This window comes from Bartonella sp. AA81SXKL, assembly GCF_042196945.1.
In the GTDB taxonomy this organism is placed as follows: domain Bacteria; phylum Pseudomonadota; class Alphaproteobacteria; order Rhizobiales; family Rhizobiaceae; genus Bartonella.
This window is the reverse complement of the sequence record NZ_JBHIRH010000001.1, coordinates 1-115343: the sequence shown is the minus strand read 5'-3', so window position 1 is coordinate 115343 and position 115343 is coordinate 1. Positions and strand designations below refer to the sequence as shown.

116 protein-coding genes, 2 tRNA genes and 6 pseudogenes are annotated in these 115343 nt (G+C 39.6%); 65 read left to right on the top strand and 59 right to left on the bottom strand.

Features of this window, described 5'->3' with window-relative positions; translation table 11 throughout:
• Positions 1-751: 751 nt before the first annotated feature.
• The 9 genes and pseudogenes from ACFINZ_RS00620 to ACFINZ_RS00580 form a co-directional block, all read right to left on the bottom strand.
• Positions 752-1543 carry an inositol monophosphatase family protein gene (locus ACFINZ_RS00620; protein WP_375636486.1) on the bottom strand — a complete coding sequence of 264 codons (792 nt, stop codon included), beginning with the start codon at positions 1541-1543 and terminating at the stop codon, positions 752-754.
• An 11-nt stretch (positions 1544-1554) separates the two neighbouring features.
• Positions 1555-2130, bottom strand: coding sequence for an elongation factor P (efp, locus tag ACFINZ_RS00615; protein WP_015856958.1), 576 nt, complete (start codon positions 2128-2130; stop codon positions 1555-1557).
• Positions 2131-2571: 441 nt separating this feature from the next.
• Positions 2572-2990, bottom strand: a pseudogene (locus ACFINZ_RS00610) (helix-turn-helix domain-containing protein).
• 315 nt (positions 2991-3305) lie between these two features.
• The gene (locus ACFINZ_RS00605; RefSeq protein ID WP_375634416.1) at positions 3306-3704 is read right to left on the bottom strand and encodes a hypothetical protein; all 399 of its coding nucleotides are present in this window, start codon (positions 3702-3704) and stop codon (positions 3306-3308) included.
• A gap of 630 nt (positions 3705-4334) precedes the next feature.
• Entirely contained in the window at positions 4335-4703 is a 369-nt protein-coding gene (locus tag ACFINZ_RS00600) for a helix-turn-helix domain-containing protein (RefSeq protein ID WP_375632054.1), read from the bottom strand.
• A gap of 374 nt (positions 4704-5077) precedes the next feature.
• Positions 5078-5443: a helix-turn-helix domain-containing protein gene (locus ACFINZ_RS00595; RefSeq protein WP_375701114.1), complete on the bottom strand. Its 366-nt coding sequence runs from the start codon at positions 5441-5443 to the stop codon at positions 5078-5080.
• Between the two features lie 603 nt (positions 5444-6046).
• Complete coding sequence (locus ACFINZ_RS00590; RefSeq protein ID WP_375633431.1) at positions 6047-7090, bottom strand: tetratricopeptide repeat protein; 1044 nt, start codon at positions 7088-7090, stop codon at positions 6047-6049.
• 342 nt (positions 7091-7432) lie between these two features.
• The gene (locus ACFINZ_RS00585) at positions 7433-7798 is read right to left on the bottom strand and encodes a helix-turn-helix domain-containing protein (protein WP_375634418.1); all 366 of its coding nucleotides are present in this window, start codon (positions 7796-7798) and stop codon (positions 7433-7435) included.
• 368 nt (positions 7799-8166) lie between these two features.
• A complete protein-coding gene (locus ACFINZ_RS00580; RefSeq protein ID WP_375634419.1) occupies positions 8167-8568 on the bottom strand; it encodes a helix-turn-helix domain-containing protein in 402 nt (133 codons plus the stop codon).
• A gap of 406 nt (positions 8569-8974) precedes the next feature.
• Here ACFINZ_RS00580 and ACFINZ_RS00575 point away from each other — a divergent pair, with 406 nt between their 5' ends.
• Entirely contained in the window at positions 8975-9223 is a 249-nt protein-coding gene (locus ACFINZ_RS00575) for an antitoxin (protein WP_375636567.1), read from the top strand.
• On the top strand, positions 9223-9510 hold the full coding sequence (locus ACFINZ_RS00570) for a type II toxin-antitoxin system RelE/ParE family toxin (RefSeq protein ID WP_375634420.1): 288 nt from the start codon (positions 9223-9225) through the stop codon (positions 9508-9510). Before ACFINZ_RS00575 ends, ACFINZ_RS00570 begins: the two co-directional genes overlap by 1 nt.
• A 269-nt stretch (positions 9511-9779) precedes the next feature.
• Here the strand turns inward: ACFINZ_RS00570 and ACFINZ_RS00565 are convergent, their stop codons facing one another.
• A complete protein-coding gene (locus tag ACFINZ_RS00565; protein WP_375636475.1) occupies positions 9780-10520 on the bottom strand; it encodes a TIR domain-containing protein in 741 nt (246 codons plus the stop codon).
• Between the two features lie 310 nt (positions 10521-10830).
• Positions 10831-11493 carry a thiamine phosphate synthase gene (locus tag ACFINZ_RS00560; protein WP_375701113.1) on the bottom strand — a complete coding sequence of 221 codons (663 nt, stop codon included), beginning with the start codon at positions 11491-11493 and terminating at the stop codon, positions 10831-10833.
• 364 nt (positions 11494-11857) lie between these two features.
• Between ACFINZ_RS00560 and ACFINZ_RS00555 the strand changes: the two genes are divergently transcribed.
• The 11 genes and pseudogenes from ACFINZ_RS00555 to tolB all read left to right on the top strand — a co-directional run bounded on the left by ACFINZ_RS00555 (position 11858) and on the right by tolB (position 23978).
• Positions 11858-13000: an OpgC family protein gene (locus ACFINZ_RS00555; RefSeq protein WP_375701112.1), complete on the top strand. Its 1143-nt coding sequence runs from the start codon at positions 11858-11860 to the stop codon at positions 12998-13000.
• A gap of 181 nt (positions 13001-13181) precedes the next feature.
• The gene (locus tag ACFINZ_RS00550; protein WP_208439387.1) at positions 13182-13700 is read left to right on the top strand and encodes a DUF1465 family protein; all 519 of its coding nucleotides are present in this window, start codon (positions 13182-13184) and stop codon (positions 13698-13700) included.
• A gap of 12 nt (positions 13701-13712) precedes the next feature.
• Positions 13713-13964 (top strand): annotated as a pseudogene (locus ACFINZ_RS00545) (DUF1465 family protein); the annotation flags it as partial.
• Positions 13965-15291: 1327 nt separating this feature from the next.
• Positions 15292-15807, top strand: coding sequence for a crossover junction endodeoxyribonuclease RuvC (ruvC, locus tag ACFINZ_RS00540; protein ID WP_375633424.1), 516 nt, complete (start codon positions 15292-15294; stop codon positions 15805-15807).
• A gap of 13 nt (positions 15808-15820) precedes the next feature.
• Positions 15821-16435 carry a Holliday junction branch migration protein RuvA gene (gene ruvA / locus ACFINZ_RS00535; protein WP_375636471.1) on the top strand — a complete coding sequence of 205 codons (615 nt, stop codon included), beginning with the start codon at positions 15821-15823 and terminating at the stop codon, positions 16433-16435.
• 13 nt (positions 16436-16448) lie between these two features.
• Positions 16449-17543, top strand: a complete 1095-nt coding sequence (gene ruvB, locus ACFINZ_RS00530; RefSeq protein WP_375636468.1) for a Holliday junction branch migration DNA helicase RuvB — start codon at positions 16449-16451, stop codon at positions 17541-17543.
• 211 nt (positions 17544-17754) lie between these two features.
• Positions 17755-18195, top strand: coding sequence for a tol-pal system-associated acyl-CoA thioesterase (gene ybgC, locus ACFINZ_RS00525; protein ID WP_375611759.1), 441 nt, complete (start codon positions 17755-17757; stop codon positions 18193-18195).
• 1753 nt (positions 18196-19948) lie between these two features.
• Positions 19949-20662, top strand: a complete 714-nt coding sequence (gene tolQ / locus ACFINZ_RS00520) for a protein TolQ (RefSeq protein ID WP_375634425.1) — start codon at positions 19949-19951, stop codon at positions 20660-20662.
• A 15-nt stretch (positions 20663-20677) separates the two neighbouring features.
• Entirely contained in the window at positions 20678-21133 is a 456-nt protein-coding gene (gene tolR / locus ACFINZ_RS00515; protein ID WP_375634426.1) for a protein TolR, read from the top strand.
• Between the two features lie 107 nt (positions 21134-21240).
• Entirely contained in the window at positions 21241-22614 is a 1374-nt protein-coding gene (locus ACFINZ_RS00510; RefSeq protein WP_375701111.1) for a cell envelope biogenesis protein TolA, read from the top strand.
• A gap of 38 nt (positions 22615-22652) precedes the next feature.
• On the top strand, positions 22653-23978 hold the full coding sequence (tolB, locus tag ACFINZ_RS00505; protein WP_375701110.1) for a Tol-Pal system beta propeller repeat protein TolB: 1326 nt from the start codon (positions 22653-22655) through the stop codon (positions 23976-23978).
• Between the two features lie 1090 nt (positions 23979-25068).
• On the opposite strand, the gene ACFINZ_RS00500 is transcribed toward tolB, so the two are convergent.
• Positions 25069-25815, bottom strand: a complete 747-nt coding sequence (locus ACFINZ_RS00500; protein ID WP_254492472.1) for a YebC/PmpR family DNA-binding transcriptional regulator — start codon at positions 25813-25815, stop codon at positions 25069-25071.
• 368 nt (positions 25816-26183) lie between these two features.
• Here ACFINZ_RS00500 and ACFINZ_RS00495 point away from each other — a divergent pair, with 368 nt between their 5' ends.
• From ACFINZ_RS00495 to vbhT, 10 genes are all read left to right on the top strand, one after another.
• On the top strand, positions 26184-26879 hold the full coding sequence (locus tag ACFINZ_RS00495; protein WP_375634428.1) for a DUF1013 domain-containing protein: 696 nt from the start codon (positions 26184-26186) through the stop codon (positions 26877-26879).
• 203 nt (positions 26880-27082) lie between these two features.
• On the top strand, positions 27083-27604 hold the full coding sequence (gene pal / locus ACFINZ_RS00490; protein WP_375633417.1) for a peptidoglycan-associated lipoprotein Pal: 522 nt from the start codon (positions 27083-27085) through the stop codon (positions 27602-27604).
• Positions 27605-27656: 52 nt separating this feature from the next.
• A complete protein-coding gene (locus ACFINZ_RS00485) occupies positions 27657-29387 on the top strand; it encodes a tol-pal system protein (RefSeq protein WP_375701109.1) in 1731 nt (576 codons plus the stop codon).
• Positions 29388-29405: 18 nt separating this feature from the next.
• Positions 29406-30893, top strand: coding sequence for a tRNA lysidine(34) synthetase TilS (gene tilS, locus ACFINZ_RS00480; protein ID WP_375671774.1), 1488 nt, complete (start codon positions 29406-29408; stop codon positions 30891-30893).
• Positions 30894-31007: 114 nt separating this feature from the next.
• The gene (ftsH, locus tag ACFINZ_RS00475; RefSeq protein ID WP_375701108.1) at positions 31008-33170 is read left to right on the top strand and encodes an ATP-dependent zinc metalloprotease FtsH; all 2163 of its coding nucleotides are present in this window, start codon (positions 31008-31010) and stop codon (positions 33168-33170) included.
• A gap of 551 nt (positions 33171-33721) precedes the next feature.
• Positions 33722-35095 (top strand): phosphoglucosamine mutase, encoded by a 1374-nt coding sequence (gene glmM, locus ACFINZ_RS00470; RefSeq protein WP_375633414.1) that lies wholly within the window; start codon positions 33722-33724, stop codon positions 35093-35095.
• A 781-nt stretch (positions 35096-35876) separates the two neighbouring features.
• Positions 35877-36038 carry a type II toxin-antitoxin system RelE/ParE family toxin gene (locus ACFINZ_RS00465; protein WP_375633487.1) on the top strand — a complete coding sequence of 54 codons (162 nt, stop codon included), beginning with the start codon at positions 35877-35879 and terminating at the stop codon, positions 36036-36038.
• Positions 36010-36282, top strand: coding sequence for a HigA family addiction module antitoxin (locus tag ACFINZ_RS00460; RefSeq protein WP_375634432.1), 273 nt, complete (start codon positions 36010-36012; stop codon positions 36280-36282). The genes ACFINZ_RS00465 and ACFINZ_RS00460 overlap by 29 nt, the downstream gene beginning before the upstream one ends.
• A 169-nt stretch (positions 36283-36451) precedes the next feature.
• The gene (locus ACFINZ_RS00455) at positions 36452-36640 is read left to right on the top strand and encodes an antitoxin VbhA family protein (protein WP_375640347.1); all 189 of its coding nucleotides are present in this window, start codon (positions 36452-36454) and stop codon (positions 36638-36640) included.
• Complete coding sequence (vbhT, locus tag ACFINZ_RS00450) at positions 36627-38144, top strand: type II toxin-antitoxin system protein adenylyltransferase VbhT (protein WP_375634433.1); 1518 nt, start codon at positions 36627-36629, stop codon at positions 38142-38144. Before ACFINZ_RS00455 ends, vbhT begins: the two co-directional genes overlap by 14 nt.
• Before the next feature lie 344 nt (positions 38145-38488).
• Here the strand turns inward: vbhT and virB11 are convergent, their stop codons facing one another.
• From virB11 to ACFINZ_RS00365, 17 genes and pseudogenes are all read right to left on the bottom strand, one after another.
• The gene (virB11, locus tag ACFINZ_RS00445) at positions 38489-39541 is read right to left on the bottom strand and encodes a P-type DNA transfer ATPase VirB11 (protein ID WP_375622633.1); all 1053 of its coding nucleotides are present in this window, start codon (positions 39539-39541) and stop codon (positions 38489-38491) included.
• A 17-nt stretch (positions 39542-39558) separates the two neighbouring features.
• Positions 39559-40731 carry a type IV secretion system protein VirB10 gene (virB10, locus tag ACFINZ_RS00440; protein WP_375701107.1) on the bottom strand — a complete coding sequence of 391 codons (1173 nt, stop codon included), beginning with the start codon at positions 40729-40731 and terminating at the stop codon, positions 39559-39561.
• A gap of 27 nt (positions 40732-40758) precedes the next feature.
• Positions 40759-41610: a P-type conjugative transfer protein VirB9 gene (virB9, locus tag ACFINZ_RS00435; protein ID WP_375630944.1), complete on the bottom strand. Its 852-nt coding sequence runs from the start codon at positions 41608-41610 to the stop codon at positions 40759-40761.
• A gap of 2 nt (positions 41611-41612) precedes the next feature.
• Positions 41613-42284 (bottom strand): virB8 family protein, encoded by a 672-nt coding sequence (locus ACFINZ_RS00430; protein WP_375701106.1) that lies wholly within the window; start codon positions 42282-42284, stop codon positions 41613-41615.
• Positions 42281-42568 carry a type IV secretion protein VblB7 gene (locus ACFINZ_RS00425; protein WP_375701105.1) on the bottom strand — a complete coding sequence of 96 codons (288 nt, stop codon included), beginning with the start codon at positions 42566-42568 and terminating at the stop codon, positions 42281-42283. Before ACFINZ_RS00425 ends, ACFINZ_RS00430 begins: the two co-directional genes overlap by 4 nt.
• 6 nt (positions 42569-42574) lie before the next feature.
• Positions 42575-43498 (bottom strand): type IV secretion system protein, encoded by a 924-nt coding sequence (locus ACFINZ_RS00420; protein ID WP_375701104.1) that lies wholly within the window; start codon positions 43496-43498, stop codon positions 42575-42577.
• A gap of 26 nt (positions 43499-43524) precedes the next feature.
• On the bottom strand, positions 43525-43929 hold the full coding sequence (locus ACFINZ_RS00415; protein WP_375701103.1) for an EexN family lipoprotein: 405 nt from the start codon (positions 43927-43929) through the stop codon (positions 43525-43527).
• A gap of 49 nt (positions 43930-43978) precedes the next feature.
• Positions 43979-44197 carry a hypothetical protein gene (locus ACFINZ_RS00410; RefSeq protein ID WP_375701102.1) on the bottom strand — a complete coding sequence of 73 codons (219 nt, stop codon included), beginning with the start codon at positions 44195-44197 and terminating at the stop codon, positions 43979-43981.
• Positions 44198-44223: 26 nt separating this feature from the next.
• A complete protein-coding gene (locus tag ACFINZ_RS00405) occupies positions 44224-44595 on the bottom strand; it encodes an EexN family lipoprotein (RefSeq protein ID WP_375701101.1) in 372 nt (123 codons plus the stop codon).
• Positions 44595-44900, bottom strand: a complete 306-nt coding sequence (locus tag ACFINZ_RS00400) for an EexN family lipoprotein (RefSeq protein ID WP_375621770.1) — start codon at positions 44898-44900, stop codon at positions 44595-44597. Before ACFINZ_RS00400 ends, ACFINZ_RS00405 begins: the two co-directional genes overlap by 1 nt.
• A gap of 2 nt (positions 44901-44902) precedes the next feature.
• Entirely contained in the window at positions 44903-45175 is a 273-nt protein-coding gene (locus ACFINZ_RS00395) for an EexN family lipoprotein (RefSeq protein ID WP_375621771.1), read from the bottom strand.
• Between the two features lie 137 nt (positions 45176-45312).
• A pseudogene (locus ACFINZ_RS00390) lies at positions 45313-45624 on the bottom strand (EexN family lipoprotein); the annotation flags it as partial.
• Positions 45624-45890, bottom strand: coding sequence for an EexN family lipoprotein (locus ACFINZ_RS00385; RefSeq protein ID WP_375701100.1), 267 nt, complete (start codon positions 45888-45890; stop codon positions 45624-45626). The pseudogene ACFINZ_RS00390 and the gene ACFINZ_RS00385, both read right to left, overlap by 1 nt.
• Before the next feature lie 24 nt (positions 45891-45914).
• Positions 45915-46679: a type IV secretion system protein gene (locus ACFINZ_RS00380; RefSeq protein ID WP_375701099.1), complete on the bottom strand. Its 765-nt coding sequence runs from the start codon at positions 46677-46679 to the stop codon at positions 45915-45917.
• Entirely contained in the window at positions 46676-49036 is a 2361-nt protein-coding gene (locus ACFINZ_RS00375; RefSeq protein WP_375683957.1) for a VirB4 family type IV secretion/conjugal transfer ATPase, read from the bottom strand. Before ACFINZ_RS00375 ends, ACFINZ_RS00380 begins: the two co-directional genes overlap by 4 nt.
• Positions 49036-49359 (bottom strand): type IV secretion system protein VirB3, encoded by a 324-nt coding sequence (locus ACFINZ_RS00370; RefSeq protein WP_015856920.1) that lies wholly within the window; start codon positions 49357-49359, stop codon positions 49036-49038. Before ACFINZ_RS00370 ends, ACFINZ_RS00375 begins: the two co-directional genes overlap by 1 nt.
• A gap of 27 nt (positions 49360-49386) precedes the next feature.
• Positions 49387-49737, bottom strand: coding sequence for a TrbC/VirB2 family protein (locus tag ACFINZ_RS00365; RefSeq protein WP_375662483.1), 351 nt, complete (start codon positions 49735-49737; stop codon positions 49387-49389).
• A 158-nt stretch (positions 49738-49895) separates the two neighbouring features.
• On the opposite strand from ACFINZ_RS00365, the gene ACFINZ_RS00360 reads away from it, so the two are divergent.
• On the top strand, positions 49896-50639 hold the full coding sequence (locus ACFINZ_RS00360) for a nuclease (protein ID WP_375683958.1): 744 nt from the start codon (positions 49896-49898) through the stop codon (positions 50637-50639).
• A gap of 576 nt (positions 50640-51215) precedes the next feature.
• Here the strand turns inward: ACFINZ_RS00360 and ACFINZ_RS00355 are convergent.
• Both ACFINZ_RS00355 and ACFINZ_RS00350 read right to left on the bottom strand, forming a co-directional pair.
• Positions 51216-51659 carry a hypothetical protein gene (locus ACFINZ_RS00355; RefSeq protein ID WP_375617902.1) on the bottom strand — a complete coding sequence of 148 codons (444 nt, stop codon included), beginning with the start codon at positions 51657-51659 and terminating at the stop codon, positions 51216-51218.
• Between the two features lie 3 nt (positions 51660-51662).
• Positions 51663-52001, bottom strand: coding sequence for a YqjD family protein (locus ACFINZ_RS00350; protein WP_375628058.1), 339 nt, complete (start codon positions 51999-52001; stop codon positions 51663-51665).
• A gap of 997 nt (positions 52002-52998) precedes the next feature.
• Here ACFINZ_RS00350 and ACFINZ_RS00345 point away from each other — a divergent pair.
• Both ACFINZ_RS00345 and ACFINZ_RS00340 read left to right on the top strand, forming a co-directional pair.
• The gene (locus ACFINZ_RS00345; RefSeq protein WP_375617904.1) at positions 52999-53883 is read left to right on the top strand and encodes a MotA/TolQ/ExbB proton channel family protein; all 885 of its coding nucleotides are present in this window, start codon (positions 52999-53001) and stop codon (positions 53881-53883) included.
• Positions 53880-54458 carry a biopolymer transporter ExbD gene (locus ACFINZ_RS00340; protein WP_375680741.1) on the top strand — a complete coding sequence of 193 codons (579 nt, stop codon included), beginning with the start codon at positions 53880-53882 and terminating at the stop codon, positions 54456-54458. The genes ACFINZ_RS00345 and ACFINZ_RS00340 overlap by 4 nt, the downstream gene beginning before the upstream one ends.
• Positions 54459-55295: 837 nt before the next feature.
• On the opposite strand, the gene dut is transcribed toward ACFINZ_RS00340, so the two are convergent.
• The gene (dut, locus tag ACFINZ_RS00335; RefSeq protein WP_375633393.1) at positions 55296-55826 is read right to left on the bottom strand and encodes a dUTP diphosphatase; all 531 of its coding nucleotides are present in this window, start codon (positions 55824-55826) and stop codon (positions 55296-55298) included.
• 258 nt (positions 55827-56084) lie between these two features.
• The gene (locus ACFINZ_RS00330; protein ID WP_375634492.1) at positions 56085-56894 is read right to left on the bottom strand and encodes a VIT1/CCC1 transporter family protein; all 810 of its coding nucleotides are present in this window, start codon (positions 56892-56894) and stop codon (positions 56085-56087) included.
• A gap of 1063 nt (positions 56895-57957) precedes the next feature.
• On the opposite strand from ACFINZ_RS00330, the gene ACFINZ_RS00325 reads away from it, so the two are divergent.
• A complete protein-coding gene (locus tag ACFINZ_RS00325) occupies positions 57958-58626 on the top strand; it encodes a hypothetical protein (RefSeq protein WP_375617908.1) in 669 nt (222 codons plus the stop codon).
• 1544 nt (positions 58627-60170) lie between these two features.
• On the opposite strand, the gene ACFINZ_RS00320 is transcribed toward ACFINZ_RS00325, so the two are convergent.
• The 3 genes from ACFINZ_RS00320 to ACFINZ_RS00310 form a co-directional block, all read right to left on the bottom strand.
• Positions 60171-60695, bottom strand: coding sequence for a type II toxin-antitoxin system PemK/MazF family toxin (locus tag ACFINZ_RS00320; RefSeq protein WP_375613249.1), 525 nt, complete (start codon positions 60693-60695; stop codon positions 60171-60173).
• A gap of 298 nt (positions 60696-60993) precedes the next feature.
• Entirely contained in the window at positions 60994-61566 is a 573-nt protein-coding gene (locus ACFINZ_RS00315; protein ID WP_375634494.1) for a disulfide bond formation protein B, read from the bottom strand.
• A 12-nt stretch (positions 61567-61578) separates the two neighbouring features.
• Positions 61579-62184, bottom strand: coding sequence for a YqaA family protein (locus ACFINZ_RS00310; RefSeq protein ID WP_375701098.1), 606 nt, complete (start codon positions 62182-62184; stop codon positions 61579-61581).
• 222 nt (positions 62185-62406) lie between these two features.
• Between ACFINZ_RS00310 and ACFINZ_RS00305 the strand changes: the two genes are divergently transcribed.
• A tRNA-Leu gene (locus ACFINZ_RS00305) sits at positions 62407-62491 on the top strand.
• Positions 62492-63829: 1338 nt separating this feature from the next.
• Here ACFINZ_RS00305 and ACFINZ_RS00300 read toward each other — a convergent pair.
• The 4 genes and pseudogenes from ACFINZ_RS00300 to fumC form a co-directional block, all read right to left on the bottom strand.
• Positions 63830-64717, bottom strand: a complete 888-nt coding sequence (locus tag ACFINZ_RS00300; protein ID WP_375701097.1) for an outer membrane protein — start codon at positions 64715-64717, stop codon at positions 63830-63832.
• Positions 64718-65342: 625 nt separating this feature from the next.
• Positions 65343-65562: pseudogene (locus tag ACFINZ_RS00295) on the bottom strand (lyase family protein); the annotation flags it as partial.
• Between the two features lie 547 nt (positions 65563-66109).
• On the bottom strand, positions 66110-66256 hold the full coding sequence (locus ACFINZ_RS00290) for a hypothetical protein (RefSeq protein ID WP_375701096.1): 147 nt from the start codon (positions 66254-66256) through the stop codon (positions 66110-66112).
• A 199-nt stretch (positions 66257-66455) separates the two neighbouring features.
• Positions 66456-67844, bottom strand: a complete 1389-nt coding sequence (gene fumC / locus ACFINZ_RS00285) for a class II fumarate hydratase (protein WP_375701095.1) — start codon at positions 67842-67844, stop codon at positions 66456-66458.
• A gap of 227 nt (positions 67845-68071) precedes the next feature.
• On the opposite strand from fumC, the gene groES reads away from it, so the two are divergent.
• Both groES and groL read left to right on the top strand, forming a co-directional pair.
• Positions 68072-68368 carry a co-chaperone GroES gene (groES, locus tag ACFINZ_RS00280; protein WP_005774667.1) on the top strand — a complete coding sequence of 99 codons (297 nt, stop codon included), beginning with the start codon at positions 68072-68074 and terminating at the stop codon, positions 68366-68368.
• 58 nt (positions 68369-68426) lie between these two features.
• Complete coding sequence (gene groL, locus ACFINZ_RS00275) at positions 68427-70070, top strand: chaperonin GroEL (protein ID WP_375606493.1); 1644 nt, start codon at positions 68427-68429, stop codon at positions 70068-70070.
• Between the two features lie 749 nt (positions 70071-70819).
• Here groL and ACFINZ_RS00270 read toward each other — a convergent pair.
• The 8 genes from ACFINZ_RS00270 to ACFINZ_RS00235 all read right to left on the bottom strand — a co-directional run bounded on the left by ACFINZ_RS00270 (position 70820) and on the right by ACFINZ_RS00235 (position 76844).
• Complete coding sequence (locus ACFINZ_RS00270) at positions 70820-70972, bottom strand: hypothetical protein (protein ID WP_375606492.1); 153 nt, start codon at positions 70970-70972, stop codon at positions 70820-70822.
• A gap of 507 nt (positions 70973-71479) precedes the next feature.
• Positions 71480-71692, bottom strand: a complete 213-nt coding sequence (locus ACFINZ_RS00265; RefSeq protein WP_375617918.1) for a hypothetical protein — start codon at positions 71690-71692, stop codon at positions 71480-71482.
• The gene (locus tag ACFINZ_RS00260) at positions 71685-71897 is read right to left on the bottom strand and encodes a hypothetical protein (RefSeq protein WP_273790903.1); all 213 of its coding nucleotides are present in this window, start codon (positions 71895-71897) and stop codon (positions 71685-71687) included. Before ACFINZ_RS00260 ends, ACFINZ_RS00265 begins: the two co-directional genes overlap by 8 nt.
• On the bottom strand, positions 71821-72057 hold the full coding sequence (locus ACFINZ_RS00255; protein WP_375606489.1) for a hypothetical protein: 237 nt from the start codon (positions 72055-72057) through the stop codon (positions 71821-71823). The genes ACFINZ_RS00260 and ACFINZ_RS00255 overlap by 77 nt, the downstream gene beginning before the upstream one ends.
• Positions 72054-72716, bottom strand: coding sequence for a lysozyme (locus ACFINZ_RS00250; protein ID WP_375684075.1), 663 nt, complete (start codon positions 72714-72716; stop codon positions 72054-72056). Before ACFINZ_RS00250 ends, ACFINZ_RS00255 begins: the two co-directional genes overlap by 4 nt.
• A 673-nt stretch (positions 72717-73389) precedes the next feature.
• On the bottom strand, positions 73390-74316 hold the full coding sequence (locus tag ACFINZ_RS00245) for a YopJ/AvrA family T3SS effector serine/threonine acetyltransferase (RefSeq protein ID WP_375633384.1): 927 nt from the start codon (positions 74314-74316) through the stop codon (positions 73390-73392).
• Positions 74317-74620: 304 nt separating this feature from the next.
• A complete protein-coding gene (locus tag ACFINZ_RS00240) occupies positions 74621-75565 on the bottom strand; it encodes a YopJ/AvrA family T3SS effector serine/threonine acetyltransferase (RefSeq protein ID WP_375684076.1) in 945 nt (314 codons plus the stop codon).
• A 334-nt stretch (positions 75566-75899) separates the two neighbouring features.
• Entirely contained in the window at positions 75900-76844 is a 945-nt protein-coding gene (locus tag ACFINZ_RS00235; protein WP_375636889.1) for a YopJ/AvrA family T3SS effector serine/threonine acetyltransferase, read from the bottom strand.
• Positions 76845-77257: 413 nt separating this feature from the next.
• Here ACFINZ_RS00235 and ACFINZ_RS00230 point away from each other — a divergent pair, with 413 nt between their 5' ends.
• A complete protein-coding gene (locus tag ACFINZ_RS00230) occupies positions 77258-77482 on the top strand; it encodes a hypothetical protein (RefSeq protein WP_375633372.1) in 225 nt (74 codons plus the stop codon).
• Positions 77483-78608: 1126 nt separating this feature from the next.
• Here the strand turns inward: ACFINZ_RS00230 and ACFINZ_RS00225 are convergent.
• On the bottom strand, positions 78609-79175 hold the full coding sequence (locus tag ACFINZ_RS00225; RefSeq protein WP_375633370.1) for a hypothetical protein: 567 nt from the start codon (positions 79173-79175) through the stop codon (positions 78609-78611).
• A 1891-nt stretch (positions 79176-81066) separates the two neighbouring features.
• Between ACFINZ_RS00225 and ACFINZ_RS00220 the strand changes: the two genes are divergently transcribed.
• The 13 genes from ACFINZ_RS00220 to ACFINZ_RS00160 all read left to right on the top strand — a co-directional run bounded on the left by ACFINZ_RS00220 (position 81067) and on the right by ACFINZ_RS00160 (position 88656).
• Positions 81067-81573, top strand: a complete 507-nt coding sequence (locus ACFINZ_RS00220; RefSeq protein ID WP_375701094.1) for a hypothetical protein — start codon at positions 81067-81069, stop codon at positions 81571-81573.
• Between the two features lie 8 nt (positions 81574-81581).
• Positions 81582-82133, top strand: a complete 552-nt coding sequence (locus ACFINZ_RS00215; RefSeq protein WP_375655262.1) for a hypothetical protein — start codon at positions 81582-81584, stop codon at positions 82131-82133.
• 57 nt (positions 82134-82190) lie between these two features.
• Entirely contained in the window at positions 82191-82748 is a 558-nt protein-coding gene (locus ACFINZ_RS00210; protein ID WP_375634501.1) for a hypothetical protein, read from the top strand.
• Between the two features lie 198 nt (positions 82749-82946).
• Positions 82947-83279 carry a hypothetical protein gene (locus ACFINZ_RS00205; RefSeq protein ID WP_375636894.1) on the top strand — a complete coding sequence of 111 codons (333 nt, stop codon included), beginning with the start codon at positions 82947-82949 and terminating at the stop codon, positions 83277-83279.
• 812 nt (positions 83280-84091) lie between these two features.
• Entirely contained in the window at positions 84092-84367 is a 276-nt protein-coding gene (locus ACFINZ_RS00200) for a hypothetical protein (RefSeq protein ID WP_375684079.1), read from the top strand.
• A gap of 103 nt (positions 84368-84470) precedes the next feature.
• A complete protein-coding gene (locus ACFINZ_RS00195; RefSeq protein ID WP_375684080.1) occupies positions 84471-84644 on the top strand; it encodes a hypothetical protein in 174 nt (57 codons plus the stop codon).
• 3 nt (positions 84645-84647) lie between these two features.
• Positions 84648-85004 (top strand): hypothetical protein, encoded by a 357-nt coding sequence (locus tag ACFINZ_RS00190; protein WP_375684082.1) that lies wholly within the window; start codon positions 84648-84650, stop codon positions 85002-85004.
• 249 nt (positions 85005-85253) lie between these two features.
• Positions 85254-85619: a hypothetical protein gene (locus tag ACFINZ_RS00185; protein WP_375671796.1), complete on the top strand. Its 366-nt coding sequence runs from the start codon at positions 85254-85256 to the stop codon at positions 85617-85619.
• Between the two features lie 28 nt (positions 85620-85647).
• Positions 85648-86784, top strand: a complete 1137-nt coding sequence (locus tag ACFINZ_RS00180) for a DUF6990 domain-containing protein (RefSeq protein ID WP_375671815.1) — start codon at positions 85648-85650, stop codon at positions 86782-86784.
• Between the two features lie 88 nt (positions 86785-86872).
• The gene (locus ACFINZ_RS00175) at positions 86873-87247 is read left to right on the top strand and encodes a hypothetical protein (RefSeq protein ID WP_375627743.1); all 375 of its coding nucleotides are present in this window, start codon (positions 86873-86875) and stop codon (positions 87245-87247) included.
• Between the two features lie 10 nt (positions 87248-87257).
• Positions 87258-87830 carry a hypothetical protein gene (locus ACFINZ_RS00170; RefSeq protein WP_375633360.1) on the top strand — a complete coding sequence of 191 codons (573 nt, stop codon included), beginning with the start codon at positions 87258-87260 and terminating at the stop codon, positions 87828-87830.
• 454 nt (positions 87831-88284) lie between these two features.
• A complete protein-coding gene (locus tag ACFINZ_RS00165; protein ID WP_375681113.1) occupies positions 88285-88413 on the top strand; it encodes a hypothetical protein in 129 nt (42 codons plus the stop codon).
• Positions 88414-88506: 93 nt separating this feature from the next.
• Entirely contained in the window at positions 88507-88656 is a 150-nt protein-coding gene (locus ACFINZ_RS00160) for a hypothetical protein (RefSeq protein ID WP_375682401.1), read from the top strand.
• A 335-nt stretch (positions 88657-88991) separates the two neighbouring features.
• Here the strand turns inward: ACFINZ_RS00160 and ACFINZ_RS00155 are convergent, their stop codons facing one another.
• Positions 88992-89507: a short-chain dehydrogenase gene (locus ACFINZ_RS00155; protein WP_375634511.1), complete on the bottom strand. Its 516-nt coding sequence runs from the start codon at positions 89505-89507 to the stop codon at positions 88992-88994.
• A gap of 18 nt (positions 89508-89525) precedes the next feature.
• A complete protein-coding gene (locus tag ACFINZ_RS00150; RefSeq protein WP_375634512.1) occupies positions 89526-90089 on the bottom strand; it encodes an NADPH-dependent FMN reductase in 564 nt (187 codons plus the stop codon).
• Positions 90090-90676: 587 nt separating this feature from the next.
• Here ACFINZ_RS00150 and ACFINZ_RS00145 point away from each other — a divergent pair.
• The 6 genes from ACFINZ_RS00145 to ACFINZ_RS00120 all read left to right on the top strand — a co-directional run bounded on the left by ACFINZ_RS00145 (position 90677) and on the right by ACFINZ_RS00120 (position 94829).
• Complete coding sequence (locus tag ACFINZ_RS00145; RefSeq protein WP_375633354.1) at positions 90677-90955, top strand: hypothetical protein; 279 nt, start codon at positions 90677-90679, stop codon at positions 90953-90955.
• A gap of 122 nt (positions 90956-91077) precedes the next feature.
• The gene (locus tag ACFINZ_RS00140; protein WP_375701093.1) at positions 91078-91635 is read left to right on the top strand and encodes a hypothetical protein; all 558 of its coding nucleotides are present in this window, start codon (positions 91078-91080) and stop codon (positions 91633-91635) included.
• A 539-nt stretch (positions 91636-92174) separates the two neighbouring features.
• Entirely contained in the window at positions 92175-92582 is a 408-nt protein-coding gene (locus tag ACFINZ_RS00135; protein ID WP_375701092.1) for a hypothetical protein, read from the top strand.
• Positions 92583-92606: 24 nt separating this feature from the next.
• Positions 92607-92924: a hypothetical protein gene (locus ACFINZ_RS00130; protein ID WP_375684088.1), complete on the top strand. Its 318-nt coding sequence runs from the start codon at positions 92607-92609 to the stop codon at positions 92922-92924.
• A gap of 353 nt (positions 92925-93277) precedes the next feature.
• Entirely contained in the window at positions 93278-93655 is a 378-nt protein-coding gene (locus tag ACFINZ_RS00125; protein WP_375684089.1) for a hypothetical protein, read from the top strand.
• A 10-nt stretch (positions 93656-93665) separates the two neighbouring features.
• On the top strand, positions 93666-94829 hold the full coding sequence (locus ACFINZ_RS00120) for a DUF6990 domain-containing protein (protein ID WP_375684090.1): 1164 nt from the start codon (positions 93666-93668) through the stop codon (positions 94827-94829).
• A gap of 874 nt (positions 94830-95703) precedes the next feature.
• On the opposite strand, the gene ACFINZ_RS00115 is transcribed toward ACFINZ_RS00120, so the two are convergent.
• From ACFINZ_RS00115 to ACFINZ_RS00105, 3 genes are all read right to left on the bottom strand, one after another.
• Positions 95704-96027 carry a hypothetical protein gene (locus ACFINZ_RS00115; protein WP_375684091.1) on the bottom strand — a complete coding sequence of 108 codons (324 nt, stop codon included), beginning with the start codon at positions 96025-96027 and terminating at the stop codon, positions 95704-95706.
• A gap of 2145 nt (positions 96028-98172) precedes the next feature.
• Positions 98173-98538 (bottom strand): hypothetical protein, encoded by a 366-nt coding sequence (locus tag ACFINZ_RS00110; protein ID WP_375636910.1) that lies wholly within the window; start codon positions 98536-98538, stop codon positions 98173-98175.
• 562 nt (positions 98539-99100) lie between these two features.
• Positions 99101-99670, bottom strand: coding sequence for a hypothetical protein (locus ACFINZ_RS00105; protein WP_375633347.1), 570 nt, complete (start codon positions 99668-99670; stop codon positions 99101-99103).
• A gap of 86 nt (positions 99671-99756) precedes the next feature.
• Between ACFINZ_RS00105 and ACFINZ_RS00100 the strand changes: the two genes are divergently transcribed.
• The 7 genes from ACFINZ_RS00100 to ACFINZ_RS00070 all read left to right on the top strand — a co-directional run bounded on the left by ACFINZ_RS00100 (position 99757) and on the right by ACFINZ_RS00070 (position 102981).
• Entirely contained in the window at positions 99757-99951 is a 195-nt protein-coding gene (locus ACFINZ_RS00100) for a hypothetical protein (protein WP_375671803.1), read from the top strand.
• The gene (locus ACFINZ_RS00095; protein WP_375671804.1) at positions 99911-100315 is read left to right on the top strand and encodes a hypothetical protein; all 405 of its coding nucleotides are present in this window, start codon (positions 99911-99913) and stop codon (positions 100313-100315) included. The genes ACFINZ_RS00100 and ACFINZ_RS00095 overlap by 41 nt, the downstream gene beginning before the upstream one ends.
• Before the next feature lie 15 nt (positions 100316-100330).
• Entirely contained in the window at positions 100331-100963 is a 633-nt protein-coding gene (locus ACFINZ_RS00090; protein ID WP_375671805.1) for a hypothetical protein, read from the top strand.
• A 56-nt stretch (positions 100964-101019) separates the two neighbouring features.
• Positions 101020-101343 carry a hypothetical protein gene (locus ACFINZ_RS00085; RefSeq protein WP_375613616.1) on the top strand — a complete coding sequence of 108 codons (324 nt, stop codon included), beginning with the start codon at positions 101020-101022 and terminating at the stop codon, positions 101341-101343.
• Positions 101344-101363: 20 nt separating this feature from the next.
• The gene (locus ACFINZ_RS00080; RefSeq protein WP_375701091.1) at positions 101364-101612 is read left to right on the top strand and encodes a hypothetical protein; all 249 of its coding nucleotides are present in this window, start codon (positions 101364-101366) and stop codon (positions 101610-101612) included.
• A 64-nt stretch (positions 101613-101676) separates the two neighbouring features.
• Positions 101677-102360: a hypothetical protein gene (locus tag ACFINZ_RS00075; RefSeq protein WP_375684093.1), complete on the top strand. Its 684-nt coding sequence runs from the start codon at positions 101677-101679 to the stop codon at positions 102358-102360.
• A gap of 93 nt (positions 102361-102453) precedes the next feature.
• On the top strand, positions 102454-102981 hold the full coding sequence (locus tag ACFINZ_RS00070) for a hypothetical protein (protein ID WP_375684094.1): 528 nt from the start codon (positions 102454-102456) through the stop codon (positions 102979-102981).
• Here the strand turns inward: ACFINZ_RS00070 and ACFINZ_RS00065 are convergent.
• From ACFINZ_RS00065 to ACFINZ_RS00055, 3 genes and pseudogenes are all read right to left on the bottom strand, one after another.
• A pseudogene (locus tag ACFINZ_RS00065) lies at positions 102975-105098 on the bottom strand (toprim domain-containing protein); the annotation flags it as partial. The gene ACFINZ_RS00070 and the pseudogene ACFINZ_RS00065 sit on opposite strands and share 7 nt — an antisense overlap.
• A gap of 101 nt (positions 105099-105199) precedes the next feature.
• Positions 105200-105643: a hypothetical protein gene (locus ACFINZ_RS00060; protein WP_375701122.1), complete on the bottom strand. Its 444-nt coding sequence runs from the start codon at positions 105641-105643 to the stop codon at positions 105200-105202.
• A gap of 44 nt (positions 105644-105687) precedes the next feature.
• Entirely contained in the window at positions 105688-106758 is a 1071-nt protein-coding gene (locus tag ACFINZ_RS00055) for a DUF1376 domain-containing protein (RefSeq protein ID WP_375684096.1), read from the bottom strand.
• A gap of 415 nt (positions 106759-107173) precedes the next feature.
• Here ACFINZ_RS00055 and ACFINZ_RS00050 point away from each other — a divergent pair, with 415 nt between their 5' ends.
• From ACFINZ_RS00050 to ACFINZ_RS00030, 5 genes are all read left to right on the top strand, one after another.
• The gene (locus ACFINZ_RS00050) at positions 107174-107491 is read left to right on the top strand and encodes an XRE family transcriptional regulator (RefSeq protein ID WP_273790852.1); all 318 of its coding nucleotides are present in this window, start codon (positions 107174-107176) and stop codon (positions 107489-107491) included.
• A 312-nt stretch (positions 107492-107803) separates the two neighbouring features.
• Positions 107804-108193, top strand: coding sequence for a hypothetical protein (locus tag ACFINZ_RS00045; RefSeq protein ID WP_375633340.1), 390 nt, complete (start codon positions 107804-107806; stop codon positions 108191-108193).
• Between the two features lie 2 nt (positions 108194-108195).
• On the top strand, positions 108196-108384 hold the full coding sequence (locus tag ACFINZ_RS00040; RefSeq protein WP_273790850.1) for a hypothetical protein: 189 nt from the start codon (positions 108196-108198) through the stop codon (positions 108382-108384).
• 525 nt (positions 108385-108909) lie between these two features.
• Positions 108910-109674 carry a lambda exonuclease family protein gene (locus tag ACFINZ_RS00035; RefSeq protein ID WP_375684097.1) on the top strand — a complete coding sequence of 255 codons (765 nt, stop codon included), beginning with the start codon at positions 108910-108912 and terminating at the stop codon, positions 109672-109674.
• A 36-nt stretch (positions 109675-109710) separates the two neighbouring features.
• Entirely contained in the window at positions 109711-109869 is a 159-nt protein-coding gene (locus ACFINZ_RS00030; protein ID WP_375684098.1) for a hypothetical protein, read from the top strand.
• 914 nt (positions 109870-110783) lie between these two features.
• On the opposite strand, the pseudogene ACFINZ_RS00025 reads toward ACFINZ_RS00030, so the two are convergent.
• Positions 110784-111017: pseudogene (locus tag ACFINZ_RS00025) on the bottom strand (DnaJ domain-containing protein); the annotation flags it as partial.
• Between the two features lie 2139 nt (positions 111018-113156).
• Here ACFINZ_RS00025 and ACFINZ_RS00020 point away from each other — a divergent pair.
• A complete protein-coding gene (locus ACFINZ_RS00020) occupies positions 113157-113507 on the top strand; it encodes a hypothetical protein (protein WP_375634529.1) in 351 nt (116 codons plus the stop codon).
• A gap of 2 nt (positions 113508-113509) precedes the next feature.
• Here the strand turns inward: ACFINZ_RS00020 and ACFINZ_RS00015 are convergent.
• Positions 113510-113584 (bottom strand) — tRNA-Thr (locus ACFINZ_RS00015).
• Between the two features lie 176 nt (positions 113585-113760).
• On the opposite strand from ACFINZ_RS00015, the gene ACFINZ_RS00010 reads away from it, so the two are divergent.
• Both ACFINZ_RS00010 and murA read left to right on the top strand, forming a co-directional pair.
• Positions 113761-113913, top strand: coding sequence for a hypothetical protein (locus ACFINZ_RS00010; protein ID WP_375607050.1), 153 nt, complete (start codon positions 113761-113763; stop codon positions 113911-113913).
• A gap of 176 nt (positions 113914-114089) precedes the next feature.
• Positions 114090-115343: UDP-N-acetylglucosamine 1-carboxyvinyltransferase (gene murA, locus ACFINZ_RS00005; RefSeq protein ID WP_375701090.1), on the top strand; the 1254-nt coding region annotated here is incomplete at its 3' end.

The following is a 115343-nucleotide window of genomic DNA, read 5'->3' as shown; positions in this document are numbered from 1 at the left end:
GATGAGGAGAAGGTAAATGCCCTAGAAGAGGTAGTTAAAGATAATCAAGAACAGTTAAAGAGGGAAATGCAGGCGGCGATTTTTGAGAAAAAGGATTTTTGTTACTACAAATTTCGTGCGAATTTCATCGGCATTTTGGATAACGATTAAATGAAGGGGGAGGGTGGAGTGCAGTGGATTTGCTGAAATTTCTGTTGCTATGCAGTGGTAAAAACTCTTGAGAGGCATAGTGACAGTTCTTATGGGAGAGGAGAGGGCAGGCTTTGAGAGCCAATCTTTTTGCGTTGTGTAAGGGTGATTTCTTAAGAAGAGTAGGGGAGGTTTTTGCAGCAGGTGTATTTGTTGTTTTTGAGAGCGTTTTGTTTTTATGGTTCTTTTTGTTTTCTGGTTTGTTTGCAGAGGAATTGAGGAAACAACAGTGTCAATAATATTGGCTAGACTGTAATTGTATTTTTAGGTTTTTTTGGGGGCTTGATCGTTGGTGATGGTTTTGTGAACCTTTGTATACGGGGTGTTCTGTTGCAAATTTTTAGATTGTTTTTCCAAAAGCTCTCGGCTCGACTAACGGATAAGCTAAATCAAGAGTGGCAGCGCTAAGATAAGCGAAGTTTTATAAGCTCTCTCATCACAATTTTCTGAATTTTTTCATCATATTGTGTAATTTGATGAGATAGGTTGCGTGATGAGGAGTATTCAGAGGAACTCGTATTGTCTTTTAAAAAGATGTCCTTTTGAGAGCTTACTATGAGGTCTAAATGCCTTTTTTGAGAACTCTTTCTAATTTTAGGCGAATGTGTTCATTGCCGGCAATGATATTTTTTTTGCGAAATATATTGTTGCCGCCTTCTTTATCGGTGACAAAACCACCGGCTTCACGAACCATCAGTATTCCAGCAGCCATATCCCAAATTTGCAGGTTATCTTCCCAAAAGCCATCGGTTCTTCCAGCAGCCACATAAGCTAAATCAAGAGCAGCAGCACCAAAACGGCGAAGTCCGGCAACCTCTGCCATCACATTACGTAATTCAATAAGGTAGGTTCCATGATTTGGGCGACCAAAATGAGGCATTCCTGTGGCAATGACACAATCTTCTAGTCTGCGTCGAGCAGAAACGCGACAGCGGCGGTCATTGAAAAAAGCACCACACCCGCGTTCTGCGGTGAAGAGTTCATCATTCACGGGATTGTAAATGACACCACCAACGATTTTTCCTTGGCTTTCTAAGGCAATGGAAACAGCAAAAAAAGGAATGCCATGGAGAAAATTTGTGGTGCCATCTAAAGGGTCAACAATAAAACGGTGTTGTGAATCTTCTCCAATGATTTCTTCTGACTCTTCCATCAGAAAACCAAATTTGGGGCGCGCTTTGCTTAATTCATTGAAAATAATTTTTTCCGCTTTGCGATCTGCTTGGCTGACATAATCTGCTGGTCCTTTCAAAGACACTTGCAAATTTTGCACTTCACCGTAATCACGTACCAACGAGCGTCCTGCTTTCATTGCAGCTTGCACCATGACATTCATGACTGCAGAATGGGCCATTTTTTATTCCTTTATTTATCTTTTTCATTTGCGCGACGCAAATAAATCAACTCATTGGTGTCTACAATGATACGTTCACCAGCATTCATAAAGGGGGGAACAAGAATACGAATCCCGTTTTCAAGAATGGCGGGTTTATAAGAGGAGGTAACCGTTTGTCCTTTGATGGCAGGATCGGCTTCCGCAATTGTGACAGCAACTTGATCAGGAAGTGAGATGCCAATAGGCTTTTCTTGATAAAGTTCAACTGTGACAGTCATCCCATCTTGGAGAAAAGCAGCACGTTCACCAACAAAATCCTTTTGAAGTTCTAGTTGTTCATAAGATTCTGAATCCATAAAGACCAAAGCATCCCCTTGTTGATAAAGAAATGTGAAATCTTTTTGTTCAAGGCGCACGCGTTCAACGGTCTCAGCAGCGCGAAATCGCTCATTAAGTTTTGTACCATCAATCAAATTTTTCATTTCAACTTGGTTAAATGCACCACCTTTTCCTGGTTTTACAGCGTTGCATTTAACAGCAACCCATAAGCTTCCTTGATGTTCGATCACATTACCAGGGCGAATTTCATTGCCATTAATTTTCATCGTTTCTATCCAATTCTATTCTTGCAAAAAGAACTCTCTTGTTGTCTTTATGGCGCTTTTCTTTGCTGCCTTTAACAGTCAAGCTCTTTTGTTATTTTCGGGCTAAAATCCCTTTGATTAACCTTGCTGCTCTCTCATGGTCCTGTGTGCTCTTTATGGGCTTTCTCCTGCTTTTTGCAAAGAGAAAAGCTTAAGTAAAAAAGGACCTTTATGTATTTTTGCTTTTCAGTTCTTTGCAAGACCATAAAAAGCGCTCAGACGCAAGCTTTTTAAAAATTTGCACAAAAATTTTTTAGAATTTTTGGGGAAATTTATCCCGTTGTGTCGTAAAATATCATCATTGATGGCAATAATATAATTGATGGCAATGATATAAGTTCCCTAAAACCATGAGGTGTTTTTAATTAAGAATATGTGATGAATATGTGAATACGGAGTTTATTATGAGTGTCTCATGGGATAGAGCGTGGTGTGTGTTGTTACAGGGTGTTCGTTTGTATTCTTATCAGAGATCAGCTGTAAAAAGGCTTTTTTATCGAGGTTAGAACTCTAAATCTTTTGAGCAGCAGGTATTTTTCTGTACTTGATGCGATTTCATCATGAGAGTACGGGGGCTGTTGTTTTGTTAAGATATCAGCATAGAAAAAGGAAAGTAGAACATTTGAGATAGCGGCAATTTATTTTAAACGCCCTATGCTGACACGATTTAAGCCGTTTTCATATTTCTGGATTTGTTGGAAAGTGGCACCTAAATGTTGACCTAATGTTTTTTGAGACATTTTAAGCATTTTTCGTCTCAAACGAACTTTTTTGCCAATGAATTTGCCATTGAAAATGTCGTTATAAGGATTTTTACCAATACCCTAGAAAATGCTACACAGGATATAGAAAGCTATTCAGCCGCTTCAATCACAGATAAGCCAAGTTTTGCATTTATATCTTCGCGTAATAATTTGCTAGGGTATGGGGCATTTTCATTATTTTTAGTATTTTTCTTTCTTTAAATCTTAAAGCTATAACTTACACTATTTTGTATTGTTACAATCTATAATAAAATTTATCCACTCTGGCTAAAAATGAGGTTTTTTATTGAGGTGTAAATCTCTTTGGCTTTCACAAGAGCTTTTAAGTCTTTACGTGTAAAATATAGAGAATGTTTACATTAAATAGCGGGTTCATCTGGGATGAGTATTTATATAAGAACGCGGCTCTCCATTCACGTTATACTGAAAAAGAGACACTATAGTGCTACTATTTAATCTTATTCTATAACTCAAAATCACACCCATATTTTGTTGCTTTTGAGGTTGATCTGTATAGATCACATTATATCCATTCCGTCGCAACAGATTGATAAATAAAGGAGTAAAGTTGTCTGCTGTATTATTTTTCTTTATAAGAAGTGTGGTTGTAGCGGGTGGTAAAAACCCTTTGTTACCGCTAATAAATTTGTTAGCGACTAATTGTGCCTGACGCTTTGTAAGACTTTGATCAACATAATTTGATGAATAATTGCCTACAGATGCGCAACCAGCCACCAACACAACCGGTGACAGCAATAAATATTTTAACATCTTTAATTCCCCTTACTTATTGTTGCTCTTTATTTGCGAAGCTCCTCTTCCAGAAATAAGAGCAACTTTACTTATAGCACATTAACAACATATCGGTATCTAATCAATCGGTTAATTAATCGATGAATAATGGTTTCAGCTGTAAAGGCTGCTTGAAGTGCTTCTGGTGGCGTATATTTTAATAAACAGCTGCTTTTAGTGATTATGATAAAAAAGCAATTTTTTGCGTTTGCATGTTAAGATCATATCCTCGATCACTATTATAAAATGATGCGTTAGGTGCTGTTCCAGATCGACCAAAAAAATTTTCAAGCATTGCTTTTTAAGGGCTATCTTTTTTTAAATACGTATGAATGTTTATTCTGTTTTTTTAAATACTATCGTTTGAGGTGTGGTGCTATAAGACATAAAACTTTGCACATGTGATGTTTTTATGAGAGTGTGTGGTGAATATTTGAGGGAGAGCTTGTCCGGATAATCTTGTGAAATGAACCACATAAAATGGGAAGCTAAAAGAGTTCTGTTCTGAGAAGACGGATTGTTTCCCAACTGGATAGGGAAGGGGCTTCTGTCCTTTGAGGGGTGGGAGGCAAGTCAAGAATAGAGAGTGTAGCGCCCTATATTATGATGTTAAAAGCTTTCATTTTGATCAGAGAGTAATTGTAAAATGGCTCTTTGTTTTATCGAGGTTAGAACTCTAAATCTTTTGAGCAGTAGGTATTCCTCTGTACTTGATGCGATTTCATCATGAGAGTACGGGGGCTGTTGTTTTGTTAAGATATCTGCATAGAAAAAGACAAGTGGAACATTTAAGATATCGGCAATTTCTTTTAAACGCCCTGCGCTGACACGATTTAAGCCGTTTTCATATTTCTGGATTTGTTGGAAGGTGACACCTAAATGTTGACCTAATGTTTTTTGAGACATTTTTAGCATTTTTCGTCTCAAACGAATTTTTTTGCCAACGAAAATGTCATTATCAAGATTTTTGGCTCGCATTTTAAAGCCCCCGCCGGTTGCGAGCGCCCTCGCGTTGGTATTCCGGGAGCTTGAAAATACTGAGTTCTAGTCAGCCTTTTTGCTTTTAGTGCTTAAAGCACCTGGACATAGCAAAAACTCCCGGAATTCCGGGATACCCACAAAGTGGGTTCATCTTTACGCTAGAACTTAGGGTTTTCAAGGCCCCTTTTGGTCGTTGCGTATGCGACCAAAACATCTTTTAATTCATAAAGTAATTTCAGGAAATTTACAATAAAAATTAAAATAGCGTCTCTTAACGTGTCGTTTCTTAAAATGGAGGGGTGGCATGTTTTGCATTTAAGCAATAAAGTGTTCACAAGGGGGCTTTGAATAGCGTACGCTATCGCGTGATGTTAGCTTGCATTCTCATCAGAGATCAGCTGTAAAAAGGCTTTCTGTTTTATCGAGGTTAGAACTCTAAATCTTTTGAGCAGCAGGTATTCTTCTGTACTTGATGCGATTTCATCATGAGGGTATGGGGGCTGTTGTTTTGCTGAGGTGTCCGCATAGAAAAAGACAAGTGGAACATTTAAGATATCGGCAATTTCTTTTAAACGCCCTGCGCTGACACGATTTAAGCCGGTTTCATATTTCTGGATTTGTTGGAAAGTAACACCTAAATGTTGACCTAATGTTTTTTGAGACATTTTTAGCATTTTTCGTCTCAAACAAATTTTTTTGCCAATGAAAATGTCGTTATCAAGATTTTTGGCTCGCATTTTAAAGCCCCCTCCGAGTGCGAGCGCCCTCGCATTGGTATTCCGGGAGTTAAAAACACTGAGTCCGAATCAGCATTTTGCTTTTAGTGCTTAAAGCACCTGGACATAGCAAAATCTCCCGGAATTCCGGGATACCCGCAAAGCGGGGTAAATTTATGTACGAGGTTTCGGGTTTTTAGAGCCCTATTGGTCGTTGCGTATGCGACCAAAACACCTTTCAATATGTAAAGTAATTTCGGAGGCTTGGCAATAAAAAATAGTTTTTTTATAAGAGACGGCGTGTTTTTCGTCCAAGCAAAAAGAATGAAAAAATAGAGCTTGCGGAATTTTCGGGATAGTCTAGCTCTTTTGCTTATTGGATATTGTTTGTTAAGCAAATGATACCAGTGCGTTTTCTTTACCAATGAAAATGTCGTTATCAAGATTTTTGGCTCGCATTTTAAAGCCCCCGCCGGTTGCGAGCGCCCTCGCGTTGGTATTCCGGGAGTCTAAAAACACTGACCTCGAATCAGCATTTTGCTTTTAGTGCTTAAAGCACCTGGACATAGCAAAATCTCCCGGAATTTCTATAAATTTTATCTTTTTGAAGCAGAGAGGAGTATTTTAAAAAACAGGAAGGAGCTTTATTGCTTCTTTGTGCGCTTTTTCTAGTTGTGTCTTGTCCATGCCTTGGAGCATTATTTCAAGATCAGGAGCTTGCATTTTTGCCTCCTTTGCGAGCATATACCATGCCGCTGCCATTATTATATCGCCTTTTGTTCCTGTGCCATCTCGATAAAGCCTTGCAAGGGAAATCTGTGCTGGTGCAATCATGTTGACGGCATTTCTGTGAAGTAAATGAAAAGCACGCTGAAAATCTGTTTCTCCTCCACGCCCCTGTACAAGCCATTGTGCTAAATGAAGTTGAGCTTTTAAGTGGTTGTTTTGAGCTGCTACCTCCATGAGCTTGCGGGCATTGTGATCATCTTTTGGTCGCTTTAACGTGCCTAAGGAAAGAATTTTTGCAGCAGAAAAAGCCGCTTCAGCATCCCCAAGAGCAGCACCTTTTAAGTACCATTTTAAGGCTTGCTCTATTGCTTCATTTTCACGACTTTGGGAAGAAACACCAGGGAGAGCTTGTTTTTCCTGTGAGGCTTTATAAAGAAGCAGTTGTCCATAATAAAAATAGGCTTCCTTGACGCCTGCTTTGACAGCTTTTTGAATGAATTGCGCACCAAGTTCTTGATTTTGTTTTATAAAGTGACCATCAAACAACATAAGTCCATAGCGTAGTTGTGCTTGGGGTTCCCCCTGTTTTGCGGCGCGTTCAAACCATAAAGCAGCACGCGCACCGTCAATAGGAACAGCACATCCTTCCATATAAATTCGGGCAAGAAGAGTTTGTGCAAAAGGATCATTTTTTTCAGCACGTCGGAGTGCTTCACGAAAAGCTTTTAAATAATAACCTTGGATGTAATAGTCATAGGCTTGGTCATAGTCTCCAGCTTTTAAGGGCTGAAAAGGTTCTTGAGTGTTTGAAGCTTCTTGAATCGTATTGAAAGAGCTTTCAGAATTTGAGATTTCTTCAGTGTTTCCCGCTGAACTTACAGCAGAACTTGCAAGCCCAATCACGCCTAAGATAAGCAGCTTCACGCTTCTCTTGATCATGGTGTTTTCTCCTCATTACCGATCAGAATTTTCACATTTTTTTTTCATCATTACAAGCCGTATAAGAATTTCATTTCTATATTACTTTTTATCTCTCAGTTTTTCGTCTTGGTTCAAGGTAGGGTTGGGTAAGTTAAAAAAGTAGCATAAATGTCGACGAGAGACAGACTGTTTAAAATAGTTCTGTTAAAAATAATAATGATGAAGGGTTATCGTATATAAAGATGCTTATCTTCTATTATATCAAGGGCTTCTCCTCTTAAAATGAAAAAATGCTTACAATGGAGGTTGCTTTTTAAAATACGTATGAATGCTTATGAATAGTGCGCTATCCGTGTGATGTTAGCTTGCATTCTCATCAGAGATCAGCTGTAAAAAGGCTTTCTTTTTTACCGTTGTGAGAGTTCTAAATCTTTTGAGCAGCAGGTATTCCTCTGTGCTTGATGCGATTTCATCATGAAGGTATGCGGGCTGTTGTTTTGTAATGATATCCGCATAAAAAAAGGAAAGTGGAACATTCAAGATATCAGAAATTTCTTTTAATCGCCCTGCGCTGACACGATTTAAGCCGTTTTCATATTTCTGGATTTGTTGGAAAGTAACACCTAAATGTTGACCCAATGTTTTTTGAGACATTTTTAGCATTTTTCGTCTCAAACGAATTTTTTTGCCAATAAAAAGATCAATATTAAGATTTTGAGATTGCATTTTTCCCCGCCGGTTGCGAGCGCCCTCGCATGAGTATTCCGGGAGTTAAAAGCACTGAACTCAAATCAGCATTTTGCTTTTAGTGCTGAGAAGCACTTGGACATAGCAAAATCTCCCGGAATTCCGGGATACCCACAGGAGTGGGTAAATTCATGTTTGAGTTTTTCAGGCTTTTAATCCCTATTGGTCGTTGCGTATGCGACCAAAACATCTTTTAATTCATAAAGTAATTTCAAAAAATTTACAATAAAAATTAAAATAGTGTCTCTTAACGTGTCGTTTTTTAAAATGGAGGGGTGGTATGTTTTGCATTCAAGCAATAAAGTGTTACAAAGGGGACTTTGAATAGTGCACGCTATCGCGTTATATTAGCTTGCATTCTCTTCAGAGATCAGTTGTAAAAAGGCTTTCTTTTTTACCGTTGTGAGAGTTCTAAATCTTTTGAGCAGCAGATATTCCTCTGTGCTTGATGCGATTTCATCATGGTGGTATGCGGGCTGTTGTTTTGTAATGATATCGGCATAAAAAAAGGCAATGGGAACATTCAAAATATCAGAAATTTCCATTAAACGCCCTGCGCTGACACGATTTAAGCCGTTTTCATATTTCTGGATTTGTTGGAAAGTGACACCTAAGTGCTGACCTAATGTTTTTTGAGACATCTTCAACATTTTTCGTCTCAAACGAATTTTTTTGCCAATGAAAATGTCGTTATCAAGATCTTTGGTTTGCATTTTAAAGCCCCCCGCCGGTCGCGAGCGCCCTCGCATGAGTATTCCGGGAGCTTGAAAGTACTGAAATCTAATCAGCTTTTTTTGCTTTTAGTGCTTAAAGCACCTGGACATAGCAAAAACTCCCGGAATTCCGGGATACCCACAAAGTGGGGTAAATTCATGTTTAGATTTTCGGGCTTTCAAGACCCTCTTGGTCGTTGCGTATGCGACCAAAACATCTTTTAATTCATAAAGTAATTTCAGGAAATTTACAATAAAAATAGTTTTTTACTTACAAAATTTGTTTTTTAATGAGAGGCTATCTGCCTCTTAAACCTCTCTGGAATGATTACCAAAATCATGACAACAGCCCCCGTGTTTTTTGAGAGGGTTAAAAAGCCTTAAGTTTTAAGATCAAAAGAACTTTGGACGCTTAAAAGTTAAACATTTTCAATTCGCTAGTATTGACAACATAGCCAAGAGTAATTATCTTCAATATTCAGGAATAGAAAGGACATATGTTATAAAGATCACCCTTTCTCTGCTAATTTCAGAGTTCGAAACCATTGAACAGGAAAGCAGCTACACTGCATGGCTGCGCGATAAGGTAGCGAGCAGTCTTGCAAATCCATATCCTCCTATTCCGCATGATGAGGTTATGGCTGAAATGGAAGTTATAATCAGTCAGCTTGAAGCTGAACAGGAAAAGTGATGCTTCCGGTTGTTTGGTTGTCTTCGGCGCGCGACGATTTGCGTCAGATTTTAACTTATATTGCTCGCGAAAATCCATCTGCTGCGCGCCGAATGAAAAGGTTTTTGGAAGCATCCGTACTGCCATTGGCTGAACATCTATATTTATACAGACAGAGTGAGAAGGTATTAGGATTACGAGAAATTGTAGCGCATCCAAATTACCTTATATTGTATCAAGTAGCTGCAAATCAAATCGAAATTGTAGCTGTAGTACATGCCCGACGTGAATTTCCTATTTTTCTTTAATCTAATGAGAGGCTGCCTCTTAAACTTTGCAAGTCCATCAAAATTATGACAACAGCCCCGCGTTTATCAAAGAGACTAAAATGATTTCTTCCATGGTAATGAATTTCGGTCTCTTCATTAAAATTTGCACAATCGCTTGCTGTTTGAAGAAGGGTGGGGGGTGGATCGTTTCTTTGAGCCTATAGGATGTGTGTGTCTGTGGAATGTGGTGGGGTGTCTTGTGGTTTTGGGCGTGCGCTTTAAAAAATAAACATAAGCATTATTCAAATTTAACGTGATGCTGTAGCAAATTTTTTTGCATCTAAATTGTAGCCGGCTTCACATAGTCGATCAAAAAGATCCGGAAGTGTTTCTTTTACGTGTTTTTTAAAAGGAATGTATTTAAGCCCACCAAAATCTGAAGGGAGTTCAAGGTCTTGTTTTTTTAGAATAGCGACATTTTTGCGAGAAAGTGCAGCGGTTAACATGCCCATTTCAAAAATAACGTTTTGTCGTGCACGAAATTGTTCTTTTTTTTCCTTGTCAGATCTAGCATAGCCTATATCATCGGGAGTAAATAGCACAATACCAAATCCTATAGAATCGTTACAAGCTTCTTTTTCCAAAATTTCAATGAGGGTTAAACCATTACCACCAGTATTTTTTAAGATGTATGGTTCGAGACCAAGCCTGCGAAGAATAAGTTCAAGTTGCTCTAGAGCAATATGGTCATGGCCATGAACGATAAAGATTTTTTTATTTGAAGGATTGGAAGCAGTTTTTGAGGAAGGAATCGTTGATGTTTCTTCTAGATGCTTTGCTAAATCTTCTGTTAGCTTTTGTTTTATGTTTGCGCTGCCTTGAACTTGAAGTTTTCCTGTGCTTTTAAACCAATTAGTAGTGCCTCCTTCGGAGGTTTTGATCTGATATCCTTCAGGGGATGGATGTGATAGAGGTTTAGTTTCTTTGATTTGATATCCAGCTTTGCGAATTATGTTTTTAAGATCTTCAAGTGTTCCGCTATATTGCATTTTTATGTCCCCTGCATATTTGTATCGTCAGCTATTGGTATTCAGTACCAATATTGAAAATGACCATTTTCCCCAATCATAATGCTTTGTCTTTATAAGACATCGAACGAGAAAGTTTTTATGATCCTTTTTTCTATATATTATATGAAAACAAGACGATAGATTTTTCATCAATTTGATTGAATTATTAAGCAATTTTATTGAGTTTCGAGGTATCCTCTTTATCTGTTATTGTGTGTTCTATATAAGTAATATAGTGGTGAGTATTTGGATTTTTATTAACGTTTTATTTATAAATTCTCCTCCTATATTACAAGGGGGTTTTCTCACATTTTTCTTGCATTGTTTTAAGCAGTATTAAGGGGTTGTCGTTCCCCAAAATGACTTCTTCTACAGCAATGAATTCACATCCAGTCTTTAAGACTTCATCAAAGGTTGAAAAATCGCTTCCTGCTTGGATAATGGCGGGGGTTTGCATAATCTCTGCCCACCATGTTGCTAACTGGAGATTGCGGGGGTGCGCTTGGGGTTTTTTATCAGCACCGAGTTTTCCAAAGAACAGGTAATCAACACCTGTTTCCGCTGCAAGCATAGCACTATGGCGATTGCGTAGATTGCCAAAGCCTATGATTTTTTGTTCCTTTTGCTGATTTTTGAAGCTTTCAAGAGCGTTAAGATCATCTTCTATGTGCAATCCATCAGCCTTTATGCGCCCAGCAATGCGGCTGTCATCAGCGATGAGAAGGGCTGCGTCATGATGTTGAATATCTTCTGCGTAAGTTTGCGCTTGTTGTTGTAAAAAAGAGCTATCATCTTTCAATTTTTCAGAATCATAGAGGATGACGCATGCAAAAGACTTTGTTTGCAAAATTTGCTGCAATAATGCGTGTGGGGTGTTGCGCCGAACATCAAGTGTTAAAATCAACTGAGGGAAAAGAGGTGGATCAATTGGTTTATTTTTTTGTTCTGTCATGTCAAATCCCTGTTTCTTAGAGAAAAATAATGCTTAAAATTAAAGTTTCATTCTATTATGCTTATTTGCGATGAAAGTGACTACCATTTTCACGTAATTTAAAGGATTTGTGGGTGTGTGGGAGCCTGCTTATGAGAAATGAAAGTGTTTTTAAGCATAATATGTCGCCTTTTTGCTGTGATACACGTATGGATGCTTTTCGTTCTTTTGCCTTTAAAAAACTTTTGCCTTTTAAAAAATAAACGCTTAAAATGAAACTTGATACTTAAAAATTAAAATTTCATCCTGTTCATGCTTGTTGGCAATAAGGGTAAGCACCATTTTATGGGACTTCAAGGGGGTTGCAACGTGTGGGAGTCCACTGATGAAATACCAAGGTATTCTTGAGCATAATACTCAACCTTCTCATCGTGATACACGTATTGATGTTTTTCGTTCTTTAGCCTTATTGACGATTTTCATCAACCATATTCCCAGAACGATCTATGAGTCTTTTACTCATAGAAATTTCGGTTTTTCTGATTGTGCAGAAGTGTTTGTTTTGCTTTCAGGGATTGCTCTTGGGTTAAGCTTTCATGGACGGTTACAGCAAAAATCCTTTGCTTTTATCATCCGAAAACTGTGGTACAGAGCTCTGCAGCTCTATGGCGCATATCTTTTTACTACTTTTGTCACGTTAAGCCTTTTTTTTGCTGCCTTTTTATTATGGCGAACAGAAAAACTTTTATCGATGAATAATGTGGGACTCTTTTTTAAAGAGCCTGGTATCGCATTTTTGAGTACCTTAAGCTTTGGGCATCAATTGGGATATAATAATATTCTTCCTCTTTATATCGTTTTGATGTTTTTTGCGCCTTTTATCCTTTATTTGAGTTGTAAACAGACAAAGTGGCTGCTTTTGGGTTCGTTTACGCTGTATCTTATCTGCGGATTTTATAAAATTGCTCCTCCTTCTTATCCTTTAGAAGGAAAGTGGTTTTTAAACCCTTTGTCTTGGCAATTCTTATTCGTCATAGGATTGACCAGTACTTTAGCGCTTAAACAAGGAAAAACAATCGCTTTTCAGTCTTTTTGGATTGTTTGTGCGGCAGCGTATCTCTTGTTGGCGCTGTTATGGGTTCGCTTAAACTGGTGGGGCATTTTGGGGTGGCTTGGCTGGTCTTCCCCATTGTTGAATTTTAATAAAACCTTTTTAAGCTTGCCACGTTTACTCCATGTTCTTGCATTAGCCTTTCTCATTCTTTCTTTGCCGCATGTCAATAAATGGTTTTATGTTTCTCAGAAACATCCTTTAGCAATTTTAGGAAAACATAGTTTACCGGTCTTTGTAACGGGAACCATTTTTGCGATGTTTGGACAAATTATAAAAACAGTGATGACAGAAACGTTTTTTTCCGATACCTTCTTAATAATAACGGGTATTGCTTTGCAATTTGGAGTCGCTTATTATTGTGAAAAACGGCAATCTTGGCAGTGGTCCTTTTCAAGGAAAATGATCCGTTTATAAAAAACATTCCTATAGTGTTTGTTGGGCACGTTAACCTTAGTATAAAAAGTGCGTTGCGCAAAAAAATTAAAAGAGGTAGCAGTTTTAAAAAAAAAGCGTTCTATACAGCAACAAAAGAAACTTTTTAATACTCTGTTCGTTGAGGGGTATGATTTTGTGCTGATACTTGGAGTATAAAAGCGTGAGTGTACATAAACGTCCATATGATGAACCTATTATCATGATTGAGCATAATGCTTTTGAAAATGCTTTTAATCGTCTCTACGAAGAAACAATGGCGCTGATTGAAAAAACCGCAGCGTATATTGACTCAGAAGGGAAATTAGTGGCACGCTCTCTTTCGGCAGAGGTTTCTGCAGTCTATGCGAAAGAGGCTATGTATTTAAGTACACGACTTATGCAAATCGCTTCTCAACTCCTTCTTCTTCGCGCAGAGCGTGAAGGGGAAATGTCATCAGAACAAATAAAAAAAGAAATTGTAAAAGTGTCACTTCATACACCGACATTGGAACTTGAAACCCCTCATTGGCATGAATTGCCAGAAATTTTTCGCCAATTTGTTTCTCATTCATTGCGTTTAGAAGCGCGGATACAGTATATGCGTGCTGGGTGGGAAACTGCAGCCTCTTGTGCCTTAGAAGATGATAACCCTGTAGGAAAACAAATCGAATTGCTCAAAACAGCCTTTGGGCGTTCTTAGAGGTATTCCCTTGCTTTGCGCGAAGGGGAAATGTCATCAGAACAAATAAAAAAGCAATTGTAAAAGTGTCACTTCATACACCGACATTGGAACTTGAACCCCCTCATTGGCATGAATTGCCAGAAATTTTCCGTCAATTTGTTCTCATTCATTACGTTTAGAAGCGTGCATTTTGTTTCATTTAGAGATGCTGCTGTAGTTTAAGCGCTTTGGTCAATAAGCGGCGGCTATATTTTGAACGATGATAATCCAGTGGGAAAATAAATCGAATTACTGAAAACAGCTTTTGGGCGTTCTGAGAAAAATAGCGCCTTGCTTCTTTCTTGCGATATTTAGAGCAGTATATCCATTTTTTACAACCAAAATTTCACAACTAAAACCAATCTAGAGTGCTTTTTTCTGCCTAATTTCTATTTGAGCGTAGGAAATATCTTGAGTTTATAGCTGAGAGAGGGATAGGTATTGATTTTGAATTATGGCATGGAATAGGGTATGGTTGGTCTTTGTGGGAAATCGACTTTGGTTGATTGCAGCTAGAACACTTTCTGTTGATCTATCGTGTGATTTTGTTTTGGCTCTGATAATGATTAGACGCTAGATAGAGCAGGGGCTTGTACATTAATTTATTTATGCTCTATAATTTATGCCTATAAAGTTGCTGTAAAGTGTGTGTTAATGAGGATAATACACATTGTTGCAGTTTTGGGGCTTCTTTTGTTTTGAATGGAAGTTATTTCCCTCGCGTAAAATAAAATATCCAAAATCAAAGTGCCATATAATGAATGTCCCATGGGTTCCTTGTGCCCCCATGCAATGTCCCTCTCTATGCAATGTTCCTCTTTACGTAATGTCATTGTGGTGTGATGGGTATATTCAAAAACACCTCTCAGTTCTTATTCATATCCGTTGAGCTCTCCTCATCTTTACGTTTGCAAAGGAGAAAGCCGGCACTATCATCATCTTTGCCAGTCCCCAATGTTGCAACAGCCTTTGGCACTTGAGTCAATTCATTAGAGGCATTTTTAGTCCTTTCTTGTACAGTTTCACTCTATACGGCAATCCCACGTTTCATATGTAAGCGAATGGTTTTGATTGATTCAAGATAAACAGATTTGTAATGAGAAAATCTTAGGATATTCGGGATTCTTATGCAACATACAAAATAATTAATTATCATTATAAATCAATGCGTTGATTTATAATGGTAGCGTCATGCTATAATGTAAAAAGTTTTCGCAAAGTGTGTACCATCCATTGCATAGCCTCTTTACACTTAATGAATGTACAATCCAGCACTCTCTATTTGCTCGCTTGCGATGTTTAACCGTTATGGCATTAGTATGATATAGAAAGGGAATTTTTATGCTTTAGAGGGTGTTTGCTTGTAATGTGTGAATGGTTTTGATTGATTTCAGTTATGCTTCATAAAGTGTATTCCATAAAGATGCTGTTCGTTGTGTGTTATAATTGTATAAATTTGGGGGTATGATTATCTTTTTACTGGTTTTGTCTTGGGTTGCTGGTTTCTTTGTGTTCTTGTCTTTATTCACATCTTTATTCACAGGGGGGAAAAGTGTATAGACTGTAGTTTATGGCAGAGACGATTCGTATTATAGGCATTGATCCCGGATTACGGCGTACAGGGTGGGGCGTTATCGATGTTGTGGGTAATCGTCTTCAGTTTATTGCAGCAGGGACGGTTTCTTCTGATGTACAGTGTGAGCTGGCTTCCAGGCTATGTCAGATCCACAAAGGTCTTTCAGAGGTTGTGCATCAATTTATGCCCCATGAAGCTGCTGTAGAACATGTGTTTGTCAACAAAGATGCTACAGCAACTTTAAAACTTGGGCAAGCGCGTGCAATTGCATTGCTGGTTCCTGCGCAAGCAACTCTTCCTGTTTTTGAATATGCGCCCAACAAAGTGAAAAAATCGGTTATTGGTGTTGGACATGGGGCTAAAGAACAAATCCATATGATGGTCAAAGTTCTCCTCCCACGGGCTGAATTTGATAGCAGTGATGCAGCTGATGCTCTTGCTCTTGCTCTTTGTCATAGTATGCATCGTAAGAGTGTTGACCGATCTTATCAGGCAAGGATGGCGATATGATTGGGGTGAAAGCATGATTGGCAAATTAAAGGGCACTCTTGAACATATCTTTGATGATCATATCCTTCTTGATGTTCACGGTGTGGGGTATGTTGTTTTTGTGTCAAATCGTCTGCGTCCTTCTTTACCCTCGGTTGGGGAGGCGTTAAGCCTTTTTATTGAAACGCATGTTCGGGAAGATGCAATCCGCCTTTTTGGTTTTGCTACAAGAGCTGAACAGGAGTGGTTTTGTCTTCTACAAAATGTTCCTGGAGTAGGGGCAAAGGTTGCTTTGGCAATCTTGGGTACTTTATCGCCAGATGAACTTGCACAGGCTATTGCTTTAAATGATGTTGCGATGATTAGTCGAGCGCCAGGCGTTGGTAAAAAAGTCAGTGAAAGAATTGTGGGTGAACTGAAAAGTAAAACACTCCCCTTTGAACAAGTGGTCAAGACTGTTTCTGTTCCTCAGCGTGAGATGACCAATCAACCTGCGCATGATGCGCTTTCCGCGTTGATGAAGCTAGGGTTTGAACGGGAACATGCATCCCGTGCTCTTGCTCTTGCGATGAATGCTCTTGAGGGGGAAACTGTTTCTTCTGCCCTGCTGATCCGCCATAGTCTCAAATTGCTTTCTTCTCCTACTTAAAATCAAGGTAACAATGCATAAAGATGAAGATAAACGCCTTCTGGGTTCCGCCCCCCTTCCTAACGATCCAGATCGTTCCTTGAGGCCACAAGTTCTCGATGACTTTATTGGTCAAGAAGCGGCACGGGCTAATTTAAAAATATTTATTGAAGCAGCAAAAACACGGCAAGAAGCGCTGGATCACGTTTTGTTTGTAGGACCACCGGGGTTAGGAAAAACAACGCTTTCACAGATTATGGCAAAAGAATTAGGCGTTAATTTTCGCTCTACTTCAGGGCCGGTCATCGCTAAAGCAGGGGATTTAGCCGCTCTCTTGACCAATCTTGAAGAACGTGATGTCTTGTTTATTGATGAAATTCATCGCTTAAATCCGGCGATTGAGGAAATTCTTTATCCAGCCATGGAAGATTATCAACTTGATTTGATCATTGGGGAGGGGCCGGCCGCACGCTCGGTGAAAATTGATCTGGCTAAATTTACTTTGGTAGCGGCAACCACACGTTTGGGGCTTTTGACCACGCCGCTGAGAGACCGTTTTGGCATCCCAATTCGTCTCAATTTTTATACTATAGAAGAATTGGAATATATTGTGCAGCGTAATGCACGACTTTTTGCCGTCAAGATCAGTGATGATGGTGCTCATGAAATTGCACGCCGAGCACGGGGGACCCCTCGTATTGCCGGACGGCTTTTACGGCGTGTTTGTGATTTTGCTTTGGTTAAACAAGCAAAACAAATTGACCAAAAAATCGCCGATGAAGCGCTTTCGCGCCTTGAGGTTGATCATCTTGGTCTTGATCCGCTTGATCGTCGCTACTTGCTCCTGATTGCGGAAACTTTTTTAGGGGGACCGGTGGGGATTGAAACAATTGCTGCTGCTTTATCAGAACCACGCGATGCCATTGAAGATATTGTTGAACCGTATTTGCTCCAACAAGGGTTTATTCAAAGAACCGCTCGTGGACGTATTCTAACTGAAAAGGCTTGGAGCCATTTAGGGCTTTCTGCTCCAGCCTCTACAACGTCTATACAAAGGCGTTCTCAACTTTCTGAGGCTCAAGAGAATTCATCATTTCAGACATCTTTATGGGATGGGGAAGATGATTAAGACATTCTCTTTATTAAAAGAAACTATGTGAATATTTTATAGCAAGGTCATAAAATACAAGAGACGTGCCTTCTTTTAGCATATTCTGGCTAAAAAGGTTTGGCACTATTAAAAATTTTTTGCTTTTCACAACTTCAACACAAAAATGTGTTCAATCTTTTGATTGATAGATAATTTGCTATATTAGATGATTTTATGGGATATGAAGTCGATGACAGAAATAACACCTTTTAAGAGCAATCATACAAACGCTTTTCATAATTTTCAGGTCCGCGTTTATGTTGCGGATACAGATTTTTCCGGTGTAGTTTATCATGCGCGTTATCTTGAGTTTTTTGAACGAGGACGTTCAGAGTTTTTACGGGATACCGGTTTTAATAATAAGATGTTAGCAGCAGGGGGTGAGGGGGAAAAACTGTTTTTTGTTGTTCGTCATATGGAAATTAATTTTTCAAGACCAGCTAAAATTGATCATCTTTTAGTCGTTAAAACACGTGTTACTCATATCCAAGGGGCCCGCTTTTTTATGGAGCAATCTATTTTGCATGAGATGACCACGTTGGTAACAGCCAAAGTTGAAATTGCTCTGATTAATGAGGAGGCAAAACCGCGACGTTTACCCAAAGAACTTTTTGCAAAAATGCTTGGTTAAAAGTGTTCTTCATTGAATTAGCAGTTTCAGGAAAGATCAGCAGATATAAAGTAATCTACAATCTAAGATTATACATATTTATCATAGCCTAAATGTTTTCCAATAAGGTTACACGATACAGCAAAAGAAAGCACCTCTGCTACAATAACTACAATAAATTGAAGATGATATCCCACAAAATTAAACATACCTCATCCATGTTATGATTCAAAATCAATGTCGCCTCATCCATTTTCTGCTATAAACTCAAGATATTTTCTTTCTTTTGAAGAAAGGTTTGTTGGCATCAGAAAGCAGCGAAAAAGTACAAAATATAAAAAAATAAAAATGGATTAAGATTTATTTTTATAAAAATGCACATACTCAGCACAATATTGCAATAAAGTGATAATAAGCTATTAGGTCGAAAATTGTCTCAAAACACCTAAAGGGTGTTTTTAAGCAATTTGATTTGTTTTTTTACTGGATTATCATTTGGCATCACAAAAGCGCGTGTTTCATCCATTTCTATCCATCATGCATGACTTTATGTGCTATAATGCGCGATTTATGTGCGCTTCTAAACGTAGTGAATGAGTGAGAGATCAATGTATGCAAAGCAGAAATGCATTCTTGCATTTAAAGTTTCAAAAGCATATTATTCTATATAATATATTGACTTAGAAAGATAAATTATCACTTCTTACGGGCACAAACCCTAATAGAGGAATAGAATAAAATACTTTCATTTCAAATCTGTTCATGTTGAAACAATTAAAATCATTTGCTTACACATCATAAGAGAGCAATATAAATTATTGAAAAAAATTGTAAAAATGTTCCTTATGGATCATTCTCAATGCAATAACGATCAAATATCGCAAGTGAGCAAAGAGAGCGAAGAAGCCGGTTTTCATAAAGTAAAGATGTGAAAAGGCTTTTTTCATATCACAGAAGCTTGTACGTTACACCATGATGCCAGAGAGATGATAGGGATTGAAAGGGGTAAATTCACAACACAATGAGATTACATGAGACTTACACTAGATTATATAGGACTTATAATAGGGGTGTATGGGTGAGGCGCATTGTTGTGAGGCATTTTATGGTGGTTTATTGTCGTTTTTTGTGCCCGATGGTGTACCTCGTATTCAATTCGATAGAAAATGAGAGAAATAATAGCTTGAGGCAAAGCGTCATCTTTTATGATGATAACATATTTATTTACAATGATAATTCATTGCGTTGTCACTTTCAGATAATTCTGAAACTTGTAAAACTTTTTCTTTTCAAGCTCTATTGCCGCGAATTAATCAAAAACATTTTCTTACATGTCACAAGCGGAGTTGGTGAGTGGATACAAAAACACTTAAGAAAGGAATAAAATACCTCTTACGAATCTTTTCAAGTGCTAAGACTTATTGCAGCATTTTAAGCTAGAAACGCGTATGATGATTTAGCGTTCTTTTCAGAAGCGTAAAGATGGTGGTGCATAATAGATTTTATATTATGCATTTTTATATCTTTTATTTTTATAGCATTTATGGATAAGTCCTTATCGTTATATTTTTCATAAATGCTGTTGTGAAATGAGGGGGGCGTGCATTGAGGGATGTCTCTCGTCATCACTTTTTAAGGAAATTTAAGAAACAAGTCTTGTTTTAGCGCATGGATTTATGTGAGACTAGAGTCTTTACTTAAATTTAGAAACTATAAAATAATCTGTTTTATAAAATTTTAAAAAATGCATCTTTCATTTAGAGGGACAAAAATTATGCCGCATGTAGAACTAACGAATCCAGAAACAATTGGAATGTTGCATTTGTTTATGCAAGCGAGTTGGATCGTGAAAGGTGTTATGATCGGGTTGCTGCTCGCTTCTATCTGGAGTTGGGCAATTATTTTTGATAAAATTTTTACGTATCGGAGAATACGGCGTGAAATAAAGCAGTTTGAACGCACATTTTGGTCTGGCAAAGCGCTAGAAGATCTTTATGCATCATGCAAAAGTCAACGTACCAATAGTATATCCGCAGTTTTTATGGCAGCAATGGTTGAATGGAAAAAATCTCTTGAAAAAGGGACCCATACATCGAAAAGTTTGCAGAGCAGAATTGATAAGGCTATGGATTTGACGCTGGGACGTGAAAGTGAAAAAATAGAATCAAAATTAAGTTTTCTTGCGACACTAGGATCTGCGGGACCTTTTATCGGACTTTTTGGAACAGTTATTGGTATTATGGAGTCTTTTCTTTCTATTTCAGCTTCTCAAAATACATCACTTGCCATTGTCGCGCCAGGGATTGCAGAAGCGCTTTTGGCAACCGCTATTGGTTTGTTTGCAGCAATTCCAGCTGTTATTGCTTATAACAAGTTGACTCATGAAAGTGCGCGCATCATTGCACAAATAGAAAATTTTGCCGATGAATTTTCAACAATTGTATCGCGGCGTATTGATGAAACACGCACAGCACCTTCCTCTTTATAAAAAGGATCTTATCCCATGGGCGTTTCTGTTGCTTCTTCTTCTTCTCGCAAAAATACACGTAGGCGGCATCATTCACGAAGCCAACTGATGAGTGAGATCAATGTCACTCCTTTTGTGGATGTCATGCTGGTCTTGTTGATTATTTTTATGGTCTCTGCTCCCCTTTTAGTGAACGGTGTTCCTCTAGATTTGCCTCGTAGTCAAGCGGGTCCCGTACGAGCTCAAAAAACACCCCTTACGGTTTCACTTGACGCGCAAGGGCGCTTTGCCATTAATCAAGATTATTATGAAACGTCACAGGCACTGATTGCACACCTGAAAACTCTTCTGGAAGCAGATGCTACACAAAAAGATCAACGGGTTTTTGTGCGGGTTGCCAAAACTGTTGAATATCAACAAGTATTAAAACTGCTGGCGGATATTCAAAAAGCGGGGTTTTCTCAAGTTGCGTTAGCAAGTTTAGAACAATAAATAATAAGTAATAAAATTGTGCATAAACGGTTGTTTTTAAGATGTTTTTAAAAGAGCATAGAGTGATTAAAAATGAAAAAATGTAAGGCATAAGTAAGGCATAAAGAATGAACAAAGACTCTTATCATAGTATGAAACGAGGCTTGGCTTTATCCCTTGTGGTCCATGTCATTTTTCTCAGTTGGGGAGCTATTCAGTTTACAAGCTCTGTCTCTTTACCACAACCATTGGAAGCAATTCCCATCACTCTTGCTCCTTTAGTGGACGAGTTTTCTTCTCAACAAGGAGCCGTGAAGGCTCCTATCCGTGCAATCCCTGCCATAAAACCAACTATGCAACCACAAGAGAAAGAAGATGCACGCCATATTGGAGAGGGACAAATAGATAGTCTGGCACCGTTTCAACCAAAGGAAAAGCTGCGTCCCGTTGAAACAGCATCGCCACCATCAAGCGAGAACACATCAGAAACATTTGCACCCGAACTTACAAAACCAGAATTATTAGAAGCAAAAACAGAGGATGCACCCAAGGTTGCACCTGAGATGCCTTTGGAGGCACCGGAGGATGCACCCAAGGTTGCGCCTGAGATGCCTTTGGAGGCACCGGAGGATGCACCCAAGGTTGCGCCTGAGATGCCTTTGGAGGCACCGGAGGATGCACCCAAGGTTGCACCTGAGATGCCTTTGGAGGCACCGGAGGATGCACCCAAGGTTGCGCCTGAGATGCCTTTAGAGGCACCGGAGGATGCACCCAAGGTTGCGCCTGAGATGCCTTTAGAGGCACCGGAGGATGCCTCTAAGGTTGCGCTCAAGCCTGCGCACAAAAATGAAGAAATGATATCGCCAAAAGAATTGGCTCCAACGGTCCCAAAAGTATCAGCAGAGCAGATTGTTCATCAAGCGCCCAAAATTGTACTTCCAGAAAAATCTCTTCTTCCACAGTTTAAACCAAAGTTTGACGGAGAATTTCCAAAGAAGAATGAGGCTGCATTGAATCAAAAGACGCCAAAGCTTAACAAGAAAAACCAAGAGAAACAGACCATTGAAGATATTTTAGCTCTGGAGGAAAATAATTTGCTCAATCGTGCGCGGTCACAAGGAGGGGGAGCAAAACGTTCTCATACACCAGAAGCTTTGGGTGCAAGAAAAAATATTAATGATACCACAAAAATGGCACAAACATTGGTCAATATTGCGGGGGGATGTATTCAACAGAAGCTTAAACTTGTGGCGCTTGGCGGCGATTTAAAAAATCGTCCGGTCGTGCGGTTGCGATTTTATTTAGACCGTGAAGGGATGGTTGTGGGCGATCCTATCATTGATCCCATAAGCGGCCTTGAGAGTCAACAAGCTATTATGATAAGGCAGGTGTATGCTGCTGTCTTTTCATGCCAACCTTATGCAGATCTCCCACGTGATCAATATGATCTATGGGGGCAAGGTTTTGACTTTAATGTTGATCCCCTCCAAGAAATAAGATGATAAACGAGAAAAAAGCGCTTAACGAAAGGACACATTCCATGATGACTATAACGAGACATAAAGTTTTTGCTTGGTTTATTGTCACTTGTGGGGTGTGGCTTTCAAGTATTTCATCGGGTTATGCGCAATTGAAAGGAACTATTTCGAGCGCTGATTTTAATCCCATTCCCATTGCAATTACAGACTTTATTTCCAATGATTCGATTGGGTTGAAAATATCTGCTGTGGTGACAGCTGACCTTGAACGGTCGGGGCTTTTTTTACCGCTTGATAAAGCAAATTTTTTGGAAAACATTTCTAATCCTAATAAACAACCACATTTTGCTTCTTGGCAGAAAATAAAAGCGCAAGGTTTAGTTACTGGGCAAGTCATGAGAGAAATCGATGGACGTTTGAGGGTCGATTTTCGTTTATGGGATGTGTTTGGACAAAGACAATTGAAAGGACGGCGTTTTTATACCGCGACAGAACGTTGGCGGCGTGTGGCACATATGATCGCAGATGAGATCTATAGTGAGATGACAGGAGAAAGTGGTTATTTTGATACACGAATTGTTTTTATCGATGAAACAGGGCCTCAAAATGCACGCATTAAACGTTTAGCAATGATGGATCAAGATGGAGCAAATTTGATTTATATGTCTGATGGAAGTGAATTGGTGCTTACACCGCGGTTTTCCCCAAAAAGACAAGAAATGACCTATATGGCTTACGAGGACAATCAAGTACCTCATGTTTATCTCCAACAAATTGAAATGGGGCAAAGAGAGTTGATCGGAACGTTTAATAACATGACAATTGCTCCGCGTTTTTCTTCTGATGGACAAAAAGTTATTATGAGTTTGTTACAAAATGATGGGAGTGCCAATCTTTACACTATGGATTTACGAACCCGTACGATGACGCGACTTACAACAACTTCTGCTATTGATACTTCTGCTTCTTATTCACCGGATGGAAAACAAATTGTCTTTTCTTCAGATCGTAGTGGAAAGCCGCAAATCTATAAAATGAATGCGGATGGGAGTGATATTCAGCGTATTTCTTCAAACGATGGGAGTTATTCAACACCTATTTGGTCTCCACGGGGTGACTATATCGCCTTTACAAAACAATTAAGCGGACAATTTTCTATCGGTGTTATGCGCCCTGATGGACAAGGAGAACGAATTTTAACCACGGGGTTTCACAATGAAGGACCAACGTGGGCCCCCAATGGTCGTGTACTGATGTTCTTTCGCAAAAATCCCGGTATGGGACCAAAAATTTATACGATTGATATTACGGGTCGCAATGAACGACAACTCCCTACCCCCAATGATGCTTCAGATCCAGCATGGTCGCCTTTGCTCAATGTACAGTAAAACAAAATGCTTAAAAACAGAATATAGAAGGAATATAGTCTACACAGTCTCAAGTTTAAACAATCTCAATAGTTTTTAAATTATTTAAAAGAAGGAATTGATTATAGTGGGTATGGGGAGTTATGTAGATTTCATCTATCATCTACGGTTGTTGATCGATAATGGAATTTCCTTGGGGGAAAATGCTTAAAAAAATTCAAAACAAGACCTTGAAAAAATAGAGTCGAAAATTCTGAGGTCTTTAGATTTCAACTTTTTATTCAAAGTGTCGCTATATATATTTTTTTAAACTTCTTCTTCAATTTTGTTTGTGAAGAGTTTGGTCTTGTCAGGGGGGGCTGTTGCTCTTTGATGTGTTTTATTCAAGTACGCGGTTGTTTTAGATCTGAATCTTGATTGATTGGTAAGAGCAAAAGGACAGATTTTTAAGATAAATGACGTTATTTTAGAAATATACGATGCCATAAAGTTAATGCCATAAAGTCAAAAATTTATCCGCAACGGATTAGAGAGATGTACCGGCTTTTTGTACAATACTTTGCTAAACAATCAGCTCTGGCTTTCCATTTGCTTATTTTTATTCTGTGATGTTGTAAAAACACTGTCCTTTGAAGTGTGGTGATATAGGGCGTATAAATAGGACAAACCTCTTGCTATATTTAAGTGTTTTTTAAGTGCATGGCGAATATTTAGGGGAGTGCATGTGTGTTGAGCCTTAAGTTTCAAGCGAATTCCATGGGTGATTCGTCATAGGAATACGTTAGGAAACCCCTAATTGTTTAGAGGCTAGATCATTTTCATCACTTGAGAGCGGAGAGAGGAGGTTCATCTTAAAGAACAAAAAGATCAAATGAGAGAGGGGATATAGGGATAATCTTTGGGGCATGTAAGAAAGGCGTGAGGCTACAGAGTTTTGTATGCTTTCTTTTTGGGATTATGTTTTCTGAAATTAATTGCGGTTTTCTTGTTGCACTGACAGCTTTTCCCCGCTATTGACGCGGGGCTTTTATATATGCGGATAAAGAGGAGAGGTGACAGATGCTTTTGAAGCCCTCATGCATGAAGAGAAGGCTTATGCAAATGATGGGAATTATACAGACAATTTTGCCAAAATCTCATCACTGACATCAAAATTTGCATAAACATTTTGCACATCATCATCTTCTTCTAATGTTGAAATTAGTCGTAAAACGGACAAAGCTTTTTCTTCATCTATTGGTGCAAGGGTGGTGGCTTTCCAAATCGTTTTAATCGATTCTGCTTCACCAAGTTTTGCTTCAAGTGTTTTGGAAACTTCACCAATATCTTCAAATGCGCAGGTAATATGATGTCCGGTTTCTTCTGATTGCACATCTTCGGCACCGGCTTCAATTGCTGCATCCATGATGTTATCGGCTGTTCCTGCTTCTGGCTTATAGATTATTTCACCAATCCGATTAAACATGAAACTGACCGATCCTGTTTCCCCTAAGGCTCCTCCTGATTTTGTGAAGGCGGCGCGCACATTTGAAGCGGTGCGGTTGCGGTTATCAGTTAAAGCTTCAACAATGACGGCAACGCCACCTGGTCCATAGCCCTCATAGCGTACTTCATCATAATTTTCGACATCGGCGCCTGACGCTTTTTTAATCGCGCGTTCAATATTATCTTTCGGCATCGATTGTGCTTTGGCATTTTGAACAGCCAGCCTTAAACGTGGATTCATGGCTGGATCAGGAGCACCTTGTTTTGCTGCTACGGTAATTTCGCGCGCAAGCTTAGAAAATATTTTCGAGCGCATTGCATCTTGACGCCCTTTACGGTGCATAATATTTTTAAATTGTGAATGGCCTGCCATAGTTTTCCTTCCTATTTGAGGGCTTTTTTGCCAGTTGGATACTCCTTAGAATTTAAGGCGATAAAGCATGCATCCCACCAGAATAAATGTGCCACAGCATGAGGTGAAATAATCGAATAAACCCTTTATAAGAAAATTCATCTTAAAGGTAAAGACACCTTAGTTGAGGATCATTACAAGAGAGATCTCTTGTCGTTGAGCAAAAATAACGCTATAACAGAATGTAATCTCATAGCAAAATGGTTTATTCCATGCCGCGCTTTGTTTTAGGAGTGGTTGGAGAGACCTAAACATATAAAAAAGTTCCAGTGCTCTTGAGTGGGCGGTAACCTGCCTCATAGAAGAGGCGCAGAAGAGGATTTATAAAAATGGCAACGCAACTTTTGATGCCCAAAGCAACAGCTGTTTGGTTGGTTGATAATACAGCTCTTTCTTTTGATCAGATTGCAGAATTTTGTAAATTGCATGTCTTGGAAGTAAAAGCTATTGCCGATGGTGATGCGGCTTATGGTATTAAAGGTTTAGATCCGATTAGTTCTGGGCAATTGACGCGCAGTGAAATTGCACGGGTGGAGGCTGATCAAAACGCACGATTGAAAATTTCTCAATCTAGGGTGCATATTCCTGAAAAAAAACGTAAAGGGGCACGCTATATCCCTCTTTCTCGACGCCAAGATCGTCCCAATGGTATCCTATGGTTGGTTACGAACCATCCCGAGTTGAAAGATGCACAAATTGCACGGTTGATTGGGACAACAAAAGCGACAATTGAACAAATCCGCCTTAGAACCCATTGGAATAGTGCAAATTTGGTTCCTCTTGATCCTGTAGGACTTGGTTTGTGTTCGCAAATCGATTTAGATTTTGAGCTCCAGCGTGCGGCGAAAAATCGTCCTGTTGCAGCAGAAGAAGATAGGTCGTTGCTTCCCGCTTCTGTGACGGAAAACGCTGCTCTAGAGGAAAATGAGAGTGAAGACAATCTGCATAAGACTTTTGACGCTGATAAAGTTTTTGCAAAGCTGAACGCGCTGCAAAAAAATAGTCAAAATCAAGATGATGCATAAAAAGCCATGACGCATAAGGGAAACATTTCTTATGGAAATGTTAGAGGAATGGCTGAAGAGAAGAAAAATTGGCAGAGACTTAAAAGTAAAAATAAGGACGAAAAAAACAGAAAAAATTTCGTCTTCATTAGGAATTAACGGTTATTCTTAAAAATATTTTTAAGAATTGACCCTTCTTTACGAAATTCAAGGAGAAACAGATTATGCGCTCTACCAAAAAAACCATCTCTCATTCCTTAGCTATCCTCTTTCTTTTCTCACTATGCCTGGGTGGGTGTGGCAAAAAAAATGTTGGTGCACTTAACGGTATGAATGGCGCTTATATGAATGATGCTGGTTTGAATCAGGTGTCACCAGGCTCAGGACAAGAATTTACGGTTAATGTGGGTGATCGCGTGTTTTTTAGTCTCGATTCTTCTTCACTTGATGCTGATGCTGAACGTATTTTAATGCGCCAAGCAGAATGGTTGCTTCATTATCCTTATTATTCTATTATGATCGAAGGTCATGCTGATGAGAGGGGAACACGTGAATATAACTTGGCACTTGGACAGCGCCGTGCTGTTGCTGTGCGAAACTATTTGGTGTCTCTTGGTGTGTCCGCACAACGGATTCAAACAATTTCTTACGGAAAAGAAAGACCTGTAGCAGTATGTGATGATATTTCCTGTTGGAATCAAAATCGACGTGCTGTGACAACGTTGAGTGACATGAATAGTCATTAAAAAGAAGATTGTTTGTTTCAACTATTCAATAAGCTCTTAAGGGGAAAAAAGAATGTATCGTAAAATCAATTGGAAAACACTCTTTTATATGGGGGTTTTCATAGCTTGTTCTACTTCACTTGTTCAAAGTGCGGCACGAAAGGCTTCCGAATATCCTGCACATGATACGGATAAAGTTGATGCAGTTGATAAGGCAACTGATGACGTGAAGAAAGTACCTGATGCAGCCGATAAAGCAGCATCTGATGCAGCGGAAAAAGCCACTGACGCTGTTAATAAGGCTGTCGATGCTGTGAAGAAAGCACCTGAAGCAGCCGATAAAGCAGCATCTGATGCAGCGGAAAAAGCCACTGACGCTGTTAATAAGGCTGTCGATGCTGTGAAGAAAGCACCTGAAGCAGCCGATAAAGCAGCATCTGATGCAGCGGAAAAAGCCACTGACGCTGTTAATAAGGCTGTCGATGCTGTGAAGAAAGCACCTGAAGCAGCCGATAAAGCAGCATCTGATGCAGCGGAAAAAGCCACTGACGCTGTTAATAAGGCTGTCGATGCTGTGAAGAAAGTACCTGATGCAGCCGATAAAGCAGCATCTGATGCAGCGGAAAAAGCCACTGACGCTGTTAATAAGGCTGTCGATGCTGTGAAGGAGGCACCTGAAGCAGCTGATAAAGCAGCATCTGATGCAGCGGAAAAAGCCACTGACGCTGTTAATAAGGCTGTCGATGCTGTGAAGAAAGCACCTGAAGCAGCCGATAAAGCAGCATCTAGCGCGGTGGAAAAAGCCACTGACGCTGTTAATAAGGCTGTTGATGCAGTGAAGAAAGCACCTGAAGCAGCTGATAAAGCAGCATCTGATGCGGCGGAAAAAGCCACTGACGCTGTTGATAAGGCTGTTGATGCTGTAAAAGAAGCGCCTGAAGCAGCCGATAAAGCAGCATCTGATGTGATAGAAAAAGCCACTGACGCCGTTAATAAGGCTGTTGATGCAGTGAAGAAAGCACCTGAAGCAGCTGATAAAGCAGCATCTAGCGCGGTGGAAAAAGCTACTAGTGTTGCGGAGCACCAAGGGATTATTTTAGAGAATCAACAGGCTTTATTTAAAGATTATGATTTAGATAAGCTTTTGCATAAGATACGAATGGTGCTTGAGCATAACAGTTTAAAAAATGTTAACAAGCAGTTTCACGAGCTTTTTGATACAGAAGTCTCTTCTGTTTATTCTTGTTCTTTTGAAAAGTCTGCTGTAGATGAAAAATCTCAGACTGTAAAGGAAGAGATGGAGCAGGACCATAGTACAGGTGATCAGACAAAGGTTACTGCTGTGGAAGCTAAGGTGGAGAGCCATGACCATGAAAACAGTCAACCTTTTAACAAAGCGCATGAAGTAAGTGCTCCAATTGAAGCACATCAGAGTGACAATCTTTCTTCTTCTAAAGCTTTGTATAAGGAAGGGTATGATTTTATTCGTTCTGCTAACTATGTTGATGCTGAAAAAAGCTTTTGCGCTTTTCAAAATCGTTACAAAAAAGATTCTTTGAGTGATGATGCTTTATTTTGGTTGGCCGAATCTTTGTTGGGGCAAAAACGCTATCATGAAGCAGCACAAGTTTATCTTACCGCATGGTATGCAGATAAAAAGAAGCTCTATACCTCCGAGATTTTACTGAAATTAGCAAGAAGTATGGTCGCTCTTGAGCCAAATAAAGACGATTGTGCTCATTTTGTGAAAAAATCAAAACGTCAACAAACATTAGCATCTGTTTTTTGTAAACCTGCAAAATAAACAGCGAGGTCGTTTTCGGTGTGCGTTAGACTGGCAAGAAATCTCTTTAAAACATCGGATTTTATTCAATGTCAGAAGTTGATTCTTGCCGTCTCAGGGGGAAGTGATTCTTTGGCTTTGATGTTTTTGGTCAAAGAGCATTTGGAAACACTCGTATTTCCTCCAGAAATGATTGTTGTCACGGTTGATCATCAATTGCGTAAAGAATCGATGCGTGAGGCAGAAACTGTTGCGAAAATTTGTCGTGTCCATGATATTCAACATATCACTGTGCGATGGGAAGGCGAAAAGCCAAAGACGCATATTGCTTCCAGCGCGCGTGTTGCACGCTATGATCTCTTGGTTAAAGAAGCACAAAAACAAGGCGCATCACTTATTATGACGGGGCATACACTCAATGATCAGGTTGAAACCTATCAAATGCGGTATCAACGTCTCCAAAAGAATAGAGGTGCTTTATATAGTGAAGCTGTTGCCATGCGCGATGAGGTTTATGCCAGTGGTTTTGCTGGTATTTTGCGCGGTGAAGCCGAGGGTATACGTGATGAGGATCATACCAGAAAAACAAAAAAAAATATTGCCGAAAAAAACTATGGTCCCCTTTATGAGCGCGGTTTATCCTGTATTCCGCGTGAGGCGTTGTTGCATAGAAAAGTTCGTTTGATTCGGCCACTCCTTGGTGTAAAACGCCAAACATTACGGAATTATTTACGCTTACAAGGACAAACATGGATTGATGATCCAACCAATGAAGATCGCAATTTTGAACGTGTGCGCGTGCGTCAATCTCTTTCTCCACAAAAATTGGCTTATATTGCTCAAAAAATAAATGAAGCCGCATTGCAGCGTCGTCAACAAGCCAAAAATATTGCTGATTTGATCTTAGCGCTGGATATTACTGTCCAACATGGGCGTTGTTTCATAGCAAAGCCTGCGCTGTTTTTACAGAAACATTCCAGTTTTCCTTTTGTGGTGGGGCTCTTTGCTGTGCTGATGGGAGGGGGATTTTATTTGCTCCCCAATCAGAAATTAAGCATGCTTGTTCAAAAACTCTGTCTTGATTCTCCAGAAAAGCGGCGTTTTACTTATGCGGGCTCTGTTATTGAATATAACAAGCAGGGAATTTCTTTGTGGCGTGAAGGGCGAAATATGAAAGAGGCTATTGTTGAGCCAGATAAAACTTTTATATGGGATGGGCGCTATCATATCACAAATCATGGATATGAGGCTATAAAGGTTGGAGCCGCAAATTTAGAACAGCTGAAATTTTTATTAAAAAATAGCGATTTTGAGCTTGAAAAGCCTCATTTTCCCTCTTTACAATCGCTGCTGATGATCTCAAATCATAAAGGGTATGATATTCCAGAGTTGATTTCTCAAGCAGTTGTTCATAAACATGTTATCGTCAAGCGGATTATGGCACCTTTCGATTGGCTTTCCTCACGAGAAGATGCTGCCTTGGTGAATGTTGTGGAACCTTTTTTTAATATTGAGGTGAAAAGATAAAGGAAAATTACTCTAAAAGAAAATAAACAGCTTCTCATCCCTTGGCAAGGGGCTGACAAGGTTATATGTTAAGGGGAACTGTTTGAAATCTATATTTGATTAAGTGGGCTGAATATGAATTCCAATTACCGCTCTCTCCTTATTTGGGGAGTTATTGCATTGATTTTGATTGTGTCGTTTTCTCTCTTTAATGGAGATAGCCAACGTTCTGGTGGTGGAGAAGTCTCCTATTCTGAATTTTTGCAAAAAGTTGAGAATAATGAGTTGAAATCTGTGACCATTCAAGGTCAAAAATTAACAGGAAAAACCATTGAACATAGAGCTATTTCAACCTATGCTCCTCGCGATCCAGGTTTGATACAAAAATTGGAAAGTAAAAACGTCAATGTTAAAGCTATTCCTGAAAGCTCTGGAAATAGCATTTTCCTCAATCTCCTCTTTTCCTTGTTACCTGTTATTATTATCGTGGGGGCATGGGTCTTTTTTATGCGGCAAATGCAAAATGGATCACGCGGTGCAATGGGATTTGGGAAATCGAAAGCAAGATTGCTTAATGAAGCGCAAGGGCGTATTACCTTTAAAGATGTTGCTGGCGTTGAAGAAGCAAAGCAAGATCTTCAAGAAATTGTTGAATTTTTACGCGAACCACAAAAATTTCAACGCTTAGGGGGGCGTATCCCACGCGGTGTTTTGCTTGTTGGTCCTCCAGGAACCGGTAAAACTTTGCTAGCACGCTCTGTGGCCGGTGAGGCCAATGTGCCATTCTTTACCATTTCAGGGTCTGATTTTGTTGAAATGTTTGTTGGTGTTGGGGCAAGCCGTGTGCGCGATATGTTCGAACAGGCTAAAAAAAATGCACCTTGTATTATCTTTATTGATGAAATCGATGCTGTTGGGCGCCATCGGGGGGCTGGTCTTGGCGGTGGAAACGATGAACGTGAACAGACCTTAAACCAGTTGCTTGTCGAAATGGATGGGTTTGAGCCCAATGAAAGTATTATTCTTATTGCCGCAACAAACCGTCCCGATGTGCTTGATCCTGCTTTATTGAGACCAGGGCGTTTTGATCGGCAAGTTGTTGTGCCAAACCCTGATGTTTCTGGGCGTGAACAAATCTTGAAAGTGCATGTGCGCAACGTGCCTTTAGCGCCTAACGTTGATTTGAAAATTTTGGCAAGGGGAACACCAGGATTTTCAGGTGCGGACCTGATGAATCTAGTCAATGAAGCTGCTCTTATGGCTGCAAGCCGTAATAAAAGAGTTGTCACGATGCAAGAATTCGAAGATGCCAAAGATAAGGTGATGATGGGGGCGGAACGTCGTTCAACCGCTATGACACAAGAGGAAAAAGAACTCACTGCTTATCATGAAGCAGGACATGCTATTGTGGCTCTTAATGTGCCGGTTGCTGATCCTGTCCACAAAGCAACAATCGTTCCAAGGGGAAGAGCATTGGGAATGGTGATGCAATTGCCTGAAGGCGATCGCTATTCTATGAGTTATCGGTGGATGATTTCTCGTCTGGCCATTATGATGGGTGGACGTGTGGCTGAAGAATTAAAGTTTGGAAAGGAAAATATCACATCTGGTGCTTCTTCTGATATTGAACAAGCAACGAAATTAGCTCGCGCGATGATCACACGGTGGGGATTTTCTGATCTGCTTGGAAATGTAGCTTATGGCGATAACCAAGATGAAGTCTTTTTGGGTCATTCTGTTGCGCGAACACAAAATGTCTCTGAAGAAACAGCGCGCATGATTGATATGGAAGTGCGTAAGCTTATTGATGATGCCTATAAAAATGCGACAAACATTTTGAAAACAAAAAGAAAAGAATGGTTTGCTTTGGCACAAGGTTTGTTGGAATATGAGACTTTAACGGGAGCTGAAATTAACGAAGTTATTGCAGGAAAGCCTCCTTCACGCACACAGAAAGATGAGGGTGCTGCGCCACGGGGGTCTTCTGTTCCAAAAACTGGAAAAATGAAGACAGAGACAACAGTGGTAGATGAAAAAAGCGCTGAAGCAGCCCCTAAAACAGTGCCTCATAAAGAAGAGACCGATAAAGGCAAGGCAGGTAAAGCAGAGGTAGCTGTTGGGAAAAAAACAGCAAAATCCGGTAATGTTGAGCCTAAGGAGGCTCAGTCTAAAGAAGTGCAATCGGATGAGACTGAGAAAAAAGCGCAAAGCACAAAAGGTACCACAAAATCAGTCAACCGCTCTAAAAGTAATGCTGAAAAGAAGTCCAATACTGCGGGACATGATAAAGAAAAATAAGAACTGTTTAATATCGCTTGAGTGACGATGTTTTAGGAAAACTTCTAAATTCTTTGAGAAAGGCGCAAGTTTTGTTTGCGCCTTTCTTGTAATATTTGCAAAATATGGAAGCAAAAAATTAAGCAAAGCTGTTGTATGATAACAGTTTTAGCAGGCTACAAGGCGAGGTGGACTGTTGCTTTTCTAATGTGGTAGGGGTTGTAAGGTTAGGCGATAGATTTCCTTGCTGATTTGGTAGGGTATGAGGTTTGGTGCTGGGTTTCTTTACGGATTTAGCAAGTGTGTGAGATTATCCGTTGGTTGTGTTAAAGGGATGTATAGAGCATTTTGAGGAGATAATATTGCTTTTATGTGTAAGGGTGTAAACATAATTGCTTGAGAGTGTTTTAGATGTGTAGATGGTGAATAGGGGGCTTGATTTTCTAAATGCATGAAGGTTTAAGATCAATGATCTGATTTTATACGGGGAGAGGAGGACTATTGTACCAAGGGGGCTTGTTAGGGTTTTAAGGAAAAGCCAAGGGAAGAATTATATATTAAAGGAAAGAGGCATGGTGCAAAAATATTTTGGTACAGATGGAATTCGGGGGAAAGCCAATTCATTTCCTATGACACCCGATTTTGCCATGAAGGTGGGGATGGCGGTAGGGGTTTTATTTCGCTCACAACATCAATCTCATCGTGTGGTGATTGGCAAGGATACACGATTATCTGGCTATATGTTGGAAAATGCTTTGGTTTCAGGATTGACTGCTGCGGGGATGGAAGCTTTTTTATTGGGTCCAGTGCCAACACCTGCTGTTGCAATGCTTTGCCGCTCTTTGCGCGCAGATCTTGGGGTGATGATTTCTGCTTCTCATAATCCGTTCTATGATAATGGAATTAAACTTTTTGGTCCTGATGGTTTTAAACTTTCAGATGATATGGAAGCGAAAATTGAACAATTGATCGATACAGATCTTTCAAAGTCTTTAGCAAGTTCTGCCGAAATTGGTTATGCAAAACGGGTTGAGGGAGATATTTATCGTTATATTGAATATGCCAAACGAACTTTGCCGCGTGATGTTCGCTTAGATACTGTGCGTATTGTTGTGGATTGTGCCAATGGGGCTGCTTATAAAGCGGCTCCCCGTGCTTTATGGGAATTGGGGGCTGAGGTTTTTGCTATTCATGATGAGCCCAATGGGACCAATATTAATCAAAAATGTGGATCAACCGATTTAAGCTCTTTAAAACGAAAAGTGCATGAAGTGCGTGCTGATGTGGGGATTGCTCTTGATGGAGATGGAGATCGTGTTCTCATTGTTGATGAAAAAGCACAAACGGTTGATGGAGATCAGTTGATTGCTGTAATTGCTGAAAATTGGCATAAAATGGGACGATTACGGTGCAATGGTGTTGTCACAACGATTATGTCAAATCTTGGACTAGAGCGTTTCTTGAATAGCAAAGGATTGCACCTTGTAAGGACAAAAGTTGGAGATCGTTATGTTGTCGATGCCATGCGCCAAAAGGGATATAATGTTGGTGGTGAGTCTTCTGGGCATATTGTGCTTAGTGATTTTGGTACAACGGGTGATGGCTTGGTGGCTGCATTGCAGGTTTTAGCCTGTATGAAGGAAAGCCAAAGTCCTATGAGCCAATTGTGTAAACGGTTTGAACCTGTACCGCAAATTTTAAAAAATGTAACGATTAAAAATAAAAATGTCCTGAAAAAAAATCCCGTCAAAACGGCTATTAATCAAGCAGAGAAGCGGTTGGGAAAAGAGGCACGGCTGGTGATCCGCGCTTCTGGAACGGAACCGGTTATCCGCCTTATGGCTGAAGGCGATGCACGAGAAGTATTGGACACTGTTGTGACAGAGTTGATGGATGTTATTATTCATCATGATGTACGCATGGGTACTGCACTTGAGGAATCTTGAATTTTTTGAGAAAATTATCAGATCATCTTTTGATAAAGATATTATTATAATGTGGGATTTTGGCAATTACAAAAGGTATGATTATTAACTCAGTGATGTAATAACGGTAATGGATACTCTATCTACGAACAAATTAAATAAAAAAGGGAAAAGTCCAATTCTAATAACTACAATGCGTATAGATTTCTCTATATTTCGTAAGATATGAAAAATATGCCTTTTTTGATTTTCCTTTTTCTTTTACTTATTCGTAAACCGGTTATTAGTTTAACAGAGTTTGTAGGGGGGAGAGTTTATTAGTATTATTCATTCTTTTTACTGGATATCCAGCGGGTGCAGCGCCCCATGAACATCAAACAGCAATGGTCATTGTGGTTATATCATCTTGATGTTTCTAAGTGCCGCTGCCAATTGGAGATATGATACGCTCCTATTACGTTTAGCTCCTCCTAATTATGAACTTATACTTTTCCAATAATTAGTAGAATAATGAGAAAGAGATGGGAATGATCAATTTTTTTCACGATAGTTCTAATGTTTATAAAGTAAAAAAAGCTATGTGATGTAAAAATAATGAACATTTTTTGTATCTTGGAGAGGTACACTCTATATTCATTTATCATTTTAAGATTTAAACATAAAAGGATTGAAGCCTTCTATAATACTGGTACGACTGAAGGGATTAGAACCGCCCATGCTCAAAAATTAAAGCGTATTCTAAGTGCTCTTGAAGTAGATGTATCGCCAAAAGATTTTGAGTTATCCATCCTTTTGATTACATCTGCTAAAGGGTGATTTCAAGGATTATTGGTCAATTACTGTAAATGGAAATTGTCGCGTAATATTTCGCTTTGATAGCATAGATGTCGAAATGGTTGATTATCTAGATTATCATCAAAAAGGAGATCTAAACAATGATGAAGAATCCTTCACATCCCGGTGAATTATTGCGTGAAGATGTGATCAAAGAGCTTGGTTTATCCTTTAATGAAGCAGCAGAGTGGCTTGGTATATCTCGTGTAGCACTTTCTAGAGTTTTAAATGAAAAAGCCGCTATGAGTGCTAATCTTGCTATTAGGCTTGAAATGTTTGGTGTAAGCACAGCACGTGCTTGGCTTGTTATGCAAACAAATTATGATCTATCAAAAAAATTCCTTAACAACAGTCTCATGATCAAGATTGCATAAAAGAGCTTCAAATGGCAGTTAAGTTTTTGCAACAGAGACGTATACAAGAGCTAAATCATGCGTATGAGCGTACAAGGTCAAAAGATGTAATTGCGGGTAAGACAAGGAATAAAATCTTGTTTCTATAGTCTGTTTGGCTATAATAAATGTAAGCAAATGAGGGTTTTATATGTTGAGTGAAGAGGAAATTAAGCTGCGTCGCATTTATGCTGAAAATGCATTGGCAAGCCAACGTTTAGAGGGATTAGAGCCAGATCCAAAAGTCGTTGAGCAAATGGAACGTGTTATTATTGGAGAGCTCGAAACAAGTGATATCATCAAAGATTATATGGAGCGTGTAAGACGTGGAGAAGTATAAGGGAAGCGGCGATTCTTATACTGATCCTGAAACTGGTGTGATGTATAATCGGCTTGGTATTAAAGACAAAGCCACACTGCAGCGTGTAGAATCTACTATTACTTATGTAAAATCTTTCGAATTTGTACATACTCCTATTGGTGGTAAGTTTGATCTGGATTACATGAAAGAGATCCATAGAAGACTGTTTGGCGACATATATGAATGGGCGGGACAAATTCGTTTAGTGGATATTGCCAAAGGTAATAGTATATTTGCTAGTTATAATCAGATTGAAAGTTATGCACCGAAGATTACACAAAAGCTTGCAAAAGAACAGTATCTGCGTGGTCTTGGCGCTTATGACTTTAGCCAAAGGGCTGGATATTACATGGGCGAGTTGAATGCGTTGCATCCGTTTCGAGAGGGGAATGGGCGTACTCAGCGTGAATTTATGGTGCAACTGGCTCGTGAAGCTGGTTATCATATCAACTGGAAGGGTATTGAGCGACAAGAAATGACACGTGCGTCAATTGAAGCACATTTTGGTAATTCAGAATATCTGTCTGCACTCATCTATAAGAACCTTACCAAGTTTACAGAAAATAAAAGGGATGATGTTTCTCAAGGTATTGGCAAAAATATTGCTTTTGGCGTTGATCTTAATAAAGAGTGCTTGGAACAACAAAAAGAGAAGATTGAAACTCCTTGGGATAGAGAAAAGACAAGTTTTGCTAAACGTCAAAAAGAAGAACTTGAACAATTACAAAATGATTTGAATGTTGTTGCAAAAGCAACAGAACGAGAGCCATACCTTGCGGCTTATATAGATAATTCTAATTTAGAACAGAAAGCGCTTAGCGCTCTTAGGAATGAAAAATCTTATGTTAATATGTTTAAGGAGTTAAACAGTCGTTTAGCATCTATTTATAGAGATCCACAAGCTGCCGCACTCAAGATTGAGCAGACGATTTTAGCAGGTAAAGGCGATAAATTGCCTGATATTTTGGAAAGGGAACCTGATAGAGCGGGTGAACTGCGTGGGTCAGATCGTTTAATCGATAAACTCAAATCTACAGGAAAAGAACGAAAAGAAGCGCTTTCTCATGTTCCTCGTGCACTTTCTTCTATTAAAAAGCTTCAAGCCTTTTATAAGAATTCTTATGAGACACATGTAAATAGGGTTGTACGGGAGCGTGAGCGATTGAAAGTTGAAGTACCTTCGCTTTCACAAGAAGCAGTGACTTTTATGAAAAATGTTGAAGCTGGTCGTGATAGTTATTCAAAGATACCAGAGCAGGTTAATCAAGAGTTTTTAAAGCTACAAAGTGCTTTAGATAAACGTTTTGGACAGGATCCCATTCATAAATATGGTTTTGATTTATCAAAAGCAATCCCCAAAGAACAGTCTTATAATAAAGAACACATAAAAGAATTTCAAATGGCAGTTAAGTTTTTGCAACAGAGACAACAGGAGAAAATCAACGCAATAGCGCGTGCAAGATCAATAGATATGATACGGTAAGGGCAAGAATAAAGCCTTATGCTGTATAAGCCCTATTAAGCCATATGGTAAAAGAGAGGTAATCAAAAGAAGGGTGTGTAATATGGGTGTGACAAAAGACGTTGTACGAGCCCGCATAGATAGGACATTAAAAAAGAAGCCGGTGAAATATTAGCAAGTTTAGGACTTACGGTGTCTGATTTATCCGGATTGCTTTGACAAAAGTTGTTGATGAAAGAGGATTGCCGTTTGATATGTCTATTTCTAATGCGAAAACGCTTAAAACTTTTGAAAAGAGTAAAAAAGGATAAGATGTATATTTCGCGAAAGATATGAATGATTTATTTAAGTGATTTCGACAGTTTTTAAAAAGCATCACGGCGCTTGAAAGGGTCGTAATAAATTTCTGTTACACGAAATTTTCCTTCAAGGCGTTTGCATTGGATGATGACATCTATCATCGAGATTAATAAGCCGCGGATATCATCGCGTGCTAAATTACCACCACCGTCACTTTCTTTGACAAGAAGGGTCATTTGTTCAAAGGCTGCAAGGGCTGTTGAGGCATGGACGGTGGTAATGGAGCCGGGGTGACCAGAATTGACATTACGGATATAGTAAAAGGCTGTACCATCACGCAGCTCTTGTAGAAGGATTCTGTCGGGGCGCATGCGTAAGCCTGATTCAAGCAGTTCTTTTGCGCCTGCTTTTGCTAAGCCTTGGTTATCTTTTGAATAAAAGAGTTGGACTTTGTTGGCGTGCGGAACGACAAGTTCTGGCGTGTCTTCAATGGTGAGAATTCGTTCATAGTCAGGGATTTTTGCAATCAAAGCTTTGGAGAGGGTTGTTTTCCCGGAACCGGTTTTGCCCGATATTAAGATATTTTGTTGTGTAATAACGGCTCTTTCTAAAAAGGTGCAAAAGTCTTTGGCGATAAAGAGATCTGTTAGCTCTTTGTCTGTATCAGAGAGTTCGGATAATCGTTCTGTCATTTGTTGCGTGGGTGTGAAACTGGTGTTTTGGGCGACAGAAAACAGATTGTTTTCATGTAAACTTTCAAGAGAAAAAGTGCGTGATGAAGGTTTACGAATGGTCATGCTAATGGTATTGGCTGCAACAGCTGGAGGCATAACAATTTGTATGCGTTCGTTGTTTGGCAGTGTTGCGGAGAGAACGGGGTTTTCTACACTGATTTTTTGTGTTGTGTAGGCAGCAACAACTTTTGCAATCCCTTCTAGTTCGCTGTAGGTTAGTTCTTTTAAGATGTGGGTTTGCCAACCATTGGGACCCTCAACGATTACTTCGCCAGGGCGATTGATAACAATTTCAAATAAATTGTCATCATTGAGGAAGTCATCTAAGATCTTTAATTTTGTTAAAACGATGGAGGCGCGTTCTGCATTTTTTGCTGATGGCATAATGTGACTTTATTGGCTTAATGAAAAAAGGAATAGCTGGGAGTAGAGCGGTTTCTTTTGCTCTTTACGACTAGTTTATAGACAGAGGAAAAATCGAGATCTTTTGCTACGAAAATGTTGACGAGTTCGCCTTGAAATTTTTCTAAGGTAGGAGGGATGTTGATTTGATTTTCAAGAGCAATACTGGCGGACTCTTTTCCAGTGTTGTTTGCGCCTTCAAAACCGCCACCTCCAGAGTTGTTTGAACCTTCTTTATTGGAATTGCCTACTATTTTATTTGTTAAAACTGTTGTGGCACCATCAATAACGGTGAGTAAAAGGGAAGAGCCAAAGCGTTCCCACCAATGGGTGTTGATGTTGCCATCAAAACCGGCTCTGCCTAAACTGTCTGTTGCGGGTGAGGCAAGGTCGATGATGACACCGGTTGGGGTTTTTGCTCTTGTCCAGAGCACAAAGAGGCGAGATTGACCTTGTTTTATCCCTCCGCGGTATTCGCCAATCACTTGGGTTCCTTTATCAAGCAAAACAACGCGCCCATTGTCAGAGAGGATATCACGGTTGATGATGCAGCTTGCAAAGCCTGGTTGCTCACTGTTTAATGCGGTTTCTAAGATACAGGGAATAGAGGTTCCCATGGCGATGATAAAGTTTCTATTGCCGATGAGTTTTGCTTTTGTTTCTTCTGTTTTGGTAGGCTTTAATAGGGTTGCAAAATTTTGTGTGTCTTGAAGGGCAGGAGAATTTTGCGCATTCGCGAGATTTTCGAGGGCATGGAATTTTTCAAGGGGGTTGAGAGTCGTGTTGACAATGTCTTTTAATTGAGATTTAGAACCTTTGGCAAAAGCTAAAACAGGGGCGCGTCTTGCGGCATCAAGTAGTGGGTCATCTTTTTTGGGTTCTTGTGCGAGTGGTTGTGGGGGTGGTAAGGTTATTGGTGCTATGTTTGCACGCGGGTCAGAGGGCGCGATCTCTAAAGGGGCGAGGGAATTGTGAAAGCTTTTTTCTTGTTTTTTATGAGCTTTTGCGGTGTCTTTTTGTTCTGTGGGGGTGGATAAGATGTTCCAGAGCACATAGCCGCAGATTCCTATACAGGCGATTGCGACAACTATTTTTTTGCCAGCGGTTTTGGCGCTATTGTTTTTGCCATCCCCAATAGATCCGCGATCTTCGATGATTGGTTTATCACTCATGTGTTGTCCCCTTCAATTCCCGCTTATTTAAAGATCTGATGCAATTTTACGTTCAACAGATGGTGAGGTTGTTCCGGTATTTGGATTTGTGCCTTTTGGTTGATAGGCTTCGTTAAAGACGCATAGGACGTTTTTTCCCTGTCTTAGGGTGAAGCGTGCGCTAATGGCATGGACTATCACCATGTTGCCTCTTGTGGTTTTGGGAACCAGCGATTCTGTACCGTCATTGCTGACAATGTAAATGGCAGGGATTTCTTGGTTGTCGGGAAATGTAAATGTTGTGGTTTTGCCATTGTCATAAACGGAGGAGGGTTCAAGAGTGATAGAGCCTTGAGCGGTGTAAGCCCAATTGCGAGGTCCGTAGGTTTCAGAAGCGTTGAAGACATTATCAATGCGCTGGGCTTGTTGTTTTTCTTGTCGCATAAGGGCTGCGAGTCTTCTTTGTTCTGCTTCTTCTTGTGGGTAGCGAAATTTCACAAGGAAATATGTTTCTTGTCCAGATGAAATTTCTCCATCTTTGACCATCAGTTCAAATTGATAGGAGCGCTTTGAGCCATCAAGCTTTGTGGTGACGACTTGGAGATTGGTAATGGGTTGGACTTCTCGCGCTTTGAGGAAAAGAATATTGCCAGCGGGGGCGACTTCCCATGCAACGCTGTTGCCAATCGCTACATGAGCAATTTCTTCATTGGGAGAAAATTCTATTTGTACCGATGAGCGTATGGAGCCAATAATTTTTGTGACATTATAGGCATCATAGTTGATAAAGCGAATGCGGCTATCGCTTGGCGCGCGGGTGGGAAAAATACTGGCATGGCTAGGCGTTAAAGAAAGGGTAATAGCGATGTTAAGAATGAGAAAAAGAATTTTTTTTGTCATGATCAGTTGACCACTTCCGGATCGGTTCTATATTCACTAACAATAAACCCTAGAGGATTTATCAAACGGTTTTGGACAGAGATAGGGGCATTGATGTATTCAAAGGTAAGTGTTGCAACCCAGTGGGTGATGAATTCTTTGTTGTTGTCGTTGTCGTGAATGGTTCTGTAGTAACGCACTTGGGCGACATCGTCATTGATAAAGGAGATTGATTTTATTGTTATTGTAACGGCGGCGTGTTTATAGAGAATTTGAGGACTTTGGGGATTTCTTGCTCCATACCAGCTGGCAAATCTTTCCTGTTCTTCTGAGGAAGAGAGGAGGGAGATGGTTTGGAAGTTGTGTTGTGTTTCTTCTGTGGTGAAGCCTTCACGGGAGCGGACGTATTTTGCGGCAAAGTAGCGTGTGATGGCTTCGTCGACGTTTGTTGGACCTTCTTTTAAGGCTTCCACAACTTCGGTGATGCCGGTTGAATTGTCTACACGGATGACAAAAGGTTCCACGGTTTTAAGGGGTGTGAGGGTGATGACCGCGAGAGAAGACATTATTGCAACTGCAACGGCTATGCCGGCAATGGCAAGCGAGACGCGGGTGGTGCGGCGTGAGGCGAGCATGCGATCTTGATCAAACGAGCGCGCTTCAGCAATGTATTGTTCTATGTCTTTTTCTTTCATGCTTTTTGCCCGCAATTTTTGTAAGATTTGATTTCTTCATCCGTTAATTTTTGTGCCAGAAGCATTTCCAGCTTCCCTTCTTTTAGGGGTGAAGGGGTGTTGTTACTGATGATAATGGGCGTGGGAGAGGGCGTTTTCCCTTCCCAATTCCACATTGATCTGTTGAGTGGACGTTTAGAATATCCATCACATTTTGGGAGTGACTTCAGTGTGTTTGGTGAAGACATACAGCCACTGAGAAAGAGAAATGGTAAGATAATCCCAATTTTTTTAAATTCCCGCATTTGAACTTAGACCTTTTTTAATAGTGATGCTAATTTTTTAATGCCCCTTGTTGCTGCATTAGCAGCTCGTCCACTTAGTTGAGCCGTTGCTTTAGCAACTGGTGCTGAGCCTGTAAGGGAGGCTCCCCCAGAGGCTAAAGCTGATGCGATATCAGGGAGTCTGAGGAAAAGGTAAATACCACCAAGACCAACAACCAAGAACTGAATTAAAGTAGTGAAGATATTTGTAATATCTCCTGAAAAAACTTTCATTGAAATGTTAACATATAAACCACCAAGCAGCACGACTAACACATATAAAATGATGAAGTTTGCAACTTGCCCTAACCATGCCTCTGTGAATTTTCTGGTTGAGGAAAACATATAGAGGCTTATGAAGAGTGGTCCTATTGATAGGACAAGAAACAAACCCAATTTAGCAAATAATGAAACAACAAAACCGACTAGACAAAAAAAGGCAGCAGCAACTAGGCAGATAAAACCAGCAATCCATGTCGCAATAAACATCCCCATTTGAGTCAGACCTGTGTACTGGTTTGCTGCGTCCAAAACTTGTGCTCCAGCTTGGTTCATCATATTGTCCCATACATTTCGATCCACATGTGCACCTTGTGTGACATTTGCAATGGCATTTGGCAGATCATGGAAAAATATACCACTGACCCACTCATTATAAAGAGCAGCCTTTGTGGCAAGTGAAACAACGATGCCGAGTTTGAAAGTTGTCGCTATAAATTCCCATAAGGGCATGGAAGAGCGCCCATAGATGATATTGTAGCCCATAAATATAATGTAAATGGTACAAGACAGCTTAAGCGGAGCACCTAAGCTTGATGAAAGATGGGCAATGGCGTCATTCATTGTCTTTGTAAGGGGATCCATCAACATATTGTCTATCTTAGTGAATATGCCTTTGCTTTCTACTGCCATTGAGATGCTCCGCTCTTCATTATGTCTTAATGGTTATTTTGTTGTTCTTCTGCCGCGCGCTCTTTTGCTCTTCGTTCTTCTTCAGCGCGTGTTTCCGCTCTTTGTTTTTCGAGTATTTTTTGAGTCTCAGCCTCCCTTTTTTCAAGTCTGGCTTTTTGTTTCGCCATAAATTCTTCATATCTTTTGCGATTTTCTTCTGCAATTTTACGACTTCTTTCTGCTTCTTTTGCTTCATATTCTTTCTGAAGTTCTAAAAATGCTAACCGCATGTTTTCACAATTTTTTGAAGTTCCTGCAAATCCACATTTCGCATCCCACTCAAAGCGTAAATTTTTATCTTTTTTAAATTCAGCGACGCTATAGGTTTTTTCACATCCAGCAGCGATAAGCCCTGTGCAAAGTAGCAATGTTGTTATGAGAACTTTATTCATCAATATTTCCCCTTTTTCCTTTCAGTTTTACAAGGTTTGAGCACAATCTTTAAATTCTGCTATGTTCTGGTTTTTTATAACCAGTGATGATAAATCTAGAGCACAGACATAATGTTGCCATAAATATATTATAGAGTATACGAAGCTCTTTAAGTTGAGCAGCTAAAGCGCAATAGCGATGTGTAATGGTGCTATCCATTATTTTTGTAAGGGGATCCATCAACATATTGTCTATCTTAGTGAATATGCCTTTACTTTCTACTGCCATTGAGATGCTCCGCTCTTCATTATGTCTTAATGGTTATTTTGTTGTTGTTCAGCGCGCTCTTTTGCTTTTTTTTCAGCTTGCCTTTTTTGATATTCAGCTTCTCTTTTTTCAAGATCGGCCATCATTTCAGCTTTCAATTTTTCCATTGATTTGCGATTTTCTTCGTCAATTTTACGGCTTCTTTCTGCTGCTTTTGCTTCATATTCTTTCTGAAGTTCTAAAAATGCTAACCGCATGTTTTCACAATTTTTTGAAGTTCCTGCAAATCCACATTTCGCATCCCACTCGAAGCGTAAATTTTTATCTTTTTTAAATTCTGCGACGCTATAGGTTTTTTCACATCCAGCGGTGATGAGCCCTGTGCAAAGCAGCAATGTTGTTATGAGAACTTTATTCATTATTTATTGTCCTGTTGTTGTTTAGCGCGCTCTTCTGCTTCTCGTTCTTCTCGCCTTTTATTTATTTTCTCTAGAGCTTTATTATAATTTTCTAACGCTCTCTTAGAATGTTCTTCATCAAGTTCCTTCGCGGCTTGTCGCACATTTTGACAATTTTTCGAATTATCAGAAGCTCCACACTTCCATTGAAACTCTCTTATTAAGCTTTCATTTTTTTTAAATTCTGCGACGCTATAGGTTTTTTCACAACCAGCTGTGATGAGCCCAGTGCAAAGTAGCAATGTTGTTATGAGAACTTTATTCATGATTAATGACTGTCCTGTTTCTTTTCAGATTCTTGTTTATCGTCATTTGTTGAGCCAGTTCTCCCCCATCCCCATGTTGGAAGACTCTCACGATAAGCTTGCTCTGCGTTTTTACAATTTTGCGAATCGAGATCCCCTGATGTCATACATTTCATTTTCCATTTTTCGTATAATTTGTGATCTTTTTTAAATTCTGCGACGCTGTGGGTTTTTTCACATCCAGTGGTGATCAGCCCTGTGCAAAGTAGCAGTGTGGTGATGACGATTTTCTTCATGGCGTGCTCCAGATCTTATCTATTCTTTTCTGATCCTCTTTAATTCTAGCTCGCCATTCAGCGTCTTCTTTAATTCTCCGTTTTTCAGCTTCAGCTTCCCATTTTTCAATTCGTTCTTCTTCAGCGCGTCGCTTTGCTTCTTGTTCTGCTTTCCATTTTTCATGTTCAGCTTTTCTTTTAGCTTCTTCTTCTTTTTGCTTTTTTTCCCATTCTTCTCTACGTTTACGGTTTTCTTCTTCAGCCTTTTTCCTGCGCTCTGCCGCAAGTTCGTGATCGGCTACTCTTACATTTTCACAATTTTTTGAAGTTCCTGACCATCCACATCTCACAGCCCATTCTTCAAATAATTTTTTATCTTTTTTAAATTCTGCGACGCTATAAGTTTTTTCACATCCAGCTGTGATGAGCCCTGTGCAAAGTAGCAATGTTGTTATGAGAACTTTATTCATTATTTATTGTCCTGTTTCTTTTCAGATTCTTGTTTATCGTCATTTGTAGAGCCAAAGCCTTTCCAATTTTTACGGTTTTCAAATTCAGCTTGCTCTGCATTTTTACAATTTTTCGAATTCAAATCCCCTGACGTCAAACATTTCACTAATACTTCTTCCATCAGTTTTTTATTTTTTTTAAGTTCTTCTACGCTGTAGGTTTTTTCACAACCAGCAGCCATAAGCCCTGTGCAAAGTAGCAATGTTGTTATGATGATCTTGTTCATGTTCAATCCCCTCTTTTTTACTCTTTATTGACCACGCATTTTTTGGGCTAAAGCTTTGGTTCGTGCTTTAAATTCTTCCATTTCACGTCTTTCTGCCGCTTTTTCTTCTGCTTGTTGAATCATCATGGCAGCTTGCATTTGTAGTATTTTTGTTTGGAGGTCTGCTTGTACCGCTGATAATTGTGCTTGAATGCCTTGAATTTTACCCGCATCTTCAGTACTTCCAAGTTCGTCAAGAAGCTTGGTAATGTTTTTTTGTGTTTCACTGGCTTCTTCGTAGACGTCTTGTCCTTTGGCTGCTTGTCCTACTACGCGCTGTTCGGCTTTTTTCACTTCCTGTGCGTAAAAAGCATCTACTGCTTCTTTTGATCCTGCGCCCCCCGCGGGCTCTTTGTATTTAAGTTCTTCTTGCCATTTTTGCGTGTTTTTGCTGCCGCCGCCGCCGCCGCCACCGCTGCCCATCGATTGTTGAAAGTGGTTAAAGTCAGAAGGGAGGGCGCCACTGCTCCCTTGCTTGTTAAACATCTCTTTCAATCCCGAAATGTCAGGCTTGACATTTAGGGAGTTATATAATTGTTTCGCTTGATCGAGTTGGCTCTTTAATTGCTCAAGCTGTTGTTTTCCTTGTTGAACTTGTTCTTGCAATTTGTTAAGTTGTTGCATGCTGTTCCGAATTTGTTCTCCCATGTTAGCAGCAGCTGTGGGATCAAATACCACGATGGCAAAGGCATTTGTTTGAAAGCCAAATGAAGCTGCATAGACGGCTGTTGCCAATAAAAGTTTTTTCATTGCTTTGACCTTTCTTGAAAAATAGGAAGCCATTTTTCTGGAGATTGTCCAACTTCATCCATAATGGTCTCTAGGAGTTCAATATTCTTGGTGGTGCCACTTAAAATGGCTATTTCATCATCAAAGCCGCGTAAATTTAGTTCTGCTACAACTGAACTTTGTCCTTGTTTGATGAGAAAACGCCGTGACTCACGGCTTAATTCTGATTGTATCAGGTTAAATTCTCTGTCTGATAATTTAAACCCTTCTACATAATCCCCATGATTGCCCTTTTGATTAGGAAAATAAATTTGTGTGGGGCATTGCTCTATAATGGTGTGGGCAATGGTCGAATTGATCGCATCTTTGGGAGATTGCGTTGCAAATAACATCAAACCATTTTGTTTACGGATAGTTTTCAGCCTGTCTTGCGCAAAGGCTTTAAAGGAATCATCCTCTAAGGCTTTCCAAAATTCATCAATGACAATGATAATACGACGCCCATCAATCAGAGATAAAATTCTATGAAAAAGATACATCATCAATGGTGGACGAATTTCATTATTGTCTAAAAAATCCGTCATGTCATAACCAATAAATTTTGCATCAATGCCAATGTCGTCATCAGGATTGTCAAAAACCCACCCTAAGGCATTGCCTTTACACCATCTTTCTAAACGACCCGCTATCCCCTCCCTATGCGTGGTGTCAAAAAACATTTGTAAGGCAGAGATCGTCCGTTGTTCTTTTGGCAACAAGGCAAGCTGGTCAACAGCCGCCGTAATGTCTTGTCTTTCTGATTCACTGATCTTTTGATCTTCAGACGAAACAAGCTTTATAATCCATTGGCGTAAAAAAACTCTATCTGCTGGATTGTTATAGTCTAAGCCTTTTAGCGGTGCTATGCCCGTTGGTTTACCATTCTTCAAAGGCATATAAGTGCCGCCACCCGCTCTGACAAAAAGTTCTGCACCCCGATCTTTGTCAAAAAAGACCATATTGGGATCATGCTTTTGAAGTTGCGCTAAAAGAAAATTGACAATAACCGTTTTCCCAGAACCAGAGGGACCACAAACAAACGTATTGCCTAAATCACCAAAGTGAAAGTTAAAATAAAACGGTGAACCAGCAGAGGTTTTCATCAAGGCTACCGCTGGTCCCCACACATTGCCATCTATTTTTCCAACCGGAAAAGAATGAAAAGGAGAAAGCGCTGCATAATTGCGGCTTGTTATTGCACCAGAGCGGGTGCGATAAGCATAATTGCCAGGCAATTGTGCCCACCAAGCCGCCGCTAACCCTAAATCTTCCCGCGCAATCACAGCCCCACCATCTGTAAGACGAGAACGCGCTTTGGCAAGATTATCCGCTAACTCTTGCGGCGTATCAGCAAAAACTGCCAATGATAAATGATGTTCCCCTAAAACAAAACGATTGGATTCAAGATCATCAAGCGCATCATCCAGTTCCATAATTTGTGAACCTGCTCGATCTCCTGCATTGACCATTTGGTTTTGTTTGCGCCCCATAATCTGCTTGGCAATGTTTTTGCTCTTGAAAACAAAAGATTGGGTGAAAATAAACTCAAAGGGAAGCGTGAGCAAACCATCCGCCATGCCTACCCTGGTTTTTGCTGGATATTCTTTCCAACCAAACATGCCCGCAAACCGCTGTTCCGCCTCATAACGTATTTCTATGATCTCTTTCCCAAAAATGAGACGGTCTGAATAAACAGTCGAAGCTATCGTTCCCCATGTGAGAGGGATACGTTCACGACGACCTCCCACTAATTGGTGGATAAACTCACTTTGCTGCGAATAAATATTACCTTCATGTTCATAAAGGCTCAGTCTTCTTGCACCATAACGCTCTAAATTTTGAATAAGATCTGTGGTAATATCTTCAAGCTTGCGAATGGACTCTGCATCAACTTCTGTCTTTTCTTGCTTGGCTTTGCCTAAACGTTTGAAAAACTCCACTAATTTATCCGTTTGATCAACGTGTGGATTCCACAAAATCGAAAGATAAAGATCATTGCGATAAAGCTCCTGTGAAACCATCCGCTCGCGATATTTATCATCTAATTGCTTGGCAAATGCCGATCTGAAAGTCCCATCCGGATAAATCGTTTCACGCTTTCTGATAATATGGCTATAAAGCGCTATCCGTTCATCCGCTATGTTTTTAAAAAGATTATTGAGTTGTTCGTGAAGCACATTCAGATCAATAATATCCGCTGTCTCAAAGTTAATGCCTTCAAGTTTAATAACGCTCATGAGAGCGCGTGAATCCAGCGCAATGATGTGTTTATTGACATGGCGCACGTAAGGAATGATCGCCTCTGGCTGCTTTTCACGTTTGCGCTCTGTTCTATTCATTATAATTCCTCATAATTACGAATTAATCGTAATGGAGAAATACTTCCCCCACCCCATAGACTCGAATTTCTGGCAAAAATAGATGTCTTTTGCCATGTCAGAAGAATACGAAATTTGTTATGGTCATGCTTTAGGATTTCCTTGAATATGAAATGCAGCATCACACCAAAGGTGATAAGAAAAATATTGCCTGTCATAATGAACAACATCATCGTTCCTATCGCATTTAATCCCATAGCTTCCACCGTCACGCCCGCAATCATTGCAGGGCGTGTGCAAGCAAGAAATAACGTATCTTCTGTTAGCTTGTCGTGCTCTTTCATGGCTTTGAAAGGCTAGAGTCAAGCTAATTAAGACATAAACATTGATGCGATTTGTGGTGCACCAAAAACAATGCCGATGCCAACACAAACAAAGAAAGCTTTACGCATTTCAACATAACCAGCAATCCATGCAAGCCCAATACCAGCAACCGCAATGGTTGCAATCGATTTTGCAATGTTTCCTGTTAAAGCTTTGACTAATTGATCAAGAGCAGTTTCAACTTTTCCAAAGTCACCTGCGGCAAATGCTGGCTCACTCAGTGCGATGAAGGCAATAAACAGCATCAATGCTGCTGTTAACCATTTCTTTTGTGTGTTGGATAGAGTAGTTTTTTGTAAGGTATGTTCACAACTGAACAAATTATTCATGTTTTTCATGAAAAATTCCCCGCTTTATGTTTAAGTTGATAGAAAAATTAATATTCAAAATATTAATCGGGAATCATATAAATGAAAAAAATAAATTTTTCTATCGATAAATTAATAATATTTAATCTTTTATTATTTAATAAACAAAAAATATAGTAATATTCAAAATGATACTTTTAAAACATCTTCGAGCAGCGCCTAAATATATTGTCTTAATTTGTATTATTATTTTAGGATACTTTTATTTAATTAAAAATAATGAACAACTTACTCAAAATTCTTTTTTAAAAGGATCAGAAAAGACAATAGAAAACCCCGTTCAAAAGCCGAAGTCACAATTGATAGATTATGCAAACCAACAAGACGCAAGCCAACAAAATGTGGTGTTGCATTCAGAACCAATCGCATCACAATTTTATGAAGAAAATGTGCCGGTCTATTCCGGCGCTATACAGGTCACAAGTGGTGTGACCTTTAAAATGATTACGCTTGTAGATGATGGGTGGAGAAAAAAGATCATCCGTGATATCCGCTTATATGGTGTGGAAAGCTGTGAAATGAGGCAATTTGCCTTACGCAACGGAGTTAAGTGGCCATGTGGTGCTTTTGTTACTGCTTGGCTTGTCTCAAAAACAATCGATAAAAATGTTACTTGTCGGCAAGCACGTGTCATTCAACAGGTTCATTATGCACAATGTTTTGTAGATGGGGTTGATCTGGCACGTTTGGGGCTGGCAGAAGGGTTGATGGTGTTGACAAAAGATCAGCATCATTTTCCATCCCCAGCAGACTATAAAATTCTACAATCTGCTGCTCAAAAAGCACAAAACGGTTTATGGTCGAGCCAATTTCAACAACCAGAAGATTGGCGAAGAGATCATGGGAGCTATAATCCCATTGACCATTATTGATAAAGCGTCCTCTTAAGCGCTATTTAAAAATCAAGACAATATTCTACTGCAAATCTTATCAGAAAAAAGTTAATTATAATCCACGCACTCCTTGGTGGACAACGTTCGTTATGGAAATTTGTTGTGTTTAAAGCTCGCTTACGCATATAGGTTGCTCACTACAGCGCTATGGGAGAGCGCGTTTCCTTCCCCTAAACAAAATAGTCATTGTAACAAACATGAGTGTTCAGAAAATATGAACACATGCAAACTACTGATGTGACCTTTGGTCATGAAAAAAGGCTTATGAAAAAATAGAGAAAAGGTAAAACTGAAAATACCTTGCCTTCAAAAAACAACCAATTGCTTCAAATCAAACCAGAACTTTTAATGCAAGCTTTGCCTCATGTTGCTATGTTCATGAAACATGGGGACATCTGAAAGGGAAGCGGTTCTATGGAATTTTTATCCAAAATGAAGGGGATTTTTTCAGGCTTTTGAAGAAGCTAAAGAGGCTATGAGGAAAAAATGTGCTTTCTTTTGTTATAAAAGAAAGCACATTGAGGGGGGGGATTTAGAATGACAGTTTTACATATTTTACTCTGAAAAGCGGTCTTTTTTATCTTTTTTCCACAGAAAATAAGTTGCAAGTCCGAGTATGGGAACACTCAATTTGGCAAAAGGGAGATGTTGACTGAGAGCTGCAAGGCTGGAAACGGTCGCATCTGTCATGAGTTTATGGCGTTGTTCTTCTGTCTTTTTTTGTTGGTCATAGCGTTGATAAGTTTTGAGAATGCGACTGATAATAAGACCTAATCCCGCAAGAGAAAGACAAATTAAAAACATGATACTAGCGGCGGCAAGAGGCTTCATAACAGAACATAACGCAATAAAACCGATGGTACATAAAAAAAGCAAAGACATGAAGAATGAAATGCCAATAAACCCATAGAAAATTGCTTGAAGGCGTACTTGCTTGACTGTGCTTTTAAGCCCTCCACCGACAAGATGGTTTAAAAGAGGAGCGATAAACTTATGCATTGCTTAACGACGTAGTAATTGAGAAAGAATAAAACCAACCCCTGCGGCAAACAAAACGCTTTTGCCAGGATTTTTGCGAACGCATTGATTCATGGTTTGTTCAAGATCACTGATTTTGTCTTTTGCTTGAGACATCATGTCTTCACCACTTTCTTTCGCTGAGTGATATAGTTTTTCTGCTTTGTCTTTGGCGGCGTTGAATTTGTTTGCACCAAGATCTGTTAGGGTTGAGGTAATCCCTGAAATTTCAGTGCGTAACTTTTCTAATTGTCCTTGTAGGTCTTTTTGTTGGTCTTTTTCTACGGCTGATTTATCGTGCTGTGTTGTTTTATTATGGGCCATGGTATTTTTCCCTCTTGATTCATTATATTTGTATTGGTGTGTTCATAGTGATCATTTGCATTGGAGTGAAAATTTTCACTGCTTGAGTAACGCCAAAAGCTTTTTTTGGTTCCTTTCATTTTGTCGAATTTAAAACTGTTTTTGATAAAATAAATCTTTCCTATACGATATGCTCTGTCTGTAAAGGGTCGCATTTGTTAAAAATTGTCTTATGCTTTTGCAAGAATTTAGCACCATTCTTCAGTTTCTCATGGCACAGTTTTTATAAAAGTTTTTTAAAAGCGTGTTGAGGTTTATTTTTTAGGCTTGTGACAGGTAAAAAACATGGTTATTGTGAGTTTGCGGCAGAAATAATGTCATTTTTATGTTTTTGAAGCAAAGAAAAAGAAATGATATTGTGGCTCTTTGTTCTCTATGTATTTGGGGGCAACACGCGCTCTCCCATTATACTTTTGGTCAGTTTAAGATATTGCGATAGTTCTTTTTTTAAAAAAGGTATATTTTTATTTGGATAGAAGGTACTTTAGTGCACTGGTTGTTAGAGAAGTGCATATCCTTTTCTCCGAGGATTTTATGATATTTTTGCTGCTTGTTTCATGTAAGCAAATATTTTGTTGGATTTAAAAGAGCCGCTGAAATGAAAGAAGCTTTGCGATATGAGGAATTCATTTAACAGGAATGATGATAAATTATTCTTATAAATGAAAATATTATATGCGATATTTCTTGTAACTTTATCATTTTGCCTAATTTATGCAATAAATTGATTGAGTAAGATAAACTTGTTGAATTGTTAGAGAAAAATTTCTTGAGTGATTTCTTTAGAATTAAGAGAGAGCTTGTGGAATAAAACTATACTTGATTTATCAAGTTTTCTTTCTTAAGAGGAATACACAAGTGACGTTAAAAGGGTCGTGGCATTTTGGAACAGTGATGCTATGCGGGGTGACGACCCAGCTCATAAATAAAGATAAGAGCACAAGAATGTGAGATAAAAATGGAATCTGAAACAGTACCTTTAGATAATATGTCTGCTGTAGTGACAACGCATGATTTTTCTCCTCTTTCTATGTTTATGGCTGCTGATTGGGTGGTGAAAGCGGTTATCATTATTTTGTTACTTGCTTCACTTGTGTCTTGGACAATTGCTTTTGTGAAAATTGTTGAGATCACTTTGGTAAAACGAAGAGTACGTCATGAACTTCAATTGGTTCTAAATGCTCAGACTCTTACGCGTTTGGCAGCTAGCTTGAAAGAAAGCAAAGGGGCTGGTGTATTTTTTCTCAAAGAAGTCCTTAAAGAGGTGTATCTTTCTGCACAACAGGTTCATTTTTCTGCTCCTGAAGGGATAAACGAAAGCTCTGGTGAAAAAACCAGTACAGGGGAAAGGGCACAAACGATTGAAGATATTCTCTTTTATGAGGAGAGCAATCAATATGAAGATGTTTCCCGCGATGTTCGTGATGCTAGGGTTCGCGATGTTCATGAAGGTTTAAAAGAAAGGGTTCATTCACTTTTGTCACGCTGCTTGCTGGCTGCTACACGCCGTGTTGCATGTGGAAGTGCTGTTCTTGCAACTATTGGCGCAATTGCTCCTTTTGTTGGTCTTTTTGCAACTGTTTGGGGAATTATGAACTCTTTTATTGGGATTGCTCAGTCTCAAACAACGCGACTTGATGTGGTGGCGCCTGGAATTGCTGAAGCTTTATTCGCAACGGCTGTTGGGCTTTTTGTGGCTATTCCCGCCGTTGTTATGTATAATAGCCTTATGCGTGCTTTGAGTGGTTATCGCAGTGATTTAGGCGATATCGCTGCTGCTCTTGAAAGGCTCTTGAGCCGTGAACTTGATAGACAAAGACAACAGAAAAGTCATAAAAAATGAAAGCAAGCCTTAATAATGATTGGGATATAGACGAGAGTGGGTTGCAAAGCGAAATCAATGTGACCCCTTTTATTGATGTTGTATTGGTGTTGCTTATTGTTTTTATGGTTGCTGCGCCTTTGGCAACATCTGCCATTTCCGTTCAGCTTCCTTCTATAACTCAAGCACCTTCAGTGGTTCAGTCTGATGAACCTCTTTATGTTACGTTGCAAAAAGATCGTTCTCTTTACATTGGTGATCATCTTGTAGAACAAGCAGCTTTGAGAGAAGCTTTGTTGAGGGAAACTACGCAAAATTTAGAGGCAAAAATTTTAATCAAAGCGGATAGCGAAATTGATTATGGTACTGTCATCGATTTATTAAATCAAATACGCATGGCTGGATATAATAAAATCGGTCTTGTAGGATTGCAAAACTCTACCAATCTTGTCTCAAGAGGTGAGATCAATAATAAAACAACAGGGGTAGCGGATGCTGCTGTCGATGGAGCGGGTGGTAACGTTGTGGGGCGTGTGGATGCCGTAACAACGAGCCCTGCGGGAAACGCTAATATTCCAGCCGATGTCTCTGATTAGTGATAAAAAAACAGCCTTTGTTGCAGGAAGCAAAGCATATTACTCAAAGTCGTAGAGTGAAATTGATGAGGGTTCCGTGGATTTATTAAACCAAATACGCATGGGTTTGATATTATGCAGGGGGTTCATATATTGAATCGTTTTTTTTAGGATTAAGCTCTACTCATCTTGCCGCAAGAGGTGCGATCAAGAAAAATAGCCAAGGGCGATTGTTGTGTGTCTTAATACATCTTAAAGCCTTTTTTGCGGCGGTGTTCATAAATGGTACAACGTTAAAGCCCCCGTAACATAATAAAAAACCTATCAAACATCACCATCTTTATGCTTAACAAAAGAGCAAGCGAGCACCATTATCGTATTTATATTTTTTTCCAATGTTGTGATAGTGCTATTTATTGTAGGCATTTTTTCAGTTTTTATCTGCATGCTAGCCACGTTTGGAATGTGAGAAACATGCTTTTGATTGATTTAATATAAATAGGCTTGCCATGAAACAATCTTACAGTATTGAGATTTCTCATTTAAGTTGCAAGACAATTCATTATTATTATAAATCAATATGATGTATAGATTGTCGACATTACCAGCGGTGTGTGAGCTCTCAATGTTTAATGCCAATGTTTTTGTTATGGGGGAGGGGTATCTGGTGATAATGAAGTTTTGTATAGCGCACGAGACGTAATTGAGAGATGCTTGTTTAGAGGTGCGTTTAGTGAAAAAACTTTGAAAGCAAATGCGCATTCCCTCTGCATTTTAAAAGCTCAAAGAATTTCCAGTGAAAGAGTGGTTGGAATAAGTATGTGTGTTATTTTGAGAGTAGCGATTTTTCAGAGCTTCTTAAGTGTGTCCCGTTGAACCAAAACCTCCTGTTCCACGGCTCTCTATATGGCTTTGGGTATTTTGCTCTGGTTCAATGGTGCAAACATTAACTTGGGATACGGGGGCGATGACTGTTTGGGCAATGCGCATGCCCCGTTGGATGGAAAAGTCTTCTTGGCCTAAATTGATAAGAAGGACTTTGACTTCACCACGGTAGTCACTATCAATCGTTCCTGGAGTGTTGAGGCATGTGATGCCGTGTTTTAAGGCTAAGCCAGAGCGTGGACGTATTTGTGCTTCAAACCCAAGTGATAAATGAAAAATGAGACCTGTTGGAATAAGTGCCCGCTGCCCAGGGGCAAGAACAAGCGTTTCTTCTTCTCCAATTGCTGCCCGTAGATCAAGACCCGCAGAACCCGCTGTCGCGTAGCAAGGAAGTTCTAAACCTTGTCCGTGTGCAAGACGCTGAACAAATAAAGTCTGGGCATGTGAAGATTGAGAAGAGACAGGATGATTGTTTAGAGGGGCGTTGGTTTCAGTGTGCGACATGATTGAGGCATTTCCAAAATATGAGGTCTAGAAGAAAATGATACTTTAACAAAAGATATCTATAAAACCAAGTCGATAAAGGTGTGTGGATATAGGTTGTCCCCAGAGCTTGCTTATCATCTCTTACTGACTTAAAATATTCCAAAACACCACCTAACATTATCAATGGCATTTTTCAATAATGGCATCATCAAGGATGGCTTATGCCTAGGGGCATGCGCTTATTTGAGATCTAAATTATGGTTACAGATAAGATTTTTAGATACTACCGATAAGAATACCCGTGGCAAAAACCAGAGCACCACCAATGATGACCTGTAAAGAGGCGCGCCAAAAGGGAGTGGACATGTATTTGTTCTGAATCCAGACGATGGCGCCGAGTTCGAAAAAAACAATGATAAAAGCAATAATTGTCGCTACATAAAAAGAGCTGATCAAATAGGGAAGAGTATGGCCTAGTCCTCCTAATGTTGTCATAATGCCGCTGGCAAGACCTCTTTTTAATGGCGAACCACGCCCTGATAATTTTCCGTCATCATGGGCTGCTTCTGTGAAACCCATTGAAAGTCCCGCACCAATTGAAGCTGAGAGCCCTATCAAAAAAGTTTGATGCGTGTCTCCCGTGGCAAAAGCTGCGGCAAAAATGGGGGCAAGGGTGGAGACAGAGCCATCCATTAATCCTGCAAGACCTGGTTGAATCCAAGTCAAAAGTGTTTGTCTTTGCGTTTTCGAAGTTTTTTTTATGGTGTGATTTGCCGCTGTTGTTTTTTGGGAGGGATGGCGGTTCTTGCCTTTCACAAGAGAAGTTTTGTCACATAATGAACCGATAGTGTTTGCACGATTATGGCAAGAAAGGCACAAAAGTTGCTTATAATTTTTAAGCTCTTGAAGCCCCATGGCGGTAAAAACCGCGGCTTCCTTAGAGGAATAAGGTTCTAGAGCTTTTGCATATTTTAAATAGAGCGCCGCATGTTGCTCTTTTATTTTGAGCGCTTTAAGTATCACGTTTTGTGCTGAACGAAAGGACAGAGCTTTACGTTGTACAAATGAAAAAAACGATCTCAACATTTTCTGTTCCTCTGCACTTTAGAATAATTCTAAAACATAAGAAAAATAAACCGAAAGTCAATCTAAAAGTTAAAAACTGACAAATTACAAAAAGGTTGCACTGAGAAAAAAGGTGATGGGATGCTGAGAAAGTACAAGGAAATTTATCAAATGGAGACGAGAGGGGCGCATGAAAGAAATAATTGCGTGAAAAAATTTAAGAGACAATGTGCTTTATTTTGCTAAAGGGATGTTTGAATGGAGCATTTCAATGTATTGTGAATATATGGAAAAAAATAGGATGACTCTATCATTCATTTGATGCGTTCAAAAGACTGTAACAGTTCTTGGAATTTGAGATGATTCTTTAAAAGAGACCTTTTTCAAGGGACAAAAGCCCATTTCGCGAGGGTGATCCCCGTGAAGAGTATAGAAGGGTAGAGCCGCAAAATTTCCATGAAATAATATAAACTCCATTGAGTCTTCTTAATCTTTACGCTTTATAAAAGAGCAAGCCGGCATCATCATACACCTTAGCTCCCAGTGTTGCGACAGTCTTTAGAACGGTTCATTATAGGCATGGCATTTTATTGTACAGTTTTACGCCACTCATTCTGCTTGTAGAGGTGTAAGACAGTATTCTTATGATATTTACGCGCATTGAGCGTTGTTACAGCTTTTGCATTTAGGTGGATTTGATGTAATGAATTATCTTTTGTGCTGTAATTGCAGGGGCAGGTTTAAGGGTGGGAGTGCATAAATGAAAGAGATATTATCATATCAAATTGTTTGATCACGCATAAAAATTTATGCTTTATGAAGGGGCATTTATCGCCTTGTAACTTGCCTGATATCTTGTATGAAAGCCCAAAATTCAGTAGGTTTCCTCTCACTTCAAAACTTCTTATATTGAAGCAATTCAAATCATTTTCTTGTGTATCACAAGGAGGGGTGTGGGTGCTGTGTTTTTATTTAAAGTATGGGATGAGTTGAAATATGAAAAGTGCATAATCTCTACGCGTTAACAAACGTTTTTGATGTTTTTAAAAAAGAGCGAAATTGTGCAGAAAAAAAGGGAGCATATATGGAAAATAGTGATGGTTTGAAATTTTGGCGGCTTTCTGAAAAACTAACAATACTGCAGGCAGCGCTTTTAATAGTTGGATTAAATCCAGGAAAGTATTTGTTTGTCAACAAATTAGAACCAGAAAAAAGTGATATTTACGAAGATAACCTTTCCGTATCATCAGAGAAAACTGCTAATTTCCGTGCAGCCTATCATGCTATCGTTCAAGCGGGAAAAAGCAATCGATTAGAGATAGAATGGTCGTACTATAATTTTTCGGATTTTATAGATGCAGATTCCTCATATGTTCGCGTTGATGATTTAAAAGAATGGCTTTCATCGCGTGGTCTGTACCCTCCATTTTTTTTCCCTGAGGATGATTCTGCTGAGACTAAGGACCAAAAATATGCGTTTCAAGATCCAACGCATCCACGTTATGCTCCAAAGCTTGCTGCTATTGTTGCGGCATGGGAAGCGGTGAGTGAGGTTGAGGGTGGTAAAACTGTTAAAGGAACGCTTGCAAAATGGTTGCAACAGAATGCTGATCAATATGATTTACACAATAAGAAAAATGGTAAGTTAAAAAAGGATGTTATTGAGGAATTAGCGGCTGTTGCGAATTGGGAACCTACCGGAGGGGCGCCTAAGACACCTGCCAGCTCTCTTTTATCAAAAGAAAAAAAATAAAAAGATCACTAAAATTGTGCTGTTTTTTTTGATAATTCTGAAGATAATCTCTTTTTCTGGGGGAGATTTTTACTTTTCTTCCCTAGATTATAAGTAATTGTTTTTCAATGAAAATAATTTTTATAGTGTTTCTCTGACTGTTCAGGCGGGGAAAAATAGACATTTTGGGGCAGTAAAATTTACCCTGTAGTTTTCGTAACTTACCTCTCTATTTTTGTTTGATTTTTTTGGGCATTTTAAAATCCAAATCAATTAAAATGGAGTGCAACATGATTAAAGTTAATCTTTTTTTTACTATGCGTAAAAGTGTGAAAATTTTTCGAGGAAATGTACGGATATTTGGCAATGTGTTGCGGATGAGGTGGTACATAAATCGTTTAGAGTAGGTGTATTGTCGTGTTGGTTAAAATTTGAAATGATCACTGTCAAATAGTCGAAGTTGAGCATCGTGCATTTCTTGGGTAAAGAAATCTTGTCATCTATGAGCGAGTGAGAGTTTTTCTTAAGAAATTTGCACAATAGTAAAACTAGTTAGCAAAACCTGTTCTTTGGCACAACAAAAAGGATGTCATAAATGATTATCTCATCATAAATATGCTTTAAGAATAACCCGTGCGTGGCGAAAGTCTATGGCATAGTCGCTATAGATTTTTGCTCCGTGTGTGGTGATCAATACTCTTGTTTATCTCTTGTCAATGCAAGTGCCCATGAAAGTGATGAGAGTCTATTGCTCCATTGTGATGCTTGGTTGTTCATGTTTAGAAACGACAAGTGTATTAAATGCGATAGGGTTGATAGAAAGGAAAACGTATCCTGTAAAAAATAGGTGTGTCTTTAAAATAAAGCTGATAAACGAAATTATTTTTTTATCTACCTTTTGTATAATGAGAAAAAGGTATTCAAAGTGCAAGCATAAGCAATTCAGCAGTAAATCCCAAAATAGCTTAACATAGATCGTTTCTAGGAGAAGAGGAAGAAAGTCTATCTGCAAAGCTATGTTAGGTCATGTGACCGGTGAAATAATGTGGTTAGGGCAATAAACAATTGTTTTTGGTGAAGAGATAGAAATCGGTTGGGTGTTGATTTCTGATTTATTAGAGAATTTTCTTTGTTATCTCGTAAAATACGATCGTTTGAGGTGTGGTCATATAAAGCGAAGCTTTTTTCAATCTTGGAAAGATATTCCCATTGCGGAAAATCATATAAAGTTTAAGAAACGGCAGCACGATTTTTTGTGCAATGAAATAATAAGTATGTACAACATCTCGGTAATCTCCGTGGGAAACTTTACCGGATCCAAGGTGTGGATATTGTCTTCTGCTTATCCCAAATCGCAGATATTTCAAAACAACAACGGTGGAGGAGGGATATTGGATATGTTCTAGGGAAGGTTGCAAAAATGGCTAAAAAGTTTTCAAAAAAATACCAAAAATGACGAAAGGAGCGGTTTCCCACTCCTTCGTTCCTATCTCCCCTTGCGGGGAAGCGGCCACCATTACTGATGCCGTGTATGGTGATATAGGTACACTTATTTTTCTCAAAAGTCAATAGTGTAAATGCGGTAAATATTTGAGCATCAGAGCTACAACTTTATGAAAATCTTCGCAGGATAACCTTGGAACGGTACGTGAGCAACTTAAACGACTTACAGAAACTGTTGTGACATAATTGCAGATAATCCATGCTTTTTTATTCTCTATGGGAGATTGTATTGGATACGCAGCGGGATTATTGGGTTGTGATTTCGTTGAAAAAGGTAAAACTGTCACATTTCCATATAATTTTGCATTCTTAGAAAGCACTAAAACAGGCCGCTTTTTCCAAAATTCAGGGAGTATCGAATCATGAGGAAAATCACACCAAAAAACTTGTCTGATGCGTGGTGCCGATTTGATTCGTGGTTTTATATGAGGTGGTTTTTCGTAAGGAGCATTTAAATCTCTTTCTTTTATATGCTCGCGCCATGCATTATGATCATGTTCCATCATAACACATGGTTCTTCAAGTTTGGTTATATCTAAGGAAATAGGTGATAGGGTAGAAGGCTCTGTGTTCTTATCTTCAGCCATAGCAGACCATTTATATTTATTGGTCCCCTCACTTATTATTTTACGGCTTTTCTATCACGAGTTTTTATCAAAATGTTGCTTATAAGTACAGAGAGGTGAAACCATAAAATGGATGTATCTGCTTATTTTTGTCTTTTGAGTACAACGCTAGAGGAGGGATGTTGGTGACTCGTTGGTGTTGGTTGGTTGGTTTGGCGGTGGGGTGGTTTTGGGTGGGGATTGGTGACTGGAGGGTTGTTGGTTAGAGGGGAAGCTATTGGAGAGAACGAGTGCACGCGGTTTCGTTTCTATTTTATGGTTAGAGTTTTTTATGGACTGAAAGAAGCCCTTTTGAAGTAATATAGAGGCTTATAAGGGAGAAAAATAGGCTTGAGACGACATTCCAACCGGCAAATGAAAGAAAAAGAAAGCGTGCGGATGCTTCAGAACAAGAAGGAGGATGAATGTTGTTTAATTGGCTGAGCAGCTGGTTAATGTCTGAGGTTTTTCTGACTGCGCTTAAACCACAACTGAGGGGAGCTGTCCAAAAGCCATATTCAACACCCGCATGATAAACGGCTAAAACAAGGCTGATGCACATTAAGACAAAAACACACAAAAATAAAAGTTGTATCCAAGCAGTTATGCGAAAAAAACATGCTCCAAAACCTGCTAAGAGCAAAAATGGTATGGCACCATAATAGGGAAAACGCTCTATGAGACATAAATCGCAAGGAAGATATCCTCCGAAATATTCAAAACCAAGGGCAATCCCTATTGTGGCAGACAAGCAAAAAGCGAGAAAAAAAGCCCATAAACTTTGTTCTTTTCTGCTGGGTTCAACATGAAGGTGTTTGTGTAAAAGTGGGTGAGAAGACAAAACGCATGCCATTAAGTCTGTTCCTTATAAAAGCTTTTTGTTTAAAAAAGCTATGAAAATCCCATAAATTAAAAGGAGGCTAACACAACCAATGAGAACAATCCATTTGAAATGCTGTATTAGAAAATTCATTGCTTTTTGCCCAAAGTGTTTAATCAGCCACGCGAGAAGATAAAAACGAGCGCCTCTAGAAAAAATACAAATAAGTATGAAAAGTTCAAGACGCACACTCATAACACCGGCCAAAATTGTGACAATCTTGATGGGGGGAAGATGAAAAAAACCTGATGTTATCAGTAAAATGATTAGAAATTGCAGGGTTGCACTATTTTTCAGAGATTCAAAACTTTCAACCTTACCATAAATTTCTAAAATGGGTTTGGCAAGGGTATCATAGGCAAAATGTCCGATAAACCAACCGGCAATGCCTCCTAATACAGAACAGATCGTCGCAATCAAAGCATAACGATAAACCCGCTTTTGATGGATAAGCAGCATCGGAATATATAAAACATCTATGGGAATTGGAAAAATAGAACTTTCAATAAAGGCAATGAAACCAAGCCAATGTGGTGCTGTACGCCGATTTGCTAAAGAAATCGTCCAAAGCTTTAATTTGTTTAATATCATGAGGCTTTTTATAAATTTAAGAGGTAAAGACTTTACAAATGAGATTGCTATAAATCCGGTAGAGAAATCCAATAAAGAAAGTATTTCATAAAATAGATAAGAAAATGATATGAATTCTTAAAAAATGAGAAGTCTTCTGTTGACGAATCTGTTCTTCTTCATATAGTGCAAAGGAGTAATCGACAAGTCTGTCTTTTATAGTCCTGTCTTTTATAGCAGTGTGCGGGTGTGGTGGAACTGGTAGACGCGCCAGACTCAAAATCTGGTTCCGAGAGGAGTGTCGGTTCGAGTCCGACCACCCGCACCACTTCATAAATATTTTCCTTTATCCTGTTATGGCGCATCACGTTGTTTTATAGAACGTGGGATTTATAAAACATGGGGGTTTATAAAACGTGGGATTTATAGACCGTGTTCAATGTTTTGCATGTTGAATGAAAAACATTGAACACCGTAGGATTCTTTCATTTCAAGTCTGTTTATAGTAAATCAACTAAAATCATGTCGCTTGTACGTTACAAGCTAGATGAGCTCGCGTGGAGTGAAATTTTACAAAAAATGAATAAAAATGCCTCTTATGCCGTTTCAAGGGCATCATTGGAGGTAAAGTGTATGATGGATGGTGCCAGCTTGCACTTTTATTGAAGTGTAGAGATGCTGCTCTATAGATTTTATATTCTTGTAGGTGCTGTCGCAAAATGGGCTTGAGGGTTTTGAGAGATGTTTTTTTAAAACACGCATGTGAATTGGCAACCCAAGTATCTTGAATTTGAGTGTGTTTGGTTTGAAGCGCTGCCGTATGATATGAAGGGTGTGATCCAAAAAAGATCCGTGAGAAACACCAGCATGAGGTAATGCGTAATCTCCTCTCTTTAAAAGACAGTGCTTTAGAGGCTTTTGAAAGTTGTAAAGCAGAGGGAAATGGTAAGGTTGGAAATTGGTTTTTACCTTGAAAACTTCATGTGCTCCCTAAATGAAGCTGTCTCCCCGTTACAGAAATTACATAAACAGAGAACCGCAATATCCTCTTTCCACTCTGGCATACAATAGCGGTAAAATACTGTTGTTTGAAGTGTGGTCATATAGGGCATACTTCCTTGAAACGTTACAGTATTTTTTCGGTGTGTGTTGGATATTCTTAAATGTGTTTGTCTTGCTTTAGGTTTAAAGGCATTCCATGCGGAGGAGCCCAAAGAAACCCGCTAAAATCCCCCAAGAGTCCCCAAGGGTTTTTGTGTTTTTATAAACGGACATGGTGTTTAAAAATGGGTGTTTAAAATGGGTTTTCAGAATCTTTATCCTTTAAGAGCGGGGAGGCCAAGTCAACATTATCTTATAAAACTGCAATTGATGCACAATATCCATATTTATTTTAAAGAAATATCTCTTAAATAACGGCTCTCATTTATTTTACGATGGCGCCCAATGGTATGATGGTAAAGCTTTTATATATTCCCAATGCACGACATGAAAGGCTGAGAGGATAGAAACTTGCTTTAAGAGAGGGAGAGGCTTTATTGTTTCGTGACTATTTGTTTACAGTTTAGTACTGGTTTTTAGAATCTACGTCTTTTTAGGGGGAAAGGGGCATTAAAAAACCCCGTTTTTAACAGGGTTTTTTAATCGTTCAATTTTTCTACAAAACTTAGAATTTATAAGCGATACCAAAGCGAACATCATGCGTTTGAGAAGAGATTTTAAGGTTATCGTTTGCAAATTTCTTTTTAAAAAAATCTGAATAACGATATTCTGTACGCATGATGATATTATCTGTCATTGCAAGATCAAAACCACCACCAACAGTGTAACCAAACATTGTTTTTGTCTCATCTAACACATTGCCAGAAGCAAAAATTGTCGAATCTTCTTGCGATTTTGATAAAAGTGACATGATATATTGCATCTGTGTATAGGCTATACCCCCTGCAATATAAGGCATAAGACGATGGGAAGCAAAACCAATACGCGCACGCGTGGCACCAGACCACGTTTCTTTCAATGTTACACTGCTAACAACAATGTCACCATAGTTGGATATCGTTTCACCCTGAGCTGCAGGTTTTATGATAGGAATCCCAGCTTTTTTAAAGGCAATGTTAATGGAGTTTAATTCATCTAGAATTTTCTTTCCATTGTCTGTTTGGGTGCTTTTCCTTCCAGACCAGACCATATCGGTATCAAAACCGAAAACAAGATCTTCCAGATCAATATTAGAACCTGCATACAAACCTGCTCTCAATCCTGATAGTTTCGGTGATAAATCTCTATCAACCCAAGCCCATTTTCCTTCCCTAGCTTCTTGTGCGTAATTTAGAGTATTTTTATTGGAAAAATATCCAATTTGTCCTCCAAAATAAAAACCAGACCAAGAAAAAGGCGCAGAAACAGTAACCGGTGAAATACGTGACGATGAAACATCTTGCAATGAAACCTTCGGTTCTGATTGCTTAAAGATTACCGTATCTGCTGCTTGCGCTGTTGAAGCGGTAATGAAGGTGAAAATAGATAGTGCAACTAAACATTTTGTTTTCATAAAAACGTCCCCAATTTATTTCAGATACAAATCGTATTATATACAAATTGGTTAAAAAAATCTATACTTAATATCATTATGAAAACTAAAATACGTATAAAATCTATAATTAATCATATTGAAGCGTTCTTAAAACTTGTTTTCATGCTATTATCCCGCGTTTATATTGATTTTTCAGGATTTTTTATATACGCCTTCAGTGTTTTCTGTGTTTTAGAAAAAATTATAGTATAGTAAACAAGCTTTTTATTTATTTAAAAAACATTATTTTATATATATTAAAACACTTTTTGTTATTAAATGTATTATCCATTATGATTGACATCAATGTGCTTACATATTCAATTGATCGTAAAAAATGCATATTGGCCATCATATTCTTTGCTCGTTTCTGATATTGCGTAGCTTTGTATTGCGGTAGCCTTTTGAGCACTTGAGGGGATGAGCGACTTTATTTCTTTTTTATCTATATGCCACTTTTGCTTATGATAATCCAAGCGAATAGTTTTGATTGATTGAATGGAATACGAAGAATAAGAAGGAGTAAAGAGCGAGAATCTCAAGTCTCATGAGGTTTCTTATGCGCCATGTAAAACGGATAAACTCTCCGTTCCGTTTGCTTAAAGCCGGAACGTGGATGAGAGCCTAAAAACTGAATGTCGTTGGCAATTTTAAACAGATTAGCGCGTGCACTCAGATTTTTGTGGAAATGGGTGAGGGCGTCATAATGGGCAAGTGCCTCAAATTTCTTGCGAGCTGTCAAGTATATCTCCGTTAGAGAGCTGATTGTTTCAGCAAAGGTCAAAACCTTTCGGTGCATTGAATTTTGTTCCAACAGCTGTTCCTCTTTTGAGCACCCCCATCTTCACGCTTCATAAAAGAGACATTTCTCAATGTTCCTAAACCCATTTCATGACAGCGATTGTGAATGGTATAATAATAAATCTATTGAGCATCTCTTTTACGCTTCATAAAGGAGCAAGCCGGTACCATTACTATATTTGCCAGTTCGTGGGGTGTTGTGACAGTCCTCTCCACAATGTTATGACAGGCCCCTTTGTCCGTTGTGACAGTCCTTGGCACTTGAGGTGGTTCATTAGAGGTGTTTTTGTCCTTATCGGATACAATTTCTATTCATACATTCATTGCGTTTGTGATGTGCAAGTCAGTGATTTTGATTGATGCAACATGGGACCGATTTAAAATGAGAAAATCTTACGGTATTTAGGATTCTCATTCAATATGGATAACGCTAGATTATCATTATAAATAAACACATTATCTCATTGAGATAAGAGTTATCTAACCAATGTTATCAATAATGATAACATTGTAAAGCGTAACTACGATGAATTCATTAATCTTTTTATACTTCGATTGAAATTATGTCTATTAATACCGATTTTTTTGAGCTAATTCTGTTTGGCTGATAGCTAATAGATTTTCAAAATCAAGACGCGAAGCTAGAATGAAAAACACCTTAAGGTCATATCCATTTAAATCACTTTCTGCCAGTATAGCCATTGGGTGTTGAGCCATGATTATCCATTCCTTTCCAAAACCGTTGTGCCTTTTAAGTACAATATAAGAAACAAAACCACCCATAGCATAAATGCGGATCAGAGCCTAAAATGAACGCTGTGGGTAATTGTTATCGGTCATCATCGGGGTGTTTACACCCCGATCTTTTGACAAAAAGATTTGTTTTAAGATGTTTGCATCTTTTTTAGTGGGTTGTTTATTGGGGAGAAATCATCTTTTTGGGATCAACTAATCGGTCATAATCCTCTACAAAAACGCCTGCTTTTAATGCTTCGGTGCGCAAAGTTGTATCATTTTTATGCGCTGCTTTGGCAATTTCAGCAGCTTTTTCGTAGCCAATTTCTGGTGCAAGAGCTGTTACTAACATGAGTGAGCGCTCCATGAGCGAGTGAATATGAACACGATTGGCCCGTAATCCTTGAATGCAATGCATATCAAAAGAACGCATGCAATCACCAAGAAGGGTAATTGATTGTAAAACGTTATAGCCAATAACAGGTTTATAAACGTTGAGTTCAAAATGTCCTTGGCTTGCGGCAAAGGTTACGCTGGTGTGATTACCAAAAACTTGGCATGCGACCATGGTTAAGGCTTCACATTGTGTGGGGTTGACTTTGCCGGGCATAATAGAAGATCCGGGTTCATTTTCAGGAAGACTGAGTTCCCCTAAACCGGAACGTGGACCAGAGCCTAAAAACCGAATGTCATTGGCAATTTTAAACAGATCAGCAGCGAGAGCATTCAAGCTTCCGTGGAAATGCGCAAGGGCGCCATGATGAGCAAGTGCTTCAAATTTATTGCTGGCAGTTTGGAACGTTATTTCTGTGAGAGTGCTCACTGTTTGCGCAAAAGCAACGTCAAAACCTTTTGGCGCATTCAGCCCTGTGCCAACAGCCGTACCACCTTGAGCAAGCATTTGGACATCGGTTAGAGCATTTTCAATACGCTGAAAATTGGCTTCTAATGCGGCACGATAGCCTGAAAATTCTTGCCCTAAGGTTAAAGGGGTTGCATCTTGCGTATGGGTGCGGCCGATTTTAATGATATCTGCAAATTCTTGCTCTTTTTGTTTTAATGTCGCAATAAGAGCTTCAAGGATTGGCAGTAAGTGTTGGCGTGTTTGCAACGTGGTGGCAATGTGAAGCGCCGTGGGAAAGGAATCGTTCGATGATTGGCTCATATTGACATGGTCATTGGGATGAACTGGTTTTTTGCTTCCAAGTTTTCCTCCCAAAATCTTACTAGCACGATTAGCAATGACTTCATTGACATTCATATTGCTTTGTGTGCCAGAACCTGTTTGCCAGACGGATAGTGGGAAATGTGTATCAAAATCGCCAGCAAGCACTTCATCAGCGGCGGCAATAATTGCTTTTCCAATATTTTCTGGTAGTTTTCCTTTGCCCATATTTACAATCGCTGCTGCTTTTTTGATAAGGACTAAAGCATAGATGATGGCAAGAGGCTGCTTTTCACTGCCAATATTAAAATTATGCAGAGAACGTTCAGTTTGTGCGCCCCAATAACGATCTTGACGTACCGAAATCGTTCCAAAGCTATCCGTTTCCTGACGTGTTTCAACCATGATAAGATCCTTTTTTGTTCACGGGTTCTCAAAAAAGATAGATAACGCGAAAGTGCAATAAGAGGCAAGACTTTGAAGCTTCATTTAGAGAAATTATTTTTATGGCTATTCTTGACATTGAGAGATGCCGATTTTATATCTAACACATGCTAGCACTCGTAGTTTGAGAGTGCTAGCAAGAACTTTTAAGATTAATGCAATTATGTTCAGTTTTAAGGATTTAAAACATGGCTAATATACAATTCCGCCCACTTCACGACCGTGTCGTTGTCCGTCGGGTTGAATCTGAAAATAAAACGGCTGGTGGGATTATCATCCCTGATACAGCAAAAGAAAAACCCCAAGAAGGCGAAGTGATTGCTGTTGGCAATGGCGCTCTCGATGATAACGGAAAGCGCGTGCCTTTAGAAGTCAAAACAGGAGATCGTATTTTGTTTGGAAAATGGTCTGGAACTGAAGTCAAGATTAATGGGGAAGACCTCCTCATTATGAAAGAATCTGACATTATGGGAATTATGGGCTAATTGAAGCGCTTAATTTTTCATTGTGTACTATTTTGAGAAAACTCCAAGGAGAAATTAAATGGCTGCTAAAGAAGTCAAATTTGGCCGTGAAGCGCGTGAGCGTTTGTTGCGCGGTGTCGACATCCTTGCTAATGCTGTTAAGGTGACACTCGGCCCTAAAGGTCGCAATGTGGTGATTGATAAATCATTCGGTGCGCCTCGCATCACAAAAGATGGTGTATCCGTTGCAAAGGAAATCGAACTGGAAGATAAGTTCGAAAATATGGGTGCACAAATGTTGCGCGAAGTTGCTTCTAAAACCAATGATATTGCTGGTGATGGAACAACAACAGCAACTGTTTTAGGACAAGCTATTGTGCAAGAAGGTGTTAAAGCTGTTGCTGCGGGCATGAACCCAATGGATCTTAAACGTGGGATTGATGCTGCTGTTGAAGAAGTGGTGGCAAACCTCTTCAAAAAAGCAAAAAAAATCCAAACTTCAGCAGAAATTGCACAGGTGGGAACAATTTCCGCTAATGGCGCTGCTGAAATCGGTAAAATGATCGCTGATGCTATGGAAAAAGTGGGCAATGAAGGCGTCATTACTGTGGAAGAAGCTAAAACCGCTGAAACGGAATTAGAAGTCGTTGAAGGAATGCAATTTGACCGTGGGTATCTTTCCCCTTATTTTGTCACAAATGCTGAGAAAATGGTCGCTGATCTTGATGATCCTTACATTCTCATTCACGAAAAGAAATTGTCTAATTTGCAATCTCTTCTTCCTGTACTTGAAGCTGTTGTTCAGTCTGGAAAACCACTTCTCATTATCGCTGAAGATGTGGAAGGTGAAGCTTTGGCAACGCTCGTTGTCAACAAATTGCGTGGTGGTTTGAAAATTGCTGCTGTAAAAGCTCCTGGATTTGGTGACCGTCGTAAAGCAATGTTAGAGGATATCGCTATCTTGACATCCGGACAGGTTATTTCTGAAGATGTGGGCATTAAACTTGAAAATGTCACTTTGGATATGCTTGGACGTGCAAAGAAAGTGAATATTTCTAAAGAAAACACCACCATTATTGATGGTGCTGGACAAAAGGCTGAAATTACTGCTCGCGTCAATCAAATCAAGGCTCAGATTGAAGAAACAACTTCTGACTATGACCGTGAAAAATTGCAAGAAAGACTTGCTAAACTCGCTGGTGGTGTTGCTGTTATCCGTGTGGGTGGTGCAACAGAAGTTGAAGTGAAAGAAAAGAAAGACCGTGTTGATGATGCTTTGAATGCAACACGTGCTGCTGTTGAAGAAGGTATTGTTGCTGGTGGTGGTACCGCATTGTTGCGTGCAGCAAATGCGTTGACCGTTAAGGGAAGTAATCCTGACCAAGAAGCTGGTATTAGTATCGTTCGTCGTGCTCTACAAGCACCAGCGCGCCAGATTGCAAGCAATGCTGGTGAAGAAGCCGCTATTATTGTGGGCAAAGTGCTGGAAAATAATGCTGATACTTATGGTTACAATACCGCAACTGGTGAATTCGGTGATTTGATTGCTTTGGGAATTGTTGATCCTGTGAAAGTTGTGCGTTCTGCTCTTCAGAATGCGGCTTCAATTGCGAGCCTTCTGATCACAACAGAAGCAATGGTTGCTGAAGTTCCAAAGAAAGATACACCAATGCCTCCGATGCCTGCTGGCGGAATGGGTGGAATGGGCGGAATGGATTTCTAAGCTCTTTTCCATAGAAATAATAAAGAAACGGGTCTTCTGTGCCCGTTTTTTTATGCTTTTTCACGTTTCATACAGTTTTTCCTTTTATGACAGTTTCTTTATCTTATAGGATTGTTCTATTCTCCATTGGTTGATCTACCGTTATTGTGAATGAATCTCACTCTTAATCCATAGCTTTTTCTCTTGTTTTTATGAAATGTTTCTATTGTGCGGGGATCGTGGTTTCCTTTGAAAATATTGTGCTAATAAAAATATAACTATTTGATTTATAATCATTTATTCCTAATACAGTTCTGTTTTTTCATTTCAGGTTTATGCATGCCCCGTTAAAAAATCCTGTGTTTGTGCTTCATAGGGTGAGAGGTCACTACGGTTTTTATGAACCAATGTAATCATTAAAAGTCAGTAGTTAAGAAGAGTCAGTAGTTAAGAGTTAGTACCTATTGAGCGTTGGAAAGACAGAGTTGAAAAGAGCATGATGGGGCTGGTTTGTTTTTTATGAATAAGATGCTGGTATTTCAAGCTTTTGCATAGGGGAATAAGCATCTCTCTGTTTAGTTGATCTCTGAAATGGGGAGACTGCTCCATTTGAGAAGCTTAAAGATAAAAGCTAATTTTTCGCCTTGCTCTCATCTTTTTTTCGGTAAGCTCATCACCTAAACTGGAGCCAAACCCATGTTGTTATATTCAAGTTCTGTTTGTTGCCTATATTGTGACAGAAAATTCTTAAGTGGGGAGCAATTTTTGAGCTAAGGGGACCATGACAGGTAGCCGAAAAAATCATGACGAGACAATAGGCGCGCTTGTGTTAGAATTTTTAATGCTTCTGATGATAAAGGCACGCGAAATTCTGTTGTAGCCTCATGCTTTCTTTTCATATTTTCGAGCCAAGGATTTTCCATATATTCTCTTCAACTTGACCTTTATGCATAGAACATAAGGGAATTGAGAGGCAGGGAATTGGGGGTGGGAATTGAGAGGGTGGGAGGAGCCAGCTTGCTTTTTTATTAAACGTAAAGATAAGAGGTTTTATGTAAGGCTCCCATTACATTGCTTGTTTATGCGCTTCTTTAAAAGAAATATCTTTTAATACAAATTCTTGGCAATGCTATTTATGAAGAGTATAAAATCATTTGGATATCAATAGATTATTAAAAAAATGTATGTTGGTATGATCCTTTTCTTATGTTACCAAAGTTGCTGACTTACGCGTTGGTTAAAAATCTCTCTTCATACCCCTAAATTCATTTCATGAAAGCGTTTGTGAAGAGCACGACGTTTGTGAGGCGTGTAAAAAATTCTCGTGAGACATGAAAAAATCATCAATAAAATCTCCATGTTTTCAAAAAATAACGAATGGCTTTTTATCTTTTTAAAAGATTTAACACGTCTCACGTTTTTTATTTATTTTAGAGCTGAATATTCGATTTTTGTGTAAAAATACTTCCCAGCACATCTATGATCCGTGAAAAATCAAGTGCTAATAAGAAAATGATGAATATAATCCACTTCGTATAGCGTGACATCATTTTTACACTTTTATACGTTGTGATGATTTCTTGTAGGATTTCTTTTTCCTTTTCTGTAAGCTCTGTTTGTTTTTCTGTTTTTTTTCTAGCCATGTTTCCACCCACACAAGCCTTCCCCTTGTTTGTTATGCTTTAAAATATCTCTTGCGAGATTTGAACTGATGATATTGAGATCTTTTTTGTCTAAATAAATGGGCATCCAACCAACGCAAGAAAAAGGCTCATTGATTGTTTTTATCGCGCAACCAGTGAGTAAGAGAAGCGCGTACATCAGCATCACTTTTTTGATTAATTTCATTTTCCACCTCTAGCCGTGTTGTTGATGACTTTAGCGTTTTTTCTATTTGCTTTTGTTGTTCAACTTTCTTTCCAAGAGTGAAAGCTTTTGCTAAAGCGATAAAAAAAGCGGTCAGAGCCGCTCCTGTTATCATCAGATTTTTTTTCAACCACCACATCATAAGCGCTGCTCCCGAAACCGTTTTGCCACAAAGAAAATGCCAACGCAGGCGGCTAAAACCATAATGGTTGCTAATGCCCATTGGATGGGACCATTGCCTGCCAATAAGCCCCCAAGTCCAGAAAAAGAACCAATAATCGGTGTAAGCGCTTCTGCTTTGAAAAATCCCATTGGAGCTTGCGTTTCTACAGTTTGGTAGTTGGGAGAAACATAAGCTCCTTTTGCCCATAATCCCGATTCTGCTGCACGACGGTGCACTAAACCGTGAAGACGTTTTCCTCCTGCTTTAGTCCACTTTTGTAACTCAGCAGGGACGGCTTCATATTCGCCATTATTGAGTTTTTTGAGCAGGGTCGAATTACAAAAAGCCGATGTTCCTATATTATAGCAAAACGATACGAGCGCGGCGAATTGTTCATCCGTTAAAGAAACCGTCACATGTTTTTCAACGGTATTTTCAAATTGTCTTAAATCTTGAGAAAGAACTTCTTCTGCTTGTTTTTCAGTAATGATCATGCCCTTGTGAACGAACGGTTTGCCAGCCGTGCTGGTATGACCATAGCCAATTGTCCACACCCCGATGGCATCTTTATGGGCATGTAAACGCAATCCTTCCCATTGTTTAATGAGTGCAAGCCCTGCTGCTGATATTTTTCTCATTTGCTTCTCCATAAAATAAAGCCTCACGGTAACGTGAGGCTGGTTGACAGATTAAAAATGAATTTTTTCACGCTTCAAAAACAGAAGAGATGTGAAACTTTTATGAAATCAAAAGGTTGGTTGTGACATCTTAGGGAATGGGGAATGGTTGGCCAAGTGGGGTAATGGTTGGTCAAGTGGAATAATGGTTGGGCTGGTGTTTTCCGTTAAGAGAGGTTGTAGATTTTAAGAGCTTGTCCTGGTGTTTTTGATGGAGCCTTCTTGGGGTACGGGCGGTTGTTTGGTTGATGCACGATAAGTGTGGTCTATTGCGGTTGTTTGGTCGTATGGTATTGATGTGGGGGTGTTTGAGATACGAAGTGGATACTCTCAGAAAAACAAGACATATGCTTTTACTGAAGACGAAAGCATTAAATATTTTATGTATCAAACGTTTTGCTTATCCAAAGAGTCTCATTGTTACACAGAGCTTTAGGCTAACAAGAGCTGTAGAATTTTGATACAATTTTAAGAGGGGCTGGTTTTTATAGGACAAAGGTGTTTTTTCTTTAAGAGGAAAGTTGTTTGCTATTTTTGTTTTATGAACGCAAAAGCTGGTTTGCTTAGAGAAATCTTAGCCGTAAAGCAGCCTCTCTTCGTTCTTTGATGAATAGGAATATGGAAAAAGCCTCAATTACATCGTTAAAGATTTGTATTCAGTGAGCCTTTTTTGGTGGGAAGAAACGGAAACAGTTTTTCCCTCTGTTTCTCTTAAGTTTTTTTCAAATCTCTCTCTCAGAGTTTCACCTTTTTTGTTGACTGTTTCATGTTCAGCATCGGGATTGGCTTTTAAATAGTGTTCTAGACGTCTTCTTCCTTGTGTGTGTTTATAAAAAGTGGTTGGAAGATAGGAATCTAACTTTTCAGCAGATAAAGATGAGTTGGGTTCACATAATACACCCTTAACATTATCTTTGTGCAATCTTGCTAATTTATCAGATTCAAGATGAAGCTTTTTGGCAAGGCTTAAGCTGAACATCCCACATTCAGAAGAGCTTCGCTGAATATCCATTTCTGCCGTGGTAAAAGAATAAGGAGGCAGTTGAAGACATTGAAGGGTTTGATTTATTTTTATCCCTAGTTTGCAAGCTGTGATATTCTGAAATGTTGTAGGTTCAAGCATAATCAAAGAGATTTTCTCATCAACTTTTTGATAATCAAGGACGGCAAAGTGGATTTTGCTTCCCGAATTTACTATAAATCGGGCAGATTTTGCGTCGCTCTCAACGACTTCTTTTAGGGCGTGCGAAAACTCTTCTGCTGTAAGAGCCAATTTGAGATTCATGTCTGGATATTTGCTGTTTGCTTTTTCTACGAGAGCCGGCATCAATCTAATATCTGTGTTTTCATAATAAGCGTTAATCCAACGGCCGGTGACGAGATCATCTTCTAAGCCTGTAATAATATCTTTTAATTCGTCAGAACTCGGTGCAACATGTTCTTCTTCTGTTTGGATGGAACTTTGCATCAAACGTGCAATAAGGTCTTCTAAAGATTCATTTGCACCTGCTCCTTCTGGTGTTTGTGAGGAATGAGGGAGGGAAGAATCTTGTGGCTTCATAATCTTAGCCTCTATATTGATGATTGATAAATGATATTATTTCTTCAATTCTGGCTAAACAATGTTTGCAGGAAAGATTTTTAACTAAAAAAAAACAAAGAGATGAAATCCCACGCTTTTCAGATTCAAAGGTAAGGTATCTTTTTGTCTTTTAAGAGGTCACGTTGCTTACTGTTTGCATCTATACCTCTTTACCTCTTTCAAAAGGAAAAGAAGATTTGCTAACAGCAATTTATGCCTTACCGTAAAGCTACAGAGCTTCATTCTTTGTGGATGTGGAATATGGCTATGGCCAAAACGCTTATTACATCATTAGAGATTTGTATTCTGTGGCTCTTTTTCTGTGTTGTGAAACAGAAACAGTTTTTGTCTCTGTTGCTACCAGGCTTCTCTCAAACCTCTCGTTTAGGGTTTCGCCTTTTTTGTTTACTTTTTCATGTGCCGCGTCTGGATTGGCTTTTAGATATTCCCCAAGACGTCTTCTTCCTTGCACGTGTTTGTAAAAAGTGGTCGGAAGATATGGATCCAATTTTTCAGCAGGTAAAGGCGTGTCTGGTTCACATAAGACACCTTTAATATTATCTTTGTGCAGTCTTTCTAATTTAGCAGATTCGGTATGAAGCTTTTTAGCGAGCGCTAAACAAAACATTCCACATTCAGAGGAACTGCGTTGAATGTCCATTTCTGCCATGGCAAAAGAACAGTTGGGCAATTCATGCGCTTTAAGGGCCAATTGCGTCCTTAATGCGAGTACTGCTGGTTTCATATTGTTAAATGTTGTAGGTTCAAAAAATATCACCGATGTTTTGTCCTCTATGGTTTGATGATCAATGAGCGCAAAATGAATTCCCCTATCCTTTGTGTGAATGATAAATCTAGAAGATTGAACGCCGTTTTCGATGGCTTCTTTGAGTGCAAGGGCAAAGTCGTGAGATGACGCTGCCAATTGAAGACGCATGTCGGGATATTTACGATTTGCCTGATCTACCAAGGCTGGCATTAGTTTAAGATCTGTACTTGCATAATCAGCTGTGAACCAACGACCCGTTGAGATATCATCCTCTAAACGGGCAATGATACTTTTTAATTCTTCACGATTGAATGGGATATTTTTGCCTTTTTCACTACTGGATTGTTCTAAATGTGCAGTAAGAGTGTCTAACGATGCATTTGCATGCGCCCTTTCAGGTGCACTTGCCTCTTCTGGTGTTTGTGAGGAATGAGGGAGGGAAGAATCTTGTGGCTTCATACTATTAGCCTCCATATTGATAATCGATAGGTGATATTATCTTCTTCAATTCTGGCTAAACAATGTTTGCAGGAAAGATTTTTAGCTAGAAAAAACAAAGAGATGAAATCATCTTTATTTAAATTACGAAAGATAAAACCCCACGCTTTTCAGAGTCAAAGGTAAGGTATCTTTTTATCTTTTAAGAGATCACGTCGCTTACTGTTTGCATCTATACCTCTTTACCTCTTTCAAAGGGAAAAGAAGATTTGCTAACAGCAATTTATGCCTTACCGTAAAGCTACAGAGCTTCATTCTTCGTGGATGTGGAATATGGCTATGGCCAAAACGCTTATTACATCATTAGAGATTTGTATTCTGTGGCTCTTTTTCTGTGTTGTGAAACAGAAACAGTTTTTGTCTCTGTTGCTACCAGGCTTCTCTCAAACCTCTCGTTTAGGGTTTCGCCTTTTTTGTTTACTTTTTCATGTGCCGCGTCTGGATTGGCTTTTAGATATTCCCCAAGACGTCTTCTGCCTTGCACGTGTTTGTATAAACGAGCTGGAAGATATGGATCTAATTTTTCAGCAGGTAAAGGCGTGTCTGGTTCACATAACACACCCTTAATATTATCTTTGTGTAGTCTTTCTAATTTTTGAGCTTCGAGATAAAGCTTTTTGGCAAGGCTTAAGCTGAACATCCCACATTCAGAGGAGCTTCGTTGAATATCCATTTCTACCATGGCAAAATGAATATTCGGAAATTGGTGATGTTCAATGGATTGTCGCGTCCTTAATGCAAGTAATGCGGGAAGCGTGTCACGCAGTAAGGTCGGTTCAAAAAAGATCAAAGATGTTTTATTATCAATGGTTTGATGATCGACAACCGCAAAATGAATTCCCCTATCTTGTGCGTTAACGATCAGCCTAGAAGATTTTATGCCCTTTTCGAGCGTTTCTTTGAGTGCAAGGGCAAAGCCGTCAGGGGGGCTTGTAAGTTTGAGATTCATCTCTGGATATTTACGATTTGCTTGATCGACCAAGGCTGGCATCATGTAAAGATCTAAAATATCATAATAATTTTTGATCCAACTGCCATCGGCATTATGCTGTTCTAAACCAGCAACAATATCTTTTAACTCGGCACGGTTGAAAGGGGTGTTTTTTATTTTTTCAATGTTAAGCCGTTCTAAATGTGCAGTAAGAGTGTCTAATGATGCATTTGCATGCGCTCCTTCAGGTGCGCTTGCTCCTTCTGGTGTTTGTGAGGAATGAGGTGGGGGAGAATCTTGTGGCTTCATAATCTTAGCCTCTATGTTGATGATCGATAGGTGGTATTATCTTCTTCAATTTTGGCTAAACAATGTTTTGAAAAACAAGCCTTTGCATCTTGAAAGGTGAGGCGATGAGAGCATAATGATGCCGTTTTCATATTTTTATGCGTGTATTGCTCATCATTGCTGTGATGTATTATATTGGTATTTTATGGGGGGATTATTAGGGCGTTCTATTGGGAGCCCGTGAATACGGCTTGTTTTGAAAATCTCAAAATTATAGAGTTGTTGGTGATGCAAATTGGGTGATGCAAAAGAAAACAGTCAGAAAAAGACGAAAGATACCTTCAAACCGTAAAGTTTTAAACATTGTCGCAAGACACACTGTTTTATAACAGTCTATAATAACTTATAATAGCCTATAATAATGCGAAAATTTTATGATGAAATCTGGACACAGAAAACCCCTTACCGCACCCGTCATTAAATACGATTTTTCAGATTCTGTCAACCGCAAAACGATTATTTTTCCTCCTTTATCGCGGGAAAAATCTACAGAAAAAAGCTCATTCATTGGCTATGCAGCAAAATATCTTGTTTTAATGGAAAAGTTTTTGATGTGGCAAAAAACATTTTCTCCTTTGAGAAAGGAGGGGACAAGATGAAGGGAGAATTGTGGTTTTGAAATCCGTGGTATTTTATTGATGGAATTGGGAAGGCGGTGGTTGGAAGGTATTGCGGGGGCAAAGCTTTAGGTATTGCGCAGGGGGTGTTCCGAGGGGGGTGTTCCGAGGGGGATGACGAGGTGGGGGGCTCGTGGGTGCTTAGAGGCGTGATGGCCCTTCGAGTGGCTGTTGGGGTCTCTAAAGATTTCTGTATAAAGATTTATTGAGTAAATGCTTTTTCTCCTTTGAGAAAGGAGGGGACAAGATGAAGGGAGAATTGTGGTTTTGAAATCCGTGGTATTTTATTGATGAAATTGGGAAGGCAGTGGCTGGATGGTGTTTGCGGGGCAAAGCTTTAGGTGTTGGCGATTTGTGCGGGTGAATTGGGGCTATGCTGGCTGTCGTATTAGTGGTGATGTGATGGGGGGGGAGGGTTATCGGTGCAGTTGTTGATGAGGGAGGAGATTGTTGGTAGGGGCTTTTTCTTTCGTTTAAGGGATGATGCTTTTAATTGTGTCAAAAATCAACGGGTTGTTTTAATGATAAGCTATTTATTTATAGTGGATATTTTATCGTTATTTATCTTGAATGAGAAACCCAGATTATGCTGAAATAAAAGCCATAGCTCTTGTCCGTCATAAGATCAGAAGAGCCATATAGAATTGTACAAGAAAAGACGTAAAATGACGATAATGAATTGTCTGAAGAGCTAAGGATGTCGCGATATTGGGTGAAGTGTATGATGAGGGTGGTTTGTTACAATGGGGGTAGAGGGAAGAATGTTGCTGTTTTAAAGAGGGGGCAATATTTATCCTGTCCATGCCGTGAATATGCTGTGAAATATTGTCCTTTGAGGCATGGATTAAGTGAGGTATGGGTAGATATAAGGTTAAGTCTCTTTGACAGTTGAAGTATTTTTTTAAAGGGCGTGGTGGATATTTTTAAGCTTGTTTGTTGTGCGCTTTAAGCTTGTTAACCCATGAAATTTTATGAAAGGGCATGCTCAGTGGATCTCAAGTGTCACTTGCCAAAGGGGGACTTTATAAAGGCGCTGGTTATAAAGAGGCATGTTATAAAAGGAGGGGGAGAATCTTTATCCTGTGAGGAGGAGGAAATGATGGGTGTTTTAGCCAAGGCTCTTTTGGGTAGAACTGTCAAAATGTTTATAAAGGGCATCAAGAATAATACGCAACGAACCAACAAGATTAGGCAGCGGTTGATCTTCTATAACAAGATAGTGTAATGCCGCATGAAAGTTGTGTTGACGATGTAGATATTGTGCTTCTTTAATCGCTTCTTGCATAGCTTCATAGTGTTCGGTTGCTCTTTGGACCCATTGCTTTTTTGCTTTCTCATCTGATGCGCTGTGCGTAAAACCATCATAATAACCGTTTGGTAAACCTTTTGCACATAAATAGTCGTTTCTAATTTGCAAGTATTGTTGCGCCGTGTCATATTGCTCTTTACTGATGCCTGATGAAGCCTCTTTATAGCCAAGCAAACAAAGACGCCCAATATAGGTTCCGACAAGCGGATTTTTTGCTTCTTCGAAGCTTAAACCAAAGTGTTTTGCACGCATTTCAATCGCAGATTGAAGCGCAGATTCGCTGGAATTTTGGGCACGTGAAATACAGCTATTGGGCTCTCGCTTTCCTGTTATTTTCGATCTACCGCGTTTTTTACGTATTTTCATGAACTTAACCATTTGAATGAAAAAGAAACTGTCTGTTGATGGGGGACAGTGATGTAAAAAGCACTTGGCGCAAATATTGGGGGGAGCAAATACTTAAGAGGGGGAAAATACTTAAAAAGAGGAAAATACTGGGGGAGTGAGCAAATACTGGGAAATATCAGCCGTTGCAGATCAAAAAACAAACGATACTAAAGGCGTTTTAAATGCAAAGAAAAGCAACGGTGTGGGGCGAAAAAATCATCTTTAAGGTGGTTTCTTACCTTTTTTATCTTATCCCTATCAGTCTTATCTTCCGCCCCTGTCATGCTTATTTTTTTATTGCTAGCGGATTATTTGCTTTTTAAATATTTCTTAACTGTTCTTGAGAGATTGAAGGAAAATTTTTGTCAAATGTGAATGAAAAAATAACAATGGATTTCAAGGGCATGTCATCGTCTTTCTAATAGGAAGTTTTTTCTAATGGGATTATTTGTCTCTTTTTTCACGAGCGCTTTGTGGAAATTTTTCAATTCCACTTTTGAAAGGTCATTGTTTTCTTAAGTTGGAAGCTTTTTATTTGGGTTCTCTTATTTTTTTGTTGTTGGGCGCTTTCCCAAGATATTTGATATACATCACGCTGTTAAGCATACTTTTATCCTTTATAGGAGATATATTGTCTTCTGTTGAGTGGCAGAGAGCGGCAAAAAGCAAACCTCCGCATTCTATTATAGTAGCATAAGATGCCCTATATTTTCAAATAAAATATCGTTTATCGGCTTAAAATAAACTGTGAATGATCTCGCTATTTTGTTTGGTGTATCCTTTATAGCGTATAAAAATCTCCGTTTTAATGGATCTCATCATAAGACGAGGGGATGTCGTTTAAAGGACGGAATGCATTATCGAAAGAAGCTGTTTTTATAAGTGGAAAATGCCTTTATAAAAAGATGCTTTTATAGGAGATGCCTTGATGAATGTAGGGGCTGTGAGATATTTCATCTTTAATGAAGAATTTTTAAATCTCCACCTTTTTGATTAAGAAGCTTTCAAATGAGGATTAAGGTTGTTTGTCGCACGTTTTTCATACTGGATAATCGATTGCTTGTTTGACTTTGTTTTGTGTTGCTTTTTAAAGAGCCATGTCTTAGGGCTCTCTTTTGCCCATTTTTCAAGGGTGCTCATGAAGGGTATAACGATAAAGTCCCCAATGAAATCCATATAAAGTTTGAATAATATAAAATCTATTGCACACTTCCATTTTTACGCTTGTGAAGAAGAAAGTCCGTAGCATCACACATTTTGCCAGTCCTCTTGATCAAGACGTTTTACTCTATAGAGAAAGGGCAACAATGCTTTTAAAGACCTTGGGGTGGAGGGGGAAAATTGAAAGAGAAGAGGGACATCTATTTATTTACGAGACCGTGAAGGACAGTTTCTCTCTCTGGATGAAAAAGATTTTGTGCAATTTAATTATGGAATTGTAGGAGGCGCTGGTATTCATGCGGCGGCGTGCCAAATAATTAATCCTTATCATTTTAGGGCTTTGCCAGATTGACAACGAGGCTTTAAGGCAAAGGGATTGGAAATTTTTGAGGAAAAGGTAAGCCGTCCAGTGATTACGTTGTGCACTCGAGAAAGCTTGAGAAGAGGCAATGACTAAGGTTGATTTGGGACTGAGGTTGATCTTGGCCGCGTGCTTGGCTTTCAATAGAACACCCTTCCTTGGGAAAAGGGGTGTTTTGGCTTGTAAGCGCGCATGTATCAGCGCGTATAGGGCAATGAATAAAATATTTAGAAGGGAGATTATAGTGCTTGCATTACTCTGAGAAGGGTGCTAAGCGAATTTACCGCGCTGGTGGCGTGCTATCAAATATTGAAGAGTGGGAATTTTAGAAGTGAGGGGAGTATCCGTATGATCGAAGATAAATCACAACACCAATCTGCCCATAAGGGAGATAAGGCTTTTGTATCGCAGCCAGTGTTGGATCAATCAGAAGCTTTCAAAAAATGGACGGCTCTCTCAACAGGCGATTATATCATCATTTGTTGTTTGGCTATCCTCTTGTTGGTGCTTTTTTCCGCGTCTGCCTATATGAGCCCTTTGGAATTTTTTCACGTTATATCCAAGGAACAGCTCCAAGCACTGGGAAAAATGAAACAAGAAAGTCTTCAGGAAAGTCTTAAACACCCATTCCAAAATCCTATAATTCAGCACGTTCTTGATGCGGGGTGGAATAGTGTTTGGGCTTTTTTATGTCTCTTGCCGCAAATAATTTTTGGCGTTCTTTTTGGGTTGTTTCCGCTCTTTTTTGTCTTTAACGCCGTATTTAAACGGGATGTGAAGGAAATGATGCTACAATGGGAAAACTTACCAGAGCAGAAACAGCTATACAACCAATCTCTTAACAGAAGACAATAGGGGGAAAAGTGAGCGCTTCTTTAATCATTGGAATGTTGATTGCCGTAGGGACGGCAATTTTTATTTGTTCTGCAATTTTTATGGTATTCCTTTCTACCGTGGTGACAATCGTTGCACTTTATTATTCGTTGATAAAACGGACAATCTTGTTATTGGCGACGCAGCGAAAATTAAAAAAGGGTGCAGCGCAGAATTTGAGGCATAATCAGGCAGAGGGTAGGGGACAGAATACAGTTCTTGCAACACAGTTGCGTGCCTTTTCTTTTCAAGAATCTTTGCTTCTCTCAAAAAAAGATTATTTTATGATCTTTTCTATCGCCTTCGTTATGGTTGCACTTAGCACAGGTGTTGTCGTTTTTTCAGCTTTTCTTCCAAAATCTGCGGTTTTTTTGCACAATTACGTGCCTATGATGGTGCTTCACATTATTGATTTTGTCATGCGACTGCTGTTTTGGGTCTGGACATGTATTGTTGTTTCTTTACCTGTCATTTTAATTCTCCATAGTCTCCTTCAGTATGGCGTGCAAGAAACAGTAAAGGAATTAGAAACATTTGCTTGAGAAGAAAATAAAAATGATGATTTCACATCAATGCGATAGGGAAAAAAAGGGAGCATTATGATGCAGCATTTGGTTTTTTTAGGGTTCATTATCATTGCCATTTTAATGGTTATGGTTATGGTCAGGTTTCCTTACCTGTTGATCAAATATATCAGGTTATCTTTTAAACTCTCTCAAGGCTTGAAAAAGAGTACGACGCAACAAAAGCAAGCCATACAACAATTGCGCAATGATCTGGGAGAAATGAAAAGACACAATCTCGCCCATAAGACCCTTGATGCGAAAATGCGCTTTCTTAACTTCAAAGAATCTCTGCCTTTTTATTCAAAAGAATGTAAAATAATCTTTTTTATCCTTATTCTCTTTTCTGTTTTGCAATCTGCTTTCTCTATTGCAAATTTGGTATGGTGGAAAAATGATAGTGTTGCCTTTATCATGCAGCTGTTGAGCCTTATATGGTTAGGGGTTCTTCTCTTTTTTCCGATCATTGGGATCATGTGCATAAAATTAACGAGAAAATTGAACAAAATACTTCCACAATTGGAAGAAGCGATACAACAACGCGATCAGGCAATGCGTATGCAGAATGTGGAAGGGGGACAAAATGACGAGTAGTCTTATAACATTAATAGCCATTTCTTTCCTGTGTTTTACGCTCTTAAATGTTTTAATATGGGCGCCAATCGTTGTCATTTATTACCTGTTTATCAAGCGTGCGAGGCTTTATTGTCGCGTGAAAAAGGAACTGAAATGCGTGCTTAATGAACGCGATATCGCCTTAAAACAGAACTCCCCAAAATAAAAAGCAGCAGAATGTTTGATAAAAAGCAGCTTTCTCTTGTTTGGCAAGACTATAAAAAAATATTCTATCTTTCTACGGTCATGGCGACTGCTCCAATAGTTATAACTGTTGTCGTTAAGATATGGAGAGGGCAGGACTTTGTTTCTCTTGTCGTATTCGAGCCACTGGCATGGATGCTTGCCTGTACTTTTTTATTCTTACCGATTGTTTTTATTATGCGTTTTATCGTGACCCGTCAGTTGAACAAAATGATACGGCAATTAGAAGAAGAGGTTGAGCAGAAAGGAGCTCCCGTCATATTATACGATGTGAGCGAGGGGAAAATGAGCGAGGGGAAAAAGTGAAGAGAGGCTTTCGTTGAGCCTTGCCTTTGACTTGTTCATTAAGGAGCATGGGGGACACTTCTCGTTTTATGCCTTTTTATATTTGTGTCGTGTTTTTGAGAAAAATTGAGGCTCTTGCTTGAGTGCTGGGGGGAAAATGAAGAGGGGCTGCTCTTGGACTTTACTTGCTGTTGTTCTCTTAAAGAGAGAAAATCTTGTAACTTATTTTCTTTTTATCAAGCATAAAAATGTGTCTTACCAAGCGATATTGAGAGCGAAAAATCTATACTTAAAGCAAAAGATATTCTGGTGTTTGGGGAAGAAAAGCCCATTTTTTGCAGGTGGAGAGGCAAGACGCATAGAGAAGGTGAGCCAAAAGCACACGTTTTGCTCCATAGAAAGTGTAACAGTGCTTTTAAAAAGCTTGAGGTGGAGGGAGAAAATTGAAAGAAAAGAGGGACATCTATTTATTTACGAGACCGTGAAGGACAGTTTCTCTCTCTGGATGAAAAAGGTTTTGTGCAATTTGGTTATGGAATTGTGAGAGGCGCTGGTATTCATGCGGCGGCTTGCCAAATGATTAATCCTTATCATTTTAGGGCTTTATCATTTTGGGGGGGGCCAGATTGACAACGAGGCATTGAGGCAAAGGGGTAGATTTTAAGGCAAAGGGATTGAAATTTCTTGAGGAAGAGGTAAGCGTAAGGCATTTATGCTGTGTACTTGAGGAAGTTTTTGATGAGGGCAATGAATGAGGTTGATCTGGGACTGAGGTTGATCTTGTCTGCGTGCTTGGCTTTCAATAGAACACCCTTCCTTGGGAAAAGGAAATTGTGCTATCTCTCAAGTGGCTTCTTCTTTACTTGCACACCCTTGGGGCTTTGGTATTGAGGGCTGATGTTAACATTTGGCAGCTTTCTCATAAAAACTTTATGGAAGATGAAAGTTTGGGCTTTGAAAAAAAATATCGAAAAAATCTATTTGGGCCGGTTTTGCTAGATGATTCAAATCGTCATAAAGACAAAGCAACTTCGTTACGATTTTCTTGCACTCGTTTGCTTCTTCTTTGGAAAGCAGCTTATCTTCCTGAAAATAAAAAGAGCACTTAGAATTTTAGAACCATAGACCCAAATTTGTGCAATAGAAGAAGATATTTTTATGAAAATTTGATCGAGGAGAAAAGAGAAGCCTTAAGACAATAGGGGGTACACTGTGAGTGATGAAAACATGATGTTTGAAGGTGATGGAAAAAAATGCACCGCTGATATTGTCTTTATAAAAGATGAGGGATACAAGCGCGTGATATTGATTGAACCCTCATCCATTGTGAGGACGAAAGCTTCGGTTCATGAAAATGGCTTAGAAATTGAAACAAATGAGGGGTAAAAAATGAGGGGCAATGGAAAAAATGCATCATTGGATGAAGAACCACGGTCTTTTTCGCTGGAAGAAGCGTTTCTGACACGCAAAAATTATAAAGTCATCTTTTGTATTGCTTTCATTGTGTCAGCTTTTATAATGGCATTCTTTATGTTTTTTAAGTGGGATTTGACAGGGTGGTGGAATTATATCCTGTTCATTTTAACATTAATATTGGTTTTTATATCAGCGCTTCTTTTTGTACTCATTCCTGTTGCCTTTGTGGTTCGTATCATTTTTACACGTTTGTTGAAAAAAAAGATCGAGCAGTTGGATCAAGCACTCTGGAAGCGAAGAAAAACGGCTTACCAACAAAACAGCGTGTGAAGGGCGGGCAGAAAATGAATACTGGTCTTTATATATTCTCATGCATTGTAGGAGAGTTTCTATTCGTACGATGTTTGAAGGTGATGGAAAAAATGCACCCTTGATATTGTCTTTATAAAAGATGAGGGATACAAGATAAAAGATGAGGGATACAAGCGCTTGATATTGATTGAACCCTCATTCATTGTGAGGACGAAAGCTTCGGTTCATGAAAATGGCTTAGAAATTGAGACAAATGAGGGGTAAAAAATGAGGGGCAATGGAAAAAATGCACCATTGGATGAAGAATTACGGTCTTTTGCGCTTGAAGAAGCGTTTCTGACACGCAAAAATTATAAAGTCATCTTTTGTATTGCTTTCATTGTGGCAGCTTTAAGAACGGCTCTTCGCTTCGTACCCATGTTGCTTGGGTGGAAGTTGGCGGAGTGGGAAGGGGATGTCGTGGCAGCTCTCTCGTTAATCATGTGGCTTATATCATGGTTTATTTTTTTGTTCATCCCTGTTGCCTTTGTGGTTCGTATCATTTTCACGGTTCTGTTGAAAGAAAAGGTCGATATGTTGGAGCAAGCAATCTGGAAGCGGAGAAAAACCGCTTCTCAACAAAACAGCGCATGAAGGGGCGGAGAAAATGATAGATATTAAAATGATGGATATTATTGTTGTACTCTCGTGGGGTGTGGGCTTGACGCTTTTCACGCTGCTTTCTGCCGTGGTCGTGATGTTTATTTGGGCATTGTATTACTCTACTTTCAAGCGGGTGAGACTGTATTGCCAAGTGACAAAAGAATTAAGCCGCGTGCTTGAACAACCTGTCGCTTTTGAGCCGTCTAGTGGAGCAACGCCGATGATTAAGCTGTTATCTGAGGAAAAAGAGTTTTCTCTTTCTGATGAGGAAATCTTAACGATGGAAAGTGCAACGGCGCTTTTAAAGAGTTTGGGGTGGAAGGTGGAAATTGAGGGAAAAGGAGATCATTTGGCCACCTATTATTTACCAGATCGTGAAGTGCAGTTTCTTTATAATGCTGAGAAGGGGTATCCGCGATTTGATTGTGCAATTGCGGTGGTTTCTGGTATCCATGCGGCGGCTTGCCAAACAATAGACCCTTATAATTCTGGAGGTTTGATTGCTCTTGAATTGAGTTTTGATGTGAAGGGGTTGGAAATTTTTGAAGAAAAGGTAAGCGTTGGATGTTTACGTCGTGCACTCGAGAAGGCTTTAGAAAAGGCAATGACTGAGGTTGATCTTGGCAAGATGCTTCACTCTCAATATAGAATCTTGCCTTGGGAAAACAAAACGGTGGTCCCTCGGTTGGCTTCTTATTCCCTGCGTTATCTTGCAGCTCTGGCTTTGATGGGCGATGTTGAAAATTTACACTCTTATCACAAAAGCTTTATGGAAGGTGAGAAGCTGGGCTTTGAAACAAGCATCGAAGAAGAGCATCTGGAACGCGCAATGGTGATTGCTCAGGCGGTAGAAAAGACAAAGCAACCCAGTTACGATTTGCTTCAACAGGCGGCAAAGGATTTTTCCATGGAGGTGGAAAGCTATGAATGTTTTAGAGCTACAGATCCCAATTTGTGCAATAGAAGAAGAGATTCTTATGAAAATTTGATCGAGGAAAAAAGACAAGAATTAAGGCAACAGGGATATTTTGTTTACGAAAAGGACGCGATTTGTGAGGTTGATGGAAAAAACTATCGTCCTCATATTCTTTACATAAAGGATGGGGAGTTAGAATATATGGATGTAGAAATTAGGATTGATGAAAAAATTTATTGAGAAAAATAAAGAGTTTAGATAAGTTAAAAAGAGCTTAAACCTAAAAATAATGCGTAAAAAGCGCGAAGCGTAAAAGCAGAGGGGAACAATGCAGGAGAAAAAAGCAACATTTGAAGAGTCTTTCTTTTCATTTAGAAAATTTATGGTGTCTTCAGTGGAAAGGCGCAAAGGGGTGGGACGGTGTAAAATAATAGGGCACCGCTTTTTCATCATGTTTTGTACATGCCTTATCATGATGGCTTTAGAAGTTCCTGCGGGTGCAAAGTCTCTGGTACAGCCGTTGCAATGGACAAGATGGGAAGGAATTGGTTCTCTTATTTTTCTCTTACCAGTGTTGATTTGGTTTTGTCTTCTCACACCCCTTCCTATTTTGTGGGGCATTTGTCGTTTTAAAGAGCGTAAATTGGAAAAAATAAAGAAAAAACTAAAAGAAAAAATAAAGCAGCAAGAGATTAATCAATGAGGTTATACGCATGAGGAGTGAGGCCGCGGTTTTTGTTTTGTTTCTGCCGATTGGATGTTTTCTTCTAAATGCAGTTACAGTTTTTGCCATTTTTGTGAATATGATTATTGTGGCGCCTTATTATTCTTTAATAAAGCGTTTGAGGCTCTATTACAGAGTGAAAAAACAAAGACGTTTGATGAAAGAACATCCACAGCGTTTTTGTTTCTTTGAAAAAAGCGGAAAAGGGAAAGAGAGAGTGCCGCAAAACTTAGCACTAGAAACAAAGATAAGTTCCTATTCGTTAAAAAAATGGCTCGCTTTTTCACGCAAAGATTATATCCTCCACGCATGCCTCTCTTTCATCATTATATTTTTCAAAGCTTATGTCTATGTGATTTTCTTTAAAGGGATAGATGAGATAGATGAGAGCAGATTTGAATATTTTGCCATTCTCTTGCTTTTCTGGTTTTTTTTATCGGTATGTATTTTTGCAACGATCCCTGTTGTTGTGATCCTTCGTGAAATTTTAACTCATCGATTGAAAAAGAAGATTCAGCAATTGGAAGAAGTGACTGAAGCAACCCAATCAATCAATTTATAAAGAGAAGGGAATAAAATGCATTACGCAATGGCGGCAGCTTACACGCTGATTTTGATCATTCTGCTGGGGGGTGTTTTTGATTTTTTCTTAACAATACCCATTGTGGCACTGTATATTTCTTTTATCAAGCGTTTGATATCGTATTACAAGGTTACGCGGCAATTAAATGCAGCGCTGAAAAAGCGCATGTAGTGCTCGTGTCATGGGGGAGGTGTGAGTTTTAGATCATGCCATTGCTTCATGACGTGGGAGGAGGGCATCGATTGTTTTTCTCATTTTACGCTGATCTCTGGGGGAAAAGGGTTGATGGCAATGAATAGGCTGGTGATAGGTTTGTAATAGGCTGGTGATAGGCTTTAATGGGGCTGTTGATCGGAAGTTTTGTTATTTTCTGTGAATTTGCAAAATCGTAAAAACGTGAAACTGTAATAGGGCGTGTGGTTGGTCAAGAGCCGTGACGGTTGTGGGGCGGTTGGGGAGAAAAGGTACCAATGGAGGCGTAAAGGTTGGATTGTGCAATGCGTCAAAATTGGAATGGGGGAATGGAGGGCGTTGGGGGAAAAGGGCTGTTGGCAATGAATAGGCTGATGATAGGCTTTAATGGGGCTGTTTATCGGAAGTGTTGTTATTTTCTGTGAATTTGCAAAATCGTAAAAACGTGTAACTGTAAAATGGTGTGTGTGGTTGGTCAAGGGCTGTGATGGTTGTGGGGCGGTTGGGGAGAAAAGGTGCCAATGGAGGCGTAAAGGTTGGATTGTGCAATGCGTCAAAATTGGAATGGGGGAATGGAGGGCGTTGGGGGAAAAGGGCTGTTGGCAATGAATAGGCTTGTATAGGCTTGTAATAGGCTTTAATGGGGCAGTTGATCGGAAGTTTGTTGTTTTCTGTGAATTTGCAAAATCGTAAAAACGTGGAACTGTAATAGGGCGTGTGGTTGGTCAAGAGCCGTGATGGTTGTGAGAGGGGGATAAGCCCGTGTGAGGAGGAAAAAAGTTTGGTTCTGAAGCTGTTGATATAAGGATGCTGTTTAGAGGCGTAAAGGAGGGGGATTGTTCGTTCTCAAAGCCTATGATGTAAGAGAGTATGAGTTATTTAAGAGGGCGTTCGGGTATGGATAGAGATTGAGGGGGCTCGGCTTCTTTGCATGGCAAGAGGTATTGATCATAAGTTTTGTTTATTCATATGGTTTTTTATGGCATCCAGTACCTGTTGGCTTATCTCCTGATGTGTTAGCCATCGTAAACCTTTTGACGTTGTTTTTTGTCCTAATTGAATGGGGATAAAATCAACCTTGTTTTTGCGCGCGCACTCGAGGATCATTTGATCATGCGTGTTGGAACCAAAAATATGAAGAATACATGGCGGTTTAGGCAAAAGAGCCAACTGCTCAATTAATGCGCAAGAAAATGCATAGGCGGGCGAATGAATCCATAATATGCAATATTTTAGATCATGCCATTGCTTCACAGCTTCTAAAAATTGCGCCTTTGATGCCGCACAATCATAATCCAATGGCACACACATATGCTGTTTTTGCAATGCCTCAAGCTGGACTTTATGGGAAAGAAAGCGTGCAGCAATAATCACTTCTTGCGGCTCTAGTGATTGATACAAAGGGGCAAGCATCCCTGTGCCCCCTACCACTAAATAACGATAGTGCGCATCCTTTTTTTTCATGCCCCCTCCCTTATTGCTTTAAATCCCACCTCTTTGCTTTAAAAATGTGTACATTTCATCAGCAAGTCTTTCACAACGTGTTTGTACCTCTTCACTTATAACTTTCCAAGTACGACCTTCATCATCTGAGGAAAAATCTTCGTTGGAAGAGGCGATTTGACATTGGAGTGCATAGCCATAAAGCGTGCGCACCAACGGCAATAAATGTTCACACGGTTGTGCGCATTTTTTGGCGGTACTTCCATGAGAGATAAGCCCAACAGGTTTATTTAAAAAGGCATTATAGCTCAAATTATCAAGAGCATTTTTTAAAACACCCGAATAAGACCCTTGATAAACGGGGCTTGCTAGAATAACGCCATCAGCCGCTGCAATGGTTTTTACAAACTTACGAACCGCAGCACTTGGATTAGCCTCAACCTGCTGATGATAATCTGGATCTGTCATCGGCAAGGGCTGTTCACGCAAATCAACCCAATGAAGTGATGCACCCCGCTTTATGAGGCAATCGGCTAAATAATTGGCTAAAGTTCTTGTTAAGGAAGGTTGACGCACAGACCCCAAAATAATTGCTATATTCAACAGGATTCTCCTTTATCTTTTCCCCACAAGCCTATAACGCAAGGCTTATAAAGAATTGTGAGTAAAATGGCGCGTATCATTATGCTGTCCATAAAGAGCAATTGTGATGATATCGCATCATCATAGAATCAGTCCATGCTAACAAGATTGTTGACAAAACAACACCTCAAACTTGTAAGAGAATGTTAGTGCTTTCATTAATATTAAAATGCTTGATCTCAAGAATCGCGGCTGTCTCGTGTCTTAGAAGCGCTTTTATGAATATATTCTGAGCTATTGGCTTGCAAGAACTCTAATGAAAAATGGAATGTATCGTCATATTTTGATTTATAATGATCATTGAGCCTTTTTAATTGAAATAAGAAAGTTGTAAGATTTTCTCATTTCAAATGTTCTTATTGCGCGATCATTTGCAAATCAATGGAAGTTCCTTTTTTTATGTCTTAAGTGGGCGGAAAACAATTGAGAAAAGAATAAAAATGCTTCTGTCTTTTCAAGGGATAAAGACTATCGTAGAAGCTAGATATGCCTGTTTTTGGGGCAGGGGTGGGTTTGTTGTAGGAGCCTTAGGCTAATGGGGGTTGTCCGTGTTGAGGAACGAGTTATGGCGTGGCTTGTCGCAAGGGGAGGGTAAGGCTATTGTAGAGGCCACAGGGGGCGTATATGAATGGTGCCGGATTACATTTTTTATTGAAATAATGGTGGTGATAGAGTTTATAGTAAGGGGATATATTCATGGGGGCACTATTGTTATCCCCTTCATGGGGGCTGTTCATGAAATGGGGGTGATGCGTGTTGGTTTGCAAGTGTTGAGAGATGTTTCTTTAAAACAAGCACGTGAATTGGCAAAAGTATTGGCAACATAAATATGCGATACGAGTGTTCTCTGGGGTGTTCTGTTTGACGATAATGGATGCAATTGTTCTTGAGAGGTTATTCGTGTCTTTATAAAGTCAGGGACAAACAGTTGCATAAAAGGGAAGAGCAAATGAAGGGGGAAAATTCCACATTTTATAACAAACGGTGCTCTCTTGTTTTTGGAAAATCATTTCGTTCTTATAAAGATCATATTATTATTTGTCTTATTTCTATCCTTATTGGGATAGGTTATAAAGCTCTTTTGATCCCATTAGAATCCAAGTGGACGTTGAGTGTATCACAGGATAGCACTCTTTTGGCGCTTTTTGTGCTGCGTGAAGTCATCATGGTGTGTGTTGTTGCCTTGATACCTGTTTTATTGGTGCTTTATCTCATCTTAACGTATTTGTTGAAAAAAAAGATTCAGCAGTTAGAAGAGGCTATCCAGCAACGGGGTCACACAACCGATCAACAAAATAATCCAGTAAAAAAGGATAGAGAAAAAATAAGCAGTTTTTTTATCGCATACCTTTGGTTGATATTTCTGCTAGAAATCTTTTTTCCTGCGGGTGTTGTCATGATCATTTTGGAATTTTATTATTTTGTTTTCAAGCGCGTGAGAACGTATTGTAGAGTGAAACGGGAATTAAAACGCATAAGAAAAGAGAACGATAAGGCGCTTGCCTAGCTATAAAGCGCTTTTGTCGCTATTGTGAGGGGGGAGAGGCAACGTTTAGAAGCTCTCGTGACACAAGAAGAGGGGATGGTTGGAAAATCATCAGGCAAAGAGGATAAAGAAGCCTATCAGGTTTGTAATGAGGAAGATGCTCTTAATCATTGGGAAGAGCAACCACGCTTTTAGAAAATTGGGGTTTTTTGTTGAAAACAAGGGAAGCGCCATGCATCGCACTTTTCGTGGTTCTTAAAAGAGCGGGCATGAGATAAAAAATGCGTTTTTCATAAAAAGGAAGAGCAATGAAGGGGAAAAATTCAGCATTTTATAATGGACTGCGCCATTTTTTCGAGAAAGATTATTTTTCTGTGCAAGAGTATGTTGTCATTTGTTTCCTCTCGCTCATTATTGAGTTGTGGAACAGGATTTTCTTTCTTGAGCTGTGGAACAGGATTCTCTCTCTCTCATCCTTGGATAGAAAAGAGTACAGCTTTTTCTCTCTTGAATTGTGGAACAGGATTTTCTTTCTCCCATCCTTAGGCAGCAAAGAGAACTTGACAGGGTGGCAGGATACACCCCTTTTTCTCTCTTTGTGTACGTTTTGGCAAATTATTACAGTGTGTGTTTGGGTCTTGTTCCCAGTTATGTTGATACTCTGCATAACATTGTGGCTTTTGTTGAGAAAAAATACTCAAAAATTGAAAGAAATAAACCAGCAACGGGGTAAAATAACCGATCAAAAGGATCGATATAAAGAAAGTGTGAACTGGAAAATGGACGATATTCTTGTCATGATATTTGTTCTCGTGCTTATGTTCGTGACAGTGTGGGTTGCTGTTATTCCCATGATGATTTTGGAACTTTATTATGGTGTCTTTAAGCAGGTGAGAACGTATCGCTGTTTAAGAAAAGAACTGAAAAACGTCTTGCAAGAACAGGATACAGCGCTTGAGAAGTCATGAGAGGGAAAAAATAATGAAGAAATTATGAGAGATTCAGCCTTTATAGGGATTGCTCTCTATACCATTTTGCCTCTGAGATGGTTTGGTGCTCTTTATGGGTTGTCCGTAAACATTGCTTTAAAGGAGCAGTGTTGGGTGGCATTGAGTGGAAGAAAAGCCGATTATGGATCAGTGTTGATTAAAGGGAATAAGAGCCCGTGGGGTTTAGAGCCTAGAGTGAGCGCTTGGGACTTACTTTATCGTTTGAGGCGTGAGGAAGGAACGGTTTTGCTCGTAGGGGCGCGCGGTATATGGGTTGTTTTCGTATTTTTAGGAGCCTTGTTCATTCAAGCTTTGAAATGAATCCTATTGAAGGTGGGGATGCAGGGTCATTTTCTTGAAAATAGGAGAATTTTTAGGAAGAAAAAGCTGAATTGTGACTATTGTTTATAGATTGGCGTGGTTTGAAAATCTTTATTGTTTGCAATGTGAGGAAGGTAAGAGGGTAGCAAGGTAGCAGGAATATTATTATTTTTATTATGACGCAATCCATAATGGTCTGTGTACTTTTCTTGATTTCGGTGATATTTGGGTTTTGCATCATCATAATGCGTAAATTGGAAAAAAAGATCCAGAAACGAGAAGAGGGAATCTCTGTGTGATAGCAAATAAGCTCTCTGTCACACGGGTCTTTTCAAAGAGTGAGAGGGGAATACATGAAGGAGCAAAATTGGACATCAGAGCAAGAAACGCATAAAGGAGCGCATTCTTTTTCGCTCCAGAAAGTGTTGCTCTCAGCAAAGGATTATAAAATTATCTTTGCTATTGCGGTTCTCATTATCATCTGGAGAATGGTTCTAGAAATACCAGGTGTATTAAATTGGCAGCTGACAGGGTGGCAATATGTTGTGCATGCCGTTCTCTTTAAAACAACGGACATCATAACGGTTTGTGCACTTTTCTTGATTCCGGTGATGTTACGGCTTCGCACCAAAGTGACGGGTGAGTTGCGAAAAAATATTCAGAAACTAGAAGAAGCAATCTCGGTGCGAGAGCACATAAGCTCTCTGTCGCACGGGCTTTGTAAAGACTGAGAGGGGAAAAATGAACAGTGATCCTATAGCCGTATTTCTATTAGATCCCCTGTTTTGGGTATTTATTGTTATTTGCATGATCATTATCATGCTTGTTTTAGCTCTTTATACCTCTGTCTTTAAACGGATGAAAATGAATTTCCAAGTGAAAGGCGAGCTGGAAAGAGTGCTTCAAGAAAATGATCTTGCAACGCAGCAGTTTTGGAAAGATGAAGCCGTGGTGCAGGAGAGGCGTTTGCAACTAAAGGAAAAAGAGTTCTCTGCCGATTATGATGATGATGAAATTCTCACGATAGAAAGTGCAACAGGGCTTTTAAAAAGCTTGGGATGGTCGGTGGAAATCGAGGGAAAGGGAGATTATTTGGCAACCCTCTTTTTACCAGATCGCGAAGTGCAGTTTCTTTATAACGAGAAACGAGTGGAAGAGTTTTCGCCTTTTGATCGCGGACTTTTAATTATGAGCGGTATTTTTGCGGCGGCTTGTCAGACGATTAATCCTCATAATTCTGGGGTTTTGCCAACAGTATTTATGAATTTTGTACCCAATGGATTGGAAATTTTTGAAGAAAAAGTGAGCGTCCAGCGTTTAAAGAAAGCACTCGATACAACTTTAAAATGGACAATGGAAGATGATTCTTTGCATGAAATGTTTCGCTCTCAATATGGTATTCCCCCTTGGGAAAAAGACTCTTTATCTTGGGCAACGGATGGAGACGTAGAGTTTGCACCTTATGCTTTGCTGCATCTTGCTGCTCTTGCCTTGCTGGGCGATGTTGAGACTTTAGCTTCTTATGATGAAAGTTTTACGGCAGGGGAGAAGCTTGGCTTTGATGAAACCATTGAAAAAGTCCATTTGGAACGCGCGATGGTGATCGCTCAAGAAGTGAAAAAGGAAGGAAAGTTCAGTTACGATCTACTGGAACGGGTTGCTGAGAAGTGGTCCATAGCCATGGACTATCAGCTTTTCAGAGTGAGATCCCCTAATACGTGTAATCAAAAACGAGATTTTCATAAAAAAATAGTCGAGAAGAAAAAACAAGAATTAAGGGAACAAGGGTTTGAAGGGGTGAGTGATGAACAGTTCGTGTTTGAAGCAGAGGGGGTAAAACATGCTCCTGATATTACTTATATTAAAGATGGTAAAATCGCATTTATGGATATAAAAATTGATTAGTTTATTCTCCTGTTGAAGAAAAGTACCCTTATTTGAAAGAAGAAAAGCGCCATGATTGAGGCGCTTTCACACCTTTCATACCAGAGCAAAATAAAGTGCTCGAAAAATCAAGAATAATAGCCAAGATTTTAAAAAATAGACTGAAAATGGCTTTATTCTCAAGAATAGAGGAGAAAAATCAATTATAAATTCTACTCTCTTCTTAAAGGCGGTCTCTTTTTTGTTAGAAAATGCTCATAAATCATTGCTTATTCAAGCGCCTTATTTAAGCGGTATGAGGGGAAGCTCTATTGACTAAAGTGCTATGGGAGGGAAGCTAGGGGGTAGAGCCTTTGTCATTTGAGGTGAGAGGAAGGCAAAAAATGGCATTTTTGAGCAGTGTTAAGCTCTTTTGCCTTTGAGGTATTTTTTGTCTTTTTAAGAAGTCCTTGCCAATGAAGCAGCGCTTGTTAAGCTTCAACAGTGTTTCAGTATGGTGATATTGATATAAAAAGTTATGGTGTTTTTGTGTTTTTCAGTCTGCTTCATGGAGATCTGTAAACCAATCCGATGACAGAGGAGATGCATGGTCATTTTCTTGAAAACAGAAGAATTTTTGGGAAGAACAAGAAGATTGCGGACCCTTATTAACGAAAGCGCTATGGGAGGGAAGCTAGGGGGTAGAGCCTTTGTCATTTGAGATGTGAGACAAGTAAAAATGGCACTTTTGAAGGCGATGATATTTGGCCAATAAAAATAAAAACACAATAAAAACTAAACTAAAACAGAGGAAAAATTAAACTAAAAAAGGCCCCATTTTATAAAGGGCCTTTTTATTTAAATTTTACAATATATACAAAATGTATATAACCTTACTTTAAGAACTTTTTGTATCTTATATTCTAGTAGCAACAAGTTGTACGAAATATATAATAAGTGATCCTAAAAAACCAGCTATTGCATTCAATAAATTTTCTGCTTTATCGTATATATCGTCGATTGATGCTTGTTCTGATGCGCTTCTATTACTGATTCTCAGTATATTCAATGTATCCGATGTGTCCATTACTTGTTTAACAAAATGTAAATTTGTTTTCTCAATAGTATAAGGAGCAACAATAGGAGAGGGTTGTTTATTGACTATACGATCAGATTTTTGAATCGCGAGAGCTAAACCACTTGTAATAGCCCCAGCTATGAAAAAATATCTGATATTCATAGTTTTTCTCCTATATTTATTTCGATAAATAAATATCGATACGTATCATATATAAATTCGATTTAAATAACTATAGTAAAAATACAACAATCACAAAAAAGAATAAACTTTGCCTACAAATTGACAAAATTTACCCTTAATTGCCTTAATGAATTCTTTCAGATTTGATTTTATGAAGGCGTAAAAAAGTTTGAAAGCTCTGTAGAGAAGTGGAATCCCATAAGGTGGGTGATACAATAGTTGCTAGCAAACTTCTTTTTGTGCCTTTGACCAAGGATTCATAAAAATGAGGGTTCATAAAAATGAGATGCGATGAAATTTGAGTAAAACCCTTGAAGGGAAGGATTCACTCTATTGAAGGCGGAGTGCATCTTTTCCATGGATTGGATACTGCTTCATGAGGGTTTGGCGGTATCCGTTGAGGGGAAGGATGCACTCTTTTGAGGGCTAGAGTGCATCCTCTTATAGATTGGATACTGCCTTTATGAGGGTTTGGCGGTATCCGTTGAGGGGAAGGATGCACTCTTTTGAGGGGTTGAGTGCATCCTCTTATAGATTGGATACTGCCTCATGAGGGTTGAGGCGGTCTCCGTTGAGGGGAAGGATGCACTCTTTTGAGGGGTTGAGTGCATCCTCTTATAGATTGGATACTGCCTCATGAGGGTTGAGGCGGTCTCCGTTGAGGGGAAGGATGCACTCTTTTGAGGGCTAGAGTGCATCCTCTTATAGATTGGATACTGCCTTTATGAGGGTTTGGCGGTATCCGTTGAGGGGAAGGATGCACTCTTTTGAGGGGTTGAGTGCATCCTCTTATAGATTGGATACTGCCTCATGAGGGTTGAGGCGGTCTCCGTTGAGGGGAAGGATGCACTCTTTTGAGGGCTAGAGTGCATCCTCTTATAGATTGGATACTGCCTTTATGAGGGTTTGGCGGTATCCGTTGAGGGGAAGGATGCACTCTTTTGAGGGCTGGAGTGCATCCTTTCCATGGATTGAATGCACTCTTTGGAGGCTAAAGTGCATCCATAGGGAAAGGCATATTCCATAAGAAACAGAGATAACCAAAAGATTTGTTTTTATATTTTATATTGATAGGTTGCTGTATTTGCGAGGGCTATTCATTCTTTATTCTCAATATTTAAGATGATTATGTGATAAGGGTTGTTCGTCAATACAATCGTAAAAGACGCTGAGTATTTTTATAAAAATTGAGATATTTTTGTGCCTTTTTCTTGTTTTTTTTGTGTTTACACAAGATATGCACGGCTTTTCAACAGTTTGTTTTTTTAGCTTTGCTAATGGCGATGGCGTTGGCTAAACACTTCAATCGTTTTAACTGCTTCAACACCGCCTTAAAAAAACAGTGCTTTATAATATGACAAAATAAGCTGTATAACTTTTGATTCTTACGCGATGCTAGAAAAAGGGGAATGTTAGGAGAGATGTTGTCTATATTCTTAGTTTATCTCTTAAGGTAGGAAGATTAACATATTTTCCGGATCTATTTTTATTCGGTTTGACGGTTAAAGAGCAATATCTGAATGGAATCACACTTGTCTCATGTTTTTATTCTCACGCTTTAGATTTTTTCTTATAGGGATTTTGTTTTTAATGGGGGATTTTGTTTTTTAATGGGAGGTTACGCGACTCACGTAAAACAGAATGTTCTAAATAGAATATATTTGTGTTGCACACTTACCTACTTGTTTAAAAACATTATGTTATCTTATCATCACAATTATATTGGTGATTGGGGATATTGGTAAATCTGATAATAGAGAAATCTCTTGCGAAGTGGATAAGTCCTTCTTTAAATTCTCATAAGGAAAAGCCAGTATACTATTATACTATTCGCGTCTCATATGATGACAGCCTTTGGCTCTTGAGCGTGTTCATAAGAGGCATTTTGATTCTTTATCTTTGAAATCTTTGAAGTGCGTTATTTCATATGTTTCTCATGTTTGTAATGTGGAAAAGACAAGGTGTTGATTGATGCAACATGAAATAAATTTAAAATGAGAGAATCCCTATGATATCTGCGTCTCTTAATTTTATATGGATAACGGGATATGATTATAAATCAATATGTTGTCGTGATACATCAACCTGTTGGGGGGCGATAAAGAAAGTTATCCAATAGTTAAGTCATTCTGTTATGCCGTAAAACACGGTCATTTGAGGTTTGGTGATATGAAGCAAGCTTCCTTGGATATGTTTTAAGTGTTTTTTTAAGGGCGTGGTGAATTTTTGAGACAGAGCAAGCTTCTGTTGCGCCTTGAGTTTAGCGGAAAACCCTGAATAGAAGCCAAGAGGGAATGGCAAACCAAGAGGGAAGTGTATCCAAGCTGTTTGTAAATCAGATTGAGTTAAGAATCTTTGTTCTTTAAGAATGGAACGCAAGTCAATTTGACAAAAGAATGATCTATTTTGCGGGTAAACCTTATGGAGGAATATCACAAAGCTCATAAGGAAGTGATTTAAGACAATACAGTTATAAAAAAGTACAGTCATAAAAAAAAGTCCTCCGTCGCAATCAGAGGACCAAAAAGCAGGAGAATTTTAACATTGACTCGCAGGACGTGTCAAAAAAGAATAAATTCAAAAGGCCGTACTAATACAAAAAAATCATACTTAAATAACCTACCACATTATAATTAGCAGAGAATTGAAAAAATAGCAATATAAAAAATACTTTTTACAAAAAAATTTTGTCATTTTGCATTAAAACTTAATACTTTTTTCAATTGAATATTTATTTTAAGACTCGATATTAATTAAACTATATTTAAAAATATTATGATGCATGCATGCATCTTGATAATATTCTTCAATCAAAAACGAATTAAGAGCCCCTCATGATTATAGGATTGATATGGGGGAAGGCTTTTTGTTTTTAAGAGTGTAGGGTGTATCTTAAGTATGTGAGGGGGGTGAAGTATTGTCCTTTTGGGTGGGGGGGCAAGGTAATGGAAATGGGGGCGAGAGCTGCTCAATGCTTGAGCCCGTGTGTGTGGGAAGGGCTTTAGAGGGGGCGGGGCAACATGGGAGGCCGCTTAAAATGGCGAGGAGGGGATTATTCAAAATGTTTATGGTTTGCATATCCCCAATGAAATGCGAGCAAGTCTAAACAATCTCGTAAATGATCGGCAAGAGAGTTTTGTTTGCGTTTTGAAGAACTTAATTCTTTTATCGCTTGTCCATAGCCGATAACGCGTTCAAGCAGTGAATAGCCAAGAATACCCAGTTGAACTTTGATTGTTCTTAAATGATTGGATGCTTCTATTTGACGTTCAATAGGGTGTGTGTACCCTTGGCTACAGGAAACCTTTTCACGGGTGTAGTCAAGGCTCATGTGGAGATCGGCTTGGCTTTGACGCCAGTAAAAATAAAAACGTTCTGCTGCTTTATATTGGGCTTTGCTGAGATGTCCTTTCGCATATAAAAGGGCAATGGGATGGCTTTGTGCATTGGCAATGGCATTGATGGTGCGCGGATTGCTGGAACTTTCTCGATGATTGGGTTTAAAATAAGGATTACTTGTTTCAACAGGGATTTCTTGCGTCTTTAAATGACCAATGTGCTTTCCTTGATCTTGATGTTCAAGCGGGCAGGTTTGCGTATTTTTTTTCTGCTTATGGGTCATAGCATCTCCTTAAAAATTTTAATTTTGCTTCTCGTTTTTAAAAAATGTTGCTTGCTCTAGGCAAAAGAGAGGGATGAGAGGAAGACATGTGTTGGAGTGTGCCGTGTGGGTATGCGCTCTTGGGGGTGACTTGGACTGTTGCGCTTGTGTGTGGGAGCCCCATGGATTTGGCTCTTGAAAAGAGAGGTGTTTTGTCGCATGGTGGATTTTCCTTGAATGACTTGATGGGGGAGGTGAGTGATGGCGCGCGGGCTTTTGTCTCTGAAGGGATTGGTGTTTAGCTGTATTGTGGCCTATGTCTCTGTGGCTGTTTATGTGGAAATGAAGGCGTTGGGGATGACGTGGGGCGTATTTTTACGAGCTGTGGCGTTTTATGGCATTCCCGGTATTTTCCTTATGTTGGGTTATGAAGTAATGCAGCGGCGTGGTGTAACGAAGGGTTTGTTCCTCAAGATGGTGTTGTTGAGCTTCATTTTGGCTGCTGTCTCTGATTTTGTTTATAAGCAAGCTGAGCATTTTGGTTTGGCTCAGGTGTGGTTTTCAAACAAGTGGGTGTTTTATGTCCTTTTGGGCTTTGTCCTTGCTCTTATTTATAGAGGGGCAAGGCGTCTTGGGTTTAGGATTTCATTCTTTGAAAAGGATTGATCTTTTGCTGCATTTTTGGCATGGTCTCTGATTTTTATTGATGAAGGAGCGGGGCGTATGGTGGTTGCGCGGGACATGTTTTTGAAGGGGCTGGCATTTTTCTGCGTTGTTGGCATGGTCCTTGGTTTTGCTTATGAAGATGCGGGGCGACCGGTTATGACGTGGGAGGTGTTTTGGCAGGGGGTGGAGATTTCTTGCATTGCTGGAGCGACCCTTTGTTTTATTGTTGTGGGAGCAGACCGTAGGACTGTATCGTGGGGCGTGTTTTTGAAGGCTGTGGTGTTTTGCACCATTGCTGTAGTGGTTCTTGGCTTTGCTTATAAGGGAGCGAAGCGTTTTGATATATCATGGGAATTTTTAGTGATAGGAGCGGTGTTTGTTGCATTGCTGGCGCTGTCCTTGGTTTTGCTTATGAGGGTGCGGGGTAAATGGATATCGCGTGGGGTGTGGTGCTTCAAGTGGGTGGTGTTTGCTTGCATTATTGGCACTGTCGTTGGGTTGGCACATGTGGGAGTAAAGCATATGGGCTGGAGCACGCATTGGTTCTTGAACAATGGGGTGTTTGCGGGCACTATTGGACTTGTTCCTTTTTTTGCTCTGGAGGGGGTACGGTGTATGCGTGTACTGTTGGGGTGCTTAAAAAAATGAGCATTTTTCTTTCCCACGGGCGTGGTCTTTGATGTTCTTTCTGTGAGGGGTATTTGATGTCGAACGATTTGATGTTTTGGCAGTGGTTGGGGTTTTTCTGCCCTTTGGCGCTCGCCTTTGTTTCTATTTATGTGGGAATAAGGTTTTTCGGGTTTACAAGGAAGGACTTTTTTAAGGGTGGGGTGCTTGCATTCTTTGTTGGCGTGACCTCTGATTTTGTTTATGCGAAAGCTGAGCATTTTGGTTTGGCTCAGGTGTGGTTTTCAAACAAGTGGGTTTTTAACATTCTTTTTGGCGTTGTCTTTGGTCTTATCCTTGGGCTTATTTGTCTAGGGGCAAAGCGTCTTGGGTTTAGGCTTTCATTCTTTGTAAAGGATTGATCTTTTGCTGCATTTTGGGCATGGTCTTTGGTTTTGCTTATGAGGGTGCGGGGTGTATGGTGGTTGCATGGGACATGTTTTTTAAGGGGCTGGTGTTTGGTGGCGTTGTTGGAGCTGTTGTTGGGTTGGCACATGTGGGAGTAAAGCATATGGGCTGGAGCACGCATTGGTTCTTGAACAATGGGGTGTTTGTGAGCAGTGTTGGATTTGTTCCTTTTTTGTTTTGGAGGGGGTACGGTGAGTGCGTGTACTGTTGGGATGGTGCTTAAAAAAATGAGCATTTTTCTTTTCCACGGGCATGGTCTTTGATGTTCTTTCTGTGAGGGGTATTTGATGTCGAACGATGTGATGTTTTGGCTGTTGCCTTGGTTTTTCTGCTTTTTTGCTCTAGCCTTGGTTTTTATTTATAAGGGAGCAAAGCGTCGCTCTGTTACAGGGTGGATGTTTTGGAGATGGGTGGTGCTTTATGGCGCCCTTGCCACCTACCTTGGTTTTATTTATGTGGGCGTGGGCAGGCGCGCTGTTGACGGGGAGCTGCTCTTGAAGGGGGCGGTGTTTTCTTGCATTTTTGCAACTGTCCTTGGTTTGGTGCATCTGGGCGTCAAGAGTATGCCTGTTGCTTGGCAAGTGTTCTTAAAAGCAGTTATGTTTTGTTGCATGATGGGCTTTATCCTGTGGTTTGCTGCTGTGGGTGTCAGAGATATGGATAGCATAAGGGCGGTATTCTTAAAGGGATTGCTCTTGACTGTATTGTTGAAAGTGCTCTTGGGGTTCTTTATACGCGAGCAAGGTGATACGGTGTTACAGAGGTTGTTGCGTGCTTTGAATTTTGTGCTGTTTTGCTGCATTTTGGCACTAATCCTTTTTTTTACCCGTCTGGGAGCAGAGAATCTAGGGTTGAGCTGGCTTTGGTTCTCGAATGATGGGATGTTTTCCTTTATTGTTGGATTTCTTTTTCCTTTGATTTATCAGGGTGTAAGGCGTGCGCGTGTTCTATGGGCTTGGTTCTTAAAGTAGGGGGTGTTTTTTTGTCTTATGGGTGTGATCTTTAATGGGCTTGCTGTGAGGGGTATTTGATGTCGAACGATTTGTTTTTTTTTGCTGTTGTTGGTGTTTTCCTACCTTTTTATTGTTGTCGTTATTGGTACTTATAAGGTTTCCAAGCGCTTCGATATTCCGTGGTGGCGGGCGGCGTTTTATTGTATTTTTGGTGTTTCCCTCTTTTTGAAGGAAGTGCTGTTTTACGGCGTTTTAGGAGTCGTCCTTTTTTTAGCTCTTTTGGGGATGGAGAGTATGGACATACCATGGGGACTCCTGTCCTTGATGGGGATCGTGTTTGCTGCACTGTTGGAGTGGTTCTTGATTTTGCATATGAGGGGGCGGCGAGATGGGGTGGTGACGCGTTGTTTGTGGTTATTGAAGGGGGTGGTGTTTTGCGCCGTTGTTGGAGCGACCTTTTTTTGTTTCCGTCTGGGAGCAGAGAATCTAGGGTTGAGCTGGCTTTGGTTTGCGAAGGATTGGGTGTTTTTCATCATTTGTGGATTTATCCTTCCTGTTGTTTCTGTGGGAGCAAGGCGTGCGCGTTTGAAGGCGGAGGCGTTTTTAAAGAGAGTGGGGTTTATGGGGTATTACAGATAACGTCGAGGGAATGATTGTTCAAAAGAACAGCGATAGCGGTAGGTTTGGGGATCAAACCAAAGCCCTATTTTGCCTTCAAAATCACCAGAACGTTGTTTGGCAATATTCATAATGACGCCAGGGCGTTTGGCTAAATCTGCTTTTTCTTGTGCGAGAGAAGCGGCAAAGATTTTGTCTTCTAACGGTCGATTGCGCCAAATGGTGATAATGTTAAAGGCATTGGCACCAATTTCTGAGGCGCCTTTAATGTCTTCTGTGCTGGGGATATCTTTATCCAGACCGCCTTTTCGGGCATGGGCTACAAGGTGAATATGTACATTGTTTAAAACAGCCCAATCAACCATTTTATAAACGGCTTGTTCTTGTCTTGCATAATCATCAGAGGCAATGCCAAGCCGCATCAAACTGTCGATGATAAATTGATCGCAGCCATAGCGCGCACGGCAATAGTCAAAGACTTCAAGCAAGGTATCTACGCTCGATTTGCCAACATGCTCATAAAGAATAAGCCCTTCGTCTAAAAAATGAAGAATCCGTTCAATTGTCTCTTTTGTAGGCTGTTCTAAGCCGCCCGTTTGTTTGGTTAAACGGCGAAGTGATTGTTCTCCTTTCATTTCTAGAGACGCTAAGCAAAGGCGACTCTTTTGTGCAATCCAATGGGGAATACAGTCTGATAATAATTGGCTTTTACCTGCACCACTCGCACCACTCCAGAGCGTTAATTCTGCTGGGCGGAAATGCAATTTGTCCTTCAGTTTAGGATAGGGAACCGTATAACCAAGATGTTTTTCAGGCTCTGGCCAAAAAAGCCCAATCACTTGATCTTTATAGTCTGAGGCGCGCCGTAAACCTTCTGGTGCAAAGCTTTGTGCTGAGGAAAAGGCGGCTTTTATGGTGGCTTTATCAATCCCTGCGGTTAAACAGTCATTGGCATCTTTAAGGGGTAAACGGACACGGTAGCAACGGTGGCGTCCAAGCCTGCTGGCAATCTCACGGGCTGCTTCTTCTCCGGGCTTGTCCATATCGGTGGCTAAAAAAATCGTTTCAAAAGATTCTAAATGATCAAATTCATTTTCAATCCAGTTGTGTTTGCCTCCACTACCTCCTCCAAAGGGAACAGAGACCGCCGGATATCCATAGGCGGCTAAGGAAAGTGCATCAATTTCTCCTTCAGTGATAACAATGATACGGTTTGTTGAAGAAAAAATGGGGAATGGCGCCTGTTGGAGCGCATGCGTGGGTGCCTGTTGGTGTGTGTGTGTAGAGGCGGGGTTGGTTGAGGGGGTGTTTTGGGATGCCTGTGTAGAGGCGGGGTTGGTTGAGGCAGTGTTTTGGGGCGCCTGTGTAGAGGCGGGGTTGGTTGAGGGGGTGTTTTGGGATGCCTGTGTAGAGGCGGGGTTGGTTGAGGGGGTGTTTTGGGATGCCTGTGTAGAGGTGGGGTTGGTTGAGGGTCCCTGCTGCTGAGGTGTGTGTTGGAATGCTTGCTGAGGTGCGTGCTGGGTTGCTTGTTGGGGCGTGTGCGTGGCGGGGTGGTTTGTGGGGTAAAGGGCTTGCCAACCAAATAAAATCGGTTCACATTGGGAGGCTGTTGGTTTGGTTTTTGCTCCTGCTTGTGCGAGCCGTTCTTTGACTAAAGCAAGGGTGCCGTCGGGTTTATAAAAGGGAAAAATGATTTTTTCACCATCTTCTCCTATGCGGTAACGCTTTATAATCTCTAAAGGAATGTGGCGTTTTTCGTGGAGATAGTTTTTTACAAGATTCTGCGGGCTCTGCCCTGTAGGAACCGGTGGACGGCGATAGGAACGATGGGGCGCCATAAAGGGTTTGGGGCGTGTCAGATTGAGAGTCGCGCGTGCTTCTTCTAAGGCTTGAGAAAGGCTAATGCCTTTGACTTCACACCAAAGGTCTAAAAGATCTCCTCCAGTGCCTTCTGCAAAATCATACCAAAGTCCTGCTTTACTACCACTCAAGCAAATCGATAAACTTTGACCAGCTTCACCACGTGTGTTGCCTACAATCCAATTGTTGCCTCGTTTGTGCCCTTGGGGAAGAAGCATTTCTGCTATTCTATCGGCTTGTGAGATAAGTTTTTGTTTGATTTCAAAAATTGTGCTCATGGTCATTCGTGATATTATTGTCGTTTTTCTCAAGATGTGAGAAGTGAGGACTCTGTTTTTGCTGTTCTCACCGTTTGATCTGATCGTAAAGTCCCGTAGTGCTATGGGGCTTGCCAGTCTACTTTGAGAGCTTCTTTGCCGCTCTTTTCTTGCCAATGGTCGCGAAACTTCTTGGCTTGCCAATGGGCTTGGCTCTCACTCAAACCTTCTGAAATGGCTGTGTTGATGTTTGTTTGCCAAGAGCATGGGGAAGTGGCGCCTTGGGAAAAGGAGGAAGGTGGAAAAGAGGAAGGGGGTGCAAGAAGGGTGGGGTGGATATGCCTGTGAGGGGGTGGTGCATGCTGGAGTCCTGTTGGGGTGTGTATTGGGGGGTATGCGGGGGGTGCCTGTGGGGGTCCTTGCGTGGGGAAAACGCTTTTGTGATGAGAGCAAAATGGTCGATGTTGTCTCGTTTTGCTGTGTGAAGAGCTTATTTCATTGTTGTTTTGCCGCCTTTTGTTTTGTTCTGTGTTATTTTGTCCGATGCTGTTGTGGTTTTGAAGCATTTTTGTCCCCGCGCTTGCTTGAAAAATACGTTGTTTTTGTGATGTCAAAAATTGTCGTTATAGTTGATCAAACTGCGGTAAAGCGTGTCGTTGTTCTCAGAGGTAAAAGATGAGGAGCCTCCCTGTTTTTGCTGTTCTTGCCGTTCGATCTCACGGCGAAACCAGTTGCGCCATGTGGCTTGCCAGTCTACTTTGAGTGCTTCTTTGCCGCCCTTGGCTTGCCAATAGTCGCGAAACTTCTTTTCTTGCCAATGGGCTTGGCTTTCACTCAAACCTTCTGAAACTGCCGCCTTGATGTCTGCTTGCCAATGCTCAGGAAGACGATGCCCTTTGGCAACTGAGGTTGTGGTTTTTTTGTTGGAAGAAGGAGGGACGGAGGCAGGAAGATTGCTGGGGGGAAGAGTGGTGGCAGATTTTGTTTTTCCCCCCGTGACAATTTGCGCGATAGGGGCGGGAGTGAACTCGGCTTGGGGAGCATTTAAAGGGGAGGCGTTTTTTTGCTCCGTTTCTTCTTGTGGAGGAGAAGGGAGAGGTGAATCAAGAGCCGGTGAGGGGGATGGATGATCGCTTTGTTCAAAGTTCTCTTCGAAGGAAAAACAAGGTTCTGTCTCATCAAACAAAATTTTCTTTTCTAAAACACCGTAAGGTGTTTCCTTTTCTTCTGCCTTTTGAGCTTTTGAGTTTTGTGCAACATCTTTTGGACTTTCGTTAAGCAGTTGTTGCATCTCTGCATTGATTTTCTTGCGTTTTTTTGCCGAAGAACGACCCGCAAAGGATTTTTGTTCAAGCAATTTTTCACGCTCTTGAAAAACATTTTCGCAACGCTTGTTCCATAATCCATTGGCTAAATTTAAAATCTTACCCTCTTGGATGAGCATCTCTAAAACATTAACAAAAGTTCGCTTGTCACAACCACAAAGACGCGCTAAACGTTCTTTCGATATTTCTAAAGGTCGGCCACGGGCATACATTTCATTGAGAAGAATCGTATAGATTCCAATTTCGTGTGCGCGCATCCCACGTACACCTCCTAGAAAGTCATTTTGATACCAACAAACATATGGAAGCCTAGACGATTCATAATGAGGAGTTTCTTGTTGATTAGCGTGTTTCATACTGCAATCTACTTTCTTCTTTTTTATACATTTTTATTGATGATAAAAGCTCAAATAAGGATTTAACTTGTGTTGTTTTTGGCTCTGTTCGATGATGACTAGAGGCTTCTTTACGATGCTTATAAATGATTGGCTGTGCTTGAAGCGCATGCAAACTTACGATTTAAGATTGCGGTGATGGAAAGAATAAAGAATACCACACATTCTCAACGTACTTGCTTTTGGGCAGAAGCTTTGGAGGTGGTCTTTTATATCCGGTAGGGTGGTTAAAGTGTTTTTATGATCTAAAAATAAAAAAAATTCCCCCTAAAAAGTAAAATTTGTTTCCTTAATTTTATCCTTTTTAGAGGATAATGCAAGCCCGTTTTATAAAAAGGACGTGTTTTTTTAAAAAGACGCGCTATATGGTGAAATTATGAATATCGATGGTTGGCGTCAAAGATTAAGAATCGCTTTGGAAAAAAGTGGGCGGTCAAAAAGATCTATCTCCCTCGCTGCCGGTAAAGGTGCGGGGTACCTTCATTCTATTCTTTCTGAAGGAAAAGAACCAACAATCGAATCTCTCTCGCGAATTTGTCACGAAATTAATATCAGTATGAATTATATTCTTTACGGTAAAGGGGCTAGCCCTGAAGATAAAGAATTTATAGAGCTTATTTCGAAACTCTCTCCGCAAGAGAGACAGGCGATTTTGACTCTTTTGCGGCGACCAATTGACGAAGCTTCAAAATAACTTCCTTCTGTGCTTTTGAATCAAGGCGACTCCAGTGTTTTATTAATATTATGTCACTCATTTTATCTCTCCTGTGTGTTTATAATTGCAATTTTGTAAGAACAAATAGAGAACAACAAAGGGGCATGAGAGGAACAAAGAATAATAGATTTTTCTTTACATATGTCATTTGAACCCCGTAGATATTTAAAATATATCTTTTATGAAGGATAAAATGGTTGACATCTCTCCTATAGAGGATATAAGACTAACGCTATATTTAGTCTTGTCAAGACAAGGCTATGCTTTATCAACTATCTAAAGGGGGAAATCATGAAAAATATTCCATTCGTTAAAGAGGATGAAATCATTATCGTTTTATGCGAAGAGGAAAATCCTTGTACTTATGAAGGAACAATCGACGAAATCGAAGAAGTGCTCGAACTGATTGAAGAATGTGAAACTGTTTATAGAGTTTTACGACTCGATCTGACAACTTCTCATGCTGAAGATATTACGGAACAAATCGCTGATTTTTATGTCGAAAATCATGAAATGAATGAAGAAAATACACAATTGCAGCCTTTCATTTTGAATAGTGAAGCTTATCATGCTTGTTTGAATGAAAGAGCGGCTTGCGATTATGAAGATAATCTCTATGGCTCTTATGAAAAACAGCATCGTTTACGCCCATGTGATGTCTTGACAGATTATTGGTGGTAAACATGCCAAGTTATCTCAAGACTTCGTATCAAGGGATTCCGCTTTATTATGCTGGAAATATGCGAAATTTAATCAGACTCGAACCACAAAAACACAACGCTATACTTTTTATATCGCAAGAAGTGGCTCAGTCTATGGCAAAAAAATTGGAGGAAGAATATTGCCGCCATGATTTTTCCGTCGTGCAGTAGCAGGGTTGAAAAAGAAGCCGCAATGATGGGCCAAAGTGCTTTTTCATTGCGGTGACAATGGTGCACGTTATGCTTTCGTTCTTGGAGGGAAGCTTAGGGGAGCCGCTTTGGGGGGGAGAGCTTTGCGCGGGGATTTTCTTAGCCGATATGGGAAAGGGGGGCATGAAGAAAAGAGCCTATATATGAGGAATTGTGGGCGCTTGTGTGGGGGAAGTTGCCGGCTGGTTCATTAGGGGGATAAGGCAATGAAGGGGCAGGTCGTCATTCAGTGACTTGGAGTGATACGGAAAGCATGCTGGAGAACAAAAATGAAGGCTTAGGGGGAAGAAAAGCAGCAGTACAGACAGGTTCCAACCTATAAAAAGGCAAGTTCAAGGGGAAAGAGCCGGTTTTTGTGTTTTTTTAGGGCACAATATTGAAGGATGTTGTTGTCTTTAGTCCGTGTGAGGGAAACAGCTTAAAAAAGGTGAATGCTTTAAAGAGGATATATTACAAAACACCTTAAAGATGAAGGGGAGAAATACTATGCCAATCATTATCGATTGTATTCAAGGAACAGAGGAATGGCAGCAAGCGCGTAATGGTTTGATTACGGCTTCTTTGTTTGAGATGGTTATGGCGCAAAAAAAACAAGGGCAAAAAACGTCACGCTATCAGAGTGTGATGATGAAATTGGCGGGAGAAAGAATTACCGGAAAAACCGTTGATGAAGGAACAACACTTTCTATGCGACGTGGAACAGAATTAGAACCAAGCGCACGACAGCTTTATGGGAAACTGACACATACAGAACCTGAATGTATTGGCTTTGTTTTGGCAGATGATCGCGGACAAGGATTTTCCCCCGATGCTTTTGTGGGAAAAAATGGCTTATTAGAAATTAAAACAAAAAAACCTGAAATTTTGATCCCTCATTTCATGCAAAAGAGTTTTCCAGCAGAACATAAAGCACAATGTCAAGGGGGATTATGGATTTCTCAACGCGAATGGGTGGATTTAATGCTCTATTGGCCGGATATGCCCCCTTTGATTAAACGGGCTTATCGTGATGAAGCGTATATTTGCAAACTTGAAAATGAAATTAACCGTTTTAATGAGGCGTTGGAGAAGATGGTACAGCAAATTAAATCTGTTGGGACAGGTTTTCATATAAGAACAGAAATTGCTTTGAAGGAGGGGAAAGAAAGGGTGCTTGGAATGAAGACAAGGCGTATGCTGGAGGGGAAAACGAGAATGAGACGGGGTGGGAAGGGATCTTGTGTAGCGTTGAGGAGAGGCAAAGTTCTATAAAAAGGAAAGAGCAGAGGGGGAAAAGAGTTGGTTTTTATGTTGGAGGAGGGTGCCAAACAGGGGGGCAGGGAAGCAGGGAGCATAGCGAACTTAGGGGACAGAAATGTGAAAGCATGGTCGGAAATGGGGGGAAAGGGTGCTTGGAATGAAGACAAGACGTATGCTGGAGGGGAAAACGAGAATGAGACGGGGTGAGAAGGGATCTTGTGTAGCGTTGAGGAGAGGCAAGCTTTAGTCATAAGGCAAGAAGTAAGCGGAAAAGCAGGTGGGTGTTGAAGGGAGAGAGACTTCGCGTGACAGCTATTGCTTGGGAAAATGGAAGAAGGTGTTTCAGAGGGGCAGTCAAGTGAAAAATAAGAGAGATAAGGAAGTACTTTGGGGGAAGATGTTAGGGAAGTGAGATAGGGGATGTGGGGTGCGGTTCTGTCCGCTTTTGTGTTGTGCCGTGTTTGGGGGCGCGATGAAAGGCCCCCATGATGGCTAAGTTGCCGGACAAGTGCTTTTTCATTGGAGAGGAAATGGTCCTTGTGGTGCTTTTGTTTTTTTGGGAAAGAGTCGTTTGAGGGGCGTTTTTTAGCCAATATGGGGAAAAGGATGTAGGGACATGAGAAAAAGCCTGTGTGGAGTCAAGTAGGCTTGTTGGGGGAAAGATTGGGGGGCAGGTTGTGGAAGAAAATAGAAGGGTAGGGAAAACGGGAGAATAGGGAAAGAACGGATAGAGATATTATAATCTTTATGTTTTTCTACACTACCTTGTTATAGAAAATCAAAAATGACCACATTTTGTGAATTCACTGTGGGGCTGATCTTAAAGCTCTTCAAAAGCACTGATCAATAGATACTTCTCCATATAAATTTGATAAATGATATTAGTATGAGCCCGAAGATAAATGCACCAATCTTTACCAAATATCCTTTTATGCTTATGAGAATTAATAACCCTATACTTATTTATTCAGAATATCTTCCATGTAAAATAAAATTATAAAATACATTACAGGTATTATTCCACAAATAATGAAAATTACATACGCGATACTATCAATTACACGCTTGGTATTATCTTGTCGTCTGTTCTCTTGGTTTCTACTAATTTCAGAAGCCTTGTGATTATCTTTAAAAGTTTTATGATAGAACTGATTGTAAGCAGCTCTCTTTTGAGGACCTTTAAGAACTTCATAGGCTTCACAAATTTTTCTGAATTTTTGTTCTGCTTCGGTACTAGAATTATGATCAGGGTGGTATTGCAGAGCTAATTTACGAAAAGCAGATTTTATCTGTTTATCGTTGCATTCGTAGCTTACACCAAGAATTCCATAATAATCGTCTTCATTGACTATCATTAAATACAGCCACTTTGTGTATTGCTCTTATTTTATAAGATCGTTTAATTGATCTCTTTTGAATGTATCAACATGTGTTATTTTTATGTTAGAAATATGGTTAAAATCGTATTGAATGGCATGGCTGTACTTGGGGCTATTGTCTCTAAATGAGAGGAGATACAGTTCAAAACGCTTAAAAATGCAGGGTGTTTTTAATATTTTAGAAATATTTTTTTACAAAAATAGATTAAAAGAGAGACGATAAATCAAATGTAAAAGGGACGGCAATAATAGCCAAGGTTGTCATTATTGTAAATAAACAGGCAGGAACCTTAAATCTAAAACGCCAAAGTAAACTTATGGGAACAGACATTATCGTTGTTATTACGAGTGCTACGATAAACCATTGCAGGAATAAGTTCATTATATTAATTTCATTATTAAAACGATTTTGTTTTAGTTCTTCCTCTGAAACACAATCGATAATAGAAACGCCATAATAAACAGGAAATTTTCCACTTGGACAAGCGCTAACAGAAAATTGTTCAAGCTCTAACCATTCTCTTTCGCGTTCTTTTTCTAATAGCTTCTTTTTTATTTTCTGTCTTATATATTCTTTTGAAATACAATTGATCGGAGAAGTACTTCCAACAAAAAGACCATCTGTTGTACATCCACTCGTTGTATGATGCGTAAATAAAACAGTGCTTATTGCTATAGCAAATAAAGTGTTTAAACAGAGGGTATTTATTGGCTTTTGTTTCTAACAAGCTTTTATAAGTCATTTCTGTTAAATAAATCAATATGTGTTATTTTTGTGTTGAAAATATATGTAAAAACGTATTTAATAAAAATGGTTATAATGATCATAATGTGTCTAAACAAAGGTGTGGTACTGGCTAAAACCCCGCATATGTGGGGTTTTAGCTTATTGGAGGAGGTATGACAGCAGAAAATATAAGGGGATCTGTAGCCAAAATGGTTGTCCTAGGGTGGGGAGAGTAGGGAATATCCAAAATACTCCAAATGAAATATACTTGTTGTTGTACATTCACGCACTTGTTTTAATAAAGATATCTCGCTCTAAGCTCATTTCACAGCCATTTTATGCCGGCGTTCGTAAATTTCATACTGGCGCTTGTGAATAATATCGTGAGGGGTATAACGGTCAAGCCCCGTAGATTATAAAGTCCGTAGATTATACCCCCCAGAGATTATAAACATTGCGCACCCTATCTTACTTTATGAAAAAGTAAGTTGGTACTATTGGGGGGCCGTTGCCAAAATTGCGGCATGGGCTGTAGCTCTTGAGACGATTCATAATCTCGTTTACTGGGAGGCTTTTTACGAAGAGATATGCTTTTCTTGGAAAGTTTCTCGCCATACGGATCTTTCTGCTTGTGAAGTGTAAGCGAAGAGGGGTGATTAATTTCAATAGAACAGAGGGAGAGAGCTTTTCACTCTTGGGGCTCTTATGCAAGACGAATAACGCTATCCGTATCAATCAAAGTATTCGTATAAAAAAGATGCGTGTTGAAAGAGGGATGGCTTAGAGCACGTGGAAAATCATAGTGTATAAAATTGGTAATGAGGGATCTTCTTTGAAACGGCGGGCTATCAATTTTCTGCCATATGGGATGCCTAGTATATGGGGATGCCTGTCATATGAGATGTTTGCCATATGGGAGCGTGGGGTGCTTAGTGAAAGCTTTATTGAGGGGATTTTATCACTGTTTGGTTTTTGCTTTTGGTAAGGGGTGGGGAGAATGGGAAAGGCGTTGAGAGGAGGTTCTGGAAATGGCTCTGTTAGATCTGTTGTAAATGACGAATAGGATCGATGAAGCTTATTCTAATTTTTACAGGGAATACTTGTGTTGCTTGAGGTGGATAGAGAGGCTGGAAAGATAAGATTATTCGTTTTGGGGCGGATAAAGGTATAAATGGGATATGTTCAAACAATGAGTTTATAATAACTCATTATTGAGATTCAATTTGAATTTCAATGAGAGCCCGAAATAGTGTGAGATGTTCTTATTTCAACCCTTCTTATTCAGACGCTCTTATATTGAATCAAGTAAAATCGTTTGTTTGCATATTACAAACAGGGTGAGCTTGTGGGGAAAAATATTCAAGAAATAAAATATTGAAAAAATAAAAATGTCTATACCGTCTCAAGTGCTAAGAGCTGTTGCAACAGTGAGGCTTGGTAAAGAGAAGGATAGGGCAAATCTTACAGAAAGGAAAGAGGGGGGAGGCAAGGAAAGGGGAGGCAAGGGGTGGGGGGATATTCTTTGGGGGGCGGTCAATTTCAAAAGCCATTCGCAAAGCATTTTAGAGATTAAGTGTGTCATTGAGTCCATTGATTTTGAAGCTACTGATTTTGAGGCTATTGAAACGCATGGTTTAAAGGATGGAGGATTTGATGAAGCTGATGGAGGTTGGGGGAAAAGATTTAGGCTTATAGGGAAGACTTATAAGGGCAAGAAGAGAGAGGCAAAAGAAGAATAAAATGGTGCTGCGAGAGAGGATTGAACTCTCGACCTCTCCCTTACCAAGGGAGTGCTCTACCACTGAGCTACCGCAGCCCTTTTCAATCTTTGCGCTGTCTTGTGCCATATTGTCAGAAAATAGGCAAGAGAACATTTGTATATTCTTGCAAGAAAACGTATCTTATGTCATGACATATGTTTCTTATATGCTTAAATATTTAAGGTTATGAGTTGCTTGGATAGAAGCTCAACACTGTTTAAAAGGTTGCGCAATGACACAAATGCATCAAAAACAAAAACAAAATGAAATTAATCATCAAGATGAAAAAGCAAAACGACGTCAAGAAAGATTGGCACAACAATTGCGTCAAAACCTGAAACGTCGAAAAGAGCAAAGCCGAAAAAGAGCACAACCAGAGCTCTAAAATGCAAAAAGCTCTAAAATGCAAAAAAATGTTTTTTAGTAAATTTTTGCAACCAAACTTCTCAATAATTTGTTCTCATAGTTAGAATGCGTTCTAAAACGATTAATAAAGCATAACTTCCCGAAGGGGGACAATCCTTTGGAAGGGCAGGCACAAAGGAAAAGAGGGAAAACACGATGGATTCTATTCAAATTGTTGGGGGAGAAAAACTTCAAGGAACAATTCCTATTTCTGGGGCAAAAAATGCTGCATTGCCTCTTATGATTGCGGCGCTGCTTACAGAAGAAACGCTCACTTTAGAAAATATTCCGCATCTGGCCGATGTTGAATTGCTTATTCGTATTCTCAATAATCATGGTGTTGGATATGCCGTTGATGGACAAGAGTTTAAAGATGAATGCGTGAATTCAAGAACAATTCATTTTACGGCGCAAAAAATAGCTACAACACGGGCACCATATGAACTGGTGAAAAAAATGCGTGCAAGCTTTTGGGTTATCGGACCACTGCTTGCACGATGCGCAGAGGCTTATGTTTCGCTTCCTGGAGGATGCGCTATTGGAACAAGACCTGTCGATTTTATCCTTGAGGGACTTAAAACTTTAGGCGCACAGATTACTATCGAAAATGGATATGTTCATGCAAAAGCGCTAAAGGGGTTAAAAGGTGCTCACTATCGTTTCCCTAAAGTCACTGTTGGTGGAACCCATGTGCTGCTGATGGCGGCGACAATGGCAAAGGGAACAACCACTCTTGAGAATGCGGCTTGTGAGCCAGAAGTGACAAACCTTATTCGAACCCTGAATGCTATGGGGGCTCAAATAACCGGTGAAGGAACAACAACGCTTACAATTGAAGGGGTTAAAAAACTCAACGGTGCTAGAGTACGCGTTATTGCTGATCGAATCGAAGCGGGAACATATGCAATGGCTGTTGCTATGACGGGAGGAGATGTCTTTCTTAAAAATGCAAATCCTAATCATCTCACAAAAGTGCTTAAGGTGCTCCAAAAAACAGGACTCGAGATTCAAATAGAACCTCAAGGAATTCATATTAAGCGAAATCCAAAGAACACCAAAATTATGCCCGTTGATATTAAAACAGGACCTTATCCTGCTTTTCCAACTGATCTCCAAGCGCAATTCATGGCGCTCATGACACGGGCTGAAGGAATCGCGCATATTACAGAGACGGTTTTCGAAAATCGTTTTATGCATGTTCAAGAACTCAATCGCTTAGGGGCACAGATAAAGCTTGATGGGCAGACGGCAACTGTCTATGGAACAGAGAATTTGCAAGGGGCTCCTGTCATGGCGACGGATTTGCGTGCTTCTGTTTCTCTTGTGATTGCAGCATTGGCAGCAAAGGGAGAAACAATCGTCAATCGTGTTTATCATCTTGATCGTGGATTTGAGAGATTAGAAGAAAAA

Bases quoted from the DNA above. Each gene is read 5' to 3' on its own strand.
- glmM (WP_375633414.1), top strand. From the start codon at position 33,722: ATGGTGCAAAAATATTTTGGTACAGATGGAATTCGGGGGAAAGCCAAT.
- ACFINZ_RS00225 (WP_375633370.1), bottom strand. From the start codon at position 79,175: ATGAAAATACGTAAAAAACGCGGTAGATCGAAAATAACAGGAAAGCGA.
- ACFINZ_RS00380 (WP_375701099.1), bottom strand. From the start codon at position 46,679: ATGAAAAAACTTTTATTGGCAACAGCCGTCTATGCAGCTTCATTTGGC.
- ACFINZ_RS00400 (WP_375621770.1), bottom strand. From the start codon at position 44,900: ATGAATAAAGTTCTCATAACAACATTGCTACTTTGCACTGGGCTCATC.
- ACFINZ_RS00310 (WP_375701098.1), bottom strand. From the start codon at position 62,184: ATGATATTAAACAAATTAAAGCTTTGGACGATTTCTTTAGCAAATCGG.
- ACFINZ_RS00235 (WP_375636889.1), bottom strand. From the start codon at position 76,844: ATGAAGCCACAAGATTCTCCCCCACCTCATTCCTCACAAACACCAGAA.
- ACFINZ_RS00175 (WP_375627743.1), top strand. From the start codon at position 86,873: ATGCAGGAGAAAAAAGCAACATTTGAAGAGTCTTTCTTTTCATTTAGA.
- ACFINZ_RS00300 (WP_375701097.1), bottom strand. From the start codon at position 64,717: ATGAAAACAAAATGTTTAGTTGCACTATCTATTTTCACCTTCATTACC.
- ACFINZ_RS00620 (WP_375636486.1), bottom strand. From the start codon at position 1,543: ATGGCCCATTCTGCAGTCATGAATGTCATGGTGCAAGCTGCAATGAAA.
- ACFINZ_RS00230 (WP_375633372.1), top strand. From the start codon at position 77,258: ATGATGAAATCTGGACACAGAAAACCCCTTACCGCACCCGTCATTAAA.
- ACFINZ_RS00590 (WP_375633431.1), bottom strand. From the start codon at position 7,090: ATGATCAAGAGAAGCGTGAAGCTGCTTATCTTAGGCGTGATTGGGCTT.
- ACFINZ_RS00035 (WP_375684097.1), top strand. From the start codon at position 108,910: ATGCCAATCATTATCGATTGTATTCAAGGAACAGAGGAATGGCAGCAA.
- ACFINZ_RS00325 (WP_375617908.1), top strand. From the start codon at position 57,958: ATGGAAAATAGTGATGGTTTGAAATTTTGGCGGCTTTCTGAAAAACTA.
- ACFINZ_RS00415 (WP_375701103.1), bottom strand. From the start codon at position 43,929: ATGAATAAAGTTCTCATAACAACATTGCTACTTTGCACAGGGCTTATC.
- ACFINZ_RS00350 (WP_375628058.1), bottom strand. From the start codon at position 52,001: ATGGCCCATAATAAAACAACACAGCACGATAAATCAGCCGTAGAAAAA.
- tolQ (WP_375634425.1), top strand. From the start codon at position 19,949: ATGCCGCATGTAGAACTAACGAATCCAGAAACAATTGGAATGTTGCAT.
- ACFINZ_RS00570 (WP_375634420.1), top strand. From the start codon at position 9,223: ATGCTTCCGGTTGTTTGGTTGTCTTCGGCGCGCGACGATTTGCGTCAG.
- ACFINZ_RS00460 (WP_375634432.1), top strand. From the start codon at position 36,010: ATGATGAAGAATCCTTCACATCCCGGTGAATTATTGCGTGAAGATGTG.
- ACFINZ_RS00170 (WP_375633360.1), top strand. From the start codon at position 87,258: ATGAGGAGTGAGGCCGCGGTTTTTGTTTTGTTTCTGCCGATTGGATGT.
- ACFINZ_RS00045 (WP_375633340.1), top strand. From the start codon at position 107,804: ATGAAAAATATTCCATTCGTTAAAGAGGATGAAATCATTATCGTTTTA.
- ACFINZ_RS00050 (WP_273790852.1), top strand. From the start codon at position 107,174: ATGAATATCGATGGTTGGCGTCAAAGATTAAGAATCGCTTTGGAAAAA.
- ACFINZ_RS00240 (WP_375684076.1), bottom strand. From the start codon at position 75,565: ATGAAGCCACAAGATTCTTCCCTCCCTCATTCCTCACAAACACCAGAA.
- ACFINZ_RS00555 (WP_375701112.1), top strand. From the start codon at position 11,858: ATGAAATACCAAGGTATTCTTGAGCATAATACTCAACCTTCTCATCGT.
- ACFINZ_RS00250 (WP_375684075.1), bottom strand. From the start codon at position 72,716: ATGAGAAAAATATCAGCAGCAGGGCTTGCACTCATTAAACAATGGGAA.
- ACFINZ_RS00100 (WP_375671803.1), top strand. From the start codon at position 99,757: ATGTGTTGGAGTGTGCCGTGTGGGTATGCGCTCTTGGGGGTGACTTGG.
- ACFINZ_RS00580 (WP_375634419.1), bottom strand. From the start codon at position 8,568: ATGCGAGGGCGCTCGCGACCGGCGGGGGGCTTTAAAATGCAAACCAAA.
- virB9 (WP_375630944.1), bottom strand. From the start codon at position 41,610: ATGACAAAAAAAATTCTTTTTCTCATTCTTAACATCGCTATTACCCTT.
- ACFINZ_RS00340 (WP_375680741.1), top strand. From the start codon at position 53,880: ATGAAAGCAAGCCTTAATAATGATTGGGATATAGACGAGAGTGGGTTG.
- groES (WP_005774667.1), top strand. From the start codon at position 68,072: ATGGCTAATATACAATTCCGCCCACTTCACGACCGTGTCGTTGTCCGT.
- ACFINZ_RS00345 (WP_375617904.1), top strand. From the start codon at position 52,999: ATGGAATCTGAAACAGTACCTTTAGATAATATGTCTGCTGTAGTGACA.
- ACFINZ_RS00155 (WP_375634511.1), bottom strand. From the start codon at position 89,507: ATGAAAAAAAAGGATGCGCACTATCGTTATTTAGTGGTAGGGGGCACA.
- ACFINZ_RS00105 (WP_375633347.1), bottom strand. From the start codon at position 99,670: ATGACCCATAAGCAGAAAAAAAATACGCAAACCTGCCCGCTTGAACAT.
- ACFINZ_RS00085 (WP_375613616.1), top strand. From the start codon at position 101,020: ATGTCGAACGATTTGATGTTTTGGCAGTGGTTGGGGTTTTTCTGCCCT.
- ACFINZ_RS00020 (WP_375634529.1), top strand. From the start codon at position 113,157: ATGTCTATACCGTCTCAAGTGCTAAGAGCTGTTGCAACAGTGAGGCTT.
- ACFINZ_RS00430 (WP_375701106.1), bottom strand. From the start codon at position 42,284: ATGAAAGAAAAAGACATAGAACAATACATTGCTGAAGCGCGCTCGTTT.
- ACFINZ_RS00330 (WP_375634492.1), bottom strand. From the start codon at position 56,894: ATGTTGAGATCGTTTTTTTCATTTGTACAACGTAAAGCTCTGTCCTTT.
- ACFINZ_RS00395 (WP_375621771.1), bottom strand. From the start codon at position 45,175: ATGAAGAAAATCGTCATCACCACACTGCTACTTTGCACAGGGCTGATC.
- ACFINZ_RS00410 (WP_375701102.1), bottom strand. From the start codon at position 44,197: ATGGCAGTAGAAAGTAAAGGCATATTCACTAAGATAGACAATATGTTG.
- ACFINZ_RS00095 (WP_375671804.1), top strand. From the start codon at position 99,911: ATGGCGCGCGGGCTTTTGTCTCTGAAGGGATTGGTGTTTAGCTGTATT.
- ACFINZ_RS00495 (WP_375634428.1), top strand. From the start codon at position 26,184: ATGGCAACGCAACTTTTGATGCCCAAAGCAACAGCTGTTTGGTTGGTT.
- ACFINZ_RS00080 (WP_375701091.1), top strand. From the start codon at position 101,364: ATGGTCTTTGGTTTTGCTTATGAGGGTGCGGGGTGTATGGTGGTTGCA.
- ACFINZ_RS00405 (WP_375701101.1), bottom strand. From the start codon at position 44,595: ATGAATAAAGTTCTCATAACAACATTGCTGCTTTGCACAGGGCTCATC.
- ACFINZ_RS00560 (WP_375701113.1), bottom strand. From the start codon at position 11,493: ATGACAGAACAAAAAAATAAACCAATTGATCCACCTCTTTTCCCTCAG.
- ACFINZ_RS00185 (WP_375671796.1), top strand. From the start codon at position 85,254: ATGAGGGGCAATGGAAAAAATGCACCATTGGATGAAGAATTACGGTCT.
- virB10 (WP_375701107.1), bottom strand. From the start codon at position 40,731: ATGAGTGATAAACCAATCATCGAAGATCGCGGATCTATTGGGGATGGC.
- ACFINZ_RS00500 (WP_254492472.1), bottom strand. From the start codon at position 25,815: ATGGCAGGCCATTCACAATTTAAAAATATTATGCACCGTAAAGGGCGT.
- ACFINZ_RS00290 (WP_375701096.1), bottom strand. From the start codon at position 66,256: ATGGCTCAACACCCAATGGCTATACTGGCAGAAAGTGATTTAAATGGA.
- ACFINZ_RS00120 (WP_375684090.1), top strand. From the start codon at position 93,666: ATGAACAGTGATCCTATAGCCGTATTTCTATTAGATCCCCTGTTTTGG.
- ACFINZ_RS00115 (WP_375684091.1), bottom strand. From the start codon at position 96,027: ATGAATATCAGATATTTTTTCATAGCTGGGGCTATTACAAGTGGTTTA.
- tolR (WP_375634426.1), top strand. From the start codon at position 20,678: ATGGGCGTTTCTGTTGCTTCTTCTTCTTCTCGCAAAAATACACGTAGG.
- groL (WP_375606493.1), top strand. From the start codon at position 68,427: ATGGCTGCTAAAGAAGTCAAATTTGGCCGTGAAGCGCGTGAGCGTTTG.
- ACFINZ_RS00600 (WP_375632054.1), bottom strand. From the start codon at position 4,703: ATGCGAGCCAAAAATCTTGATAATGACATTTTCGTTGGCAAAAAAATT.
- ACFINZ_RS00060 (WP_375701122.1), bottom strand. From the start codon at position 105,643: ATGCTTCAAAACCACAACAGCATCGGACAAAATAACACAGAACAAAAC.
- tolB (WP_375701110.1), top strand. From the start codon at position 22,653: ATGATGACTATAACGAGACATAAAGTTTTTGCTTGGTTTATTGTCACT.
- efp (WP_015856958.1), bottom strand. From the start codon at position 2,130: ATGAAAATTAATGGCAATGAAATTCGCCCTGGTAATGTGATCGAACAT.
- ACFINZ_RS00315 (WP_375634494.1), bottom strand. From the start codon at position 61,566: ATGGCATGCGTTTTGTCTTCTCACCCACTTTTACACAAACACCTTCAT.
- ACFINZ_RS00370 (WP_015856920.1), bottom strand. From the start codon at position 49,359: ATGAAAGAGCACGACAAGCTAACAGAAGATACGTTATTTCTTGCTTGC.
- ACFINZ_RS00510 (WP_375701111.1), top strand. From the start codon at position 21,241: ATGAACAAAGACTCTTATCATAGTATGAAACGAGGCTTGGCTTTATCC.
- ACFINZ_RS00055 (WP_375684096.1), bottom strand. From the start codon at position 106,758: ATGAAACACGCTAATCAACAAGAAACTCCTCATTATGAATCGTCTAGG.
- ACFINZ_RS00255 (WP_375606489.1), bottom strand. From the start codon at position 72,057: ATGATGTGGTGGTTGAAAAAAAATCTGATGATAACAGGAGCGGCTCTG.
- ACFINZ_RS00320 (WP_375613249.1), bottom strand. From the start codon at position 60,695: ATGGCTGAAGATAAGAACACAGAGCCTTCTACCCTATCACCTATTTCC.
- virB11 (WP_375622633.1), bottom strand. From the start codon at position 39,541: ATGCCATCAGCAAAAAATGCAGAACGCGCCTCCATCGTTTTAACAAAA.
- ruvA (WP_375636471.1), top strand. From the start codon at position 15,821: ATGATTGGCAAATTAAAGGGCACTCTTGAACATATCTTTGATGATCAT.
- ACFINZ_RS00455 (WP_375640347.1), top strand. From the start codon at position 36,452: ATGTTGAGTGAAGAGGAAATTAAGCTGCGTCGCATTTATGCTGAAAAT.
- ACFINZ_RS00110 (WP_375636910.1), bottom strand. From the start codon at position 98,538: ATGACTGTACTTTTTTATAACTGTATTGTCTTAAATCACTTCCTTATG.
- ACFINZ_RS00030 (WP_375684098.1), top strand. From the start codon at position 109,711: ATGTTGGAGGAGGGTGCCAAACAGGGGGGCAGGGAAGCAGGGAGCATA.
- ACFINZ_RS00130 (WP_375684088.1), top strand. From the start codon at position 92,607: ATGAGAGATTCAGCCTTTATAGGGATTGCTCTCTATACCATTTTGCCT.
- ACFINZ_RS00210 (WP_375634501.1), top strand. From the start codon at position 82,191: ATGATGCAGCATTTGGTTTTTTTAGGGTTCATTATCATTGCCATTTTA.
- ACFINZ_RS00190 (WP_375684082.1), top strand. From the start codon at position 84,648: ATGAGGGGCAATGGAAAAAATGCATCATTGGATGAAGAACCACGGTCT.
- ACFINZ_RS00125 (WP_375684089.1), top strand. From the start codon at position 93,278: ATGAAGGAGCAAAATTGGACATCAGAGCAAGAAACGCATAAAGGAGCG.
- ACFINZ_RS00270 (WP_375606492.1), bottom strand. From the start codon at position 70,972: ATGGAAAATCCTTGGCTCGAAAATATGAAAAGAAAGCATGAGGCTACA.
- ACFINZ_RS00420 (WP_375701104.1), bottom strand. From the start codon at position 43,498: ATGGCAGTAGAAAGCAAAGGCATATTCACTAAGATAGACAATATGTTG.
- ACFINZ_RS00425 (WP_375701105.1), bottom strand. From the start codon at position 42,568: ATGCGGGAATTTAAAAAAATTGGGATTATCTTACCATTTCTCTTTCTC.
- ACFINZ_RS00485 (WP_375701109.1), top strand. From the start codon at position 27,657: ATGTATCGTAAAATCAATTGGAAAACACTCTTTTATATGGGGGTTTTC.
- ACFINZ_RS00565 (WP_375636475.1), bottom strand. From the start codon at position 10,520: ATGCAATATAGCGGAACACTTGAAGATCTTAAAAACATAATTCGCAAA.
- pal (WP_375633417.1), top strand. From the start codon at position 27,083: ATGCGCTCTACCAAAAAAACCATCTCTCATTCCTTAGCTATCCTCTTT.
- ACFINZ_RS00360 (WP_375683958.1), top strand. From the start codon at position 49,896: ATGATACTTTTAAAACATCTTCGAGCAGCGCCTAAATATATTGTCTTA.
- ruvC (WP_375633424.1), top strand. From the start codon at position 15,292: ATGGCAGAGACGATTCGTATTATAGGCATTGATCCCGGATTACGGCGT.
- ACFINZ_RS00605 (WP_375634416.1), bottom strand. From the start codon at position 3,704: ATGTTAAAATATTTATTGCTGTCACCGGTTGTGTTGGTGGCTGGTTGC.
- ACFINZ_RS00180 (WP_375671815.1), top strand. From the start codon at position 85,648: ATGATGGATATTATTGTTGTACTCTCGTGGGGTGTGGGCTTGACGCTT.
- ACFINZ_RS00245 (WP_375633384.1), bottom strand. From the start codon at position 74,316: ATGAAGCCACAAGATTCTTCCCTCCCTCATTCCTCACAAACACCAGAA.
- ftsH (WP_375701108.1), top strand. From the start codon at position 31,008: ATGAATTCCAATTACCGCTCTCTCCTTATTTGGGGAGTTATTGCATTG.
- fumC (WP_375701095.1), bottom strand. From the start codon at position 67,844: ATGGTTGAAACACGTCAGGAAACGGATAGCTTTGGAACGATTTCGGTA.
- ACFINZ_RS00385 (WP_375701100.1), bottom strand. From the start codon at position 45,890: ATGAACAAGATCATCATAACAACATTGCTACTTTGCACAGGGCTTATG.
- ACFINZ_RS00140 (WP_375701093.1), top strand. From the start codon at position 91,078: ATGAAGGGGGAAAATTCCACATTTTATAACAAACGGTGCTCTCTTGTT.
- ruvB (WP_375636468.1), top strand. From the start codon at position 16,449: ATGCATAAAGATGAAGATAAACGCCTTCTGGGTTCCGCCCCCCTTCCT.
- ACFINZ_RS00585 (WP_375634418.1), bottom strand. From the start codon at position 7,798: ATGCAATCTCAAAATCTTAATATTGATCTTTTTATTGGCAAAAAAATT.
- ACFINZ_RS00265 (WP_375617918.1), bottom strand. From the start codon at position 71,692: ATGGCTAGAAAAAAAACAGAAAAACAAACAGAGCTTACAGAAAAGGAA.
- ACFINZ_RS00375 (WP_375683957.1), bottom strand. From the start codon at position 49,036: ATGAATAGAACAGAGCGCAAACGTGAAAAGCAGCCAGAGGCGATCATT.
- ACFINZ_RS00260 (WP_273790903.1), bottom strand. From the start codon at position 71,897: ATGAAATTAATCAAAAAAGTGATGCTGATGTACGCGCTTCTCTTACTC.
- ACFINZ_RS00355 (WP_375617902.1), bottom strand. From the start codon at position 51,659: ATGCATAAGTTTATCGCTCCTCTTTTAAACCATCTTGTCGGTGGAGGG.
- ACFINZ_RS00595 (WP_375701114.1), bottom strand. From the start codon at position 5,443: ATGCGAGCCAAAAATCTTGATAACGACATTTTCATTGGCAAAAAAATT.
- ACFINZ_RS00010 (WP_375607050.1), top strand. From the start codon at position 113,761: ATGACACAAATGCATCAAAAACAAAAACAAAATGAAATTAATCATCAA.
- ACFINZ_RS00220 (WP_375701094.1), top strand. From the start codon at position 81,067: ATGATCGAAGATAAATCACAACACCAATCTGCCCATAAGGGAGATAAG.
- ybgC (WP_375611759.1), top strand. From the start codon at position 17,755: ATGACAGAAATAACACCTTTTAAGAGCAATCATACAAACGCTTTTCAT.
- dut (WP_375633393.1), bottom strand. From the start codon at position 55,826: ATGTCGCACACTGAAACCAACGCCCCTCTAAACAATCATCCTGTCTCT.
- ACFINZ_RS00075 (WP_375684093.1), top strand. From the start codon at position 101,677: ATGTCGAACGATGTGATGTTTTGGCTGTTGCCTTGGTTTTTCTGCTTT.
- ACFINZ_RS00365 (WP_375662483.1), bottom strand. From the start codon at position 49,737: ATGAAAAACATGAATAATTTGTTCAGTTGTGAACATACCTTACAAAAA.
- ACFINZ_RS00040 (WP_273790850.1), top strand. From the start codon at position 108,196: ATGCCAAGTTATCTCAAGACTTCGTATCAAGGGATTCCGCTTTATTAT.
- ACFINZ_RS00205 (WP_375636894.1), top strand. From the start codon at position 82,947: ATGTTTGATAAAAAGCAGCTTTCTCTTGTTTGGCAAGACTATAAAAAA.